Consider the following 115343-nt stretch of genomic DNA (forward strand, 5'->3'; position numbering starts at 1 on the left):
CTGGGTCAGTGAGGAAATCTGCGATATCGCGCTGCGTCATCATGAAAAGCTGGATGGTTCCGGTTATCCGGACGGACTAACACTCCAGCAGCTGACGCTTCCCCAGCGGATTCTGGCCGTCGCCGACATCTTCAGCGCTTTGACTGGGGAGCGCAGTTACAAACAGGCTTACCCGCTGGAACGCTCATGCCAGATTCTAGCCGAGATGCGGGATGCGGGCCAGCTGGATCCGCAGGTCGTCAATGCCGTGCTGGACGATCCGCAGGGATTAGACGCCCTCAATCAACAAAACTGCCGGGAAATTATCGACAGCTATCAATGCATCCAGGCTGAAAGTCAGGCTCTGTATGGCTGCCTGACGGATCTGACGCAGGCGGAGAGCTGCCTGAACGAACTATGGCAGAAACTCAAAGCGGACGCTTCAACACCCCATTCCGCAAGCGCAATGTTGAAAGAAGACTTCCTTTAAAATCAAACTTCATCCTGAGGCCGGACAATCCGGTCTTTTTTCATTGTTGGCAAAGCTCTTGCCGCCTGGCAGCAGATTTCGGCCCCCGGCGTGTCCGCTCCATCATAAAAACGACGGGTGAACTTCGCTGAACGTTCCCCATCGTTTTCCAACGTGCCGCTTCGCTTATCTTTTCAGGCCATTTTCCTTTTCCGTTTCAGCCCGCGCTAACCACTGCAGCCTGTTTTCCAGCGGCTGCGGCTTCGCTGATATTTCTTTCCCGCTTCAAGGCGGATGTACTCATTTTCTTCGCCGCTTATTCACCGGTGTAATCGCGGTCGAAGGTGATGACCGTGTACCACTTTTTCTTCTGCCGGCTTAATTGGGCATTGATCTGATCGCGGATCTCGTCAAAACTCAGCTTGCACGCAAACGGAACAACGATATCAAAAATCAGATTCGTGTGCGTGGGTCCGCTGACCATCCGGAAATCATGAAAACTTAACTGTTCGTCAATCCGGGCAAGAATTTCCTGCATCATCTTCCGCGCTTCTTCAATCTCCTGATTATCCGTTTCAATCGGATCCATGTGAATCGTAAACATGACGTGCAGCTGCTCGTAAATTGCCTTTTCCACCTCGTCGATCGTATCGTGGATCTGAAGCAGATTGTCGTGAGCGCTGACCTCGGCATGCGCGCTGCCGATCAAATTACCCGGACCATAGCTGTGGATGATCAAATCATGCAGACCCAGAATTTCCGGACGGCTCAGCATGATCTGTGAGATTTTGCCCACCAGCTCTTTATCTGCCGGCTGCCCTAACAGCTCGCCGATCGTATCTTTTATTATGCCGTAGCCGGAAAACAGGACGAATATCGAAACGACCACGCCCATAATTCCATCGACCGGCCAGCTGACAAACGCTGACAGCACCAGAGAAACCACCGTCGCCGCCGTGGCGATCACATCGTTCAGGCTGTCCTGCGCCGTCGCCAGCATCACCGACGAATCAATCCGCCGGCCCAGTTTCCGATTAAAGCCGCACATCCAGAATTTCACGCCGATCGACGCCAGCAGCGAGATCAGCACAACCCAGCTGAACCGGACGGTTTCCGGATGAATGACCTTCATGACGGAGCTTTTTAACAGCTCAAAACCGACGATCAGAATGACCGACGCCAGCACCAGCGACGTCAGATATTCAATCCGGCCATGACCGAACGGGTGATCCTTATCCGCCGGCTTCGCCGCCAATTTGTAGCCAAACAGCGTCACGACGCAGCTGGCGCTGTCCGAGAGGTTATTGAACGCATCCGAGGTGATGGAAATGGAATGGGCGATTGTTCCCATGACCAGCTTCACCGCAAACAACAATACGTTGCAGGCAATTCCAGTCAGGCTGCTCAGAAATCCATAATTCTCCCGAACTTTCGGATCCTCAGTCTGCGCATAATTGTTAACAAATTTTCTAATCAGAAATTCAGTCATCGAACTCACTCCCTTGAGTGATTAGTTTACCACAAAAGGTTCGGGTTAGCCCAGACTATTTTACGTTCAGCACTCCGGCGCGGGCCTTATTCACACTCCGGCTTTCCCATAAGCGCAGACGGACCGGAAAATAAGGCATAAAAACAAGCAGCGGAAACAGGGTAAGCGGCCAGACTGACCCGGTCTGGGCATACGCTGGTTCCATGACGTGAACGCGCAGCGACGGAGGCATCAGAAAAAACAAGCCGCAGAACAACAAGGCCAGCGCCGTCAGCCAGTCCAGCGACCAGCGGATTTCCTGACGTTCGCTTTTTTTCATGGAAGCGACCCAACGGCATCCTGACATCGCGATCACGCCATTCAAGACTACCCCGATCTGCCAGCCCGGATTTCCAGCCATCGGCTGCAGCGCCAGAATCGCCCCGCCGGCCAGCCCGGATAAAACCGCCGCTTTCCACGGCCAGCGCCGGCGGCTCTCCGTTTGAAAGAAAACCAGCGCGCAAGCCGTGACCGCAAGCAGGAATACTCCTGCGCTGCCATATCCGGAAATCAGATATCCCATTCCCGCCAGCTGTCCGCCAGCCGCCAACATTCCTTTATGTTTTAACTCCATCGTTTGTCCCTCCCTTAATGCGTCCTAATCATACCACAGCCGCGATTTTTCATTGTCCGATTAATCGGACAGTGATACAATATTTTTAAGAAATTTTAATCAGGAGGGGATCTTTCGTGGCGAATCAGCGGTCGCAGAAACAAAAGCTGTTGGAAATCCTGCGTCTGCTTGAACAGGAAACAGACAGTGATCATCCGATCAAATGTGATGAAATCATCGCCTTACTTAATCAGAAAGGGATCAGCGCCGAGCGCAAGTCCGTGTATTCCGATCTCGATATTCTGCGTCAGGCAGGCTGGGATATCCGCTATCAGAAAAATCGGGGCTACTGGCTGCGCCGGCGCTACACCCTCGCGCAGCTGAAACTGCTCAGCGACGCCGTCGGCTCACTGGCTATTCTCTCCGCTGACCAGGCGGAACAGCTCAACGCGACGCTGGGGCAGGAATGTTCGCGCTATCAGCAGCCGCAGTTAACGCCGGTTCTGCCGGCCCGCCGCGATTCTGACGTCGACATTCTCGGCAACATTGATCAGATCCTGAAGGCGCTGCGCGAAAATGTGGAAATCGAGTTCCGGTACTTTGACATCACCGTGCATAAACAGAAACGCTACCGCCGTCAGTCGCAGTCCTATCAGCTTTTTCCTTACGCGCTGATCCGTGAAAACCAGCGGTATTATTGCGTATGCTACTCGTTTCATCATCAGGGCTTCTCCCATTACCGGCTGGATAAAATGGAACAGATCCGGCTGAGGAGCGAACCGCTGCCCCGGATTCCTTTCGATCTGAAGGAATATGCCGCCCGCAGCTTCGGCATGTACGCCAGCGACCCCGTCAACATGACGCTGCGCTTTGATTTATCTCTGGCGAATACCGTTTTCGATCGGTTCGGTCAGGACGTCATGATCACGCGCATCACCGATCAGGATTTTGATGTCAATTTGACTTTGAGCGTCGCCCCGCCCTTTTTGGGCTGGTTGTTTCAGTTTGGCCGGAAGGTCCAAATCCTGCAGCCCTCTTCGCTGAAGGCAAAACTGCGGGAAGCTGCTGAAGCTGCGCTGGCTTCGTTAAATGACGAATCGGCAAAGCCGCCCTTTGCGGACTAATGCCTTGCAAGCTGGCCGCTGATTTTCCGACATGGCTGCCCACCTGTATCCTTGAACATCCTTCACGCTTCAAAAGCCGGGAAGTTGAAGCTGTCGGAAATAAGCTTTAATCACTGGCAAGAGCGTTTTTTATCCGTTTTTTCGCTTTTAAAACCACTGAATATCGTTTATTTTGTGAACAGATCTTCCTTCCATTTTGGTAATTATCTGAAAATTCAATGTTTTGAACAGATGAAAATGATATAATAAATGCACATTCAAAGGAGAGAAGCCTATGAAGCTCTGTATCGGTTTGTGCGACGATAATCCGCTCCATCTGCGTATGATCGCGCAGGAACTCCGGCGTTTGTGCGAAATGCGGGAAATCGAAGCTGAGATTCACCCCTGGGACAGCGGCGCACAGCTGCTGAAAGACCTGGAATCCTACGAAATCCAGCTCTATATTCTGGATATCCGGATGCCGGGCATCACCGGAATCGAGGTCGCGAAACAAATCAATCTGGTCCAGCCCTCAGCGCAGATTATTTTCATTTCCAGTTATCTGGAGTATTTTTCCGACGTTTACGAAACCGAACATCTGTATTTCGTCCTGAAATCGCAGATGGCGCAGCGGCTGCCGGATGCCCTGGACCGGGCGCTGAACAAGCTGGGACAAGCCCAGGCCGGTGTCAGCTTCATGCTTCGCAGCCGCAGCCAGGTCATTCCGATTCCGATTCATTCGATTCTCTGCATCGAAAAGGAACTGCGTAAGATTATCGTCACAACCACGCATGACCACTATGAAATGTACGCAAAGCTGCAGGAAGTGCTGTCCCAGCTGCCGCCGGATGAATTCTTCCAATGCCACCGTTCCTACATCGTGGCATTCCGGCATATCGAACAGATCTGCGGCAATGAAATTCTGCTTTCCAACGGTAAGCATATTCCGATTGGCAGGACTTTTATGAAACCGCTGAAAGAAGCGCTGTTAAAGCGGCAGTTTTCGAAATGAAACTCCGACATACAACCGGGATTTCCCAGCATTGAAGCCTTCTGTCAAAGCGCAAACCTGACGTTTGCGTTTTTATTTTGGACGCTATCGCCGATCTTCACTTTTTGGACGTTATCACAGATCTTCACTTTTTCTACGTTATTGCCGATCTTCACTTTCCTATCCACCGTAAGTCCTTCCTTTTTTGCCCTGCGCCAGCTTTGCGGCAGCGGCGAAGCTGGCGGCAGACTGGCTTTTAACCGCCGGGTTTTACAAATCGGACAAGGCCAAAAACGCATTGATAAGAAAAGAACGCAAAAAAACAGCCGGGTCCGTCATTTTCAGGAAACCGGCTGTTCGTTTCTTCTTAAAATCCGCCGCATTCAAGCGTCAGGCCGTCATACTCAAGCCGCAAGGCATCAGGCTGCATTAGGCAAGGTCTGCGGTTGAATTTCACAGACATAATATTGCAGCTTTGCCTGATCGGCCGGATAGCGCTTATGGAAACGCGTACAAATCCGCTGCGCCGCGATCTCGCCGTCTTCCTGCCGCCGCAGATTCATCATCACCGCGTACTGACTTCTGGAAATCCGGCAGAAAATATCGCTGCTGCGCAGTTCGCTTTCCAACACCCGGCTCAGATATTCCAGCTGATCGTTTTCCGGCTGCGCGCCTTTAATGCTCCGCAGTTCCATCATCATCAGATAGAAGCTGTCCCGTGACCGTTGAATTTCCCGCACCCGCGCCTGATACAGCTTTTGAAAAACGGATCGATCGCAGAAAAACGCCAGCGGTTCGCTGATATCCTCGTTCAGGGAAGAAACCAGTTCCTCCATCGTCACCGCTTCGCCGTTTTCCACGCTGATAAAATAGATCAATGCCTGCGACTTGCCCTGGAATTCAATTCCATACTCCTTCCGAAACGCCGCCGCGACCTGTTCATAATAATGAATCGCTTCGTTGTATTGCCGCTGTCGGATCATCACCCGGAGCATCAGATAGTTGACCTGATCGTTAAACGGTTCGACTGCCAAAAGCGCCTTGTATAAATTCTGCGCTTGTTGAACCAGCTCGTTCTGTTCCAGATCCTCCGCGATTTTATCGGTGATGTTCAGAACTTTCTGCCACTGTTTTTCCCGTTCCTCCACAATCCACGCGTCTTCCAGATCCGCTAGAAATTCGCCCTGGATTAAGCTCGTCAACGTTTTGGCGTCGCCGCAGTCGGGCCGCAGCGCAATCTTGTCCAGATGCGCAATATCCAGATCGAAATCCGCCGACGGATTCAATCGGTAACCGCCCCGGACGGTCTGGATCCAATCCCGGCCGCCTCCGCCCGGCAGTTCTTCCAGCGCTTTGCGCAAGCGGAAAATGGCGAACTTCAGCGCGTTCAGCGGATTCCGGCTGTCCGGCCAGAATACTTCAATTAACTGTTCCTTGGTGATGGCCCGGTCGCGGTGAAGGATCAAATAGGCGAAAATGGAAGCGATCTGCTTTCCCATTGAAGCCCCGAAGTTGATTTCCTTTCCCCGCACCCGAAGCGTAAACTTTCCCATCATCGTGATTTTCCACTTCATGTTCATCCACGTGTACCTCACATTATCATCAGTGTAACAAATTTTCCGGCAAATGAGAAATACAATCTCAAAATTATTTGAGGTTAGCCAGAATCACGGCCGCGGCGATCAGATTTTCAAGCCCCGCCAGAACTGCAATCCGGACAAACGAAGGTTTTGATACCTTGTGATGAGCGATGATCATGCCTGCGGCCAGCCCCAGTGCGCCGCCCAGAAAAGCGAGCGTAAAAAACACCCTTTCAGGAACCCGCCAGCGATGGGTGCGGGCGCAGAATTTATCCCATAGACACAACACGATTTCCGCCAGGTTCACAAACCAGAAGGCATAGAAGCCAAAATTCATAACACCGGCTGATCCTTCGGATCATGGTTGAGTACCTCGCAGCCGTCACTGGTCACCAGCACAAGGTCCTCAATCCGTACCCCGCCGACACCCGGCAGATAGATCCCCGGTTCAATCGAGAAGCACATGCCTTCCTCAACGACGATCTCATCGACCGCGCTGACGTCGAATGGTTCATGCACGCTTAAACCGATCCCATGTCCGGTACGGTGGATGAAATATGAACCATAGCCCGCTTCCTCAATCACCTGACGGCAGGCCCGGTCAATGTCGCAGAACCGCACGCCCGGCTTCACTGCCGCAATTCCCGCCAGATTCGCCCGCCGCACGGTCTCATAGACCTCTTCCATTGTGTTCTGCCCGACGAAGTATGTCCGCGTCATGTCCGAACAATACCCTTCAAATTGACAGCCCATGTCGACGATCACCGACATGCCTTCTTCTAAAACCTTATCTGACGGCACGGCATGCGGATCGGCGCAGTTTTCCGCAAACGCGACGATCGTGTCGAAGGACGGATCGCTGTCCGCCAGTTCCCTGAATGCCGCGTTGATTTCCTGTTCCAGCTGCTTCTCACTCTTGCCCACCTGAATCAGCTCGCGCACCCGTGCCATGACTTTATCGTTATTCAGCGAAGCCTGGCGCATCTTTGCCTGCTCGGACGGATCCTTAACGCTGCGGATGCGGTCGACAAGATTACCGTCGACGATTTCCAGATCCGGGCGCAGCGCCATCAGACGGATCAGAAAGCCTGCGGACCAGAACTTGTCGATCCCGACCTTCCCGCTTAAGAATTGGGAAACGACCTGTACCCCATCCTCGGTATCGTTGTAGCGGACAAGCTCAAAGTCAGCCTGAGGGGTCATCGGAAACAGCTCGTTAAGCACCAGCTTCGGCAACCCTTCCGTCGTAACGACTAATGCGATCAGCCGTTCGCCGCAAGAGAAGCGGCGCCCGATAAAATATTCGACCGCGCTGTGATCGGAAATCACACAAGCACGCAGCCCTTCCTCCTGCATTTTCTTTTGAAGTCGTTCTACCCGTTCTTTCATGATGTTTTCCTTTTATCCTTTCTTTTTACTTCGTTTCAAACCGGGAGCAATCCGGTTTCTGTCTTTCTGCAAGCACTGACGGCTCTTCCGCCAAGAGCGGCGCTTGTTTCCTTACGGCGATGTCTTCCGCATGCGACTTGAGGGACGCCGGTTCCGCTTTCTCTGGCGTTGATCCGGCTTCCTCGGCCAGAACCACGTTGAGCCATTTGCGGTGGGCTCCGACGATCGGTATCGTGTCCAGCTGATCTTCAGCGATCCAGAAGCAATGCTCCGGCAGCGCTTCGTTGACCTGATTGTTCCATTGTCCGCGATAACATTCCATATTCCACACACGATGGGAAAACACATGCTTGCGCCGTCCCTTATAATCGAGCTGATCCGTGAGTTCCAGCGGCACCGCGCTTTGCGGCAGACGGTACAGTCCTTCCATCAGCCCGTCCGACCAGTCGTCGCTCAGCAGAATCTGATGTTGATCGTTCTCGATCCAATACGTATACAGCTGCAGTTCCAGCGGCGGTTTCGCCTTTTTCTTGACTGGGTATTGACGCCAGCTGCCATCCTGCCCCGCGCCGCACATCGGCGCTAACGGACAAAGCAGGCACTGAGGATTTTTCGGCGTGCAGACCAGCGCGCCGATCTCCATCATCGCCTGGGTAAACACCGCGGGATCGCTGCCCTCCATCCAGTCGTACACCTGACGCCAAACAAAATCAACCGTCGTTTTCTTCGTGATATCCTCGCCATATCGGAGCACGCGCGTCGTCACCCGCAGGACGTTGCCATCGACGGCCGGTGCGCGCAGGCCGTAAGCGATGCTGCCGATCGCCCCGGCAGTGTAAAAGCCAATCCCGGGTATCGTGCGCAGCTGTTCGACATCGGCCGGCAAGATTCCGCCATAGCGCCCGGCCACAACCTTCGCGCCCTCATGCAGCTTGCGCGCCCGGTTATAATAGCCTAACCCCTGCCAACCATGCAGCACATCTTCTATCGGCGCCTTGGCTAACGCTTCCACGGTCGGCCAGCGCTCCATCCAGCGCCTGTAATACGGAAGCATGGAATCGATCCGCGTCTGCTGCGCCATGATCTCGCTGACCCAGATTGCATAGGGATCACGGGTCTGGCGGAATGGCAGCTCGCGATGATGGATCTTATACCATGCGCATAGTTCTTCCTGAAAATTCATTTTCTTCACCGCGCTTATTGTACCGTGTTTTCCGTTAAAACTCAAACTTCACGCAGCAGGATTGGACGTTTGTTTCCGACGGATCCGCCGCCACAGTCCGTGAATGATCAAGCCGCCGGCGATCATCGCCAGAAAATAACAGAAATTCCCCGCCGGAATCCCCCAGAGCCGGGCGATCTCGCGAAATACCAGCTGGGTATTGGCAAGCTTGGGTGAGAGATAAAACATCGACAATTCACCATATCGGGAAAGGACAAGGTTCAGGATTTCCGCGATCCCCGTAAGTCCTGCGAGCAGTCCGAGCATTTTCACCGCGCCCCAAACATCATCCTCCATCGCTGCGCTGGTTCCGCACAGAATGCCGATAACGATCAGCAGATCGTGCCACAGAAACGAGAACAGCGTCAGAAACACATACCGGCTCATCATATCGGATGGATCAAGATATACGGCAATTCCGCCCAGCAGTGCATAATTTGCCAGAAATGTGATAATCGTTTTCCGCCTTTTTTTAAGCAATGGCAGAAGCAGGCAGAGATACATCGGCATGCTGCACAGCTGAAACGGGAAGTACCACCAGTTATAGACGCCCTGATCGACGATCAGAAAGCGGAACAGCTGCTTGAGAACTTCCCCGCTTGCCAACAGAACGCCGAGACAGAATAACAGCTTTTGTCTGCGGCTTTCATTCATCCCCCGCAGCCGCCACGCGCCAAGCGCAAACACTACCGTCACCCCGATCATCGCCGCATGAAAACTTCCATAAGGCACAGGAGCCTCCATCATTAAGCCCGACTTCAGATAACCAGCGCGCATAAGCATCCCTTCTTCGTCTTTATTATAACGCGCGGGTCAAACCGTGGTAAAATAGAAACAGGTTCGAAAGAAACAGTTCGGTTTTCCAAAAAAACGATCCCCGTCAAAAGTGTAAAGCAATCCGGGCGCGGACCGAAACGAAACCCAAACGAAACCGGAAAAGCTTGAAAACTCGATTTAAAAACAGGATCATGAACAAAAATCATAAAAAAAATCTGCAAGCGATTTAGAAAAAGGAGTGGATCATCATGGAAGAAACGCTGCAAACGCTGCAAAGCATTCTTGATCAGGGCCGGCGCATTGTCTTTTTTACCGGCGCGGGCGCGTCCACGGAAAGCGGCATCCCGGATTTCCGCAGCGTCGATGGACTGTATCGCCAACAGTACGATTACCCGCCGGAGGAAATCATCAGTCATCATTTTTTCAAGGCGAATCCAAAAGAGTTCTACCGGTTTTACCGCAGCCGCATGCTTTATCCCAACGCCCGGCCCAACGCCGCTCACCGCTTGATGGCCGAGCTGGAAAAAACCGGCCGATGTCTGGGCGTCGTGACGCAGAATATCGACAATCTGCATACCCTCGCCGGCAGCCAAAACGTCGCGGAGCTGCACGGCTCAATCATGCGGAATTACTGCGTGCACTGCCATCATGAGGAAGGTCTGGATTTTATTCTGAATACGAAGGATCTGCCGCGGTGTCCGATCTGCGGCGGCCTGATGAAACCGGACGTCGTTCTGTATGAGGAAGCGCTTGACGAATCTGTCATGGACAAAGCGTTAACCTGGATCCGGCAGGCGGACGTATTGATCATCTGCGGCACTTCGCTGGCAGTCTATCCGGCTGCCGGGATGGTGCGGTATTTCACCGGCGATCAACTCGTCGTCATCAATAAGACGGCGACGCCAATGGACGATAACGCCGATCTTTGTATTCAGGCGCCGCTGGCGGAAACGCTGGGCCAGATGCACGTTGAATCAACAAACCATTCCTGAAAAGGACTACGGGGATCGCGTTCCGCAAGTGAATCCTGCAGGATGGCTTTTACCTTTATACCGCAGTGTCCGGCAGGCTCCCTCATGGATTCAACTTAAAAGGAATTCCCGTTCAATTCGTGGAATTCCCTTTTTGTATTTGTCGAACGATCTTTCGGACTTCTGCGACCACCTGTTCCTCAAGCGCAGCGATCTCGCTGGAGCTGAACGGCCGCGCCTCCCGCCTTCCCCAAATTGAAGTCGCGGCGGCATAATAAAGTCCCTCCACCTGAAAATAAGCGATACTGGAATAAGCAAAACTCCCGGTGTCCCCGGTATGGAAATCAGTCTCAACAAGTTTAACGAGCACCTCGGTATCCTTCTCCAGAAAGCGCGTCGTGGCAACGGTTTTATCTTGAATTTCCAGAATTTTTCTCAGAATATAGCTGTGAAACTGAGGCGTGCTTGAAACTTCCAGATTGATGTAATCGTAAAGTTCATCCGGATCCGCGGTCAGGTTCTGAATGCTGAACACCTTGTTCGTCTGAAAATGCAGATGCGGAAGATTGAAGAACAGTTCGTAAAGCTCGTTCGCTTGTTCCAAATCGAAACTTGATTCGATCTGAGCTAATGTAACTGCCGGCGGCGTAAACAACGGATAAAACAGAACGATAGCGAAGCTCAAAGCATACGCTGATCGCCATCTTTTCTTCATCATTGCGTCTCCTCCTCAGTTCAATGGCCGATCGCAATAAACAACAGCCCTTGACAGCTAAAACTTTGTTATCTGGATAAAGAATCTTCCTTCTAAAGAATCTTCCTTTTAAAAACAACGGGTTTGTTCCGCCCGTTGTTGTGTGGTCGCTGTGTTTCAAAAAATAACCTGGCTTTAATCCTTCACGTCATAAGCACTGAAGACGCGCTGGCCATTGTAAACCTCGGTGCCCCTGGCCTGCAGCATTTCATCGACGGTGACCAGCTGATAACCCGCGTCGATCAGCTGCGGAAGCAGCGATTCGACCGCCGTCACCGTTTCCGCGTGAATGTCATGCATCAGAACGATCGAGCCATCCTTGACCGCGGCCATGGTATTCTCCACCGTCTGCACCGGGTCGAGGGTTTTCCAATCCAGCGTGTCGATACTCCACATGATTAACGGATAAGCGGAGTTTTCTTTCACCGTTGCGTTCGCCGCGCCGTAAGGCGGCCGGAAATGCTTGATCGTATACTGCCAGCCGGTCAGCTCCTGCACCAGTTCGGTCGTGCGGTTGAGCTGAAATAACAAATTGTCGCCCTTCAGCTTTGTCAGCTTCGGATGATTGTAGGAATGGGAAGCCGCCTCGCTGGCGGAGTTGATGACCATCAGTGTGGTTTCCGGATATTTCTCCACCCGCATGCCCTGCATGAAGAACGTGGCGGCGGAGTCGTAATGCTGCAGAAGATTGATCAGCTGCGGCGTGTTGGTCGGATGCGGCCCATCGTCGAAGGTCAGCGCGACCATCGGTTTATCAGGATCGATCACCCGCGGCGCAATCCGGACGTTATTTTCCGGCAATGTACCCTGCCCGAGATCCAGCAGGAAATGCTCGCCCAGATTGGATACCGGAAACTCCCAGCGGTAGGCGTTTTCTCCCAGTTTGCCCGCTGGAAAATTGAAGATCAACGTGCCATCCCGCAATGTAAAATCCGCAAAATTGCCAGAATCCCAGGCCGTCGCTTCAATCAGCGGCAGCGTGTAGGCAGTCTCTTTCCAGTGATCGTCTGCTTTCAGCTGAGCCCGCAGATTCGCCGACAGCCATTTCAGCGCGTCTTCATCGAATAATGACGAAGAATCGATCCACTGATGTTCGCTTAAATCATACAAATACGACTGCCGTTGTTCCTGTACCGTTTCATTTTCATTCCGTGAAATCGTATATTCCAATGACACATAACGATCCTGATTCACATTCATCTGATAATCCGCCTTGATCATCAACGGTTTCTTTTCCTTTTGATAGCCCTCGGTCTGCGTCTTCAGGTCGTTGAAAAGCGTCTCGGCGTTGTGCGCCAGTGCTTCTTGAAAGGTACTGTCGGCACTTTGCGGATAATAGACCGCAAGCAGAACATCCTTGCTTTTATCCTTCAGTTTCTCCGAGGAAGAGATCTGCGGTTTCAGAAATGACGGCTCGCGGTTTGTCAGAAGCCAGGCCCCTCCGGCTCCGATCAAGACCAGCGCGGCAATGGCGATCACCATCAGAATCGCCAGATTTCCTTTATTAATCCGGCGTCCTCTTTTTCTTCTTCTATTCTGTGTTTTCATTCTATCCAATCGTCCTTTCCGTACGATAGAAAATTTCTACCCCTTTATAAGATCATTGAAAAGCGCAGAAAGTTTAAATTTTCCGCTTTCTTTTTTATTGTCGTCCACTTTTCGGCTTGTCAGACATTTTTCAAAATTTGAACTGTCTGTATGTTCATTTTAGCTAAAATCATTCGGGAACTCAATGACAACGACTTGACGAAGTCTTACAAATTCATGACGGAAATCGGACTGATCTGATTCGCGCTGATTTCAGGTTTTGACGATTTCCCAAATTTCACAAAGTGGAAACAAAAAATGACGCAGCGCGGCGTCGGACTGGCATTTTTAAATTGACATCGAAAATCAGAGGGGTTATCATCAATTTAGATGTAGTATCATCCATTTTTTACTTTTCCGTGTTTATCTTATTTGCTTTTCTGCGTTTTCCATTCGCATCCAGCACATTCACAATCGTTATGAATATAGAAAGGAGTTCTGATCATGGATCAAACAGCTCGAAAAATAACCAAAATCGCCCGCGAAGTCCGCAAGTTCACCACCCGTTCGTTAAAAGCAGAAGGTCTCGGAGCGGCGGAACTGGATTTCATTCACATCGTTCGGAAAAATCCCGGCATCACTCAGGCGGGCGTCCGCAGCGTGCTTGGAATTGACAAAGGGGCCTGCGCGCGGCGGGCGGCCAATCTCGAACAGAAAGGCTATCTGATCCGGACTTTGGATCCTGACGACAAGCGGGCCCGACGCTTAATGGCCACGGCGAAGGCAGATGCTCTAAAGCAATCCAAAGCCGCGATTGAAGCCGAATTTTACGCCTGGCTGCTGGAAGAGTTCAGCGAAGCGGAAACGGAGGTCTTCGTCAGCTTGTTAAACCGGCTGTATCTGCGCTGCAAAAAGGAAAGCCAAGCTGGATTTCCACATGTGAGCCAGCGGCTGGATTCCCCGAAGGAGGACTGATCCATGACGCACAAATCAAAGGCGCAGCGCCGGCCTGATCGGCTGAGCACCTATTTTTACCAGGAGCGGGGCGTCCTGGCCGGCGTCGCGTTTTCCGGTATTCTTTACAACCTCGGACTGACGGCCGGGCCCTTTTTTGAGGGACAGCTTACCCTGTGTCTGACGGCGGTTCTGGCGAAAGAAAAAACCGGGGCCGATATGGCGGGATTGGCGCTGGCGTATCTGGCGGTGATCCTGATCGTCCAGGGAGCGCGTTGTCTTAAGCGGTTCGGGGTCCGGCGTTTTGCCAATGATACAGCCCGTTCGATGCGGCGGGTGCTGTACCGCAATCTCGTTTATCAAAATCCCGCCGCTTTGAGTGCAGATGAGGCCGGAAGCCTGATGACCAAGGCCATCAGCGACGTCGACGCGTGCGCCGAAGGCATGCGCAAATTTACGACGGAGGTGTTCGATACCGGCGTGGTCATGATCGCCTATCTGGGAATGTTGCTGATTTACGACGTTCGGCTTACGCTTTTAGCCTGCCTGTTCATGCCGCTGGCCGCCTTTTTGGCGGAGAAATTGAAACATCCGATCACCCGCAGCGCAGCGGCTTACAAAATCAGCGTCAGTCAGCTTAACACGATGATGCTCGATCGGGTGAGCAATGCGCCGACCTACCGTGTCTTCGGCTGTGAAAATCAACGGAATCAGGCAATCGGAAAACAACTGGCCGTCGTTGAAAAAAACGCCGTCGTTTCCAATGTCTGGGAAAACGCGATGCAGCCGCTGTACAACATCATCGCGATGATCGGCGTCCTGTTTGTGCTGATCCGCGGCGCGCAAAACATGTTGGGCGTTGGCTGGGCCGTCTGGGATATCGCCGCCTTTACAACTTATCTGGCCTGTTTTACCCGGCTGGCATTAAAGAGTTCACATGCCGCCAAGCTGTTCAATGCGGTTCAGAAAGCGAAGGTATCCTGGCAGCGGATTAAGCCACAGCTGCAGCCGGTGATCCTTCCTGATTCAACCCTGCCGCCCGCTGTCGGCCCCGTCGAGTTAAAAATTGAAGATTGTACCTTCGCTTATCCCCATCAGCCGCCGTTGTTTGAGCATCTGACGCTGCAGGCTCAGGCGGGACAGATCATCGGGGTCACCGGTCCTCTGGCTTGCGGAAAGTCAACGTTGGGCCGGTTATTCTTAGGCGAACTGCCCTACGCCGGCAGTCTGCAGATCAACGGTCTGGAAATATCGCAGCTCAACAACGCGCAGATCAGCCGGCTGGTCGGTTATCTGGGCCATGCCCCGCAGCTGCTCAGCGACACGATTGAAGAAAATCTTCAGCTTGGCGAGAATCTGGACTGCATGTCCTGGTTAAAGCTCACCGCGCTGGACGCAGAAGTTACCGCGATGCCCAAAGGGCTTCAGACTCGAATCAGTGATCAGGGGACGCGTCTGTCCGGCGGTCAGCAGGCCCGCCTCGCTCTGGCGCGAACCTTGGCCCGGCCTTGTCCGGTGCTGGTGCTCGACGATCCGTTTTCCGCCGTCGATCCCGCCACGGAAGCTGAAATTCTGCGCAATCTGCGCATGCTGGCCCAAGACCGGGTCATATTGCTGATCTCCCATCGTCTGATCCATTTTGCCCAGTTTGATCAGGTGCTCTGGCTGGAAAACGGCACTGCCCGAGTCGCCGATCCCACGACGATGATGGCGGAGAATCCCGCTTATGCCCAACTGGTTGAAAAGCAGCAGAAGAAAGCAGGCGCCGACGATGAAAAAGAATAACGCTTCCCTGACGCTGAAAGCCAGCGTCAGCACCGTGATCGTCCAGCAGCGCCTGTTCCTCTCGCTGCTGGTAATCGTGATTCTGGCCGGGACGGGCGCCGCCCTGCTTCCGCCGTTGGTGCTCGAGCAAATCGTCAACCGGCTGACCCATCGGCAGTCCATCGGTTTTCCGCTGGCGCTGGCATATTTTCTATTTCTGGCGCTGGCCGGCGCGCTGGAATCTCTGCAGACGGCGCTGATCACCCGGACCGGACAGAAAATCACCCGGCAGGTTCGTCAGGATCTGTGTGCCAAACTCGATACTCTGCCGGCTGCCTGTTTTGCGCGTGAGGATCCGGGGAAAACCGTTTCTCTGTTGGTTAACGATGTCGATGCGCTGAGCGCGCTGTTTGACGACGGCGTCCTCAACATGGCTGCCGACAGCTTGAAAGTGATTGGAGTTTTGATCATGATCTTTACCCGCAGCCTCGGATTGGGTTTGATTCTGATCGTGATCACACCGTTGTTGTTCGCCCTGACCCGACATTTTCAAAAACGGATGCTGCAGGCTCAGAAAACAAATCGGGCGGCGATCGCGCAGGTCAACCATCTCGTTCCGGAAACGTTGAACTGCCTGCGGATGATCCGCTCGCTGAACAAGCAGGAAATGATGGAAAAGCGGTATGACCGGCACTTGCAGCAAAGTTATCAAAGTCTGGAAAAAGCGAATTTCTATGATTCCGTCTACTCGCCGATCATCGTTTTCAGCAGCAGCGCCGTCGTCGCCGTCATGATGATCCTGGCGACACTGTCCGGCGGCTGGCGCTCATTATTCGGCATGTCGGTGGGTTCGGCAGTGGCGGTCACCGCCTATGTCGGCAAGATTTTCACACCCCTGGAAAACATCGGCATGGAAATTGAGAATATTCAATCAGCGGTTGCCGGCATTCAGCGGATCGAAGCTTTCTTCCGCCAGCCGCAGCGGAATCTGCCGGATGCAACGCTGACACTTTCCACCCTGCCGGCCGGCGAACCGGCGCTGGCGCTGAATCACGTTACCTTCGGTTATGAAAAGGAAGAAACCGTCCTGCGTGATTGTTCGTTTCGTGTTGAACAAGGGGAAACGGTCACGCTGGCCGGACGAACCGGCGCTGGAAAAACTACAATTTTTAAATTGATCCTTGGTTTATATTCTCCTCAGCAGGGATCCGTTACGATTTTCGGCACCCCAGCCGATCAGATCAGCGATCGTCAGAAACGGCGATTGTTCGGTTATGTGGAACAAACGTTGCGGCCGGCCAGCGGCACGGTCGGCGATCAAATCTCCTTGTTTGATGAAACGATCACCGCCGATCAGATAGCCCATGCTGTGCGGTTAGTCGGTCTGGACTCGGTCATCGCCCAGCTGCCGCAGGGAATGGCAACGCCCTGGGATCCGGCGCTCTTTTCTCAAGGTCAGCTGCAGCTGTTAGCGATCGCCCGGGCCGTAGCGGCCGATCCGCGCATCCTGCTTCTGGATGAAATCACCGCCAATCTGGACAGCGGTACAGAAGCGTTAGTCATGGAAGCGCTGCGCCGGGCTTCTGCCAACCGCACTGTGATATCCATTTCTCACCGTTTATATCAACAAAATAGAAATGGCAGACTGATTTCCATTTAGAAAGTGCCGCTTTCTTTTCGATCCCACTGCGATAGTTTTTTGTAAGTACAGGATAAACAAAAACGCCGCGTGTTTCAACTTCTCCTGATTTCAGATTTTTCCATGATTTAACGACAAACTCCCGCTCTCATGCGGGAGTCAGTGTAATCTTGGTTTATGAATATTGATGATGAGAGAAATTCTTACACGCTATGAATGAGCGGCTCTCTACAACCAGATTCAGCTAAATCAATATCGGCTTATTCTTGTGCAGCGCTTACCTGACTGATTTTTTCAGTCTTCGCCTTATCATCCTTTTATTGTCAACACTGGATTCCAATCAATCATGAGAAAAAGAGAACTGAGTATTATTAATGGTCCGATTCTTTAAATCAGAAAGCTTTTTAAGCTGATCATGAAAATCTTCCAGCGTATTAATCTTATATAAAACATGGACGATCTGATTGATATCTTCTTCCGTTAAGTTAGATAAACACGCCTCATCTGTTTCCGTCAACGCTAATTTCTGATTTAATACATCCTTCAGCAATAAGATTTTCCCTTTCCGCATCCCTTTTTCTATGCCTTTTTTATACACCGTCTTCTCATCCATCTCGTCGTATTTCATCCGCATCCTGGCGATCGCATCACTGGTGTCCTTTAAAAAATCCATCCGTTTTTCTTCCATCATTCGAATAACCTCCTCTTTCTCTATCAATTCATGAATGATCTTCTGCTTTTTCGGATCCCGGCTGTATCGAAGCATATATGTGATCTTGTCTGAAATCCGCCATTGTTCTGTCGGAATTCTCTCTAACGCCTGTGTTTTTTCCATCTCGATCCAAAGCGTCCGGCAGCGTTCCTTCGGCATCCATTTGCTTGTTTTTTCGTTAGTATACCGATGGTAATGCAAGTATTCACGACTCGCTTTCATCTCCGGCATCCGCCTGGTAATCATAATCTGAAGCACAGGAATAAAATCAAAGCTGCCGCCCACTTCAATCTGATCGGAAACCATCCTTGAGGCATAGCCCTGCGACCGCAGCGATAACGATTCCGCCATCCGATAATTCTGCATTTCTAAATTTACCAGCATCGGCTTTCCCTGATCATCCCGGATCCTCACCATGACGTCGTAGCGGACCCCTTTCTCCCGGAAGTTTGCCTTCACCGGTTCTGTCGCTTCCGATCCTATCCACACAATCCGCCGATGAAGCAAATCCGAGAGATACATCGTCAGAATCTTTCGGGAAACCGGATTCTCCGCGTTCATCACATGACGGAACACGTCGTTATCCCGATAATCAAGAGCGGCCAGACTTTTTCTAGCCTGAGCGCGGGTCAGTCCCGCCTGCTGTAATTGTTGTTCGGAAATGTTGAGAAGTAAGTTACTTTGTTTCATATTCAGGAGCCTCCTAATATTAATATTGCGGAAAATCAGGAAAAGCCCCTTAAAAGAATTGAAATTTGTAAAAATACTTTTTTGAATTAATCTTTCTGAGCTTATTATAACTCAGTACCGTTTTATTTTCAATTTCCTCTTTATATCTTTTATTCTTTTCATTTATTAAAATCTACAGCGTTTTTAAGTTATATTTTTTTCATATAATCTATTATCTAAAGCTAAAAACCAGACAAATCCGTAATTTCGCCGAGGCGTTTTCCGAATCTGTCTGGTTTTTCCTTTTTATCTTAAGTTCAAGCTATTCCCCGCCTTGATTCAGCGGCCGGAACAGTATAAACTCATTTCCTGTTTCATCCTTGACCTGTTTTGGACACAGCCCGAAAACAGACTGCGGCAGACCGCTGATCAGAAAATCCTCCGGCGTGCCCGTGAACACCCGATTCCCCTGATCCAGTACACAGACCTGATCGGCCAGTTCAACGGCATCCGCCAGCTCATGCAGAATCAAAACCACCGTTTTGCCTTCCGCCTTCATCCGGCGCAAAAGCGCATAGACAACACGGCGGTATTCCATGTCCAAACTGGCCGTGGGTTCGTCCAACAGCACCACCGGCGTATCCTGCGCCAACAGCATTGCAAAGTAAGCCAGCTGGCGTTCGCCGCCGGAACAGTGACAGACTAAATCCTCCGCATGCGCCGCAATCTCGGCCTGTTCCATAGCCCGCTGCACTTTCTGTTCATCCGCAGCGCTTAACTGTCCGCCCCATCCCAGATAAGGCTGACGGCCGTAACCCGTCAACGTGCGCACGGTGATCGGCGGCCGCGGCAGTATTTGCGGCAGCAGTGCGATCCGGCGGGATCGTTCCTGCGGGGTCAGAGAGCGCAGCGAACAGCCGTCCAGCGTCACCTGACCGCGCCAGCGGGTCTGCGTCATCGCCAGGCATCGCAAGAGCGACGTCTTACCGCTGCCGTTGCGCCCCAGCAGCACCGTGATCTGACCCGCTTCCGCTTGAAAATCAACCTGCTTGAGAATGGTTTTAGATCCCAGCCGCAGGCTGATCTGCTGGGCCCTAAGCATAACGCCCCCGTCGCTGGAACAGGATAAACAGGAAGAACGGCGCGCCCAACAGCGCCATCAGAATCCCCGCCGGCAATTCCGCCGGGGAAAAGAGCGTCCGTCCCGCTAAGTCCGACAGCACGACTAAATTCGCGCCCAACAGCGCGGTCACCGGCACCAGAATCCGCAGGTCATGACCCGCCAGCTTCCGCGCCAGATGCGGCACGATCAAGCCGACAAACCCCAGCAGCCCGGCATACGTAACTACTGCCGCGCACAGCGCGCTGGCCAGAATCAGACAGATCACCCGCAGCGCTTTGACCTTTACGCCTAACGTAGCGGCCAGCTCATCACCCAGACACAACAGATTCAACTGCGGTGCTAATCCCCAGGCAAGACCCGTTCCCACCCCGATCATGATTGCGGGGAAAACCAGATCCGCCCCCTGAACGCCGGAAAATCCGCCGATCGAAAACGCCGAATACGACGCCAGGGCATCGGGAACCAGCTGTGAAAGAAAAGAGATCCCGGCGCTGAGCAGCGAGCTGACTGCGACCCCGGCCAGCAGCACCGTCGACTTGGACTGATGTCCGCCCGCGCTCACCGAAATTCCCAACACCAGAAATGTCGTGAACAACGCGCCCGCAAACGCCGCCAGCGGCAGAACCGCAAACGCCATCGGGAACAGGCAAAGCAGAACCATGACCGCAAAGCCCGCGCCGGAATTCACGCCGATGATATTCGGCGAACACAGATAGTTACCCGTTGCGCTTTGAAGCAGAAGACCGGAGACCGCCAGCCCCACGCCGGCCAGCACAGCCCCGGCAACCCGCGGCAGCCGCAGCTGCAGCACGATCAGCCGCACCGTCGGATCGCCGCCGTCCGTAAAGACGGCGATCACCTCATCCAGCGGAAACCGGGCGCTGCCCAGCGCCAGTCCGCTCAGTCCCAGCACCGCTAACAGCAGAAAGAGAAACGGTATCAGAACCCGTTTCTTCTTGATCTTCATGAAAAGCTCTCCGGATACAACAGGCCGGCTAATACGCGGTAGGCTTCAGCCCAGCGGGCATTGGGCTTATAATGAAACAAGTCTTTGGACAAATAGGTGCAGCGGCCGTTTTTCACCGCTTCCAGATCACGCCAGCCACTTTCCTGAAGCAGGCTGTCCATATAAGCCCGGGCCGCTTCTTCATTGCCCTGGGGAACGATCAGGATCACATCCGGCTGATTCAGCAGAATGCTTTCCAACGCCAGTCCCTCCGACAATGCGCCGGCTTCATCCGCGATGTTGACCGCGCCCAGTTCCTCCAGCATGCCGCCGACGAAGTGATCCTTCGCCGTTTTCGCCTTTGTCGCGGAATAGCCTGAGCCCGCCCGGATAAATAAGACCGAGACCGGTTCCTGGCCCCAGCGGGCCTGCGTCACTTCCGCCAGCAGCGTCTCGATTTCCTGCTGAACGTTGAGTCCGTAGGTCTTATAGGCCTCAGTATTCCCGGTGATCTGCGTGAATAATTTTAATAAGGAAAGATAATCCGCAAAGCTTTCCTCTTTCAAGGCCGCGCATGGAATCCCATAGCCGCTTAACTGACCGCACAGCTCAGCCTGCGCGCCCATATCCGCCGAAGCGATCACGAAGTCCGGCTGCTGGGCAATCAGCTGCTCCGCGTCGATCTTTAACCCGGCGCCATCATCCACCAGCGGCGTCTCGGCGTTGACAAATCCGCGCTTCACGCTGTCGCCGACCGTTACCGCGACGTCCCCGCCCGCCAGCTGCCACAGCTCGGCATACGAGGAAAACAACACCGCCGGCCGTTGCGGGGCCTGGGACAACGTGATTTCCCGATCCAGCGCGTCGGTAAAGGTCAGCGGATAGCTTGCGGCCGCCGCGTTTTCTTCCGGCTGCGGTGTCGCCGCCGGCGTCGTTTGACAGCCGGCCATCGCCGCCAGGATCATCAGCGCAGCCAGAACCTTGGCCGCTTTGTTTTTCACTTTAAATTCAGACAAAAAAATGTCCGGTTTTCTGCTCATCTTCAATCCTCCTGATTTCATCATTTCTCCGGCGTATCGCAGCCGGAAAAACGCAGTCCCTGCGGACTGCGGCAGTCCGCTCCCTCGGATCCTTTTCAAATCCGGGAAGCCTGCCTGATCGTTGAAACGCAACGATCACGCTAACATTCGATCGTCAAGATTGAACGTCAGCTGACTCACGAAGATTATTTTAAAGCCCTCGCCCGACATTGCGGTATGGCAAATCTCAATTCGTAAGCGAAACGAGCGTTGCCGCTCGTCTTTTAGTATTTTATTGTCTATCCGTTGAATCCCGTTTCTTCCGTGAATGAAAGAAACAATTCCTGAAAAGCTGGACAGCTGCCCAGTTCCAGATCGGAGATCGTCACGGACAGCGCGGGATAAGCCGCCGTCCAGCTCCGGCTTTCCTGCCGGACTTCCTGAGCGTGATGACCCGCACACAACATCAGAAAATTCAATTCAACCCGCCGGGCTCCGCTTTGATTCCATTTTTCCAGCAGCTCGCTTAAGCTTGGTCCGCCATGCAGCAGCGCGATCGACAGATCATCGCGGCCCGCTGATTTCAGCTGTGTCTGCAGCGCGGCATAAGCCGAATTCGCTCCCTGCGCACAGCCATGTCCCAACAAAACCCGGGTCAGCCCTGGCTCGGCGGGAAACAGCGCGTCCAGCGTCTGAGCGCAAGCCTGACTTCTTGAACAGAGCAGCGGGGGAATCAGAATCAGCTGATCAAAATCAGCCCGCCGTTGTTCCACCTGGCTTCGCAGCTTATCCCACTCTGCGCCTTCCGCTAACAACAGACTGTTCACTGCCACGCGCCGGCAGCCTTGTTCTGCAAGCTGGCTCAGCGCCTCGCCGACTAACGGCAGCAGTTTTCCCTGTGCTGCCAGATGCGCCTGAATCCGCGGACTGGTCAGTGCCAACGCGTTAGGAAGCCGGGGAAATTGCTGAACCGCGGCCTGATGCACAGCGGCGAAGCAGCGCTCAAAACGCTGCGGATCGGCGGTTCCAAACGCCGCGCTTACCCAACCGTCAAGCATGATCAAACTAGCACTTCGCTCCGCCGACAACCGTCTTCTTCAGGATGCTGTCCTTGTCGATCGAACCGTTAAGCAGCTTGTCTTCCACATAATCGAAGCCTAAGCGCGCGATCGTATCGGCAAAGCGTTCGCCGGTAATCCCTTCATCGCGATAGAACAGGATCGCCCGTTCAACTAACGCCAGCACTTCTTCCTCGCTCGTGAAGATCCGCGACAGCGGTTTGCCTTCCGCGACCTTCTTGCCCCAGCGGCCGCCGATGTAAACTTTATAACCGTAGGTGCTTTCTTCAATCGCCTTGAACGGACACTTGGATACGCATCGTCCGCAATGATTGCACAGGTCGGCGTCGATCTGAAGCTTGCCGTCGACCATCTTCGCAGCCCCAATCGGACAGGTTTTTTCAATCTGACAGACCTGACAGCCGCGGCACTTCGCCATGTTGATCTCCGGGATCCGCTGGCCGACGATGCCTAAATCGTTCAGATTCGGCTTGACGCAGTTGTTCGGGCAGCCGCCGACCGCCAGCTTAAACTTATGCGGCAGCACGACGTCATGATAGCCGATATAAAACAGATCGTGTAATTTCTGACTTAACTGGAACGTGTCGATCAGACCATATTGGCAGGTTGTGCCCTTGCAGGAAACAACCGGACGAACCTTCGATCCCGTACCGCCGGTTTCCAGCCCGGCGTCGTTTAAGAACGTCATCAGCGCGTCCAGATTCGCGTAAGGAACACCCTGGACTTCTAACGTCAGACGCGTCGTCATCGTGACTTCGCCGGTTCCAAACAGCTCAGCCGCTTCGGCGATCTTGCGCTGTTCCTCGCTGGTGATCTTGCCGTTGCGGGTGATCACGCGGACGTTGAAGCGATCCGGATAACGTTTATCCTGTAAACAGCCCAAGCCCTTGACGCGTTTGATTTCATCCGGCGGAATCGCCGCCCCGGCAAACTGCACCTTCACTTCATTAATCGTGACGCCGCCTTCCAGGACGACCGTCTGGGTATAGCCGAAGTGACGCAGCCGGTTCTGAAGCAGATACGCGCGGCGGCCGCGGTTGCAGACCAACAACAGTTTGGCATCAAGATCAAGACCTTCGATCGGGCCGTTGACCTGAGCCAGATCCACCCATTTTGCGCCGGCGATCGTCGGCTTCGGCAGCACGTCGACAACCTGATAGTCCTTTGCGGCTCCATTGGCATAGTCCGCCGGCGTCATCGACATCATCGCACCGGACAGCTTATTTTCCAAGACCAGGCAAGCCTGGACAAACGGATGTATCGCGGTGGAGAACGGCGGTGCGTAGGAATAGTCCAGACTGTTGAACGCTTCCAGCGTCATGCCCGCGGCAATGCCCGTTACGGCGATGTCGACCATTTTATCGACGGCGCTGCCCAGCACCTGGATGCCCAGAAGCTGATGCGTCGAACGATCGGCGATTAATTTTGTCATAAAGAAGGAAGAGCCTGGATAATAGTGTGCTTTATCATCGCTGGCGCAGACCACCGTGACCGGTTCATAGCCGGCTTCCCGGGCCTGCGCTTCCGTCAGACCGGTGCGGCCGGCGTTAAAGCCTTCGCCCAAGCGCACGACGCCGGTGCCCAGACAGCCGCCGTATGGCGTTTCCGTTCCAGTCATCGTACAGGCTAAAGCCCGCGCGGTAATGTTGGCCGTCGATCCCATCGCCGACCACTGAGGCTGATGGGTCTGTTGGTTTCTCACCAGCGCGCAGTCGCCGGCGGCATAGACGTCAGGAATGTTGGTGCGCATCATTTCATCCACGACAATCGCGCCCTTTTCCATGGCCAGACCGCTGCCGTTCAGGAACGTGGTCGCCGGCCGGATGCCGATCGCCAGCACGACCAGATCCGCGCCGATCCGGCTGCCGCCGGCCAGTACGCCGTCCGCCCGTTCCGTACCGGTGATCTCGCTTAATGGTGTTCCGGTCAAAACCCGGATGCCATTCTGGCGCAGACGCCGGCGGGCATATCCCGCCATTTCCGGATCGAAAATCTTCGGCAGAATCTGATCCGCCGCATCGATCACGGTGACAGCCAGACCCTGAGCCTGTAAATTCTCCGCAATTTCCAAGCCGATGAAGCCCGCGCCCACCACGACGGCGCTGCGGCAATGCCGGTCCTGAACGTAAGCCCGCAAAGCGATCGCGTCATCCGGAGTCCGCATCGTAAAGACGCCCGGCAGCCGGATGCCTTCCACCTGCGGAACAAACGGCGTCGCGCCGGTCGCGATGACCAGCTTATCATAGCTCTCCAGCCAGGTCTGTCCCTGGCACAGCGCCGTGACGGTTTTCGCCTGGAAATTGACGCTTGTCACTTCGCAGCGGGTCACGACCTCCACGCCCGTCAGTCCCGTATATTTTTCCGGGGTATTGACGATCAATTCCTCCCGGCTTTCAATCATCCCTCCGACATAATACGGAAGACCGCATCCAGCGTAGGAAATATCCGCGCTCTGCGTCAGAATTTTTACTTCCGCGCCGCGGTTTTGGCGTTTGATCTTGGCCGCCGCCTTGGTCCCTGCCGCAACGCCGCCGATCACTAATACTTTCATACCCAGCTCCTCCTTATCAGACTGTGATTTTGTACAATCATTGAACAGTCTCTCACGTTGTAAAATTATAGCACAGGGGCTATAATAAAAGAAAATTGTTAATACTTATCTGTTGATTCGTTTTTCTTATGAGGTGAACCCATGATTGATTATCGGATCCCAACCTTTTTAGCGCTTTATGAACTGATGAATTACCGCCGCACCGCCGAGCAGCTCAAACTCAGCCAGCCTGCCGTCACTCAGCAGATTCATGCGCTGGAAGGGGAATATGGCTGCCGGCTGTTCACTTATGACGGAAGCCGTCTGTACCGCACCCCGGAAGCGGAAAAGCTGGCGCAGTATGCCCGCGCCGCCGTGTATAACGACCAACGGATGCGCCAGGAACTGTCCGCTCCCAAAATTCTGACCCTCCGCCTCGGCGCAACCAAAACGATCGGCGAATTCATCATCGGCGAGGATCTCTGCCGCTTTCTCAAACGGCCTGACCGCACTCTTGAAATCGTGGTGGAAAACACACGCGAACTGCTTCACCGTCTGGATCAGGAGGAGCTGGACTTCGCGTTGGTGGAGGGCAGCTTCGATAAAAGCCGTTACGGCTACCGGCGCTTTCAATCCGCTCCGTTTGTCGGGCTGTGTCATCGCGATCATCCCTTTGCGAGCAGAAAAGTCACCGGTGAAGCCCTGGCCGATCAAAGCGTCATCCTGCGCGAAGCGGGCTCCGGAACGCGCGCGATCTTTGAGAAATCATTGCAGGAGAGCGGGTATTCACTGGATAAAATCGGACGGATCATCTGCGTCAACAATTTTGCCCTGATCGTGCGGATGGTGAGTGAAAACCTCGGCGTTTCCTTCGCCTATTCCGCCGTTGCCGCAGGTCATCCCGAGCTGACGACCTTCTCGCTGGAAGGCTTGAGCGAACAGCGGGAGTTTAATTTTGTGTATTTAAACGGGACGCACGCCGATCAGCTGATCGACGAGATCTTCCCGAATTCTTCTTGCCAACAGAATGATTATGAAAGAGGTGGGTTATGAATTATCGGAAAATGAGCGAAGCCGACGCCCGGCTGATCGAACAGTGGCGTTATCCTGGCGAATACGCAATCTATGATGAACCCCGGTTCTCAGAAATTCCCGCCAGTCAGCGCGAGCATTTCATCAGCTTCTTTGAACAGGATCAGCTGATCGGCTTTGTTAATTTATTGGAGGAAGAAACGGAGGTTTTTTTCGGTATCGGCGTTCATCCGCAGGCTTGTTCCCGCGGCGTCGGCACGGCGATCACCCGCGAAGCGATTGCGATTGCCAAACAACGCTGGCCGCACAAGCCTTTGTATCTGGAAGTCAGGACGTGGAATCAGCGGGCTGTGGCTTGTTATGAAAGGGCAGGTTTTGTCATTACCAAAAAAGTCCAGCTGACGACTCAGTTGGGACCTGGGCTTTTCTATCACATGGAAACCAACCGGCCGGATGAATCCATCAGGGATACTGCCGCTAAATCATCGAAGTGATGAATCCTCGGCGCCCGCCAATCGGTTCATAAGTACTTTTACATGATTCCCATTACGAAAATAGCCGGGCAGCAGATCACAGGTCAACCGGCTGGACTATACATTGGATAAAATCATTCTCTTCGATTTAATTATCGTCAATTAGATCACTTTATAATAGAGCTTCATTCTAAACAGATTATAGAAAAGAATATCGAAGGACAATTCGTAAATTATCAGTTATAAAAGAAATAATTCACTTCATTTTTTATCAGATAGAACTGATAAAATAATACACCCCTTAGATATTTCAGGGTATAATTTAAAAATATTTCATTGCCGATTATGGAATTCGCGAAGCAATCTATGACGGAAATCTTAAAGATATCAATTTAATTCTGGAGAATATTGTTTGTATGGAATTGCTGCGCCGGGTTATACTGTGACCGTAGGCCGAGCCGCAGAAAAAGAAGTCGATTTTATCTGTGATAAAAAAGGTTCAAGATTGTATATTCAAGTTACATATCGTTTGGCTTCTGAGGAAACAATCCAACGTGAATTCAGCGTCTATGATTTGATCCGTGATCACTATTCAAAATACATAGTTTCTATGGATGAATTGAATTTGAGCAGGAACAGCATCAAGCACCAGAATATTCGTGACTTTCTCTTAACCGAAAATTGGGAATAAGAATTCAATTTCATCAAGGATTTACACTCTCGGCTTTCAAAGCAATACTGTCTGTTAATGTTCATTGTTGAAAGTGATACTTGTTTTCTGTCAGTCTTGTCACATCCTTTTTAATTTTTAATATTCATCCTCAAGTAAAAAATCCGCCAAATGCACAATTTTAACACCGTTGATATTTCCGGCAGCCAGTTCGTCCAGCGTTACCACATATTTTGGGTAGTGGTCTTTAATTTCAAGGAGATTGGCAACCTCCCGATCAGATTCCTCCGGCAGTCTGCGGCACACCTGAACGTAAATCCGTTCATCACGACGCACCGCTACGAAATCGATCTCTCTTGTTTCATTTTTGCCAATATAAACATCATAGCCTTTTCGCCGTAGTTCAAAGTAAACGATGTTTTCGAGCATGGCTGCAATAGACTTAGGGTTAAAGCCCATTATGCAGTATTTGAGAGAAGAATCGGCAAGATAAAATTTCTCCTGCGTTTTCAGTACAGATTTTCCCTGTAAATCGTATCTCTGGCAGCGATAAATTACAAAAGCCTTTTCCAGCCAATTCAGATAGTTGTAAACCGCTTCAACAGACAGGGAACGCCCCTTGCTTTTCAGAAACTTCACGATTGCATTCGCAGAAAAGGTTTTTCCTACATTTTCAACAATATAGCGAACAACACGGTTGAACAAATCAAAATTCGCTATATTGTGCCGTTTTGTAATATCGCTTGTTATGACAGAGTTGTAAATGCCCTCTACGATCTGATAAGCAGCACGCTCGTCAAAGCTGCCGAGTGCAACAATGGGGAAACCACCCAACCGGATATATTCATTCAAAAGTTCTCTCGTTGAAAGACCGCTTTGTTTTTTAAACTCCAAATACTCTGCAAAAGACAAGGTATAAACCGGAATAGAAATATATCGCCCTGTCAGATAAGTTGAAATTTCGCTGGACATCAATTTCGAATTGGAACCGGTTACATAAATATCGGTATCGGTATTTTCAAGCAGACTGTTCACCGCTTTTTCCCAACCGTCGATTTCCTGCACTTCATCAAGAAGAAGGTAATATCGTCCGCCGCTATTCATCTGCGCCTTGATGCCTTCATAAATATTTTTATCCGTCATACCGTCGTCAAAATCCTCCGGGGTATAACACATGCTGATAATGTGATCTGCGGCAACGCCGTTGTTCTGCAGGTCATCCCGCAGCATTTCTAAAATAGTGGATTTTCCGCAGCGTCGGATGCCGGCCAGTATTTTTACAAGCGGTACATCACGGTAGGTTTTCAGCAGTTCCATATACTGCGATCTTATAATCATCATATTGCTCCCCTGTTTATCACGAATAGTATAACCAAAAAACTTCGATTTAGTAAATAGTTTTTACCGTAAAACCGTAAAAACTTTAGAATATTCTTTACTTTTTCGTTTTAAAATAAATTTATTTTCATTGAAAAACGGCACAGGTGATCTTCGTGTGTTGTCATCCTAGAGATACGTTTTTGTGTATGGGTTGGATTTGACGCTTACCTTAGATGTGTTGATTACCCATTTCCGAGTAAGAGCCTTTAAAGTCTCTTTCAGCTTTTTCTTTGCATTTTCTTTTTATTTATTTTGATTCTTTTCGCTCTTTTTTCACTCATTTTTCCTGATGTTCAAAAGTATATCAATCCTTTTAAGCATGAAAAAGCCACCATGATCATTACTGAAAACTCAGTGTATCAGGTGGTTTCATTAAAAATATAAGCTACATTCTAGTCTTGTAGCATAAGACCTTGAGAGAATGATGCTCGATCCCGCTGAGCTACGGTTGCGTTAGCGAAAAACCACGCCCTCATGCTTACGCTTGTTATTCCTCGCCATAGGTCCGGCCGGGAAGCATCGTTTTCATCGGTACGTTATCGGTTGTTTCAATCAGCTTTTTCAACAGCCAATCCTTCATCTTTGCGATTTCCGCGCTGTAACGCTTGTCGTCGACGTCGTTCTTTTCCTCAAACGGATCCTGACTTAAATCATAGAATTCATCTTTTTCAAACAGCCGATAGACATATTTATAGCGCGGGCCGCGAACCATGAACGCCTTTGTGTGCTCCGGCATTCGGGTCTGCGCTTCCAGACGCGGCCAGTAAATTGACTCCCGGCCGGTGTAGCCCTCCATCGCCTGTTTTTCACCTTTGATTCGGCCACCTTCACTTAAGACGTATTCATGCAGCTCAACATCCCCCTGAAACAAAGAGGTCAGCGATTTTCCAAACTGCGTATAGTCCAGCTCATAGCCCATCAGCTCCGCAACCGTCTGCGGCATATCGTTCAACTCCACCATCGCAGAACAAGTCCGTGCCTGATACGGGGTACCCTTGGCGGGACGGATCATGCATGGAATATGCACAAGACAATCCTCAAACGTATTCTGAGTTTTCTCCACCAGCCCATAATCCCCCGTGAAATCGCCATGATCCGCAAACGCGATCACATGCGTATCATCGTAATAGCCTTCCGCTTTCAGCGCGCCGATCACGCGGCCGAGCTGATGATCCAGCTTCGCGACCATTCCGTAGTATGTTGCCCGGATTTCCCGAAAATCCGCGTCAGTCAAAGACGTCAGATTCTGATTCTTCCGGATCCGGTAAAGCAGGCTCGGCTTATCCTTCAGCTCTTCAATATTCCGTGTTTTACGTTGGATTTGACCACGGTCAACCTGCGAAAACCACGGCTGTTCCACTTCATAGGGCGGATGCGGCAGATTCAGCGAAACATACAGGCAGAACGGCTCTTTCAGCTCCTTGTTCCGGATCATCTCCAGCGTCCGCTCGATTACCAGATCATCCTGCGTTTTCGCCGCTGCCGCCTGTGTCATCTCGCCGAAATAAAAGGAATAATAATGCGGATTCTCCGCAATCTCGGCAGGCGAAACAGTCTGGCCGATGCGATGAATCGCATTCGTGCTCATTTCATAACCGATATATTCAAGATCGCAGGTCGCCCGCATTTCCGCTTCGTCCTGACGGTTGAAATAATGCGATTTCCCCATCAAATACACATGATAACCATTGGCTTAATAGTGACAAGTAACTATTTTGTCGCAGAGAACGGTGTGACCCGAAGGTCACGCCGTTTTTCTGCGTTCATAGGTTGTTTGTGTGACAATAGGCTCGGAAATAACGGGAATATCCACATCGTCCACGAAGTTGAAGTAAATCTTCACTTTTTGCTTGCGCTTGCCGCTGGACTTGTCCGGGGCATAGACGATGATCTTCTTGATATACTCGTTTACAATGGTCTGCGTCAGTTCCTCCACATCCACATATTTCTGTGTCAGGGCGATAAAGGCATCCAGACCGTCGTTCATTTCTTCCCGCTGTTCCACCCATTCTTCGGTAACTTCAATTTCGAGCTTTAACCGTTCCTGCTCCGCTTCATAGTCCGCAGCCATCTTTCTGTATCTGTCCTGACTGAGATTTCCAAGAACATAGTCCTCATACAACCGGGAGATAATGACATCCAGATCGGCAAGGCGTTTTTTTGCCTGTTCCACTTTCTTTTTGTCATCCCGGATACTACGCTCCTGGTCAGTCCTGCGGCATTGCAGCCATTCTTCCTGAAAACCGTCCACATCACTTCGGATATACTCATTGACCGCCCGGATGCGTCCCATAACGATTTCACGAAGCACATCCTCCCGGATATAGTGGGCAGTACAAGTGCCACGATTGCTTTTGTAATGGCAGCATACATAATGATCCTGCTTGCCCTCAAAGCTCTTGCTTGTGGCAAAGTGGAGCTTGCCGCCGCAATCGGCACAGAACAGAAGCCCGGAGAACAATCCTTGCCGTTCCGCTTTTGCGGGGCGGCGTTTGTTTTTCCTCAGTTCCTGTACCCGGTCAAACTGTGCCTGAGATACAATCGCTTCCTGTGTGTCCGGCAGATAGAACATATTCTCCGGTTCGTTGGGTATCCGCTTTTTCAGTTTGTAGGACTTGGAATAGGTCTTGAAGTTACAGGTACAACCTGTGTATTCTTGCCTTTCCAGTATGGCTACAACTGTCTGATCTCCCCAGTGGTACGGCCTTTCCGGCATCGGCTTTTTCTTCCGCTTGGCATAGAGTGCCTTTGCGGTCAGAATCTGCTTTTCTTCCAGAATCCTTGCGATCTGCTCCGGGCCTTTGCCATCAATGCAAAGGTCAAAGATAAGTTTGACTACCGGAGCCGCTTCTTCATCCAGAATCCAGTGATCCTTGTCCTCTGGGTCACAGCAATAGCCATAGGGCGGCTTGCCCATGTGCTTCCCGCTGGTTCCTCTCTGTCGCAGGCTGACACGGACTTTCTTACTGGTATCACGGGGATACCACTCGTTGAACAGATTGCGGATTGCGGCGAAGCCCTCGCTGTCTCCCCGGTTACTGTCCACGCCATCGTTTATAGCGATAAAGCGGACATCGTAGCTCGGAAAGATTATATCCGTATATTGTCCAACGGTCAGATAGTCACGCCCAAAGCGACTGAGGTCTTTGACCAGCCAGCAGCCCACAAGCCCCTGTTTGACAAGCTCAAAGCCTTCCTGTACGCCGGGACGATTGAAGTTCGTCCCGGTATAACCGTCATCCACCAAGATTTTCAGATTGGTGTACCCGTGGTCTTTTGCGTATCGAGTCAGGTATTCTTTTTGATTCTGTATCGAATTTGATTCATCAGCCTTGCCGCCCTTGGAATCTTCCTTGATGTCCTCTACGGACAGACGGCAATAGATGATGGTAATTTTCTGCTGATCCAACATAATATCCTCCTTCGGTTGTTGGTCAGCTGACAGAATCGGTGTGCATACTGAAATTATACCATGCTTTTGTGTCGCAGTCATTAACAAATCACCCCCTTGTCAGAAAAAATGAGCCGTTTTACCTTATCGGCAAGCGGCTCACTTCCTGCACATTCAGTTTCAATGACATACCATGTGTTCCCGATCTTACGCTCAATGGTAGTGCGGAACGGAGAAGTCAGAGCTTCCCAACGCTTACGGCATTCTTCCAGAAAGTCAATGGGCGGCTCACAAACCGGCTCATGGTAGTTGATGTCAATAAAGGAACAGGCATCAACCAGTTCCCAGTCCGTGAGGTCATCACGCAGCATCATTTGGTTAAGCTGATCTACGGTATAAATCTTGTTTTCATTCATAGGCAAAATGTTCCTTTCTTTTAGAGTTCCATATCCTGTCCATGCTTGCGGGCAGGTGTTTTAAGTTCCCTTGTTTCCTTTCCTCTGGCGAGTACGGCAGAAATAAAAGCCCGAACCCTTTCGGATGCGATTTCCAGTGCATCCAGATAGGGCTGGGCTTTCTTCTTTAGCTCTTGATATTTTTCGTGCAGCGCATCGTACCGCTGCTTCCAGATCGAAACCGTCTTTTCTGCGGAAGCCAGTTTTTCTTTTAGACGCTTGTTGTCAGCATTGGCGATAATGCCGTTGACCGCATAGCGTTTGAGCGTATCGCACTGATCCTGTGTCAGAGAAACATTTCCGGTAATGGAGCTTTTCTTGCCCATCGCTTCAATATCCTGCACCGTCAGTGCAATGGTTTTTGTCACCTTGGTTTCCTTTTGCAGAGCTTCCAGTTTCTTTTTCTGCTTCTCTGCGGCAGCCTTGGCATCCTCCAAACTCTGCTCAGCCTGTGCCACCTGTCCGGTCACAGCTTCCAACCTCTGCTGTTCAGCCTGTACCTTGAACTGTGTCACCGTCAGATGTTCTTCGGTGCTGCCACGCTCTCCACGCTCCACATCGTCATATCCGGCAGCCCGCATGAAATTAAAAAAGTCATCCTGCAATACACTGTAGGACGACTTCAAAATCTTTTTTCCCTTTGCGTTGATCATGGGATTGCCGTTCTCATCAAGTACTGGCTTACAGTCCCATTTCTTACTTCGGCTGACCTGTGTGATCGTTTCCTTTACGGTTCCACGGAGGGCTTCATCCTTACACCGCTTCGACCAGAGGATCTGTTTTTCCACCACCGGGATATAAACCACGTGAAGGTGGTAGTGGTACACATCCTTGCCCAACGCTTCGGACATTGCCCGGTTGCGCTCATCGGCGTGCATCACAGCGGAGAGGATATACTGCTCACCGCCCACGATCTTCACGGCGGCTCTATAGGCATCGGCATAAAACTGTTTTGCAAATTCATAGCCGCCGTGATTGTAGAAGTAAGCGGAGTTCACATCGAATACCAACTCACCGTATTTGATGGCATCCGGTTTCAGACCTCTGGTGGAGATCATGCCATCCTGTTCCATCTGCTCAAACATTTTTACATAATCGTCCGTGGGGGCTTTGAAATGGACGTTCAGAGAAGTGCGTTCCGGCACGATGTCTTGATTGCTGTAGCTGTCCTTTTCACGCTCATTGTGTTCCTGTACCTTTGCCACATCTGCCGGGGTTTCCAAGTCTTGATTTCTGGCTACGGTACGGTCTATTCCATCATTTCTTGCCATAGATTTTCTTCCTTTCTTTGGGATTTGCAGACAGCGGGGAGCTACGGAGAGGCACTTTTTCAAAGTGTAATAACCCACTATTACACTTTCATCCATACTGGCTGCAAAGTGCCGTGGGCTCTCCGAGGGCTCTTCGTCGTCGCAGACTCCATATCCCTCGCCCCACCGCAAGCGGCAGGGCTCACTCATTCCGTTGCTCCTCCTCACCCCAAAAAGTCTACGACTTTCTGGGGACCCCATAGGGTATGCGGTCGCTGCGGCGACCTCTGCTGACCAAGGCAAAATGTCTGCGCCTTTTCCCTTGGTCAGCCCGTCTGCATGAAGCTGTTCTGCGGAACATTTCTTGCAGACGATGGCAGCGAAAACCGTATCTTTCACTGCCTGTCCATGGGCAGCACTGCGGTGCGCCTATGGGGACGGGAGATGCGAAGGGCTGTTGCCGGGGCATCACTTCTCCCGTCTTTTCTGCCATACGATGTCGTAACCAAGCACAGCGGCAAGCTCCAATACTTCCTTGTATCGTATACTTTCCCGCTGTAATTTTGCGGACAGGTTGGAAACGCTGTCGCTCCATCCGTACTCGTCCGAGAGCAGGTCAACAACTTCCTGCATGGTCATCCCGGCACGGATGATCTGTGCCTTTATTTCGTTGCGTATATTCATATTGATAAAATCCTCCATAATTCAGTTCATGTGTCGGTGCAACCTCTGCGCTCCAAGGTGGAGTGGATGCACCGAACAGTGAAAAATCTGCAATCTCCGAAATCCGTTCAGAATTTCGCTTGTGATGTCCTGTCCATATATGACCATATCCCACTTTGCCGTTTTGTGTGGTTTGGTCTGGAACAGTGAAAACGCCCATTGTTCCGTGAACAGGGTACACGGTTCAGAGAAGCACGATTTCGTGAAATAGTTTCGTCCTGCGGTCAAAAACTTTGCTGTTTCCATTACCATTGATTTTTAATGCCCGAAAACAGGTCAGCTTTGAAAGCTGCTGTTTCCTATAACGGAAGAAAACAGGGGTAAATGCTGCGTACATACGTACAGAGCATGACTGGCAAAATCAATCTCGCCAGTCCTCCGGTACGTACACGGCGAAACATCGTAAAACCCATTTATATGAGGTCTTGCCACAGCTTCCACACCCATGAATCCCCACACCCGCCGTCCGGCAGAGTTGGTGATGTTGTTGCAATGTTCCAGATTGAATCTCCCGGCATTGGCAATCATGGCGTCGCTGAAGCTGCGGGCTTTCAGCGGTGCAAGGGAGTTTTCCTCGCACCACATCCGGTAGATTTCATAGAAATCCTTGGAGCTGATGGACGCATCCGCTTTGCGCCGGATATATCCCTCTGATTCCATGAAATCAAAGATATTGTTGTTGTCACGCTTGACCGCTTCCCGATTTTCCCGGATACGGTCACTCTCTGTGACTTTGAAATTGTTGGCAACAAGCCGCTGCAATCCCTCCAATGCCCACAGGAAGATGCCCTCGGCTTCGGCTTTCATTTTCTCCGCAAGGTCAGGATCATCAGCTCTATCCGCAGGCTTTTCCTTGGTGGTCAGCACAAGCTGTCTGCGGTAAAATCCGTCACTGTGGTCATACAGGGCTTGCAGATCACCGTTGCTGAACGCAAGCAGACGGGCAAACATCCAGCCCTGATAACTCTGCTTACCTTTGCGTTCCAAGTCCATCTTGCCTTGTGCCGTCACGATGGATTTTACATAGTTGGTCTGGCGCAGAGCTTCCATCCGCATATCGTCATCCACGCACAGCAGGATGTGTTCCAGATCGGCACGGGCAAAACGGTTTTCAGAAATCTTCCCGATGCTGCCGTCTTTCATATTCGTGCCGAAGATGGTGGACAGCACCGCACCGATTTGGGATTTGCCCTCACCGCCGTTGCCCTTAATCACCATCATGCACTGTCCTTTGTTGGAGGGAATCAGACAGTAGCCGATGAACTCCTGTAAGGTGGGGATGTCCTCTGCATAGAGCAGTCCATCCAGAAAGTTCAGCCAGATCACCGGTGCAGGAGCGTTGGGATTGTAAGCAACCGACAGACGACTTCTCACGATAGCCGGTCTGCCCTCGGTGAAAGAACTATCCAACAGCAGCGTACCATTAGTGACATGGATGCGATCCTGCTCCGGCGGGAAGTCAGGCACATGGGCTTCCAGTTTCAGCACTTCCAGAATGTTGGTGATCTTCCGGGGAATGTTGTTCACGGCACAGAATTTCAGTTTGTCGTAAATCTCACCACGTAGAGGGAGATCATCTGTCACCCGACCGTCGGGCGTGAAAAAAGCTCCGCTTGCGAAGATGATTCTGCGCTCCTGCAGAAATTCTTCACAAAACAAAGCTTCGTTGATGTTCTGCCCATCAAACCACATGGGCAAGTTCCTATCAGGCGTTTTCCGGTTCTTCGCCATGGTGTGCCACCTCCTTTTTCTTTCGTGCGGTGTACTCTTGCAGAAAAGCAATCCTGCCGTCCTGCATCAGCTTGTCCACCAATGCCACCCGTTCTTCCAGATCGCCCACGGTCAGCACATCCGCCATATATTCGATATGGCGGTGCATCTGGCAAGCTTCCACAAAACGGTCATCATAAGGCTCGTCCGGCGTTTTGGGTGCGTACCGCACTTTCCAATCCTCCAGAAGATGCAGATAATCCGTCAGCACCCGGAAACACAGCATTTCATCCTCCCGGAACTGACGGATATAGGGATGCTTCGGTTTGACCATTGCTGCGGCAGTAGGTGGTTTCGGGTCAAGCCCGAAGTCCGAAGCCAGCTTTTGCGCCGCTTGCAAGCTCGTCAGATCGAACAGCTTTGCTACAAGGTCGATCACATCCCCCTTGGCTCCGCAGCCGAAGCAGAAGAAATAGTCTTCATTCAGCTTCAGGCTCGGATGCCTGTCATTGTGGAACGGGCAGCAAGCCATACCGTTGCGGTTGACTTTCAGCCCGTAGTGTTCGGCGGCTTGCTTTACGCTGACTGCCGCCTTAATGGTTTCATAGATTGTCATTTTTGCATACCTCCTTGATTTTTTCGACGTTTTTTTATTCGTCTCACCCGAATATACGCAAAAAATCACTTTCAGCCGAAAAATCAGGCACTCGTGCAAGAAAGAAAAAAAGCCGCCCCTGAAAATTGCAAAAATGCAATTTCTGGGGCGGCGAAGTTCTTGGGATATATTGATATTATTCCGCAAATAGAATATAATGTGATTACTATGTTTACAGGAGGGTAATGCAGATATGAGATACCTGTCCACTTTTGAAGTTGCAGAGAAATGGGGCATATCTCCCCGGCGGGTTGGTATCCTCTGTAACGAAAACCGCATACCGGGCGCACAGCGGGCAGGAAGCCGCTGGATCATACCCGAAGATGCGCCCAAGCCCACAGATGCCCGCATTAAAAGCGGAAAATATATCAAACACCATACCAACAGAGAGGAGGGCAGCTAATGTCCAGTACCTATTTACCAGCTGATGTTCGTACTCGAATTATAGATTTGATGAAAGAACACAAGTTTTCACAAAAGAAACTGGCTCTGTCTATCGGTGTACACGAAAGCACCCTAAGTCGCTTTCTCAATGGAACAACCGAAAAACTGAGCGAAGAAAGCGTGATCCGTATCGCCAAAACTTTCAATGTTTCCACAGATTTTATCCTTGGAACAACGGAGATCCCCGACAAAAAGAACTATGATATTTCAGAACTTGGCTTATCCGTAGAAGCTGCCAGGAATCTGTACACAGGAAAGGTCAAGGCTGATATAGTCAATCGTCTGTTGGAGAATCCACGTTTCGCAACGGTTACATATATGATCGCAAGATACCTTGACGATACAACGGCAGGCGGCTATGCGGCACACAATCAAATGATCGCCACGGTCACTTCCATGCTTTTGGGACAAAATAAGACTTCTGCTGCGGTGATGGCCGCCAGAGAAGCTAATTCATACAAAGTTCCGGTTTATCAGGCTGACCTTACGAATATCCAGAATACCTTTATGACTGCGGTACGGGAGGTAAAGAAAGAGGTCGGCAGTGAACTGGAAGCACAGAAAGCGCTCAGCAAGGAAATCACTGCGGAAATGTTTACAACACTCATCAAAGGGCAGGACGCACCGGTTTCCACAGTCACACCGGAAGAGATTGCCGATGCCATTACCGGAACGATCGCCAATGTTGACGGTGTAAATCAGGAGGCATTGGACACTTTTAATCAGGCATTGGTCGGGCTGATGCAGACCATGGTGGTACCAAATGACAAGCCAGATGAGTAATGAGCAGCTCTGTATTGCCGCTCTGGACGGTAGTACGGAAGCGAGAAATGCTCTTGTAGAAAACAATCTTCGCTTTATAAAAAGAACTGCCTATGAAATGTGGAGCGCACAACGGGAGCTGAACGCTGCCCTTGGTATTGAGATCAATGATCTGGTGCAGGAAGGGTCTTTGGGCTTACTGGACTGCATTGCCGGTTACAGACCGGACATGGGCAACAAATTCCTGACCTATGCAGCACCGGCGATCCGCAACGCTATGGTGGACTACATCCGCAGATGGAATCCTACTTTTGAAGCGAAAAATCTGGGAAGTATCATCCGGCTGGATGAAGTTGTAAAAGACGAGAATAAAGGACGACACGAATTTGTCTCTGACTCCAGAGCGAAAAATCCGGAGCAGATTTATATTGAAAAAGAAACCCACGAAGAAATCCACACAGCGCTCCTACGGATTGACCGCCGTGAACGGGCATACCTCTGGTATCGCTTCGGTTTTGAGGATGATACATACCATCCGCTGAACGAAACAGCGAAGCACTTCCACCTGTCTGAGAGTAGAGCAAAATCCACGGAAGCACTCGCTCTGGACAATGCGTGGTTGGAACTGCCATGGTGGTACTGATAAAATGACAAAATCGCTGCAATCTTCATTCCACATGAGAATGAAGATTGCAGCGATTTGCTTGTATATGGAAGATAGGTTTACATCTAAATTTTACTTGTCTTTCTACCAGCCACACTGTCAAAGTTCAGGAAACAGCATTACATCCAAACCTTGACCGGCTTTATTTACTATGACTTGAACCGGATTCTGTTCCGCCCATTCAGGGTCAGTATCAGCGATTTCTTTCCATTTCCGGTAATGCTCCGCAACACCATCGAACAGCACTTCCTCGGCTTCCCTGCGGGCTTGGGCGGCATCCTCGATATTGTCGTATGTACCGAGGAAATACTGCTTTTTCTGAAATACGATCTTGGCGACATACTTCCCCCGGATCAGATACACGCCCTTATATCCAGTGGTATTATCCGTCGGCACTTTCTTACTTTTGATTGCGTCCACAGAAGTTCCTGCAACGTGGGTCAGGAATGATTGCAGGCTCTTGTCATGCTCCTTCTTTTGACATCCGCAGCTTTTCATGTTGCAGTAGACAAGGCTGTTATAAGAAACATCGACCTCGTTGCCGCAGTCACAACGACAGCGCCAAATCACACCATCTTTTGGGTCGTTACGTTTCGCTATGTACAGCGCTGTCAGTCGATTGAATTTCTTTCCTGTAATATCCGCAGGACGACCTCGGACTGTTTTGCAGCCACAGTGCGTTCTTCTACCTGTCACAAGGAGAGAGCCTTGTACCACATAATCAGAACCGCAGGAGCATTTGCAAAGCCACTGTGTTGAGTTGTGCTTTGTGTTTTCTACCTTTCGGATCACGGTAAGCTCACCGAACTGCTTACCTGTCAGAATAGGAGAATTTGATTCCAGCGCACGCTCTCTTCTGAGACAGCCGCAGCTGACCGAACCGCCGTATAGCAGACTGCGTTCTAAGACATATCGCTCAGTTCCGCAGTCGCAGCGACAAAGCCACTTGCGTTCATTCCTTGGTGACAGAATGAACGTATCCAACACAGTCCAGCGTCCGTATTTCTGTCCCTCTTTTACCGTTTTGATTCTTTTCTCTTTACTTTCCATAGTTCAGCTTTTCAGAAAACAAACAGCCTGTTCTCTATTTGCAAACTGCATCCCATAAAGGTAGAAAGATATATCATTCAGTTCTTTCAGAGAATAGTTATCAATTTCCATTTCCTTGAGCAATGCTTTTGCTTTGCTACAATATGGTTCTGTTCTCATATCGGATATGTAAGCGCATCCAAGAGCTTTCTTTAACTTTTCAAAAATATCCTCCGAATTACTATCTACAGATGCTCTAATCTTTTCAATCATTTCCGGTGTGCCGGTGAGTTCTCCCGTCTGGAAGTTCTCAAAAACAATACCCGGTTTGTTATAAGGCTTTTTCTGTTTATTCATATTCTTCACCATTTATTTCTTCCGTTACACGGTCACAGAACGCCACTACACGGGTCGCACCGCCCGGAGTACAGGTGTATAGCACCAGATCATAACCACTGTTCTGAACCTCATCTACGGCATCTGGAGCCAGGGTTTCGGGGTCTTTCATCAGCACATAGTGGTTTTCGATGCCGTCCATGTCCGTGAAGATAACTTCCGCACCGCTTTCCAATTTAGAAAGGGAGCCGAAATGAGTCTTATAGTTATGGGCAGCAATCACCAGATCATCTGTTCTGGAGGAACCAAAATGGCGGCATGGAGCAATCTTTAATCGGCTGTAATCCCACTCTGCCATAACCGGCAGTTCCAGTTCCAAAGCAGGAATTGAGAGATAACCGATATACTCATACCCATCGATCATTACCACTGGCATTTCAGCAGGTAATGTTTCTGTTGGTTCTGTGATCTCTATTCCAATTTCAGTTTCAATCTCAGTTGGTTTCGTTGTAGGGTCTGTTTCCTCTGTCATAGCGGAGTGAATCTCGTCCATCAGCGACTCGGCTTGCTGACCGGCACGACGATCTTCCAATCCGTTATAAAGGAAAAGGAGTAGTGCTGAGAAAATCAGCACTACTCCAATCGTTACGAAGATAATGCCAGCTTTTTTAGGCATTTCCATTCTCTTTCTTCTTGCGCATCACAATGACACCGCAGAAGATCATCAGCATACCCAAGCCGCCGAGCACCAGAATAGGCCAGTTCAGCTGACCGGTCTGAATCAGGGTTGCTGTATTTGTAATTGATACCACATCACCATTGGCGCGGTAAGACGGGGTATATCCCTTCGGAATACCGGTTTCCAGAACGCTCCAGTCGCCGTTTCCATCCAGATCATGCCAGGTATATCTCCAGTTATTCCATGCGCCCAATGTCACCTTATCCACGGCTTTATCGCCGTTGTAGAGGGTCACAGTCACGGAGCTTGGACGAATACCATGCTTATCGTTTTCGTCAGACCAGACCTTTTTTACAGTTAGATCCACCGGCTCTGCGGGAACAACAGGCTCATAATCCATGTAGTTGGTAATGAAAACCTTGTTATCCTCGGTCTTATAGGTCGCTTCATAACCGGCAGGAACATCTTCCTTTACAGACCAGTCATAGCGGTCATCCAGATCATCCCAGGTGTAAGTCCACTGGTTGTCTTTGCTCAGTTCGATTTCTTCGTATTCCGTACCGTCACGGAGCAGGTGGACGGTCACGCTATCAGGTCTGTTGGGATAACCGTTGTCATCCCAAATCTTATGTACCGTCAGCTTTTCATACTCAAAGCACTCAGCCAGGAATACCCAGTCTACTTCGCCCACACGGTTGGCGTATTCATTGCCAAGCTCGATAGGAACATCCAGCTCCACTTTCAGGTTCAGGCTCTCACCTTTGCTGAGAGTACCGAGCAGCACATTGTTCACCAGTGCGCCAGCTTCATCAGGAGAAGCGATATAGATCAGCTCTGTGCCGTTGTAGATACGCATGGTCAGCTGAGAGAGAAAGTCCTGCATGGTTGCAACGGTTTCGTCTCTCTGACCGGCAACATTTGCCTGATCCTTACCGTCGGTGTTCTCAAAAAGTTCGCTGTAAGTCAGAGGATTGCCATTTTCATCGTGAACCACGGCTCTCATGTACAGCTTGATGTAATCACAGTCGCTGGCTTCGTTCTTAACCTGAATGGTTTCGGTCAGCTTGTCGCCGGGCATAACGTCTTTGAAATTATCAAAGAGGTCGGTTGCTGTGTATTCGCTACCGGGCTGGAAGTCGAAGCCTTCCTGTGCGCCTTTGAATGTGATGGAAGAATCTGCTGCAAAAGCTGTTACGCTTAGGCTTAGAAGCATTACCAATGCAAGGAGGAGAGAGGATAAGTTTCTAAATGTTCGTTTCATTCCTGCACCTCCTTACTCTGCATCAGCGAGTTTGTTGCCCTGAACCTGCAAACCGCTGCTTGCCCACTCGGTATTGAATACCGTTTCGGGAACACTCTGAATACCGGAACCAATGATTTCAACCGTCAGGTAATACCCCTCTGCAGGAGAATCGTCTATCGGAGAAATCTGAGTAATCAACGCATTTGAAGTAGTTGCACCGGCTGCTACTGGGTATTTGTAATAGTAGAAGCCATCATCACCCGTCAGCCAGTCTGTGCCAGGAGTCCATGCAGTATAGTTCGTACCAGCTACAGGAGCCTGACCATAGACATTGCCATCCTTATCCTGCCATGTTACGACCACAGCAGCACGAATCCATGCTTCGGTATCGCCGGTGTTCTTAATTTTGACATCTTTCTTTGTCTCACCATCTAAGGTTTCGTCAACATAAGTCGTTACCTTGGAAGGATTGAACAGGTTGCTCAGCGGGCCATCGCTGTCCATAAGGAAAGCGATGGTGCCGCCAACAGTTACGGTCAGAAGCAGAAGAAGGGAGACCAGCAATGCCGCAGATTTTCCGGATCTTCTGTGAGATCTTCTATGATGTTTTCTTTGATACATTTTCACGGCCTCCTTTCTTACTCGTCTTCATCCTTGCGGATGACATTTCCGTTGTTGCCCCACCAGTTTTCGCAATAGCTATCACCGGAGAGCCAGAACCGATCTGTACGAGTATTCGTAAACGTAACGGTTCCTTGCTTGTTTTGAAAGGTTAAAGAAACCGTCCCATTTGCAGGGTCAGATGTTACTTCATCATAGCGCCAAGACCAATCAGTTAATTCCTGAACGGTATAGTCACCAACTGGCAGATGTTTGATTGTAGTGGAGCCGTTGCCCACAATAACAATATCCATGCTAAAGGAATCTGGTCCTGTCACTCGGAACAAGAAACTTTGATTTTCGTCCTTGGGATCTGCTCCTTCCTTCGTTATGGTTAAATCTCCGTAAACATTCAACTCATATATGTTGGTTGCAGTGTAGGCATAAACCAAGTTTCCTGACAAAGTTTCGCTGTCCGGTGCTTTAGAGGTCAGCTCCAGATCGGTAATTGTTGGCAAACTGGTTTCTTTAATTACATACGACTTATCCTTATCTGGCAGGAATTTCTGATTATTGGAATCTACAAAAGTCGCACTACCAACGAATGTCTGTGTATCAATCGTAACTTTAGCTGTTGCCACCGGTGTAGTCGAATCTGCTTCAAATAAGCCAAACTCTACAGTATAATTCTCGAGCATCGTTGCGAGGTAATCCTTATCGTTTTCAGACAGATCCTCATAATTGGAAATTTCGACTTTCTTTGTTACTGTTACACCGTAGGATTCAAAATACAGTCTAAGGATATTATGATTTGTATACACCTCACTAAGTGTTGTTCCAGTGTAAGGGCGTCCATTGATCTCGGTTTTCACCAATGTGGTACCATTCAATGCAGTACAGTTTGTGTTGTTATAAGAAGCAGTCTTATTCAGAGGATATCTCATGGTGTCACGGTTGAGATCAACACGTCCGCTTTCTGTCAGCGTACTCTGCAGCACACCATCCTTGTAGTATTCAATCTGCCAAGGCATTTCGTCAGAGAAAGAAACCTTGTCAATAAAGTTACCGCCTGAATAGTTAACGCCTTCACCCTTAACATTTCTATATCTATCATGCGAAGTGCTACCGGCTGCAAAGAAGAATCGAGTCAGATATTCGCCTTCGCCAACTTCGTAGGCAGAGGAACTTGCATACTGTTTCCATGCAGTATGGTCAGTAGCTACTTCCCAAATCTTGTACGAAATGCCGTTATAAGTTACTTCTTTGCCATTGGCATCAAAGCTGTACTGAGTTGTAGGTCTTTGATTAGTGAAATCATCCACAGGATACCCAGCTGCACGAATCAACTCGTTTAACTGTTCCTGCGTTTTGATATGTTCGACCTGATCCGTAGGAGCTGCTATAACATACATATAGTCCTTCTGATCAGTCAAAGTTGTTCCATTAACAGTATAGCTAAATCCATCAGGAAGCCATGTACCACCACCCGCCGCAGAAGAACCCGCATAGTTTCTGCCTCTGTGACTGAGGGACCAATACATTGAAGTTCCTGGGTAGGTCAAGATATCCTGATATAAAGCACCGGGAGCATCACAGTTAATTTCTGCACACTGTACCCCATCCGGGAAGTTATAGTCAGGTTCAACATCGTCATAAGTAAATTTTCTTGTCCCATCAAAGGTTATTCCAGGAATCAGCTTTGAGATACCATAGGTTCCTTCAATAGCTGTTTTTGTATCGACGCTAACGTTCAGAATTTCAATGTCCTGACAAATTTCATTATCACGAACGCTCTCACTGGTAGTTTTCCAGTAAAGCCCAGGAGCACCATTGGGATAGTCATGTGTGACATAAACCGACTTTGGATACTCAAAACCACCGTTCAAAAGCTCATTTCCATATGGAACCGTGTATTCCGCTGTTGCAATAACATTGTCCCCATTCTTGACCGTAACTGTGTAGGTCTTCATCGGAGAATCTGTGTTAGCATCTTCTGCATCAATGCCGCCACGATCCATGGCGATATTGACCGCACCATCACTGATAGCATATGGAGCTTCCAGAGCAACCGGGTTGACTGTTTCCCCGTCATCTCTGGTCCACTCATATGTCAATCCCTCTGTATCAATACTTTGAGTGAACGTAGGAACCAAACAACCATTTTCGGCTACTTGATCATCAACATAAAGGGCATCATCAGTTTCAATGACTTGAACATAAAAATATTCCTGCTGTCGAATATATCCATCACCATCACCATCATCACCTGTAGTTGCATACTCAAACTGGATGGTGGCTGTCTCAGCACCAGAAGGCTCTTTTGCTGTTAATTTTAACCAATAATACTGATAAAAATTAGTTGTATCGCCAGTTGAACCGTCTGCGGAAAGATTGCTGTTATATACCTCGAAGTCCACATATTCATCGCCAGCCTCTACCGTCCAAGTACCACGGCCTGTATTGGTTGTTCCTGCCGTAGGTTCCCACTTGAAATACTGAACATCACCACGTTTCATTGTTATGGTCGAATTCGGGGAAAGTAATTCCTTTCGGGACAAATCATTGTAACCATTAACAATGAAAATTGAAAAACTGTCTGTTTCAAAGGAAATGGTACCATCGTCGTTCACGGTTATTTCATCGTCCTCGGAACTCAAAACAGTATAATAAACCGTATTTTCGTTTTCATCGGTGTAGGATTTTGCTGAACCATTCTCAATAGCACGCTGAATTGCAGCTTCATCATCAAGAATGTGGTAAACTTTAACTTCCTCGTCATCCTGAATATCAGTTGTGTCCAAAGTAACAGTCACCTTTTCTCCAGGCTGCCATTTTGCACCGTTGGACTCAATGGATATATCAAAGAACTCAACCCAGGAGAAGTATTCGCCCATATCAGGAAAAATCTCATCCATGATCTCGAACATGATTTCGTCTTCTGGAACATCTACGGTAACAGCAGCTCCGTCAGGCAAATTACCAGCGATTTCAACCGTACCGTCTGGAGATTCGATTTCTCCCGGAATTGATATATCGGGGTTTTCTTCACTGGTGTTCTCAACGTGAACATATTTATAGCCACCCATTGACAGAGCAATTTCACCAATTCCTAAATCAATAAATCGAAACTCATACCATTCAGCAATGCCATCCGCATTAGTTAAAATTTTCTTGATTTCTACTTGATAATTGCCTTTAAGGACATAATAATTCTTATCTACATCATTATGATTTTTATAAACCTTAGAACCGCTTCTGATCCAAATCTTATCGCCAACCTGGGGGCCGTCAGTTTCAGCAATATCCTCAACAGGAGCTTCATACTGAGAACAAGTCTCCAGGTGTCCCTCGGTTGCACCGCACTCGGTGCAGCCTACTACATCGTTACCACTAACGGTAGGTTCCGTAGTTTCCTCTGTAGGAGCAACATACTGAGAACAGGTATCCAGATGACCCTCGGTCTGGTTGCATTCTGTACAGCCTACCGGATCGGTGCTGATGGCAGAGCCGGTAGTGACGGTAGGTTCCGTAACCACAGTAGGAGTCGTGGTAGGCTCCGTGGTTTCGTCAGGAGCTTCCGTAGTTAAAGGAGCTACAATATTAAATGAGCAGGTTTCTGTATGTGCGTCAGATCCGCCGCATTCCTCGCAAGTTTCTACTGTTTCAGTCGTGGTGGTTGTTTCTACCACAACATCGTCGGTTCCCTCAGTAGCAAATGCACTGATCGGGCCGTTTGTCAGCATAAGGAAGCAGAGGAACAAAGCAGTTGCTCGTTTCATCAATTTCATTTCAGTTTTCCTCCTTCCTTATTCAGCAGGCCAACCGGCAGCTTCGATTGCGGATGCCCCATTGTTGGCCGTCTGCACGCCCTGAGCTTTCACAATAACCTCAACGGTGCAGTTCTGATATTCATTGGTCATATTCGGACCGTCAAAAACGACTTCCGTAAAGAAGGCTTCCGTCGATTCGCCGGTCTTGACGGGGGCATTGTAATACCACCATTCACCGTCGCCGTCCTTGCGAAGCCAGTCCTCACCATTCATGGTCAGGGTAATAATGCTTGCCAGAGTTTCAGGGGACAGTTCCATTACTGTCTTATCAGCTCTGGTAATGACTACCTCAAACTTCGCACGGATATAGGCTTCCGCCTCCAAATTTTTAATGGTTGCAATTTTGCTTACGGTCACACCGGGCATAACGTCGATAGGGTCATCCGGGTAAGGATCTCCGATCTCGTCCTGCCATTCTTCGATCTCGATGTCCACAGCGTTGGTTGTGATCACGTTGTGAACCTGATCTTCGGATGTGAAGTAAGCGAGCGTTCCTGACGCAAGGATGGCCGCACATATTGCCACCGTTGCCAGGAGTAATAATTTCTTCTTCATATACCGTGCTCCTCTCGGTCTTATTGTTGCATCGTAAACGATGACTTTTTGTTGATTTTTATGGCTAAAGCACCATATGAGAATATCCGAAGCCGATTTTTCAACTTCGGGTACTCTCATATGGCCCCTCCCCGAAGGGAGGGAGCCAAGAAATTTAATTAAGGATTAACAGTTGCTTCGGTATCAACCCAGGTCTTACCAGAAACAGTCTTCCAATCGATCTTGCTGGTGTAAGCAGAATCAGTAGGATCACCGAATGCAGTGTTCAGAGCTTCATAAGCATTGTTGAAGCCTGCTGCCTGAGTACCTTCTGCTGCTACGTAGATATACCAGTTGTCGCCCAGAACGTTCTTAATACCTTCGATGTTTTCGTTGGTGGTCTTGGAATCCAGATAGACCTGATGGATAGCATTGGGAGTGGTCTCACCATTCTTCAGGATGGTCTCGTAAGTAGCAACATAGACGTTGTATTTGATATCATCGATGGTGATGGTGTAGAAGTTCCAGTCTTTTGCATCGTAGCCGGCAGCGTTTGCGGTGGCTGTCCAGTTCCAGGATTTGTTGCCATAGTTCTGGAAGTTCCAGTGCAGGGTGTTGGCAGCGGCGTTGAAGCTAGGATCGCCGTCATCCAAAATGGCGGGGACAGCGATGTGCACACGAACGTAAGCATCTTCGGTGCCAATGTTATCAACATAAACTTCCTTTTCGATGCCGTTCTTCAGAGTGCCTGCCTGGGCGGAGCCAGTAGCAGGGATCAGTTCTTCGATACCCTGAGCATCGTTATCACCGAAGTCTTCCCACAGGTCAATAGCTACCTTGCCGGTGGTGAAGGTATTCTTCTGTGCATCAGTATCGGAGAAATAAGCCAGAGTGCCGCCGATAACGGCAGTTGCTGCCAGGGCTACGACTAGGCAGAGGGAAAGAATTTTCTTCTTCATAGTTTTAAATTTCCTTTCTTAAATTGGATTTTTGCTTGTTATGTAAAAGGCTTTGCCTTTTGCATCAAAATGGGGTTAAGGAGTGGTGTTCATGTCAGCTGCTCTTGCCCATGCTTCGGCTGCGGTAAACTCATCAGCTGTTTTTGCCTTGTCGCCGTCGCTGTTAGTCTTAAAGAGCTGTACTGCATAAGCCTGGAAGCTCAGGGTAGGTTGTGTCTTGCCTGTACCGGTGATTGCTTCCATCATCTGTTCGGTAACAGAAGGCTTTACGCAAACCTGATTTTCACCCCAGGTGATTGTGAAGTCATCTTCATCGCCCATAGGGTCGGTATAAGAACCTGCACCGAGAATACTGAACTCTTTAATGGTGTCATCCTTGTAGACCTTTCGACCAATGACGATTTCATCAGCCAATGTACTGATAGTTGCAAGCGTACCGCTTGTATTAGTGGGTTCTACAATCTCCCAACCAGCAGCAATTGCATAGCTGATATAGGCATCCAGACCAGGCGTAGTGGACTCAGTGATTTTGACAAACAGCCAGCAATCCTCACTGCCATCCTCAACAGTCACTTTTGGGTCTTTCTCAATCGTCCAGCCGGGAACCATAGGCGCTGTCTTATCTACAGGCTTCGTCTCTTCCAATTTAATGTCGATGTCGGATTCCGTGAAGGTATTCGTCACAGAACCACCATCAGCAGTCAGCCAAGCCAGAGTACCGCCGATCACACCGCCAACCAGCAGGACGCAGGCCAGAACCAGAGCCAGAGACTTGCTGCCAAAAGTTCTGCGGCGACGACGACCCTTGTGTTCGTATCTGCCTTTGCTCATGTCGTGTTCCTCCTTTCTTCGATTTTTTACTTTGGGTTATTTCAACAGATGGAGGAACACGAGTTCACATCCGGTGAAAACAAAGAGTTAAGGGTTCTGTGTGCCGAAAGCAGTCCATGCGCCTGTTTCGTCATCTTCGAAGCCATCTGCCTGAATAGCATGAGCGTTCACAATGATCTTGACATCTTTCAGGTATGCAAGATGGGTGTTGTCGATCTCCCCAGGAACAGTAATGTGAGTGAACAGATCAGGCAGAACAGTATCGTTCTCAGACTTGGCTACGATTTCCTTATAGCGGAATTCATAAACGCCGTTCTTACCGTCAGTAGACTGTGTATATTCCTGCATCTTCCAGGTGTTTGCATCCCAAGTGCAGGTGCCGTTTTCATCTACACAGAGCATCTGGAGCAGGAAAGTGCCATCCGTACCGTAATACTGGGCAGTTGCACCATCGTTAGGCAGAGCCAGCTTCAACTGGTCGATGTTTTCGACAGTTACAATCATGCGGACATACGCAGCTTCACTGCCGGCATCCACAGTCACAGTAGGATCTTTGTAGTAGGTATGACCAGGGAGCAGGTGATACTCATTAGCCTGCACACGGGAATCGTGAGTGGTTTCATAGGAACCATCCGTTTTCACGTCAGCTTCATCCAAAGACAGACCCACGGAGCCGACTGTGAATGTATTCGTGACAGTATCTTTGTCGGTCAGGTAGGCAAGCGTGCCGAAGATGGATACGGCTACTAAAAGTACCGCACACATCGACAGGAGCAATGCCTTGTGTTTGCTTTTCATCTTGGTTTCCTCCTTATTAAAATGTATATAGGGAGCCTTTCGGCATTGCCCTCGTTAAGAGTTGCGGGGCTGTTCAAACTTGCCCTGCTTTTTCTTCCGCTTCGGGTTCTTTTCCTTGTCGTCTTCGCCGCCGAACAGATCAGGCAGGAACACCAGCAGAAGCAGAATTGCCCCGGCAGAAATTGCAATGTATGTGCCGGGCGGGTTCTGGATATAATTGGCTACATAGCCCAGCTGCGGAATGGTGAACACCGGAGAGCCAATTACATTTTTATAATGTACAAGGGAGCCATCTTCCGCTTCATTTGCATCGCCTTTGGTCTTAAAGCGTACAACGGTGGAGTCAGTCTCATCGGGAACAACCTCCACAATGCGGTGAGTGGCAACAGTATCTTCGTCCAGCATAAAGGTAATCACATCGCCGCTTTCCAGTTCGAAGGGGTCAACATTCTTTACATAGATCAGGGAGCCAACATGATAGGTAGGCTCCATGCTTCCCGAAAGGACGGTGAACACCTGCAAGCCGATCAGCCTTGCACCCACCAGAAGCAGCGCAAGAATCACAACGACTGCCACAAGGACAGTTGTGAACCAGTTCCATATTCTTTTTACAGTTTTACTCATGACTTCTATATATGACCTTCTTTCTTTTCTGAGAGAAGGGCTTCTCTCGTTGATCTTGAAAACAGGAAAAGCGACGATCTGCTGACCGCCGCCTAATTTTTCTATAAGCACGGCCACGATCATGACTTGCAGCGCTGGCTTGCCGCAGACCATCTGCTTTAGCTCTGCCGCACATAATTCATATAATGTCAGGCCCTTCTACTAATGAACCCTGACAAAATTCATATAATGTCGTGCTTATTGACTGTTATTCAGTTGTCAAAAATGGCTTTACCTATTTTTGAGCGCACAAAAGCACACCCTCCCAACGGTTTTTTTGAAAAATCGACTATGAGGGTGTTTTTGTGTTGCCCGTCGATAAGGCAGAAAACTATTTTGAGTTTGTTTGAAAGTGAAATGTACTTTTTCCATGTTCTATCTTGATTTTTCAAGCTATGTATGCTATACTTGCGTTGATTGAAAATTGGATAATTATGTTTGCAGATACTGTGGTCCCTGACATAATATGAATTATGTTAGGGCTTTTTTATTCCCTATATGACCAGTCCAAGCCGCTCAATTTTTCTGCGGTGCTCGGTGCCAGTGGTCATAATATAAATGCGGGTCGTATCAATGCTGCTGTGACCTAAAATGTCAGCCAGCTTCGCAATGTCCTTTTCAATCCCATAAAAAGTGCGGGCAAAGAGCTTACGCAGATTGTGTGGAAATACCTTGCTGGGATTTACCCCTGCTTCCTCACACAACGCTTTCATCTGCGCCCAGATACAGCTTCGATTCAAAGGTTTTCCGTTTCGGGTGAGAAAGATCACGCCGGAACGGATTTTTTCTTTTTTAGCATAGTCCAGCAGCAGCTTTCTCAGCTTGCCGGGAATCAGAATCGTTCTGCTCTTGCCCTTGCAATTCACAATGACTTCGCCCCGTTTCACATCTTCAACCGTGAAGAACTTCAGCTCTGAAACACGAATACCGGTGCCGCAGATCGTCTGCATCACCAGTTGCAGTTGGGGCTTACTCTTCGCCGCTTCCAACAGGCGTAGGTACTCTGCCTTGGACAGTTCCTTTTCCTCGGTACAGTAGACCTGCTTCTGCTGCTTCATGGCTTTCACCTTGCAGTCAGACCAACCGAGAAAGTCCAGAAAACTATTCAGACTTGCCAACATGGAATTGATGGAACGTACCGCATATTCTTTGATCTGCAATTCCTTCTTGTAAGCCATCACCACCTCCTTGGTTACAATTCCACCACCAACATAAACGACAAAAGCACGCGCATCCCGGAGATACTTCTCCACGGTTGCCGTGCTTTTTTCTTCCCGGATCAAATATTGATGATAAGACTCCATTTGGGTATTTGTAATTTTTCTTTCTTTCATTTTGGTTTCCTCCTGAGATTTACAATCAAATTTGTTCTGCATCCATATTGTACCCAATCTTCAAACAAATTTGCCGCAAGACACAGCAGGAAAAGCACATTTCTAACGCATATCGCCTTTAATCCGATATACCTTTTTATTATAGCTGAACTGTTCCGTTATTGCAACGCAAATCACGGATTGATTCCAACAGAATTTCGTGCTTAATGGATACAATATAACAAAAAGGCGGTGATCCTATGTACGATTCTGATTTTCCTCTAAGACTGGCACAGCTTAGAGCTAAAAAGGGTGTGTCTGCCCGTGATATGAGCCTATCCCTTGGTCAAAATGCTGGTTACATCAATAATATAGAGAGCGGCAAAGCGCTCCCATCTATGGGAACCTTCTTTTATATATGTGAGTATCTGAACATTACACCAAGTGCCTTTTTTGATACAGACACCTCAAATCCTGAAAAGCTGGACAACCTGATACAAAAATTGAAAATGCTGAACGATGCCCAGCTCGACTCCATTTCTACACTGATTGATGGAATTGTCGGTAAAAAGTAATTTATAAAAGGAAAGTGGCCTGACACAGCTTTTTAGCTATGCCAAGCCACTTTTACATAGTATGTACTGCTGCCTTTAATCAGCATAGAAATTTTAATAAAAACCGTCCGTAGAATTTTCCCCACGGACGGTACGTTAATCAACTATTTAAAGGCTTATACTCAGTTACAGTTTTCAAATAATTTTCCGGATCGCCGTTCAAGATAAGGTCTGCATACCCAATCGGGTCATTATAGATCAGATAGTCCGGTTCTGACCGTTCATACATATTGTCTGCAACTTCGTTCTCAACGGTAATCGTGTCAATCGCAATCATACTTCCATCGCTGAATTTCAGTTCCACACAGCAGTTGTCCATATTGTAGGTGCAAGATAATAAGGTACTCGTGATATATCCTCCATAATTCGCATTATAAAATGAAACTCCCGTCTGACTCTTGTTAGAAATCAGACGGGATTTGTCCGTATGCACCCCGGAAACCGTCAGCCAACAGTTGATAAGTAAATTAGTTCCTTATCACTATTAAGCCTTCTTTTTCAAGGATTTTAAAAGACTCGGGTCGTCCTTCTCCAGAAAGTAATGAATCGTCCGATGACCGTTGGTGTGCGGATACCAGCCGGTATTAAAGCTGCAGCGGCTGGGAACGCAGATCGGCGACTGACAAAACGCATTTTCGAACAGAATCCCTTCCTTGGCCAGCGCGTCGTAATTCGGCGTCGTCAGCTCGGTATTGCCCAGACAGCTCAGACTGTCCGCCCGCAGCTGGTCCGCAATAAAAAACAAACAATTTTTTCTTTTTTCCATAGTGTCCTTTCCTGTACCGGGCTTGATTGAAGAATCAATCTAAATCTTCGCCCCGGGAAGCGAGCACTTTTTTCAGCCAGGTATAGGAATCCTTCGGAATCCGCCGGCCGCTTCCCTTTCCCTCGTCGTCGATATCCGTGTAAATAAAACCATACCGCTTACTCATCTCGCTGGACGAGCAGCTGACGATGTCCAGCGGAGCCCAGAAATAATACCCCCGCAGATCCACGCCGTCCGCCAGCGCTTCCTTCATCTGCCGGATGTGCTCACGGTAAAACGCAGGCCGATAGTCGTCATGAATATGGCCTTCCTCCGTTATTTGATCGAACAATCCAATCCCGTTTTCCGTGATATAAATCGGACATTGATAGCGGTCGTAAAACAAATTCAGAAACGTGCGCAGGCCCAGCGGATCCACTGACCAGCCCCATGGGTTAGCGGGAAGCTCCGGATTGCGGAACACTTCGTTGCCCTGTTCAAAATGGGCCTGATCGCACAACCGGGTGTAATAATAGGAAAAGCTGAAAAAGTCGCAGTGATGACGCAATTTCTCCTCTTCCGCTGGCGAGATACGAATCTTCCAGCCATTGTCTTTAAAATAGCGCAGCGCATAGCCGGGAATTTTTCCGCGCAGCAGTACGTCGCCGTAGAAGTATTCCATCTGGTTATGCCGCACCGTCGCCAGCACATCCTCTGGCCGGCACGTTGCCGGGTAGGCCGGACCACCGCACAACATCATCCCGATTTCGTTATCCGGATAATGCTTATGGGCATATTCGGTAATCCCCGCACAGGCGATCATCTCGTTGACGACGCCCTGCATTTTCGCTTCCGCCAGATTGTCCACCTGATCGCTGGCAATGCCGAGATGATTAAACGATTCGTGCGTAATCAGATTGATCTGATTCACCAGAATCCATTTTTTGACCTTATCATGATACCGGTCGAGCAGCACTTTCCCGTATTTCTCGAAAAAGCCGATCGTCTCTTTTGAATACCAGCCGCGGTAGTTCAGCGTCAGAGCCAGCGGCATCTCGTAATGCGACATCGTGATCATCGGCTCCATCCCATTCGCCAGAATTTCGTCAATCAGACGGTCGTAAAACTCCAGCCCTTTTTCATTCGGCTCCGCGTCATCGCCCTGCGGAAAAATCCGCGCCCAGTTGATCGACGTCCGAAACGACGTCAGTCCCAGTCCGTCCTTTCCCAGAAGTTTCAGGTCTTCTTTGTAAGTATGATAAAAGTCGATTCCGCGGCGTTTCGGGAAATTCCGTCCTTCCGCATGGACCGCGTTCTGAATGACTGCGGTCGTGATTTCAGCGTTGCTGCGTTTCTCCAATGGAATGTCTTTTTGATATTCGTTAATATCTGCGACGCACAGACCTTTTCCATCCTCAAACGCCGCCCCCTCCATCTGATTCGCCGCAAATCCGCCGCCCCACAGGAAATCCTTGCCGAATTGCATTTCACTCATCTTCGTTTTCTCCTTTCTCACTAAAGCAGCGAGATCAGTTCTTCACACAGCACATGAATCGTATCGGCGGACATCATGAGATCCTCGGCATGCGTTAAAATCATCTTGACCTGCACGGTTTCGCCTGCGGCTTCCTGCTGGATCAGCTGCATGTGGACTTTCTCTGCCTGAATCAGATGTCGATTGCCTTCCGCCAACAGCTCCCGCGCTTTCGACTTATCCGCGTCCTTCGCGTGCCTCAAGGCTTCGACAAAGGAAGAGCGGGCTTCCCCGGCAAACGTGATGATCTGAAAGCAGATTTCTTCAAATTGTTCCTGATTCATGCGACCCCCATCGCTTTCTTCGCGTCTTCCAGCACTTTCTTGCCGTCGATTTTGCCATAGGCAAGCATATCAATCAGCACGACCGGAATTTCCGGGAACTCTTTAACCAGGGCATCATAGCTGAATCGCAGCTGCGGTCCGACCATCAAGATATCAATACTGCCCCGTTTTTCCCGCACATAGGCGTTGCCGACCGCTTCGATCGTGCATTCAAAGCCTTGTTCCTGTGCGGCGGTTTTCATGCGTTTGACCATCAGACTTGTAGACATTCCGCTTGCGCAGACCAGCAAAATATGTTTCATCGTTTTCCTCCCATTTTCAGGCGTCCCTGCCAAACTGGAAAGGCGCTTTTATTCCGCGCCTTTTCCGCACTTTAATTTTTTGTTTCCAGTGTTCCCTGTTCCTTCAGCAGCTGCTTGTCGTACAGCTTAACAAACGGCAGATACAGAAGCACGTCGAGGACGATCAGTAAGATCCAGACGACCGCAGCTTTCCAGTCCAGCGTCGCCAATGCCAGCTGAATCGGAGACGGAAGAACCCACGGTACGTTGATGAACATCTTCCCGATGATATTCGTGCTCATTAAGAAATAGAAAATCGTCGTGTTGATCATCGGAACAAAGATAAACGGAATAAACAGATAGCTGTTCAGTACGATCGGATAGCCGTAAACGATCGGTTCGCTGATATTGAAAATCGTTCCTGCGCCGCCCAAGCGCGTAATCGCTTTTAAATGATCGGATTTGGCGACGATCAGCGCGGCGATCACCAGGGCCAGGGCAGCGCCGCTGCCGCCGGTGTTCATGATCGCGTTGTTCGGTGAATAACAGAAGATATGCGTCATCGACTGGCCGGCCGCATACGCCTCGGCATTCTCAGCCAGATTCATTAACAGCACGGAACTCATGACGGAATTGACGATATTGCCGCCGTTAACGCCGATGACCCACAGGGCATTAAGCAAAAAGACATAGATCAACATCGCCGGCAGCGTGTCGGAGGCGCTCAATAACGGCTTGAAGACGTTCAGGATGAAATCCGGAATGATCACGCCGGTCGCTTTCTGGCACAAAACGTTAAGCAAATAGAAGACGATGACGTTGATGACCAGCGGTATCAGCTGTTCAAACGGCGCCGAGACATTCGGAGGTACCGAATCCGGCAGCGTGATTTTGATATTTTTCTCAAACAGGACATGCGTGATAAAGACCGACAGGCAGAACACAAACATCGCGAAGAACAATCCCCGTCCGCCTAAGAAGCCCATTGAAATACCGCCGTCGAAGGTGCAGCCGATCATGAAGAACAAGACGGCCGACGTCATGCACGAAGTCATTTTGTCCAGCTTGTAAGAATCGGCCAGATTGTAAGTGATCGCAAGCAGACAGTAGACGGAAAGCATATTCATTGTCACATTGTTGACCAGTGCCGCAAATGTTCCCAAACTTCCCTGCGCCAGACTTTGCCACAAAGCAAGCACGCCGTAGAAGAAATTCCCTTCCCCAAGAATTGCCGGATCCGGAGCTGCCGTAATTAAAGTCGCCAGTCCGCCGACAATCGTGACCGGAATGGAAATCGTAATGCCCCGGACAATCGCAGATGTAAAATTATTGTTTTGAATGAACGCAGAGAATTTACCCAGTGGCTTTTCCAAAATCCCCATTATTTTCTGCATAATACCATGTGTAGAGTAAATCTACATCCTCCTTTCATAACAGGAACCGAGCTCATGTGTCATCTATTTGCAAATATTTTCCACATCTTCATTCTTACATGATTTGAGAAATTTATCAATAATAAAATGAAAAATTTCTTAAAACTGTTTTTTTCCCAGTTTCTTCCTCATCCTTTATGCTATAATATGAAATATGAATATCATTGATCGCATTGAAGCGGCAAAGCCGAATTTCACTAAAAGTGATGAACTGATTTACAACTGTATCAAGGAAGACTACTGGATTATCATCCGCGAAGCTTCCACCATCGTCGATTTAGCGGAGAAATGTCATGTCTCCAAATCGGCCATTTTGCGTTTCGCCAAGAAATTAGGTTATTCCGGCTATTCTGAATTCAAATATGACTTTTCGCTCGTCGGTCACAGCAGCGTGCCTGAGGAAGTCCATGAAAGTAAATTTGATTACATCCTGGACTCCTATACGCTGGCGATTCAAAATATCCGCCAGTATCTGAAAGAAAAAGATTTTATCACCCTGGCAAAAAAAATACTCAGCGCCAGGAAAATCCGGCTGTGCGGCTATAACCGTTCCGGTTTTACGGCAATGCAGTTTAAATACCGGCTGATCAACATCGACATCGAATCCGAGGTCATCACCGATACGCTGATGCTCCACTCGCTGGCTTCCTCCTCCGCCGAGAATGAAATCTTCTTTTTCTTCACGGTCCGAGGCGTCAGCTCCACTCCGCTGAACACGTATATCCAGACCTGTCATGACACAAAGAAAACGGTCGTGGTGGTCACGATGAATCCCAACACGATCTATAAAAAATACGCGACCCATTTCATCCTGCTGCCCAACATCAAGGTCAAGGGTGTCTTTCTGGATGAACAGGCCATCTTTCATATCTTTATCGAGATCCTGGTTTCCTACATCAGCGAACGGCTTTTAATTGAAGAAAACAAAGATCCCGAACAGGTGAAATGACCACGCAGAAAAAAGCCAATTCGTTTGGCTTACGTTTAGCCAGCCGCTTGTGTTCGATCGTTAACGACAGTCCGTCCGCCTCGGTCGAGGTTGTGCTGGCCGAATATCTTTTAAAGCATTATAATACGCTGGGGACATTGAATATTTATCAGTTCGCTGAAGATTGCCATGTTCCCCGCAGCAGTATCCATCGTTTCTGCGGCAAGCTGGGTTACGCGAATTTCAGCGAACTCAAGCTTTCCTGCCGCCATGAACAAGATTCCTATCAGTATTTCACCGCCCTTTCTGAAAAAAGTGATTTCCGCGATCATCTGTGCGAAGAGATGATTCAGATGGTGCGCGATATGAAGGGCAGGATCAGCGAACCGTTGTTAAGCCGTCTGGCATCGCAGATTCACGACGCCCGCACCGTCTATCTTCTGGCTTCCTATTCTTCCATTTCCGCGCTGAAGGATTTTCAGCGTCCGATGATTCTATGCGGCAAGCTGGTCCGCGTCGTCGCTTCGCCGGACGATCATGACCGATTGAAAAAAGCCTCGGCTGATGATCTCATACTCGTCGTTTCCGCAATGGGAAAATTCGCTGAAGCTTATCATGATTTTATCCAGCCGCTGTCCAGCAAAAAAATTTTAATCACCGCCTCGCATCAGCCGGAAATCCAGACGCCTTATGATCAAGTCATCCTGATCAGCTCTATGGATTGCCATCACATCAAAACGGCGTATGCCAAGTATGGCGTCAGTTATTTCTTCGATAGTCTTTACAGCGTTTATTATCGTAACTATGGAATCGTTGCGGAATAAATTCGTCAAACAGCCGTCTGATCGCATGACGGCTGTTTGACGAATGGAAATTATAGCTTATGCTAAATCGCGGCCGTTGGTCGCGATTACCTTTTTATACCAGGCAAAGGAATCTTTCTTATAACGCTGATAAGTACCCTGACCAAAATCGTCCGCATCGACATAGATGAATCCATATCGCTTTGACATCTGAATGTCGCTCATGCTGACAAGGTCGATGCAGCCCCAGGTCGTATAGCCCATCAGCTCGACGCCATCGTCGATTGCCGCCTTCATCGCTTCGATATGTTCGCGCAGATAATTGATCCGGTAGTCGTCATGGACTGCGCCGTCCTCCTTCAGCTGATCAAACGCGCCCAGACCATTCTCCGTAACAAAGCATGGCAAATGATACCGGTCATACAATTCATTTAAAGCAATCCTCAGGCCCATCGGGTCGATTGTCCATCCCCAGTCCGATGCCTGCAAATATGGATTTTTCTGCTGCTTGACAAAATTCTCGAACGGTTCCGTCTTGCCCGGTTCACTGGTCACAACATTGGTGAAATAATAACTGAACGAGATGAAATCGACAGTGCCTTCTTTCAAGATGGCTTCATAATTATCGACAGGATCAATTTTAATATTTTGTTCTTCATAATATTTTTTTATGAAATACGGATACTCGCCAAAAACCATCACGTCGTTAAAAAACAGATTGAACTGGTCGCTTTTCTGAGTTAAGAATACGTCTTCCGGCTTGCAGGTCAGCGGATAGGTTTGCGAGCGCTGCGTCATGTTGCCGATCAAAATGCCCGGCGCTGTGTCATGCGCGTATTTCACGGTTAAAGCGCTGGCGATGAACTGATGATGCAGCGCCTGATGAATACAGGATAACCGATCCCGCTTACTTTTCTCAACAAACATGCCGCCGCCCAAATACGGACTCCAGCAGATCATATTGATCTCGTTGAACGTCAGCCAGTATTTGACTTCCTGCTTATATTCGTCAATCAAAAACTTTGTATAGGTTAAAAAATAGTCGATCACAACCGGATCTTCCCAGCCGTTGACCGTTTCAGTCAGCGTGGCTGGCATGTCGTAATGGATCATCGTGACCAGCGGTTCAATGTGATATTTATGGCATTCTCTGAAAACCTGATGGTAGAATTCAACGCCTTCCTTCAACGGTTCTTTTTCCGTTCCCGTTGGAAACAGGCGCGACCAGGCTATCGACATCCGGAATGTCTTAAACCCCATCTCACCGAACAAACGGATATCTTCCTTGAAATGATGATAAAAATCGTTGCCGCGGCGGAAGGCCAGATTCCTCTGGCAAGCCTGTGCTTTATTTTCCAGATATTCTTCTTCCGTGATTTGCATCAGACTGCGTCCGTTTCTTTCCGCTAATGGAATATGCTTGAGATAATCAAGATGGGACGGGCCTCTGCCGCCTTCGTCAAAACCGCCCTCCAGCTGGGCTGCGGACGTTGCGCCGCCCCATAAAAAACCGTTTGGAAATTCCTTTTTCATTCGCTGCTTGAGCCTCCTTTTGTTGGCTTTATCTTAGCATTCACAGCTTGAAAAATGGGTACCAAACGACGCTACCCATTTCAGGGCGGCAACGCTTCCCCGCGGCTTGGAATTACAAATTGGATTATTGAAAGATAAAAACGACGTTCCCGGGTGAGACCTCATGAAGAATTCCATTGGTGTCAAGACGATTGCCGTCGGTTTTTTTTGAGTTCTTTTTTGTTGTCTCTTCTGCGCCCCAGCGCTTTTCAGCTTCACCTGACGAGGGCTGTTTTCAATAAGCTTCAGGCAACTTTAGAATATATTGCATATAAAAAACCGGAAATCCTGACAAGACTTCCGGTCGTTCTTGATTGGTGTTCCCGAGGCGATTCGAACGCCCGACACCCGCCTTAGGAGGGCGGTGCTCTATCCAGCTGAGCTACGGAAACAGGACATGGCCTGCAACGTTAAACGACTTCAAATCGTTCACGTTAATGCATGTCTTATTATAGCGGAGTCCCTTTCGCTTTTCCAGTCCTATTTTAAACCTTCACTGCTTCCTGACCTAAAAATGAAGCAGAGTTTCCCCTGCTTCGCCTGTTCTTATTTTACAAACCTTTGACCTTTGCGGCAATCTCGCTGACACAATCCGACGTGAACGGATCCTTCAAGCCGCTGCTGGTCAGAGCATCGCGGTATTTGAAATTCGTCGTGAACTGGGTGATCTGGTTGTAGGTGGACAACGCCTGATTCCGATCATCCAGACTCTGCGCCCAGATTTCCAAGGCGGAAATCGCCGAGGTTGCATAGCTGATATAATAGAACGGTGTTTCAAAGTGGTGATGAATTTCAACCCATTCATAATACAGCTCGCTGCCGGTAAACTGATAGAAAATCTCAGAATGCAGCTCGTTGACTTCCTCCAGCGTCAGATCCGGATTGGCAAAAACCGCCTGCTGGAATTCATCTTCTGCGCATCCCTGCAGAATCGAGCTGATCATGTTGTAAATTGAAAAAACCTTCTGCCCTTCCGCCTGATCGGCGCCGAAGAACTGGTCATAATACGGCTGCATTAACAGCTCCAGCGCCTGCGAATGAATTTCCGCAGCATCCAGATTGTTGTTATCATTCCACTTCAATTCCGGCATCAGATAGAAGTTGTAGTAATGTCCAAATTCATGGATAACCGTGTCCGGCTGACGGTAGTCAGAAGAATTGATAAACATAAACGGCGCAGAATATTCGTTAAGAATCGTCGTATAGCCTGCGTGCATTTTATTCGGTTCCGCGCTGAAATCATACAATTTGTTATTCTGCATATAATCCAGAGCTTCGCTCATCTTGCCCGGGAATTCCTTCTGCAGCGCCGTTTTCAGGATCGGCAGCGCCGCTTCCAGATCGCCCTCGCCCGCCTGCATGCCCTCGATCGCATTGACCAGCTCGTCATAATGCTTGCTGATCATCTGACCGAATGCCGGCAGCATTTCCGTTCTGATTTTCTCACTGAAATTGTGCGCGTCTTCCGGTGTATAATCGCGGCCTAAGACATCGTAGGCATACTCCGTATAATTGTCGTAACCCAGCTTTTCAGCAATCTGAATACGCAGATCGCGCAGCTGCAGATAAATGCCGCCCAGCTCCGCATTCTTCTTTTCATAAATCTCATTGTACGCCTGAATTCCCTCGTCGGTGGTCAAATCCAGATCGTTCACTGTGACTGTCTGTCCGTTCAGTTCGGTCGTGTATTCGGAGGCCAGCAGCTTCGTGTACTGCGTAACCAGATCATTTTCCTGTTCGCTCAGTTCTTCAATTTCCGGCGAATTCAGCTTGGAATTGATCTCATATCGCTCGATAAATTCCTCGCCCCAGGCTGCTTTTGCGGCATCCTGATAGCTGGATTCCAGAATCGTGCCGGTCAGCTCGTTCATTTTGTTGTCTAAGCGCGTGTAATAGTTATCCAACGTCGTCATTTCTTCTTCATAGAAGGCATCGGTCGTATCAAGGTTGTAGTGAATCGTAGCCAGGGAATCCATCGTATCCAGATGCCGGATATCCTCCAGAATCTCATCATACAAGGCCAGCAGTTCACTTTCCTTGTCCGCTTCCGCCGCCATCGCCTGACAGTCGGCAATCTTCTGATCCAGACTGTCCAGATCCGGCCGGACATACTCCATGTCGCCAAACGGATGCGGCTGATGCTCGACGGATACCGCTTCGGCCAACGGTGTCGGTGACGCAGACGGCGCCGACGGTGCTCCGCAGCCGCTGAGCAATAAGCTGAAAACAGCCAGCAGCGCAAGCATCAGACGGCTTAGTGAAAATCTCTTATTTTTCATTTGTTTCCCTTTCTAACTTCCCGCCTTCAACGGCAGGGAACATCCATATTTTTATTATAATATGAAAAAGGGAATTCTGCACATGAATTCCCTTTTAGTTTGTTCGGTTTACTATGAAATTAAATGTGATACATCCGGTCGAAATACTGCGCCAGCAGCTTGTCGTTGTATTCCGCCCCGCCGTCGATATTCTGCGATTTGAAAACCGGCGGAACGATGCCTTCTTCCAAAAGCATCTGCGCCGTGCGGTAAACGCAGGCCTGCACAAGGATCGCCGTGGTGATCGCGGACATACCGCAGATCCGGGTATCCAGACCTTCGACGTCAATCGAAGCATCGCCATCCATGACGCAGTTGTCGATTACAACATCTGCCAGCTGCCACAGGTTCTTGCCGCAGGAATGCTTCGGCGTCAGATTTTTCGAGGCTTCCAGCGAAGTGATCGCAACGACCTTCGCGCCCTTTTCATGCGCGGCCAGCGCGATTTCCACCGGCAGCGGATTGCGGCCGGAGTTGGAGATCAGAACGACAACGTCATTCGGACGAACGTCCACCTTCTTCATAAAGGCCGTGCCGACACCTTCGATTCCTTCATATGCGCCGCTGGCTGGTTCTTTAATCTGCTTGGTCGGGATGAATCCGCCGGCGCGGAAGCACAGCTCGCTGGCCCCCGCTTGAGAATGTCCGGAACCGAATGCCTGCAGCATGCCGCCGTTTTTCAGCGCATCCGCAAACAGCCGGGCTGTTTTTTCCACATTTTCTTCCTGCGTGGCTTTCAGTTTCTGAATAAGACCCTCGACGACATCGTAAACCTTGTTCTCCATTTTTCTTCCTCCTTGGGTATTTTATCCAAACATTTCGCCTTTTAGTTTGGATTATTTACCCATAGATTACTGCATTCCGCGGAATCTGTCAAGCGTTCCCAGTTGTTTTTTGATTAACTTATTTGTAGTTATTGTTTTAATTCTGTATAATTAAGTCAATAAGACAAGAGGGGGAACCGCCCATGTTCAAAGCAAAATTAAAAGCTGTGTATCAGGATTTAACGCAATCCGAAAAACTCGTCGCCGATTACATTCTTGAACATATTGATGAAATCCGGACGATTACTTCACATCAGCTAGCCGTCAATACGCACATCGGTCAGTCCACGATCATCCGTTTCTCCCAGAAGCTTGGCTACAACAGCTTCCGGGAGCTTCTGGCAGATCTGTCAGCGATCCCGCGGCAGGATCTGGTCCGCGAGGAAATTCAGGTCAACGAATCAATGACCGATACCAACCGCAAAATTATCGCGCAGTATCACGATATCGTCGAAGTGACGTTTGAGAACAACAAAGAAGAAACGATCCAGCAAGCCTGCGAAATGCTGACGAGTGCGAAAAAAATTATTCTGTTCGGTATCGGCAGTTCCAATTTGTTCTGCGAATATCTCGCCAACCAGCTGGTCAAGATGGGATTGTTATGCGTGACAAGTCAGACGCCGCACACAATCTACTCACTGATTGATCAGTCGAAAAAGGATACCGTGCTGTTTCTGATCTCGGAATCCGGCGAAACGCGCGAGGTCATCAAGGCCGCTTCGATCGCCAAGGAACATGACATGCCGATCATCGCGATGACGCGGATGGCGAAGAATACGCTGCACAGCTACGCGGATCTGATCTTAAAGACGGTTTCTTTTGAAACGGAAACCCGGCTGAACGTCACGACGATGCGCTGTTCCCAGCTGTATCTGATCGACGCGCTGTATCTGAATATCATGAAGAGCAATTTTAATAAATTCAGCAAGATGATCGAGCGGGCCGAGCTGCTTTCCGACCGCAAACTTTGAATTGAGGCCGAAGTCAGACTTCGGCTTTTTTACTGCTCCGTCGCACCAGCTTGATTCCATTGCTTCGCAAATTTCACACCGCTGGTTATTGAATTTTGATCTTCTGAGAAAACCGGCAAATTCCCGCCGGAAGTGGGAGGAAATCTGTCTTTACCGGCTGTAAAACGCAGGCAAATCTCCCTCAGCCCTGCTCTCTTCGCTGCTGAAGCTTAAAAAAGCACAGGCGATTCACCCTGTGCTTTCAGATCTCTGTTTTCATTTTTTCCAATTCCCGATTTCTTTTCCATTCTTGAATTCACGGAATGACAGAAGCCGTTAAAAGCGCGTTTTGATCGACCAGTTATCCAGCTCCTCCAGCTGCACTGTCCCATTGCCCGCTTTCTTCCCGTTGATCCAACGGACCAGCAGTTCCGCCCGCTGTCCATCGCTGACGCGAATCAGAATCGCTCCCTGCTTTGTCGAAACACTTACGGTATGTATTCCTTTGTAGCCAGGCCGCGTCTTTTCCCATGGATTATCGTTGTGATAGGCTTGAAGCACCTCGTCATAGCGGCAATACGTCAGCTTGTCCAGACTGGCCGACAGAATTTCCTGTTCGCTGAAAAACGTCGTGTCGATGCAGCGATAGGGTTCATGAAGCGGATGGGCTCGCAGGAACTCCCGGATCTTACGGCGCTGCCCGGCCCAGAAAGCCATCGCGATCAGCCAGCCCAGAATTGAAATCCCCGCTAAAATCAACCAATCATTATTTTGTGAAACCAGCGTGACTACAAAGAAGAAAAAGATCAGAAATGCTGACATGCCGATATAAAAGCGGCAGCGGTCAAGATTTGCGGAATCAAATACCTGAAAGACGTTCATACTTATCCGCCTCCTTCCTGATCTTATTGTACTTCTTTTTCTTATTTAAAGAAAGGAAATTCTACTTTGCTTCGTCAGTTTTGCATTCTTTCGCCGTTTTATCCTCCCGGAAGCCTTTCAGCACCGGCTGGCGCAGCGAGCCGGCCGACGTTTTATCCATATATTTGACGGTACAGACCAGCTTCGGTTTCAGCCAGACGGCGTGTTCATGATTTTTCGGCGTTTCCGGAAACGGACAGTCCGGCGTTACCGGCAGTTTCTTTTCCAGCAGGGCTTCACTTACCCCCAGCGTGACATGCCCTTTATATACGAGCGTTTTTCCCTGATATTGCCCCAGCACCAGACTCAGCACATTGCGCTCTTTTCGGATGTAGCCGCAGACTGCGAAATCCTCATCCTTCAGATTTTTAATCTTGATCCAGGAGCTTGTCCGCTTGCCGCATTGATACAAACTGGTTTTTTCTTTGGCGACGATCCCTTCCAGATTCTGCCGCTGCGTCCAGGCGTACAGCTTTTCCCCTTCATACAGATAGACCCGCGAACAAACGGCTGTTTCACTTTCCTTAAAACTTTTCAGTTTCTCCCTGCGTTTGACTAACGGCAGTCCGGTCAGGTCTTTTCCGTTATATTCGAGAATATCAAACACGATAAACGTCGCCAGATCGCTTTCCTGCGCCAATCGAATGCGGAAGGCGCTGCGCAGCATTTCCCTGCGCTGCAGCGCGTAGAAGTCCGGCTTGCCGTCATGGAAGACGACGATCTCCCCATCCAGGACCGCAGTTTTTGGCAGACAGCGATGCAGATTCAGCAGTTCGGGGAATTGATCGTTGAGCAGTTTATCGCGCTTGTTGATCAATTCCGTATGATCCGAGCAATACGCCAGACAGCGGGTGCCGTCCCACTTGATTTCGTAGAGATAGTCCTCGCTGTCAAACGCTTCCTCGCTGCGGCCGATCAACATCGGAGCATAGCCATGCTGATCAAACAGATCGCTCATGATAAGCTTTTCCCGGTCCGTTTCCGCGCCGTCCTGGCCTTGGTGGTCTGCTTCAGGCTCTGGCTCAGAGCTTCCATCAGATCCACAGCCTGAACACTCTGTTTTTCCTTCACCTTCACAATTTCCTGACCATGGATTTTCCGTTCGATCAAATTGCGCAGTCGTTCCTGATACTCGTCGTGATAATCCCCAATGTCAAACGGGCCGCTGAGCTGATCGATCAGCTGCTTCGCCATCGTGACCTCAGCCTTGGTCAGCTTGCTTGCGGTTTTGGCCGGGGCCGTGACGATTTCATCCTCAAAATACAGCGAGGTCACCCGCATCCCATCCTCGACCGCCCGGATCAGCAGCAGCGCTTCCTTGGTTCCCAATACCGTGCGGGCCACCGCCGCTTTTTTACTTGCCAGCATCGCTTCCCGCAACAGATCAAACGCCTTCTGCCCTTGCTTATCCGGCTGGGCATAATAGTTTTTCTCAAAGTAAATCGGATCCACTTCCGCCTCTTTGACAAATTTTAAAATCTGGATCGTCTTATCCTTCTCTGTCTGGATTTTTTCCAAATCCTCGCCGCTGATGATGACATATTTATCTTTTTCATATTCATAGCCTTTGACAATTTCATCCTGTTTGATTTCCTTATTGCAGGAGGGACAAAACTTTTTATAGCGAATTCGTTCGCCGGTTTTCTTACACAGCTGATTAAAGCTCAGATCATGCTCCCGCACCGCTACCTGCAGCTGGATCGGAATATGCACCAGACCAAACGATATCGCTCCCTTATGCGCGCTCGGCATCGCGATCACCCCATTTCAGGGTTAGTATGGATGGTTTGCGGTTCAATCATTACACGGATCGTCGACAGATTTTCCGGGTTCTGATCATTGCCACTGATGACCGGCAGTCTGACTATCGGTTCAGCGTTTTCATTCTTTCCCCCGCTAATTCCGGTCTATATCAAAACGGCGGTCCAATGCTTCATGACCGCCGCTTCTCTGTTTATTCCTCATTTTAAAATCAATGATACTCATTTATCCTTCATTTTGTCATTATGCTTATGCAGAAGCTTTGTCGGAATGTCGTTAACGCATGTTCCTAGTCTTCCATAATCCGATAGAAACCTTCGATTGCAACAGAGCTGCCCGTTTTCTCCATCACCAGACAATAACGATGTTTCCCGGCAGCGAACCTCCGCCGCATAAAGGCAGGCCAGCTTTTTATGATAAGCCGATGCCTTATAACTGAACGCGCCGCCGTGGATCATCAACAGACATGGGAGCTGCTCTGTCGCCGCAGCCGGCTCATAAATATCCACCGGTAAATTCCGACCGTTTTCCTTCAGCGAAATCCGGCGGCAAGCAACGCCTTCCAAAAGCTTCGTGCCTTTCAGCGCGAGCGTTTGATATGGCTTCGCCAGCTTGATCATAAGCCGGTTATACGGAATCTTCTTCGCGATGCTTTTCAGCTGGGGATCGATCCCACCGATATCCTTCATTCACAATTCTCCTCAATTCATTCGTCGATTCCGCTTTCCGGAAGGAAATGAATTTTCTATTCTCAGTATATCCTATCCGCCTTGCGTACAGCCTTCCTTCTTTCTCCGATGTCCGACAGTTTGGCAAAGCGGATTTTAGCAGCGGTGTTTCTCCATCAAAACCACCCGTAAAACGGGTGGTATCCTCTGGCCCTATAAGGGCCTTTTGTTGCACTGGGCCTTCGCCCATTGAGGCCTGACAGCTGCAACACTTTCTCCAGCTGCCTCTCAAAGAGGCTTCCCTATTGCTTTATTTCACCGGCTCACCCGTAAACGGGTCGATAAATTCCTTCATGCTCATTTGATCTGCCAGTTTGTCTTCCTGCAACTGGTTTTGAATATACTCTTTGATTACTTTTTCATTCTTTCCTACCGTATCCACATAGTACCCTCTTGCCCAGAATTTTCTGTTCCCGAATTNGGCCTGACAGCTGCAACACTTTCTCCAGCTGCCTCTCAAAGAGGCTTCCCTATTGCTTTATTTCACCGGCTCACCCGTAAACGGGTCGATAAATTCCTTCATGCTCATTTGATCTGCCAGTTTGTCTTCCTGCAACTGGTTTTGAATATACTCTTTGATTACTTTTTCATTCTTTCCTACCGTATCCACATAGTACCCTCTTGCCCAGAATTTTCTGTTCCCGAATTTGTACTTCATGTTGGCATGTCGTTCAAAGATCATTAATGTTGATTTACTTTTCAAATATCCCATAAACTCTGAGATGCCATACTTCGGTGGTATTTCGATCAACATATGCACATGATCTGGACACGCTTCCGCTTCCAATAGCTTGCATCCCGGTTTTCTTTCGATCAACATTCTCAGAATCTTTCCGATGTCCAACCTCAATTTGTTATAGATCACCATTCTTCGATATTTTGGAACGATGATGATGTGATATTTGCATCGCCATGTCGTGTGTGATAAACTGTTTTTGTCATTCATTTGACAAATACCCTCCTTTATTTTGTTGTTGGCTGTCAGACCTTCTTCATTATATCGGAGGGTATTTGTTTTTTTAACACTTTAAGCTCTGGCACCACGCGCATAGCACGTGGTATCCACTTCGTATGAAAACAGGGCCGCAATCAGCGGCCCAGCGTGTTTTCGATCTTTTCAGCGATCGCTTCTTTTTTATCGTTGATCGCCTTCTTTGTGCGGTTGCGGGTCTGATCCACCCAGGCGCGGAATTCATTGGAAAATTCCCGGTTGACCTGATGCGGGAATGCCTTGTTCAGACGTGAACGAATTTTAAAAGTCCGCTTGGGAATCAAATCGATTCGGCTGACCATCTTGTCAATGATCGCCGAGAGCTGTTCATCCGCATCCGTCGAATCCATCACGGCCTGAATCCGCTCGTAAAACGGCACGTCTTCACCGACCTGATCGACGTTCTTCATCGCTTCACGCAGCTCCTGCATACACTTTTCCAGTTCGACAAATTCCTTGTTCCGCCTTAGCAGCGCATGCACCGTCTTGAACACATCGGTGGAGAAATAGATCAACAACGCGGCATTGACAGCCCACAACAGCGGCAGCGGAATCCGCTGGACGGCGTTATAGATCGGCGGGTGAATGACGTACACCACAAACAGGCACATCAAGCCGAACAGCGTCGAATTCAACAGGCAGATCCGGCCGTTGAGATTAAAACGATACCGGGAATAATCCCACCAGCGGGTATGAAACATTTTCTCCATCACAAAACTGGTCAGATATTCCAGCGTGCTGGTTATCACGACGCCCCAGAGGAAAACCATCCCGTACGAATCCGCGACCGGCTCCAGCAGCGTCAAAACAAAAACGCCGCCAAAGCCGTAAATCGGACAGTAAGGTCCCGCTAAAAAACCGCGGTTAATCCATTTACGCTGACCGATGGAACAATAGAGACACTCGCAAACCCACCCTAAAAAACTGTAAATAAAAAATAAGATCACTGCCTGAGCCGGAGTTTCGATCATAATATCCCCTCCTGTTTTGTGATTATTCTACGCCGTTCACCGGGTTTTCAATCGTTTTTAACTGATTTTATCCCAAAAACAGGCTTTCGCCTGTACCTCATTATACACGCTGCGGCTTTTCGCCACAACTGAAGGATTTTTTACAATCTTGACAATGTGTCCAAAATCCGTTTAAATAAAGAACAGGGAATGATGTCTCCCCAGGCAATGTGCCTAAACCGCTGTATCAGCTGATGACTTCTGTGTGTTTTTCGCATAGGTCGTCAGCTTTTTTTGTGGATTATCGGTAGAGAGCAGGAGAAATCATAGGAGGAGAAAAAAATGTTGACCAGTCTCGCATGCTTATTTTTAGTAGGAATTCTGTTCAGTCAGATATTGGAACGGCTGCGGCTTCCGGGGTTACTCGGAATGATTTTAACCGGGATTTTATTAGGGCCGTATGGCTTAAACTGGTACTCTGACAGCTTGATGGGGATTGCGGCGGAGCTGCGGCAGCTGGCGCTGGTGTTAATTCTGCTGCGGGCCGGACTGGCGCTGGATCTGAACGATTTAAAACGGGTCGGCCGGCCGGCGGTTCTGCTTTGCTTTGTACCAGCCGCTCTGGAAATTCTTGCTTATGTTGTATTGGGGCCGAAGCTTTTGGGATTATCCGTAGTGGAAAGCGCGGTCATGGGCGCGGTGATCGCTGCGGTTTCCCCGGCGGTCATCGTACCGCGGATGTTGAAGCTGATGGAGGAAAAACGCGGAACTGAACAATCCATTCCGCAGATGATCATGGCCGGCGCCTCGGCCGACGACGTGTTTGTCATCGTGTTGTTTTCCAGCTTCCTCGCCTTAGCTCAAGGCGGTCCGCTTTCCGCCGCGGCGCTGTTTCAAATTCCAGTTTCAATTACGGTTGGGATTTTGACCGGCGCCCTGACAGGGCTAATGTTGTGCTGGTTTTTCCGGAAGATTCATCTGCGCGATTCCCTGAAGGTTTTAATTCTGATGAGCGTGGCGTTTCTGTTGCTGGAAACGGAAACCCGGCTGAAAACGATGCTGCCGTTTTCCGGTCTGTTAGCGGTAATGGCAATGGGAATTGCGATTTACAGCCGTTATACCATTTTAGCCGAACGTCTGTCGCAGAAATTTTCCCGCTTATGGGTCGGAGCGGAAATGATGTTATTCGTTCTGGTCGGCGCGGTCGTGAATCCGGCGTATCTGTTCAAGGCCGGGGGATCGCTGATTCTTTTGATTTTCACGGCGTTGTTCTTCAGAATGACGGCGGTAGCGTTATGTCTGATCAAAACACCGCTGAATCGGAAGGAACGGCTTTTCTGCATGATCGCATATTGCCCGAAAGCGACGGTTCAAGCTGCGATCGGTGCGGTTCCGCTGAGTCTGGGACTGGCCTGCGGCGAACTGGTCTTAAGCGCGGCGGTGATGGCAATCCTGATCACCGCGCCGCTCGGCGCGCTGGGGATTGATCTGACTTACCGGCGGTGGCTGAAAGAAGCAAAGACTTCCGACGTTGGATTGAAAGACTGATCGAAAGTGAGGACGAACTGAGAATGTTCGTCTTTTTCATGCTCTCTATTTTATGATTTGCCGCCAGCTGTATTTGATGAAATTGAAGTCGCCGCAATGATTCTTTCAGCGGACCTTTGATTTAAAAGGCAGGCAAACGATCATTTTCGGATAGGAAGAACTTTCTTTGATCTTTTGCTTATCTTATCACTCAGTAAAATATCACTTTCGCGGAATACAATATGTTTGTTTTTTTCCTTTCCCGCGTCGCTGAAAGGAGTGATGAAATTCATCATTTTTCAACGTTTTCACGGAAAGTTCAAAGATCGTTCTTTCGAACATTCTTCACGATGATTTCATAGAAACGCTTCATTACGACGTTTTTTCCAACTTGAGTTTCAGCCTGTCTTTTTTACGGTGGCAGCGGTTTCATTCAACGCTTGCATGCGCTGGAAGATTATGCCACAATTATCGTATAGGGAGGATGAAACATCATGAATGAACAGGAAATCCGCGAACAGATCTGCGACGTTTGTCACAAAATGTGGCAGCAGGGCTGGGTTGCGGCCAACGACGGCAACGTGTCCGTCAAGATCGGCGAGGACCTTTATTTAGCGACGCCGACCGGCATCTCAAAAAGCTTTATCACGCCGGAAAAGCTGATCAAAATCAATGGCCAAGGCGAGGTGCTGGAAGCGCTGGAGGGTTATCGGCCAAGCAGCGAAATTAAGATGCACCTGCGCTGCTACAAAGAGCGCGAGGATGTCGGCGCGGTCGTTCACGCGCATCCGGCCACCGCGACCGGGTTTGCCTGCGCGCACGTACCGATGGACGATTACGCGATGATCGAATCGGTCATTGCGATCGGCTCGGTTCCGATCGCGCCGTACGGCACCCCGTCGACCGACGAAGTTCCGGAAGGCATCGCGCCGTTTTTGAAGGAACACGACGTCATCTTATTGGAAAACCACGGGGCACTGACGGTCGGCTGTGATCTGATCACCGCGTATTACCGCATGGAAACGCTGGAGCTGACGGCCAAGATCATGCTGAACGCGAGGCTGTTAGGCGGAGTAAAGGACATTTCGCGGGAAAACATTGATCGGCTGATCACCATGCGCGACACGACGTATCACGTCACCGGCAAGCATCCGGGCTATAAGAAATATTCCGGGAAATAGCGATGGAACCGTGCGTACTTGCGATTGACTTAGGCGCCAGCAGTGGCCGCGTGATCGCCGCGCAGACCGATGGAAAGACGCTTCGCTGTCATGAGATCCACCGTTTTGCCAACGAGCCGGTGGCCTGCTGTGGTTCGTTGTATTGGGACGTCTTAAACTTATTCAATCAAATCAAAAAAGGCATTGCGCTTGCCGCGCAGCGCTACACGGTGAAATCGCTGGCAATCGACACCTGGGGCGTGGATTTCGGCTTGCTGGACGAAAGCGGCAGGCTGATCGAAAATCCGATCTGCTATCGGGACGAGCGGACCCGCGGGATTCTGAAGACGCTGAGTGAAACTATTTCGATGCAGGAGCTGTTTGCCCAGACTGGCAACACGCCGGATGAAATCAACACGCTGATGCAGCTGGCAGCCTTGAAAAACCAGCGGCCGGAAGTGCTGGAGCGGGCGCATCAGCTGTTGTTCATGCCAGATCTGATCGGCTATTTTCTGACGGGAAAGCAGGCGTGCGAGTTCACGATTGCCTCGACCTCGCAATGTCTCAATCCGGAGCGTACCGGTATTCATACAGAACTGCTTGAGCGGTTAGGACTGCAGCCGGATTTATTTGCGCCGCTGCGCTATCCGGGCGAGATATTGGGAACGTTAAAACCGGAAATTGCCGCGGAGTGCGGCTGCGGGGAGATCGACGTGCTGCTGTGCGGAGCGCATGACACGGCCAGTGCGATCTACGCGCTGCCGACGGAGGAAAACCATCCGATATTCTTAAGCTGCGGGACCTGGGCGATCACGGGTCAGATTCTCGATCAGCCGGTGATTACCGAAGCCAGCGCCCAGCTGGGTGTTTCCAACGAAGGCAGTCCCGGCGGCAAAACCCGGCTGGTGCGCAACCTGACCGGGCTGTGGATCATCCAGCAATGCAAGGCCGAGCTGCAGCGTCAGGGAACGGCGCTGACCTACGATGAAATTGAAGCGATGATGGACAAAGCCCAGAGCTACGACGGCCTGATCGACACGCAGGCGCCGACCTTCCGCGAATTCGGCCAGACGATCAGGCGAATTCACGATTATCTGAAAGCGACCGGTCAGCCGCTGCCGCAGACGCATGGCGAGCTGTTCTGGTGCGTTTACCAGAGCCTGGCCGCACAGATGAAGCTGGCGTTCGACGAGCTGGAAGCCCTGACGGGGCAGCCTTCCGATACCTTATATATGGTGGGAGGCGGCTGTCAGTCCGCAACGCTGCGCCAGAAGATCGCCGACGCCACCGGAAAACGCGTGATTGCCGGACCCGTCGAGGCCACGGCGCTGGGCAACATCGCCGTGCAGCTGATCGCGGAAGGGCTGGTCGCGGATCATGCCCAGATCACCGATCTGATCCAGCACAGCGAGAAAATCATGACGGCCGTTCCACAAGCTTCCATGACTTCCCAGATCACCCGGCTGAAACAATTCAAAGCTCAGGCCGCGGTGAACGAAGTGGCCTGATCCGATCCTCTTCATGAAGATATAAAATAAAAAACAAAAAAGGAGAACAGAGATGGAATTAAGTAAATGCAAGATTGGAATCCGTCCGACCATCGACGGCCGCTGGGGCGGCATCCGCGAAGGTCTTGAAGAACAGACGATGGGCATGGCGAAAGCCGCCAAGGCGTTGATTGAAGCCAACCTGACCTATTCCGACGGTACGCCGGTGCAGGTCGTAATCGCTGATTCAACGATCGGCGGCGGCCGGGAAGCGGCGCTGTGCGCAGATAAGTTCGGCCGTGAAAATGTCTGCGGCACCTTATCGGTCACGCCGTGCTGGTGCTATGGTTCAGAAACGATGGATCTTGATCCGACGACCGTCAAGGCCGTCTGGGGCTTCAACGGCACCGAACGTCCGGGCGCGGTGTATCTGGCAGCCGTCATGGCAGCCCATGCCCAGAAGGGGCTGCCGGCCTTCTCCATTTATGGTCATGACGTTCAGGACGCCGACGACCGCTCAATTCCGGCCGACGTTCAGGAAAAGATCCTGCGCTTCGCCCGCTGCGCCATTGCGGTCGGCGAAATGCGCAACAAAGCTTATGTCAACATCGGCGCGATTGCGATGGGCATCATGGGCAGCTGCTGCGACCCGGATTTCTTCCAGAAGTATTTAGGCATCCGCGCCGAATGGGTGGACATGTCGGAAATCATCCGCCGCGTCAATCTGGAAATCTACGATCATGAAGAATACGAACGGGCTTACGCCTGGGTTAAGGCCAACTGTCCGGAAGGCTTCGACAAGAACGCCAAGCCGTACAGCGCCGAGGATAAGGAAAAGCAGTGGCAGTTCGTCACGAAGATGACGATGATCATCCGCGACATCATGCTGGGCAACGACAAGCTGAATGCGATCGGCCGGCATGAGGAAGCGATCGGCCGCAATGCGATCGCGGGTGGCTTCCAGGGTCAGCGGATGTGGACCGACTACATGCCTAACGGCGACTTCGCCGAGGCGATCACTAACTCCTCGTTCAACTGGAACGGCAAAAAAGAACCGCTGGTGCTGGCGACGGAAAACGATACGCTCAACGGCGTCGCGATGTTATTTGAAAAGCTGCTGAACCACCGTGCTTCCATCTTTGCGGACGTGCGCACCTATTGGAGTCCGGAAGCAGTCGAGCGCGTCGTCGGACGCAAACCGGAAGGCCGGGCGGCCAACGGCTTCATCCATCTGATCAACTCCGGTGCGGCGGCGCTGGACGCCACCGGCTGCGCCAAGGATGAAAACGGCCAGGGCGTCATGAAAACCTGGTGGGAAATGACCGACGCGGACATCGACGCCTGTCTGAAGGCGACCGACTGGTGTCCGGCGGATCTCGGCTACTTCCGCGGCGGCGGCTTCTCCTCCCATTTCCGCACCCACGCAGAAATGCCGGTTACGATGGTCCGGATGAATCTGGTTCAGGGCATCGGCCCGGTCATGCAGATCGCCGAAGGCTGGACGGTCGTTCTGGATGATGAAATGCACAAAATTCTCGATCAGCGCACCGATCCGACCTGGCCGACGACCTGGTTTGTTCCGCGTTTAGACGAAGCCAATTCAGCGTTTAAGGATGTCTATTCCGTCATGGCCAACTGGGGCGCCAACCATGGCACCTTCACTTATGGCCATATCGGCAAGGATCTGATCACGCTGGCAAGCATGCTGCGAATCCCGGTTTCGATGCACAACCTGAGCGACAACGATCTGTTCCGGCCGCACAGCTGGGCGGCCTTCGGCACGAAGGATCTGGAGAGCGCCGATTACCGTGCCTGCGCGGCTTATGGTCCGCTGTATAAATAAAATAATTTCACGCGGTCAGTAATGACATTCAAAGATTTCTTCTGAGGAAATATCAAATAAAAAGATGGAACCCCATCTTTTTATTTGCCTTGCGTTTATAAAGCATCGTGTATTTTATTGAAACATCCGCTTGTTGTACGCTGATTCTCAAACGCAGAAAGAAAACCTGACCTAAATTGTCTCCTTCCCCTGCCGCAGAAACAGAATTCCTGCGCTGGCCAGCCCCAGATCTGCCAGCTGGAACCCACTCGTGGGTTTCAGCGTCTTTAAAACAGAACACACGATCAGCGCGATGCCCATCGCGACGACCAGCGCCTTCAGCACCAGATCTACGATCTCGTTGATTCGCTTCACTAACGACGCGGGACGGGTTTCGCCCTGCATTAATTCCTCCACAGAGACCCCGAGAATTTCCGCCAGCCGCGGCAGCGATTGAATATCCGGGCAGGATAAATCCCGTTCCCATTTCGACACCGCTTTATCCGTCACCTGCATCTTTTCCGCCAACTCGGCCTGCGTCATTCCCTGCGCCTTGCGCAGCCGGGCGATGATCATGCCCATCGTTTTTCCAGATTGTTTCATAAGCTTCCTCCTCGCTTCTGATTTCCATCATAACCCCGGATGACCCATCCGGCAATCAACCGGAAGCAGGAACCGCTCGACCAGAAGTTTCCCGAATTATTCCTCAAACACACTGCCGCCGATGAACTCCGCCAAAATGGAATCATGCGGCACAAGTGCCGGATCGCCGCCATCGAAATACGCAAGCAGCCGGCGGATCCGGTTAGCCTCAATATACTCCGGCGCGTCCACAGGCACCTGATCCAATAACGGCGCCAGAATTGTTTTCAAAATCGGCAGCTCATAATCCATCGACGTGTTGAACAAGCACTCTGCCTGTTCCTGATACGGATAAATATACCGATCCTCTCCAGCCTTCACCTGTTCCCAACCGTCCAGCGTACTCTGTACGCTGCGCCCGCGGAACTGATAATCCCGCGTCATCCGTCGGATTAAACGATAATCCGTCGTTGTAATCCGATTATGCCGATCCAGATTCAGATGCGTCAGGGCGTTGATATACACGCGAAACTTCGCGCTTTCCGCAATGTTTTCCGAGCTGCGCGGATTGAGCGCATGCAGCCCCTCCAGAATCAGAATCTGAGCCGGCTTCAGCGTCAGCGGATCACGGACAAACCGTTTCTCGCCCAGCTTGAAATCATACGTCGGCAGCACGACCGGCAAACCGCCAATTAGCGCTTCCATCGACGCGTTAAACAGTTTCAGATCCAGACATTCGATATTCTCATAATCGTGCGTTCCATCCGGCAGCCGCGGACTGTCTTCGCGGTTAAGGAAAAAATCGTCCATCGAGATTGCGATCGGATCCCTTCCGCGCTGACGCAGCGCCAGAGCCAGGCGGCGGGAAAACGTCGTTTTCCCGGCGGAGCTGGGGCCGGCAATCAACACGATTTTCAACTCAGGGCAAGCTGTGATTTGATCCGCCAGACGGTCCAGATCCCGCGCCACCCGGCTTTCATTGTCTGCAATAATCTGCGGCAGACATCCCTCGCGGATTTTTTCATTCAGCTGAGAGATCATCGAAATTCCCGTTTCCCGGCCCCGCTGTTCAAACTGACGGTAAACTTCAAACAACTTCGGCTGATCAACAAATTCTTTTTCCGTGCTCAGCCAGAACCCCTGATGGACCTTCTGCAATGTAAATTGGGTGATCCACGAAGCATCCGGCAGCATCACGCCATAAAAATAATCGTCAACTCCCGCGCAGGTATAAACGCTGCATTTCGCCGCTGTCCGCTGTCTTAACAGACTGGCTTTATCGTGCATCCCAAGCGCTTCAAAGTGCGCCACAGCCTCCGCCTTGGAAACAACACGCCGGTAAATGGGCTCCCGTTTGTCGATCATTTCCTGCATTTTCGTCTTGATCTGTTCCAATTCCTGCGATGTGACCGGTTTTTCCCGAATCAGCGTGCCATATAAGCCGCCCGCCAGTGAATGCTCGATTAAAACATCCGTGCCGTTGAAGCACAGCCGCACCGCCGTGATCAATAAAAAGCTCAGCGTGCGTTCCGTCATCATCTGACCGATCAGACTATCCCGGCGAATCCATTCAAACGCCCCGCTTTTATTCAAACGATAGTTCAAATCATGAACCTTCCCGTTTAAGATTCCGCCTGCCAGCATAAGCGGATCATCCTGCTTCGCTGCCAGCTGGGCGATCGTCAACCCCGGCTGAACCTGAATTTCAGATTGATCCGGTAATCGAAGTGTCAACATCGCACATCCCTCATTTCTTTTCTATCATCATAGCATAATTCCGGCACGATTCGTACAAAGACGCCGGAATTGAACAAACCACTACTCCAGCTTATTCTTGCGGCCGGATAAGTTGCCAACGCAATTCAGTCTGGGATTCAAAGTCTTTCGCCTTATCCCTTCATCCTGTATTTAAAAGCTCTCAGATTCTCTGCCCTGCCCAGAGCTAACCCTCTCTGCGCAAAAAAAGACGCCCCTTCGGGACGCCATTTCTTCAATCTTATTTTGATTATTCGACGGTGATCAGAACGTAGCTTTCCGCTAACAGATCGCTGTCGCTCAGCAGACCGACTAAGACCTTGCCCGCCGCATTCGCAGTGACCTTGCCATTCTCATCAACCGTGGCGATGCTTTCGTCTAACGATACCCAGTTCATGTGGATATCATTGGCGCTCTTCGGCAGAACATCCGCACTCAGAGTTGCGGTTTCGCCGACTTTCAGCGCTGTTTTATCAGCTTGGACATAGACACATTCCGTCGGAACAACTTCCTTGAATGTGACGTTATCCAGCCACAGGCTGCCTTCGCCTTCACCCACGACATGCAGCGCAATCTTCACGCTGGCCGCATTGGCCGCGGTGATGACGTTGTAATCAAATTTCCGGAAATCTGCGCTCATGTTCAGGTTGTCCGTCAGCTTCGCCAGATGTGTGGAAATCGTGTTGCCTTCCGCATCCATCTGGTTGATTTCGTAACAGAAGTTGCCGGAATGCAGCGTATCGGTCTTGTGCATGAAGCTTAACTGGTAACGTTCGTTCGGCTGTACTTCAACAGTCTGTTCGATCGAAGCGTCGCCGGCATCCGCACCGGTCTTCGTGATCTTCGCCGCTTTATTCCCTGCTTCCACTTCTTCGTAAGCCAGCGCGTATTCCGCATTGCCTTCTTCCGTCGCATTGGTTAAGGTCCAGCCTTCTTCGCTTTCCATATCGCCGTTAACCAGCAGACTTGCATCGCTGCCGGCCGTCGGTGTGATCCAGTCGCCATAGAAGCTTAACGTTGCGATCTGGCTTCCGCCTTCAACCGCGTCCAGAACAAGCTTGACATATTTGACTTCGCCGTTCAAAGCGATTTCTGTCGTGTCTTTTGTACCATCGGCAACCGCAATGTAATCCGTGCCGTTGATCGAAGTTTCAACATGGAAGCTTTCCGGTGCTTTTTCGCCCCATTGGACGCCCAGTTTCTTCGCGGTATACGGACGATCCAGCGTCAGGACGACTTCCTGTTCGCCCTCGCCGGACTGCCAGACTGTCTTTTCATCGCAGTCAACCATGTTGTACGGATGGGAATCGTCGGCTGTGCTGGTCGCCGTGACATCCTGCCCCAGCGCGCAGTCATGTTCGATCATCGGCGCCGCTTCGTCCAGCAGCTCGATATCCGCAAACATCAGTTCATGGTCAGCCATATCAGAGTGATAAGTTTCGACGTGCGTAATGTTGATGTTTTTCGTTGTGATGATGTTGTCAACGGTCATGACCTTCATTGAATCGTCAGTGCCGTTGAACGAATCAAACCAGACGCCGTCCTTACCGTTGGAAATATTATAATTGTCTTTGAAGATGTCGTATTCATACAGGCTCTGGTCAGCGTTGAAGTCCGCGACCAGGATCTTGTATGGAATCGGATCCGCAGCCAATCGTTCAATGATTTCCGTAAACTGACGGCGGCGCAGATCGTTGTTTTCCCAGCTGGTGTGCGTGACATAGAACGCAATCTGCTTGCCTTCTTTTTCTACGACGACGCGTTCCAGCGTCTTGGTGGCTTTACTGCCCGTGCTCTCGATTGGAACTGAGCTGATTTCCTGGAATTCTAAAGAAGAAGTCGTACCGACGCCGAAATAGCCGTCAGCGAAGTCACGTCCCTTGGCGAAGTGGACGTAGGGATAATTGTCGTTGACAAAGTCCTGAGCCATGTCGTAGTCGTTGCGGGTGTTCAGGATATCAATTTCCTGGAAACCCATGATTTCAATGCCGCGTTCATGGATGATGTTGGACATTTCCTTGATGTCCGGATGAGCCTTGGAGTCGATGTTCCACGTCGCAACGCGCATTGTTGTGACATCGGAACCTGACGTTGGCGTCGCTTCCTGTTCCGGAGCGGCCGGGGTTTGCGAGCAACCGGTGACTGCCGTCAAACAGAGCAAACCAGCTGCCAGAAGTGCAGAGAGTTTCTTCAGTTTCATTTTTCTTTCTCCTTGTTTTACGCTTGATAGCGCTTCCACATGAAAAATGGTACCGCTGATTTTAAAATTTGTCCAATAATCATTTCTAATCCATAAGCTATAATTCATTATATATAAGCTTTATTTATACTTCCTTGATTTCTTTGGCCGCCGTATTTTTACGCTGAGGTTTGGGCCAGGCTGTAATGAAGGGAATTCCCCGGTAATCGCTCAGATTCACCGGCGTTAATCTGCGCAAAAAAAAGCCGGCCGATCAAAGTATGATTTCACTTTGTGCAGCCAGCTTCTTTAAAGCTCTTATTTTCATGGACAACGAAGTCAGTATTTCTTCCTCTGTCATCAAGCCGGTCTTTTCACAACTCGATGGAAAAGCTGTTTTTTTGCGGGATGTCAGAAACTCGGTTGTGATTAAAGTTATTCAAACAGGGAAGCCATCGGCTCCAGATTATATTCTGCCGGCTGTTCGTCGGTCATCACCTGGATCAGCTGCAAAGCCAGATCCAGCGCCCGCTCATCGGTCCTGAGAATTCTGCCGTTGAGTTCGTCGAACACCGCGTATGTCGCTTCCATCAGCGCTTCGTCTTCCATGTTGAGATCGGTGGCTAAATACTGCCCGGTACTCGGATTATAGGTTGTGTTCAGCCACACTTGAAGTTCTGGAAAATACGCATTGCATTCATACGTCGTATTGTTGCCCATCGTCGGACTGCGGTCCAGATTCACGTTGATCAAAAAGTTTCCATCCGCACCCGGAATCACATTGCGCACTGTTTCATTCAGCCGGTAGCCGCGGTCAATATACAGCTTGTTCGTTCCGACCTCCTGCGAAATATTCAGCGTCGGAAAATCGTTGGCCTGCGCTGTCAGCGAAATCCCTTTCTGTTGAGCATACGTCCGCTCAATGACAGCGCGCCGACCGGCATATTCGGAATAGGCATTCGATTCAGCGACAATCGCATCCATGAGCGCCAGCTTTTCCTCATTGATCTCAAACGTGAGATCCAGAACTTCAAAAACGTTGATCTTCACCGGCGAAGCCATCGCATATTGCAGATAAGGCACCAGATCGCCCAGCGTTTCACCGCCGGACATCACCGCGAAATGCAGCGCCGGCCGCTGATCCTCCGGCAGGTTGTCCGTCGACAGATAGCCTAACAGCTGACCCGGATGATAGATTTCTTCGCCTTCCGTGCGGTATATTCTATCATTCAAACCGCCGTAGAACGCACTGATCCCCAAGCTCGGATGATCGACCACGAGGTAGCGACGGCCCTGTTCATCCTCGCCGATCTCACGGATCGTGCCTTCAGCCATGGCCAGAACCGGAATCCGCGTGCGGTCTTCGGTCTGATCGTCGATCAGATCCCAGCCGATCACGCCGTAATCCTCGCTGAGCTCATGGGTTTCATTCCAGGCCACTAACGGCGCTACCTGCTGCGCACCCAGCGGCAGCACCCCGAAGCTTTCCGGACAGCTGAACCGTCCGTCTTCCAACACCGCACACGTGGAATTCTGGACGATCTCCTGCTGATCATAAAGCAGAATGCGATCGACAAACTCATCCCAGAACGATTCCGGCAATGCCAGCTGTTCCGCCGCGCTGTTAATCAAATACCGGCCCGAGTTCTTATCGTAAACAAGCTGGCCGGAACCCGGCTCGTTCATTTTCGTGAACTGCGCTATCAGCTGATCGGAATTCGATCCATAGCTCAGTGAAATCGGGCCCAACGGCTCGAACACCGTGCAGTAGCTGATGGACGTCAGATGATCGCCCAACGCCAGATTGACATTGTTCAGCGCTTCCGGAATGACAAAATCATCCACATACAAATGATAAAACAGATCGCCTAAGCCCGCGCACTGCTCCGCGCCCCAGACCGAAGTTTTCAGATCGGCGGCTTCAACTTCCCCGGTTTTAAAGTCATAAGCGACCGCCACCTTCCGCTCCAAATTCTGTTCGCCCAGCACGATCACCTGATCCTGATCCATCATCGGAATGATCGACCATTGATACTGGTTATACGGTTCGTTCAGATTGACCGTCATACTCACGCTTTCGATCTGCGCCGCTTCCGCTTCCTTCAGCAGCTCGTTAATCCGGCGCTGATCCTTGCCGAAAGCCGGATTGCTCAATAACGGCACCGCTAAGAGCAGGCACGCCGCGATCCCGGCCGCCAGCACCCAGAACGTTGGTTTCTTATAATTCAGAATATTCTTGATCCTGAGCTTCGTATTGCTTTCGCTGAACGACAGCGCGGTGATCGTCGGCCTGGAGGCAAACTGCAATAACGTCATACCGTAATTCACCCGGCCGCCGCTTCCCAACTGGCCCAATACCGCTTCGTCGCAAGCCATTTCCATATCCTTGCTCATGAGGATGTAAGCATACCACAAAATTGGATTGAACCAGTGGAACATCAGCGCCAGCGACCCGATCATTTTAAACACATAATCATGCCGCCGCAGATGCACACGTTCATGCGTCAGCACATATTTACGCTGGCGGGAATCCAGATCCATCGGCAGATAGATTTTCGGATGGACCAGACCATAGATAAACGGCGAAGTGATCGCTTCACATTCATAAATGTTCTGCCGGCTGCGCATCGCAAAGCGCAGCCGATGACGCAGCGCCAGACTGTTGGCGATCAGCAAACCGGCATAGCCGATCATCCCGATCACCCAGATCACGCTGGCCGCCTGCAAAAGCGGCGAAATCGTCGCTGTCGAAGAAGGTGCTGAAGCTTCGGCGCCGGACTGCGGCAAAGTTGGTTGGGACAGTGTCGGCTTGTGACTGTCGGAAATACCGGCGTCAGCATTAAGCTCTGTTTGAGGCAGATTGACCGCCGGATCGCCGGTTTTGATCACCGGCCGCGGCACGGCCGATACCGGTTGACTGGCGGAAGGCACGACAAACAGCACTCCGCCCCGCTCGGAAACGGCCGGATTCGCCACGCTCAGCACGCTGAGTTGGCTGGTAAACGAAAACGGCAGCACCAATCGGATGAAAACGAACGCCCACAGGGCGTAGGAGAAAATTTTCGGCGCTTTCTTTAACGGCAGCCGCACAACCATGACCGCGGCAGCGACGATACTGGCGGCCAGGCTCATGTTTAAGATCGTCTGAAAAAGAGTCGTCAGCGTATTCATTATTTCTTCTTCTGACGGTCCAGCAAATCTTTCAATTCGTCGATTTCTTTTTCAGACAGCTTCCGGTCCTGCAGAAAAGCGGTGACAAACTGCGGCAGCGAGCCTTTGAAAACCTGATCGACGACTTCGCCGCTTTCCTCACGTTCACATTCGTCACGTTTGTAAAGTGCTCGGACAATCGACTTTTCATTGGCGATTACGCCTTTTTCCTGCAGCCGTTTGATGAAGGTGTAGGTCGTCGATTTCTTCCAGCCGAATTTCTGATCGCACACCGCGACCAGCTCTCCCGATGAAACCGGCTCCCTTTCCCACAACAGATCCATAAAGCGAAATTCAGCGGATGTCAATCGCATATCCAAATCCTCCTTTTCTCTCTGTTTCTACCCAAAGTCTACAGTTGTAGGCTCGGGTTGTCAAGTCTTCTTTTCTACTTATTTTCACCTCCCTGCAGAAAGCCGGCAAAAACGGTAACATAAAGCGATTTCCCATGCGAATCGCAATGAAGCTGAAATCACTTTTCATCACACTCGCTTGAAATTGGAAAATCCACGATCAGAGAAATTGCTGAAAAAGCCGCTGTCCGCCCTATCCCTGTATTTGCTTCAAGGTTTGACGGGTTGTGCTTCTTCGTTTCTTTTTGGCAGGTTGCCCTTCTTTCGTTTCTTTTTTATAATAAAGAATAAAGGACAAAGATGAAAGAGTATGGAAATCACAGAACGCGAAGCAAAACTTCTTCGTTATTTAAAAACACATAAAAAACCGATCAGCTGCGAGAAACTGGCTGATCTTTGCGGTTTGTCTGCCGACACTGCCCGGCGTGAACTGGGCCGCTTAAGCGTTTGTCTGAATGCTCAGACGGGGTGTCAGATTGCGGGCCGGCGGGGACAGGGTTACCGGCTGATCGTTACCCAACCGCAGCAGGTGGAAGCTTTTTTCAATGAGCTGGCGAAACAATATCATTGGGATGAACGCAACGACTTCCGGATTTTGGCTGCGATCCTGTTATGCCGAATTCTGGCCTCTGCCCAACCGTTATCCTGGTCCGAGCTCTGTCAGGAATTTGCGATCCCTGAAAATCAGCTGCCCGCGATTGCGGCGGTGGCTCAGGAGCAGCTGGCCACCTTTGAACTGACGCTGCATCCGGAAGCCGTGGGCTTTGTCGTGGAGGGGAATGAACTGAAAAAGCGGTACTGTCTGATCTGGCAGTCGTTATTGCTGGCAAGCCAGCCGGAAGCGGGATTGGATCGCTTCCATCCGCTGCCCGATGATTTCCGGCAGGAGCGGAAGACTGTTCTGACCTTGTGGCCCATCATTCAGGAATGTCTGAAGTCCGTTCCGCAGCTGACATTATCCTATTCGGATTGTCAGGCTTTGATCGCAGGTCTGGTTCTCTGCCGCTGCCGGCGTGATCCGAAGCTGCGGCTGACCTTGACTGACGAACAATGGCAGACGCCTCGCGATAAGCAGTCGGCATTGTTTGTTGAGGTCTTATTTCAGCATCTGGATGGGAACGAATTCCTGGATTCCAGAGAAAACCGGCGTTTTTTGGAAGTGCTGACTTCCGCACTGCGGGGATTGAATATTTCCATTCCGGAAGCGGCGGCAGTTTCCACTTCGATCGCCTCGCCGGTTCTGGATCGGTTCGCACGGCGTTATCCATTTGATTTTACAGCGGATCCAGACTTCCGTCAGCGTGTATCCAGCTGGTTGACGCAGTTGGATATCCGCCGGGCGTTCGCCATGCCGCCTTTTCCGTTAACGAGCGATGATCTGCTCAGCGATCCCCTCAGTGAGAATCTGGCGCTGGAGCTGACCCGCTGTGTTGAGGATTGCATGCGCGTCCCCCTGTCTCATGATTTTAAGCAGCAGGCGGCGAAATGTTTGTTTCCTTATTTAAAGCCTTTAAGTACGGAATCCGTGTTCACCGTCTGGATCATTTCCCGGCAGGGAATTGGCGCGGCTGGGAAATGGTTGGAAACGATCCAACAGCTTTTCCCGATTTTAACCGGGACTTCCGCGCTGTTTACGTTCAAGCCGGTTGAATTTACCGCGCTGTTTCAGCTCCGGCGCGAGGCTTCTGATTTGATCTGGACGGATATTCCCGATCTGCCGGGAATTCCGCCGGAAAATGTATTTTACTTCAAACCGCCGCGTTCGCGCAAGAAGATCATCGACAGCGGCTTTGATCCGTATACGCCGCTGCGGGACTGGCTGGGCCGCAAATTTACCATCGTTTCCAATTCGATCCGCTTGCGGCAGAAAAAAGACCTGCCCCGGTTGTTCGATGCGATTCCCGTGATTTCAGCACGGCGGTCTCTTTCCGCTTCTGCGATCACCTGTGTTCCCATCGTCAATCAGATCATGTTCCTCGGCGGCGAAACGGCGCACCTGGAAAAGAGCGAGCTTTATTTCTGGGTCAATGACCGGCCGTTAGTCTGGGATGGACAGGAAGTCCGGTTTTTCCTCTATTACCGATGTGCCGCGCCCTTGTCAAAAAGCTGGCGGCCGCTGCAATGGGTTTGTGAGCGTTGGCTGAAATTGTCTCCATCGCGGATGATCAAGGTGCCGGCGATGGCGCCGGCAGCGTTGTATGACCTGTTGATCGACACTTGCCGGAAACGTTAAAAATAAAAGACTGGTTTCCCTTATATGGAGTTGCTTTGACTGGAAATAAGCTTCTCTGGGAATACAGTCTTTTATTATATCAATGGAATAAAAGCCAAAATTACGATTCTCAATGTGTTCAGTCTTCCTTCACTTTCTGTCAAATACAGACTGCTTTTGCACAAGGCGAAACAAAATTATTCGTAAACGAGGAGCCAGTTGGGAAAATAAGAATGCAGCATTTCGATTACAGATTCCCTGTCGTTTGCGTTATCAAGGCAGAGAACAATCCGTGGAAATTGAGGCCTGCCCGATGATTGTTCAGTTGAATCGGGCTGCCGGATCTTGATGAAAAATGAAATTTCGCCTAATTCTTCAATCGTGGGATCTCGATCTAACGCATCCAGCAACTCTAACAGCGAAGTGTCTCCTTGTAAATTCACATTCACAGAGGAAATGGCGGTTTCGATTTACTCATTATACTTATATTTTATTAATTTTCAGTATTGTACCTTCTATTTTACTCTCCTTCAATTTCTCTTGTTTCCAACCTTAATTATTCAAGGAAGTCTCCCTCACTTTGCGATCGTTTCATTATAGAGTATTCACATTGATCTCTTTCGATCGACCTCGGAACATTTTGATCTATTTCAAATCCTGCTTCCACGGATTCTCTTTAGGCTGCAAGAAGAATAAAAAAAGCCGCAACCAGGCTGCTGACTTGTATCAGAAACCTTGGTTATGGCTTTTTTATTAAATCTATGAAGTCTGTAACTTATTTCGCAATCGCTGCGGAAGCGGCGTTGCCTGCGTTATATCCGCTGGTTACTGCCCAGCCGAACAGCGTAGCGCCCATGTAGACGTCGCCTTCCAGTCCGCCGACAACTTCACCAGCTGCGTATAAGCCTTCAACCGGCTGTTTTTCCGTGTTCAGTACCTGCATCCCGTCGTTGATACGCAGTCCGCCCAATGTCGCATAGTAACGGATATACTGCTGCAATGCGTAATATGGACCTTCTTCGCTTAACGGCGCGGTCAGTTCGCGGCCGAATTCATCTTTTTCACCCTTGGCTGCCGTTTCGTTGAACTTCGTCGCCGCTTCGGTTAACGCGCCTTCCGGCAGGTTCATCTTCTTTGCCAGATCTTCTAACGAATCCGCTTTGACCATAAACGGATTGCCTTCACCGTCGTTGGCCAGCCACTTCTCAACATCTTCATCCGAATAGATCTTCGATCCCGTCATGCCCTTATTGAAAGCGTCAAAGGATGTCTGATCCATGATCAGATACTGGGCCGAGTTCTTCTTCATTTCCTGCATCAGATCCCAGGCGTTGCCCTTTTCGTTTGCGAAACGCACGCCATCCTGATTGACCAGGAACGCCCCGGAAGCAGAATAAGCCGCGCCGACACCCGGGTTGCAATACTGGCCTAAGCCGCTTGGCAGAATCATCGAGTTTGGCTGCGTATTGACGAATTCCATATTGAAGGTATCCGCGTTCACTGCTTCCGCCATCTTCAGGCCATCGCCCGTTGCACCCGCATGACCGGCGTAAACAAACTGCTTATATTCCTCCGGAACCATGGCGTCGTTAGCGCCGAAGCCGCCGGTTGCCAGAATCACCGCTTTGGCGTTGATCGTGTAGTTCTTCGCATCGTCGCTGGCTTTTACCCCTTTGACTACGCCGTTGTCTACGATCAGCTCGACAGCCGGCGTATTCGTCATCACCGTGCCGCCCGCTGTTTTAAAAGTATCCGCCAAACTGGAAACCACCCCAGCGCCGCGGCCGGTGCCGGAATAACTGCGGGTTGGCTTGCCGTCTCGCTCATACGGAACATTCGCACCGTCTTCGGAAACCAGCCAGTCGAACGCCGCGCCGGTCGTATTGACATAAATATCCAGCGTCGCTTCGTCATTGTTATTATGACCGTTTTTCAACATATCCGCTTTCAGCTGTTCCGGTGAATCTTCAAAACCATCTTCCTTCTGCCACTGGCTGCCGGTCGCCATGGTGCCGGCGCCTGCCATGGCGCTCGCGCCGCCGACAACGCCCGTCTTTTCCAACAGGATAACGTTGTTGCCGTTCTGCTGCGAAGACAAAGCCGCGGTCAGACCTGCTGCCCCGCCGCCCACGACGACGATATCCGCGTCCAACGTCACTTCTTCTTTTGTCGTCGAAGAAGATTCCGCGGATTTTGTCATTTTATCCATATCCGCGCCTGCCTGAGTTAACGCGTCTTCCATCGCCGCTTTAAAACCATTCGACGTGACCGTCGCGCCGGATACGCCGTCAATGCCGATGGACTGGCTGTCCAGAACCTTCGTGACTAACTCCGGTAACGCTGCCGCGCCGATTCCTTCTGTTTCTGAATGCTCGATCACCTGGATATCCGTGATCTTTTCCGCATCTACCGTGACTTCCAGCGTAATATCGCCATGGAAGCCGGCTGCCGAGGCTTTATAGGTTCCCGCTTTCATGCCGCCGGTGGCTTCCGGCGCTTTGGTTGAGCACCCCGTTGTCAGCAGCATCGCCGCCAGAACGAGGGCAACTAATTTCTTCATTTCTTCTTTCCTCCTTTTATAGACGATCGTCTACCTTTATCTATTTTATCGATTCCCACGTTGTTGTCAATCCTTTTTGTGAAAGTTTTATGATTTTCAGGGACACTCTGAAAGAAAAAAAGCATTGGAATTCAGCGCACTCCAATGCTTACCTGCCATTTCTAATCGCTCTTCTGATCTCGAAATAAACGTCGATCAACGGTAATCTTCACCCGGATTTTCAGGTTTCAAGCAGAGCTTCCAGAAACCGCGGCAGGAAGCTTTCTAAGGCATTGCGGATCCGACTCGCCGTTTCCATTTCCGAGCGGGCCCGGGCGTGAAAGCGGGCGGCGTTTAACTGGATATCCTTGAAGCCTTCGACTTCTTCCTTTAAGAGAAGCTGAACGTCCCATTCCCGGCTCCAGGCGAATTGATGCCCAAAGCGCTGCGTTTCTTTCAAGCTGCTTTTCAGCGCTTCTCCCAGCTCGCGCATTCTTGGCAGATCGTAGGGAATCTGAACGTTGGGGGCATACCCGACATAGCCGGTAAACGGAACTCGTTGCCCTTCCGCCTCGCGCGTATCATAGCTTTGTGAGATCACGGCGTCGTATTCCTTTGCCAGTGCTTCCAGCTTCAGCGCCTGAACAAGCAACTCCGCACCGTCCTGGGCCGTTCGATCTCCCAACTGTTTTGCATCCTGCAAAAGCTGCGCTGCAATCTTTAGACATTCCTGTGATGACAGGGAAAGCGGATGCCTTTCAATTTCACTTAATTCCCGACGCACAGCCTGCGCGTCGACTTTCAGTTTCTTCTTCCAGGAAAAAATATGCTGCCGCGGCAAAATCACCAGCGGACTGCCCTGCGCTTCCGCCAAAACCAACGTTTGTTCCAGCTCCGCTTTCCGCTGCCGCTGCTGCAGAAAGCGAAGCAGAAGCAGAGCTTGTTCATGATGTGTCAGTATCATCGCACTCTCCTTTTTACCTTATTGCACTCCAGTTGAAACCTTCCTCACTGACTCACGGCTTTCGGGCTAATTCCAAATCAATCGTATCGACCAGCTCAATTCTGCCTCCATAACGATCAATCTTATTTTGAATTGCAGCGTAGAAATCCGCTCTCACCGCTTTGTCTAAAATGATATGATCCGACTGCGTGGCGATCAGCGAAACATAATCCTGCGCCGAATAGGATCGCTTCCTGGTATACATTCTGATTTTCTGATCCACAAAGCCATACCGCAGACTGATCTCGGATCTTCTTTTCGCATCCGCTTCGGTAAACGGCGGCGTTGGCGCGGAATAGGCCATATATTGGGCGTAAACCTGTTGAATTTCTTCATACAACGCTGCATTGCTTTGTCGATAGTTTCCATGCTTGGCAAACCGTGCGAACACACCGCCCGGTTTTAACAGGGCATACACCTTCGAATAACCGATTTCTTCCGGGATCCAATGGAAAGCCGCCGCGGAGTATATCAGATCGAAGCGGTTCTCCGGACTTTCATAATCCTGAAAAGCGCTGGTTACAACGGTAAAATCGGGATAATCACTGAATTTCTTCCGCGTCAGCGCTGCCAGCTGATCACCCAGCTCGACTGCGGTCAGGCGACAGCCGGTCTTTAATATCGGCGTTGTGGCCTGGCCGGTTCCAATCCCGATTTCCAGCACTTCGCTGTTTGAAGTCAGCGGCTGATAAGCAAACAAATCCTCGTATAATTCCGAGACATATTCGGGACTCCATTTGTCATATTCCTCCGCAACGGTGTTGAAGGTCCATTCCAAGCCTTGAATGATCGCCATGCTTTCCTCCTTCGCCGGTACCCGGCCCTTCCATAAACTCATGTCCGATGATCCGCCGCCGTGAACGCTTGATCAGACAACAGAAAAACGCACTGTTTCCAGGCTTATTTCACGTTATTCGAAAATGATTTTCTTTATGGCATTTTTAAACTCCTTACCGGTTTTTCTGATCACAGTCATTCCGTCGTCGGTTCAAAAGTGCTGAGTTATGGATTACTTTTATTATACACGGTTTACTCTTCTCTGTCCTTCATTTTTTATAATCGGTCTTTCGCTTGCCTCATTTTCATCATCCAATGAAGCTGACAGTCAGCCAGACACAGGACTTGAACCCGGGACCGACGAATTGCGCATGCAAACATTTCATTGCAAAGGGGATCCGAGCTTCTTCAGTGATCAAATAAGTTCCGCTCTGCAAACATCGCGGTGATAACCCTGCGCTTCGCTTCCGTAAACGCAATCGGCTGATCATAGCTGAACGAGATCATCCTGTTGGATTTCAGAAGATAGATCGTATTTCTGTAATCTGTCTGGAGCGGGGGATCCGTGTCGGGATTGAGCTTGGCAGCCGCAAAGTCCGCGTTCCAGACGTCCGCATCCAGTATAACCAGACCTTCCAGCGCTGCCAATGAACAGGATTTCGCTGAACAAGGAAGACCGCTTTCCCGGGCAAAGCCTGCGATCGGATCGTTTTCTTCTGCGAAATCAATAATTTCCAAATTTATATGGATTCGTATTTTTGCCCCATCATCCCAACCGTTAAGGCTCAGCCGATACCGCTGATCATTGCGGCCATCCGTGTTCACCTGTTTACTTTCCACAACTTCCTCAGTATAGCCAAGATCCGCCATCGACAACACCTGCGGCGCTTTCTGCCCAACAACATTCATATAGAAAAGAACTCCGGCCATGAAGAGCATAAAAATTAAAAATCTGAAATCCCGTCTGAACTCATTATTTAACATTTCTATCTGTGGATATTTCATTCCCAGCCGATCACCGATTTCTAACAGTTTCTTATTGACCATTTTTCTTCCCCTGCCGCTTCTTCTATCTGCTTCTTCATTAATTCTATTGTATCAAAGTTCCGTTGTTTTGAATGAAAAGCATAAAAAAATCCCGCTGAATTTCTCAACGGGATATCCTTTTCTCATGGTGCCGACTATAGGACTTGAACCTACCACCTACGCGTTACGAGTGCGTTGCTCTACCGGATGAGCTAAGTCGGCGTAAATATAGTTTATAAAAACTGTGTCCTTCTGTCAAGTTTTTTTAGCATTTTATTCGCAACTTTTGTTACTCCTCACTGGAAAAACTGCGAGAAAATTTGTTCGCTGAGATCCTCGGATTAAGAAAACTTGTTGTGAGCTTGGATTCTACACTGAATCGCGGTCAGAAACAACAAACTTCTGATCCTTCTCTCCTTCAAGCAACAATTTTCGACTTCATTTAAGGATTAAAAAGAACACAGTGAAAATGAAAACTGGACCCGAAAAGGAAACTTTAATTGCTTTGTGAAAAACAATTTCATCATTTTCTTAGAGAGGAATTTTAACTTTTCCGCAATCTTATTAGGGCAGGGTTTTGTTGAACCGCGGATGCCCGTCCGAATAGAGTCGACTTTTGGTCTTTTCCAATTCAATTCAAACCGACAGATTTTTGTCATCTGTCGTCAAAGGAGGGCAATTCTATGGAACATTTCCTGGAACTTTTCGATGCTGTAATTTTGAAAGTTGTATTGCCCTTGATCGAATGCACGATCAAAGTGATTGAATGCCGCTTAAAAATTATAGGGGCAAAAAAAAAGCGCTGCAACTACTCCCCAAGTGATTCAGCGCTCATCTGTCTGCCGCCATGCTCGTAAGAGATAGCGGTTGACGGGTGCCGCCTTTCAGCAATACCTTACACCTTGAGTATAGGCATTCCGGATGGAATTTCAACCTTTTCCTTCTCTTCTTGAGTACATTTATTCAATTCAGCGATGAGATTGGCCTACTCGCTATTATTCTGTTAAGCCTGTCTATTCTTGCCGGCTGAAACAAGGAAATCATGATGCTGGCTAAACTAAAAGGGGAGTTCATCGTTCCCCTTCCGTTCCCCTATTTATCCAGCTCATACAACAGCGGCAGATCGGCGACCGTGATGATCCCGATCGGCTTCTGATGAGCACTTCCGGACTCTGTGATCAGGATTGCCGAAATGCTGACGCCGCGGTGCAGGCTTGCCTCAAACAAATCCTGTGCTTCGGTGACATCCGCCGTGCGGGGCAGAAACAGAACCCGCTCTTTTTTATCCTTAAAATACAGACAATCGCTGACCACACCGGAAAGCGGTTTGTTCGTACGGCTCTGGTGCAGCGTCCAGCGGGCGATCATCTCCATCGTTAACAGCGCGTGAAATCCGCCCTGGGCATAGACCGGCAGCTTGGAGGAGCCCATCGTTTCCATGATATCTACCGCTTCCCGGATTTCCGTCTGGGGATCGCAGATTTTCACCGGCTTGAGAAAATGTGCGCTGACTCGCGGCGGTTCGCAGATTTTCCGCGCCAGCTCCTCAATTTCCGTAACGACCTCGTCGATGGGAATCGCGATGATATGTCCCTCGTCGGAGCGCTGGTGCACGATCGCATTGCGCAGATCGGCATATTCCTGCAGCTCCATTTCATACTTGCGGACTAACCCGCTGCTGCGGGACGCCTGGTTCAACAACTGATAAAAACGCGAATACCGTGTGACGCCGGTGATCTGCTTCAACTGCTTTTCGATCATCGCGAACGCGTTCAGAAACCGCTGTGCATTATCCATGGAAAACCCTCCTGATGAACTCTATTATATCAGGTTTTCCGTTTTCACCGCGAACTATCCCTCAGCTTTTCCACAATTTCAGTTTTTTTCCGGGTTTGTTCGTCTTTTCGCTTGATCAGACGGGCCGGAACGCCAGCCGCCAGCCATCCCGGCGGCACATCTTCCGTAACGACCGCCCCGGCGGCGATCACCGCGGACTGACCGATCCGCACCCCTTCCAGAATCACGGCGTTAGCGCCGATCAAAACGTCGTCCTCAATCACCACCGGTTCCGCGCTAGCCGGCTCCAGCACCCCCGCTACAACAGCCCCGGCGCCGATGTGGCAGCGCCGGCCGATTTCTGCCCGCGCACCGACAACCGCATTCATGTCGACCATCGTTTCCGCACCGATCTGCGCGCCAACATTGATCACCGCGCCCGTCAGAATGACCGCATTCTCCCCGATCTCCGCCGCATCCCGAATCCAGGCTCCCGGTTCAATCCGGCAAGGCAGATCCTGAATCGCAAGCAACGGCCAGGCGCTCTGGCGCTGCGGACAGACTAACCGCAGATCGCGCAGCCGGTCTTTCTGGGCCTGCAGCTGAGGGCGCAGGCTGTCCCATTCGCCGATTACCAGCTTGAACGATTCGCCATAGACCGCGGCGTCTGTCCAGTGCGTCGGGGAGTCTTCGTTAAACAGCAAAAGCACCTCTGTGCTGCGTGGGTGATCATGCAGCTTCTGAATCAGTTCTTCGGTTTTCATTCGCACGCTTTGACCTCCACCTTTCCGATATACACCGACGGGCCGGTTAATAAGCATTGTTTGTCCGGCGCTTGTTCCACTTGAAGCAGACCGCCAGGACAGCGAACCTTACAAGGCAGCGGACAGAGGCCGAAGATCGCCGCCGCGACGGCGCTGGCGCATGCGCCGGTTCCGCAGGCCAAGGTCCAGCCGACACCCCGCTCCCATGTCCTGACCTGCAGCTCGCCGTTTTCCTTCAAACGCACGAAATCCACATTCGTGCCTTCCTTAAAGAATGGATGTCTGCCGAGGGTACAGGCCTGTTCCTCGCTGACGGCTTCCGGATCCGGCGTAAAGAGCACGGTATGGGGAACGCCCAGCCAGAAGCTGCAGGACTGCTGCTGAGAAAGAAAAGGGGCGTGAAGCAACCCTGGAAGCAGCGGTTGATTCGTCATCCGCTTCGCGTCAAAATCCGGAATGCCCGCTTCCACCCGACAGATAAACGGCTCGGTTGAACAAATCCACACGCTCCGCAATCCGTCGCCAGTTCCGATTCGATAAGGACGATCCGCCCTGATCCAGCCCTTGCGGTACGCATGATGCACAAAGCAGCGCAGACCATTGCCGCACATTCCGGCCCGGGTTCCGTCCTGATTCCACAATTCCATGCTTAACGGATCCCGCCGGGCGATGATCAGACCATCCGCTCCGAAACCACGGTGCCGGTCGCACAGCGCAGCGACCTGTTGGGGATCGATCACCGGCGTCCGGCTGCCGTCAACAATCAGAAAATCATTGCCGCAGCCCTGATATTTTTCCAGAATCAAACGCTACACTCCTTTCTTCAACAATCCATTCTGCCAGGCCCATTCGCCGATCTGCACGGCGTTGGTCGCTGCCCCCTTGCGCAGCTGATCACAGCAGCACCACAGATGCAGTCCCTGCTTACATGCCCCATCCTGACGCAGCCGTCCGATCACCACCGCGTCGCTGTCGGTGCATTCCTTCGGTGTCGGATACGGTGCTTCGTTGAGCACAAGCCCCGGACATTCCTCCGCGGCCTGACGGATGGCGTCCAGACTAACTTCTGTTTCAGTTTCCACATAGATCGACTCCGAATGACAGCGATACACCGGCACCCGCACACAGGTGCAGCTGACCTGCAGCGCTTCATCATGAAGGATCCGGCGGCCTTCGTTCTGCATCTTCCATTCCTCTGCGCTGATCCCGTTTTCATCGAAATCACCGATCTGCGGGATGACATTGAACGCGATCGGAAACGGGAACACCTCCGGGGCTGCGGACGGATCGCGGATCTGGCGTTCCAGCTCGTCCATCCCCTTCATACCCGCGCCGCTGACGGCCTGATAGGTGCTGACGATCATCCGCTTTACGCGCGTCAGCTTCAGGATCGGCGAGAGCGCCATCATCGCCAGAATCGTCGCGCAGTTGGGATTGGCAACAATGCCGTGATGCCAGCGGATATCCCGGGCATTGATCTCGGGGATGACTAACGGCACATCCTCATCCAGTCGGAAAGCGCTGCTGTTGTCGACAAACAAAGCCCCGCTGCGGCGGATCAACGGCGCGTATTCCTTTGCCAGATCGTTATCCACCGCCCCGAACACCAGATCGACGTCCTTGAGAGCCGCTGGAGAAAATTCCTCGACAATCCCTGTCTTCGCCCCCAAATCGATCACCTTGCCGGCGCTGTGGGGACTGGCTAAAAGCTTTAACGAACGCATCGGAAACCGGCGTTCCTGCAAAATCCGGATCATCGTCCGGCCGACCGCCCCGGTTGCGCCCAGAACGGCGACATTCACTTTTTCCACATTCTCACTCCTGTCTATTCACTCCAAGATAGTAAAAAGCCCGGGTTCGGCCTGGGCTTTTATCTTGAATATGGGTGAATTTCACGAAAGGACTGCCGCGATTTACATCGCTGGAAAGCGGCGGCTTCGCTCAGACGATCCAAGTCAGAAATAATTAAGACGGATAGAGTTGATTTCTGCTTCCTCAAAGAGTTCAGAGCTTGGCGATCTTCTCCTTGATTCTGCGCTTTGCCTTAAACAGAAAACGCGTGGCATATTGTTCATTTTTTACCAGAATCTCGTAGGTTTCGATCGTACCCAGAGAGATGACAAAGCCACACAGTCCCAGTCCCAATCCCAGAAAAATCAATACCGACAGGGATGACCAGGGGAAAATTCCACGGATGGAAAAGACCAGTGCCAAAATTCCCAACACAAACAAAATCGTGGACGGCATCGCGATCAGAGTCGCTTTCTTTTTCAGCGCAACATATTCTTCCATCAGGGAACTGCGCACCTCCGGATCGAACAACAGCGGTTCTTCTTTCAGCACTTTGTATTGTTCCTGTTCCGCAAACATCGCGACAATCAGCGCGCAAACGCCCAACGCCCCGATCCCGGCCGCGCCCAGCAGTTTCATCGCCGGCTGATTTTCAAACAGAATAATCGGTATCCCGGTCAGCGCTCCGCATAAGAAACCCAATCCCAGAAACCGGTTGACCCGTTTCTCGCTGGCCAGAAAGCCATTCGCCATTTCCCGGCTGACATAATAGCCTTTTTCATCGGCGGCTCGCTCCACTTTTTCAGCTTTAAGCAGATAGTCGGTCGATACCCCAAACAGCTGGGAGAGCTACAGGATTTTCTCGGTTTCCGGATATCCCTGATTGTTCTCCCACTTACTGACAGCCTGCCGGGTTGTACCCAGCTGATCGGCCAGCGCTTCCTGCGACAGGCCCTTTTCTTTGCGCAGCTTGAATAGTTTTTCTCCAAAATTCATTTTTATTTCCTCCTCAGTTCTTGGATGTCCTCATCCTATCCCATTTCGAACATTCAATCTATCTCTCTAAAAATGCACTTTGTCAACTTTGCGTTGCGTTTCTGTTTTCTGGACTGTTTTTCCTTGTTTTTCACTGTTTTGCAGGATTCAAAAAGATCCCTGCGCCATAGTGCAAGGATTCGGCATGATCGCTGGTTTGACATTCAGCAAACGGGAAAAAACAAGAACATCTCACCGTTTTTCTGCGGACAATAGAATTCCTGGATGGCGCCCGCGAGCGTCAGCCCCTGCTTCTTTATTTCATCAAGACCTGTCCGCAGGACTTCAGAGGCATCGCCCTCGACTGGAACATAGAGATAATCAAATGCGGGAATGATCCACTTTGTCCATCCTTCCGGAGCTTCCGTTTCAACCGGCACCTGCACGCCCGCCAGATAATAGCCTTCTGTCAAATGATTCTCCCAAGGTTGGAATGTCCGGTCAAAGTTCGTCATCGCGCCCCAGAAACCGGCCAGATTTCCCTGTTCATCCCGCAAAGCCAGCTGCGAAATTTCAGTGGAATGTTCATTGAAGTTTTTCCACAATCGCTGAATCCAGTTCTTATTCGTGTTTTGGGTGCTGTCCTCTTTTCCCAGAACGGCAAAAGCGGGCATCGTGCAGCGTAAGAATTCCATCGTGTTTTCTCCTTTTGATTTAATCCTCGTTCAAAGTTCTGACCATCGACAATTTGCAGCGATCAGTCCGATAATAATTAAAAGCCAGTTCAAAAGGCCTGTCCTGCGCGTCATAAAAAACCATCAGGGAACGGAGTAAAGGAAACTGATCGCGAACCTGAAGTGCTTGAGCAATCGCGCCTGACGCCCCAACCGCATCTAATTCCTGCAGACTGTAAACAGGCACAATCTTCCTGGCCCTTTTTATACATTGAAATAACGAGCCCTCTGCTTCCGTTTTTCCAATGACTCCGGTCATGGCTGTAACCCAGTAGGATTCCTCATAGATCAATGGAAATCCATTCGTCAAACGCGTTCGGCAAATCCGCGTCAAAGTTTCTTCCGCAGAAATCCGCAGGTACTTCATTAAGAAGGGATCTGGTTTTACATCAGTAATGGAATGTACGATCGTCGAAGGCACATCGCCCCGCAATAAGGCCGAGCGGGTAAAACTGACGATTTCATTCATCTTTTTATAGGTAATCCGCTCACTGATAAACGTCCCTTTGCGATAATCCCGGATAACGTATCCTTCTTCAATCAGAACGTCGACGGCCTTCCTTACGGTAACTCGTGAAACGTTAAAACGCTCCTGAAGTTCTTTTTCCGAGGGCAGCCGGTCGCGGGCCTGCAGCACGCCCTGGTCTATATCGTGAATAATCGCTTTGACGATGATGTTGTATTTACTTTGTTTATCCACACAGAACACCTCTTAGGTTATTTTACCATGTTTTCTGATATATTTCACCAAAACAGAAAAATATTATAATATATTACATTATGTATTGATTTAATAATACATTAGATATACTATTAAATTAGTTCAAAGGTTGTAAAAACCAGAAAGGAGAGAATATGATACATCCCTGGCAAATTGCATTGATCACGCTCTATGCTTTCATTCAGCCGAACGAAAGCCGCTCCTTCAAAATTGGCATGGACATGCCGATTCTGGCCGGCTGGTTTACCGGTTTGCTTCTCGGCAATCCGCAAACGGGCTTAGTCTTAGGGGGTACGCTTCAATTAATGACGTTAGGAGTCAACACTTATGGAGGCACCTCCATTCCCAATACCACAGTCGGAGCGATCGTCGGCACGGCGCTGAGCTTGAATTCCACGCCGGAATTAGCGCTGGGGATTGCGATTCTCGTCGCCCTGTTAATGATCCAACTCGATATTCTGGCACGCTACGCCAATATCTTCTTCCTTCACCGGGCCGATCATTTCATCGAACAACGAAATTACGATAAAGCAGCATTCCAAAATTTACTCGGCATGATCGCACCGGGGCTGTCGCGTGCCGTACCAGTTTTTTTCGTTCTTTGCTTTGGGCAAAGCTTTGTCGAAGCGGTGATGGGCTGGATTCCGCAATGGTTTATGACCGGCTTGCAGGTGGCCGGCGGCGTCATTCCAGTCGTAGGCATTTGCATCTTGTTAAACTACCTGCCGACACGCTCTAAACTTCCATTTTTAATTCTGGGGTTCCTGTTGGCCGCCTATGTGAAAATCCCGCTGATCGGCGTCGCCGGTTTCGGGTTGGTCATTACCCTGCTGGATTATATGTACACCCGCCAGGCAGATCAACGCTGGGCCGCAATTCGCCAGGGAGGTGATCTGGATGAATAAGCTTTTTACAAAACAAGAACTGCGACGGATTAATCTGCGTCACATGTTCGGATTACAGCTGGGCCATAATTACGAAAGAATGCAGGGACTGGGCTATTTCTATGCCATCCTTCCAGCCTTGAAAAAAATCTATAAAGACGATCCGGAAGCACTCGATCGAGCCTGCCGTGCCCATATCCAGTTTTATAATACGACGCCGCAGATGTCTGAGATCATCATTGGCATGAACGTGGCGATTGAGGAAGAGGAAGGCATCGCCGCGCTGGAAACCGCAACCTCGTTAAAGACCGCATTAATGGGACCGTTTGCGGGAGTCGGCGACGTTATTTTCGGCGTCATTGCCGGAACCATCTTTGGCGCGATTGCGGGCAACATGGCGATCGCCGGCAGTACCGTGGGCATGGGAATCTGGGTTGTCTGGAACATCGCCGTTCTGTTTTTCAGAACAAAGTTATTCGATCTGGGCTACGCCCAGGGCGCTAAATTGATCACCACGATGAAAGACCAGCTTGCTTACGTCACCAACGGCGCGTCTATTCTGGGATTGATCGTCGTCGGAGCTTTGATCCCCTCTGTGATCAAGCTGAAAATTCCATATACTTTCCAATCCGGCGAGGTCAGTCTGTCCGTGCAGGAAAACCTTGATAAAATTATGCCTTATCTCCCTCAGGTTATCCTGGTTCTTCTGTGTTATCGCTTATCTAAAGTGAAAGGCATGACGGCAGGCAAGCTCATCTTTATCGTCATGATCGGTGCGATACTCTTATCCGCGCTGAAGGTAGTTGGCTGATGGAACGTAATCGTTATTTTGAAACCATCGAAGATCTGCTTCGCCGGTTGGAAATCAGTCAAAAGGAGAATATTCATCAAGCCGCGGAATTGATTGCGGACGCCATCATGACCGGCGGAATTTTGCAGTCCTTTGGCAGCGGTCATTCCTACGCGGCCGCGATCGAAGTCGCCGGACGGGCAGGCGGTTTATTTGCCGCGAAGGTGATTAAAGACCCGGCCATGGGAATTTACGAGGTTCTGGAAGGCTCCGGCAATATCTTAATGCGAAAGGTCGAAGTGCTTCCGGAAGACGTTGTGATCATTATCTCTAATTCCGGACGTAATCCGCTGCCGATTGAAATTGCGATGAAAGTCAAAGACATCGGCGCAAAACTCATTGTCGTCACATCGCTGGAATCCTCTAAAAAACTGACGAGTCGGCATAGCAGCGGCCGCCTGCTTTATGAATTCGCGGACGTGATCCTGGACAATCTTTCCGTGGAAGGGGATGCCGCGATTCCGGTCGACGGACTGCCGGTCAAGATCTGCGGAACTTCCTCCATTGCCGCGGCAGCTTTGCTTCAATCCACCATTTTGGAAGCAGTGGAACTGATGCTTGCCCGCGGTTTTCAACCGCCGGTCAGACTCAGCGCCAATGTGGATGGCGGCACCGAGCGCAGCATTGAAATTGAAAAACAGTATAAGCAGCGGATTTATCATCTTTAAAATTCAATTACCATTATAAAGATAGCTACTAAAAACGCCCTGTTCAAATACGGGACGTTTTCTTTTCATCGTTAGCTCTCTTCGAATAAACCGTCAATGTCAGTGCAGCCGTGAAATCGGGCAAAGCGCTCCAGCGTCCGATTCAAAGTCCGGCGCAGTGTCAGGCTATCGCGGACTCTCGATTCCCGCCAGAAATGTTTTACGACTAATTTTCCTTCTGCCAATTTGGTTTCCAGCGCGATCCGTCCGAAAAAACGCTCACCCCACAGCACCGGCAGCACATAGCTGTCATATTTGCGTTGTGCTTTCGGGGTGTAAATCTCCCATTTATATTGAAAATCAAACAGTGCTTCAATCAGGCGGCGATCCCACAGCGCGTTGTCCAACGGGCCTAAGAACTCCATGCGTTTGCGGTACGGCTCTTTCCGCATGACCATTTCCAGCCACGGCAGTGCTTCCGGCACGGTAAACAACGGCTGATCCAGCCCTTCCACCGTTACGGGAATGATCCGATCCTGCTTCAGCAACAAGGCAAACGCAGCCTGACGCTCCGGAGCCTTCATTTTTTCAATTCCCAGCCAGGCGTCGGAAGGCCGGTTCCAGCACAAGCCCAGGGCACGGATCCGGCGTTCCACGCGCCATCCGTAATATTCTTCATCGCTCGCAAACGGATCCGCCAGCGGATCCAGCCAGGGAAACCGCGCGGAAGTCAGATTGTAATAGCGGATTGTGCCGCGCCGGTGATGGATCACGACGTCCCCGCGGTAAAGCATCACTTCCAAAGCAACTGCTGCCAGCGAAGCCGTCCGTCCCCATACCCAGACGAGATTTTCATTCCATTGTAAATCCTGCGAACAAATAACCGGATGCGTCCGCATGAACTGTTTGATCTGTGCCGCGGCGTTTTCGATCTGTTCACTCACCCGGTGATAGCTCATAGTGTGAATTCGGTTCCGCGCAAACATGGGATAATCCTGTTCCGCATAGATCGCCATATTTTTATCCAGCGCGTCGATCAGCTTCCGATCCTTATACAATAAGGTTTCCAGCTGACTTTTCCGATAACCACCGACCCGCGCCTGCAGCACTAAATCCGCATTGCGGCCGCAGATGTCGATCGGATCAAATTGCAGACATCCCAGCTGAGCGATCAGCGTCACAATCTCTGTGTTGGTACGCCAGCGGTAAGGGCCGGACAAGCCCTGCCATAAGACATAAAACTGCCGGGCCTGGCTGCGGGTTAATGTGAATTCCATGATCAGATCCCCATTTCTTTCCTTACTTCCAGTTAATCATAAAACAGAATTATTTTCAAGCTGTTTATCCAATGAAAACTGCTTCAGGTTTATTTCTCCCAAAGCAGTTTCTGTTCATCAGATTTTCCAAGGTTGAGACACGATGATTTGTTTATCGCTTTTCACGTTTTTGTTAGAAATCCTGATCTCAAATTCATCAGCGAGGATTATGCGCCAGCGACAAAGATTAAATTACAAACCTGTATTCCCTGAGCTTGGAAATCTTCCAAATTTCGTCAGGTCCTCGCTCATCCTCATTGCGGGCAGGAGTCAAACCATCCGTTTGCCCGCTTTTTATTTTTTATTTGATTGTTCTTTTCTCATCAGCCGTTCCATCTGAATCCGGGCTTCGGTGTAATCAAGAATACTTTTCACGATCTTATCCAATTCGCGATTCTCGCTGTAATCCGCAGGCGCAATGAAATCTGCCCGGTGATCTTCAACCAACTGCTGCGCAGCCGCTTTTTTCTTCTCTGAGTCCTTGCCATACACTGCGATCGACTTGCCGCCATTGACGGTAACCAGCTTCATACATGGCACATCCGTAAGTCCGTCGCCGATATAAATCATATTGGTAAACGGGATATCGCGCAGCTGATCGGGCGTGTAGCGGTTCAGATCGTTGTCGTTGTTTTCATCCAGAACACCTTTGTTGATGCGGAAAATATACTGCGTCTTGGTCGTGTAATTCACGACGGTTGCCGGCCACACCGCAACGCCGCTGGCGTTGTAGCAATATTTGCAGGCATAGATTTTTTTGAATTCTCCGGCGATGGCCGTGCCTTCGATGATTTCCGTCAGACCCGAGGAAATGATGAAATGCTCGATTTCAATATTGTGCTGCCGGCCGTATTCGTTGATTCGGCGGAACCATTTTTCCACCCCCGGATACAGCTTGACATTTTTCCCCAGCGCAACGAAATCGCTGCGGCGGATCGGCTGTCCCATCAGATTGGCCTTGTTGAGCATCATATACATATACGTCAGGATGCCGTCCATCTTCTGACTTTCCGACAGTGCGGTTACCTCGCTCCAGAACTGCGCCGGTTCGATGCCCAGAGAAGGAATAAAACTGAATTCCTGCATATCTTTCGGCGACAGTGTTTTATCAAAATCATACATGATCGCCAGCTTCGCTGTTTTCAAAGGTCATCCCTCGTTTCTTTTCCGATCTCTATTGTACCATTTTTAGTGAATCTGTGCCTGCAGTCTGATTTGTTTTTCGTGTTTTTTGATTCGCTGCTTCCTCTTATAAATCTTGGTTTTTATGAGTCTAAATTTTATAAGGAACAGCGAATTTTCATCGCACATTAACATTTCGTGTTAGTATGCGGTGAAAATCATGGATTTCTTCACACATTGATCAATCCTCAAAGACGCCTTACTCAAGAGCAAAAGATCTGACAAAAGAGAAAAACCGGATTCTCAAAACAAATCCGGTTCATCAATATACAAAAAGGTTTATCTTGTTTTATGCTTCCAGCAGCTTCATCAGGGCATGAACGTAGATCTCTGCCTGCTGAAGCAGACAATCAATCCGCACAAACTCGTTGGCGTCGTGAATATGGCAGTCTTCGCCCATGAATTCACAGCCGAAGGCGATGCAGTTATGAATTCCCTTCGCATAGGTGCCGCCGCCCATCGTGATCGGCTTGGATTCCAGATCGCCGGTGACTTCCTGATAGGCCTGAAGCAGACGCGAAACCAGCGGTGAATCGATCGGGAAGAACAGCGGTTCCGTCCGGCTGCGGACGGTGATTTTTCCTTGTGCTTCCCCGGCCAGCGCGACTTCAATCCGGCTGGCGATCTGCCCGGAATTCATCGTCACCGGAAACCGGATGTCGATGGTTCCGCGGATGACGCCGTTTTCCGCTTTAATGATACCGTTACTGAAGGTCAGCGGACCATATTCATCCTCAACCTGGCAATCACAGCCCGCTCCATCGCAGCTCGTACCGATCCGGCGGTTGTAGAATTCAACAAAATCATCCTGCATTCCCACTTCCGCCAGAGCCGCCATCAGTTCGCCGATCGCGTTGACGCCTAGCTTCGGAGTGCTGGCATGCGCCGCCGTTCCGTAAACGTCGACGATCAGATCGCCCTGTTCCGGTTTGATTTCAAAGGTCACCGGATGTTTTTCCAGCGCTAGGCGCAGCGCTTCTTCCGATACGGCTTCGCTGTCAACGATCATCGTGCAGTGGTTGCAGACGACATTGGATGCCACGCCCCCGCGGATTTCCTTGATCTGTGTGCGGACGCTTTCAAAGTCCAGTCCCAGCGCGCCTTTTTCTCCATGCACGCCCGGGAACGTGCCGTCCGGCGTAAAGCCCATGTCGATATGCCCTTCTTTTTCCACATAATGCGCCAGACATTTTGATCCTGTTTCTTCGTTGGTGCCCAGAATCAGCCGGATTCGCTTGGTCAGCGGCACGTTCATATCCTTTAATACTTTCATTGCGATCATCGAAGCGACCACCGCGCCCTTATCGTCGCTGGTACCGCGGCCGTAAACCCGGTCGCCGTCGCGGGTCAGCGTAAACGGATCGGTCTTCCAGCCCTCGCCTGCCGGTACGACGTCCAGATGCGCCAGCACGCCGATCACCTGTTCGCCCTCGCCGATTTCAGCGTAGCCGGCATAATGATCGACATTCTTGACCGCAAAACCATAACCCTCCGCAATTTCCAGCGCTTTATCCAGACAGGCTGCCGGCACCTCGCCAAACGGCGCGTCCGGCTGCGGCTCGCCCTGGACTGAATTATACGAAACCAGCGTTGCCAGATCGTTCAGCATCGCTTCTTCATAGCTTTTTACCCGTTCTTGAATCTCCATTGTGTTCTATTCCTCCTGTTTACTGCTTTTCAGTTTAGCACGTTTCCCGGCGTTCGCCAACGTTTCGCTTGAATCTTGGCCCCGCCTGTCCCATTCTCATCGTTACTGAATTCGCTTTTGATAGATCAGGCGGCAAGGCTGGGAAGCATCGGTATTCGGTTCGCAAGCCATTTCCCAGATCACCAGCGGAGAATCCGGATCCTGCGCCATTTCCCGAATCGCCGGAATATAGTATTCGTTGCCCTGTTCATCCCGGATAAAACTTGTGTTTTCAATCTCCTCGCCCCGGACATAGCGGACGATCTGGCGCTCGCCTTCCGTCCGTCGCTCCGTCACGATCGCTATCGGTTCCGCCGCTGCTTCAATTTCCGGCGCTCCTGCGGCACTGCGGATCAGAATACAATCCTCAGCGGTATCTGCATCGTAAATAATCCCTTCGTGTTCAAAGGTCGCCAGCGGCAGCGTCCGGCCTAAGAGCGCGGTTGACACTGCGTTCACATCCCCAATGCGCACCACTGCCAGCAACTCCTCCGCGACAGCTTCCGGCAGATTCAGTAAAAGTGGATCTCCGCCCATGCCGCTGGCCGGACAGATCAGCTGATCGGGTTCCCCTTCGCAAAGATAGGTCTTCGACGCCGCCATCAGATTCAGAAGCAGCGTTTCATTGGCCTGAAGCTGATCGGGGCGGGTGAATTCCTGGCCGGTCAGCGCGGCGAAATAAAACGCGATCTCCTCGCCGGACAGCGTCGGATTCAGCTCCCCGATAGAGAATTGATACGTCTGCGGATCCTCTTGCTTCGCAAACCCGCCGCTGTTCCGGGAGTAGGGTTTCAGCTGCGCGTATTCGTAATCCTGCGTATTCAGAATCACCGTGCGCAGCTCAAACAAGGCCTTTTCAGCCTGTTCCCGGCTTTTTTCCACTTCCGTTTGATGCGTCTGAGCCGCTTGCTGCACTGCTTCGGCCAAGGCCGGAGTCACCTGTTCATCGGGAGCGTCGACCGGCCAGCGCGTCGTCTTGGAGGACGTCGTCACCGCCGCCGTGCACGTACTCTGATAACCATCGCAGATCAGCTCCACATAAGCCTGCTTCGTTACGCCGTCTTCCTGAAAGGAAACCACATCCTGACAGGTGTAATTCAGCTCCGCGGTATCGTTGACCGGATCCCAGATCAGCAGCGGATGATCGCGCTGGCCGACATACAGCACGACCAGATTGTTCGCGTTGCGCCACAGCTCAAACGGCTGGGCCTCGCCTTGTTCGTCAATGAAGATTTCAGCCTCTTTCAGCCGCTTGAACATCGCGCTGATCGTTTCGTCGGTCAGCTTCGTTCCAGCCAGACGCTCCGCTTCCGCACTTGCGGTCGGTACGGCCGCCGGCGACGCTGGTTTTGGCGTACACCCGGTGAATAAAAAGCCGGCAGCCAGTACCAGAATAAGTTTCTTTCTCATTGCGGATACTCCTTCCTCACTTTGACATTTTCCTTATTTATCCTTCTCGTTTTCTTATGTTGATGAAATTCATCTCTATTATATCAGATGAAACGCTGAAAACGGAGCGCAGTCTGCATTGTTAAAAACTTGAAAGGAATTCGGCACAAGCTTGCCTTGGAAATTACAGAAACCAGCCAAAGCATCAGGAAATCCGCTCACTCCGCGCCAGCTCGGCTTTGATCACTTCGACAAAAAAAGCTCTGGGTTCGATTCCTGAAACCAAAACAGGAAGAGAACTCAGAGCGAATAGATCGCATCCGTCAGAAATAAATTCTTATTTCGATGCCAACAGCTTCGCGACGTTATAACCGAACGTAATGCAGCGGCTGTGAGAAATGCAGTTCAGATTGTGCGGATAGGTTCCGTGGAACATCGAACCGGAAACATTGCCGATCGCGTATAAACCCGGGATGACGTTGAATTCCGTATCCAGAACTTCTGAATTCGGCGTGATCTGCAACCCGCCGGCGGTGCACAGCGCCGCGGCGCCTTCCAGATTCGCATAGAACGGCGCAGTTTTGATCGGATGCATCATGCTTGGAAGCATGTGGAAATCGGTATCCTCGCCGGCTTCGCACATGGCGTTCCAATGATTGATCGTTTCGACAAACGCGTCGGCGGGCACGCCCATCAAGCCCGCCAGTTCTTCCAGCGTATCGGCTTTTAACGCGTTTTCGCTTGTCGCCGCGCCGACCCAGACTTCCTTCGGTCCATAGCAGGAAGACGACGGCGTCCACATCTTGTCGATCGCGCCCGCGGCATCGCCGTCGGTAATATACCAGTTGATTGCGCCCGGCTGGTTCTGCATCGCCAGCGCCAGATGATTGTACGGTTCATATTCCGGCGTAAACCGCTTGCCCAGCTTATTGACGCGCAGATACGGCATCAGCTGCGCCGGATCAAGCATCAGCGGATGCGGATATTCGTCCTCAATCGCGCCGACCGCTTTGCCCATTTCATGACCGTCGCCAGTGTTGGATGCCGTGCCGTTCATCCAGTGATTCAATGCCAGATCACGCGGACGGCAGCATTCCTTCAGCTTGGTCGGGTTAAATTCATAACCGCCGGTCGCCAGAACAACGCCTTTGGCGCACAGATATTTCACATAGCCTTCCGCCGTCCTGGCGATCACGCCGACGACTTTTCCATCTTCTTTAATCAGCTGGCAGGCCGGAGTTTCCATCAGCACTTCCGCGCCGGCTTCCTTGACCTTGCTTGTTAGCAGCTCGACGATTTCCGCCGGAGCCAGCGGGATATTGATCGACGTGTTCCAGGAACGACTCAGCGATGTGATGTCGTAAGGTTCGTAGAAATCCGGGAAATCCCCGGCCGCAAAGGTCAGCTTGAAATCCTCATCCGGCAGGCCGAACAGATCGAGGAACCAGTTGATCGCTTCCTCCTGCGTGTCGATCCACCGCTGATAGATCGCCTGATTGCCATAGAACATGGAATTGACCATCGCATCGTCCAGCCACTGCTTCGTGTCGAACTCCACGCCGTATTTTTTATGAATCCGGTCGGTTAATCCGCCGATCGTCGCTGAACGGTACGTGCCGACCTGGCCTTTTTCCAGAACGACGGTTTTTAACCCCTGCTGCGCGCTGGCGATGGACGCCGCGAAACCGGCCGGGCCCATACCGCACACCACGACATCGACATTTTCAGTCTTCACAATTTCAGAATCCGCGATCGGCTCCTTCACGAAGGCCACGACGCCTTCCATCGGAACCTTCGGTTCCAGTGCTTCAACTGCCGGCCAGCCTGCAGAAGATGCGGATGACGTTGATTCACATGGCGGACATTCCTGTTTTTCCGTGGTGGAAGCGCAGCCCCCTAACAGCCCCGCAGCCGCGACGCCCAGTGCTCCGGCCGCTGTGCCCTTTAAGAAGTCCCGGCGGCTGATGCCTTTGATCTTGTTTGAATTTGACATACTTTCCCTCCTGTTTGTCTTTTCTTTCTTCATTATAAAAGGCTTGTTTGTGAATTGACAAACAGATAAAAGTTAGGGGATACAATTAAAAGTTGTATCCCCTGTTAAGTCATGATAAGCTGAAGCAAAGAAGAGGAGAAAACGCCATGAATCCCAAACAGCTGCATTGTTTTATCACCGCCGCCCAGGAGGGCAGCTTTTCCAAAGCCGCGAAAAAACTTTACCTTTCCCAGCAGGCGTTAAGTAAAACGATCGACAAGCTGGAGGAAGAACTGGACGTGCCGCTGTTTATCCGCGGCGTGGCCGGACTGCAGCTGACCCGTTATGGCGAAGCTCTGCGCCAGTCGGCCTTTCCTTATTTACAGATGCATGACAACATCATCGCCGATCTGCAGGCCATGAAAAACGAAAGTCCGCAGACGCTGTCGCTGGGCTATCCGACGGGGCTGTTAATCAACTTTCCGGATGATTTTCTGACCCGTTTCATCATGGCGCATCCAGAGGTCGATTTTCAGATTTACAGCGCGCCGGACGATTCCTACAATCGCTCGCTGCAATCCAGCGAAATTGATATTTATTTCTGCACGATGCTGTATAACGCGCCGATGGTTCAAGTCCAGTATCACTACCGGCATCCCGTCTTCGCTGTGTTAAGTCAGGATCATCCGCTCGCCGCCAAGCCGGTGTTGTCGCTGGCGGACTTCCGCGGTCAGAAGCTGATCGGTTTAAACACCGAGAATGCTCTGAATGCCCGGATGGAACAAATATGTCAAAAACAGGGACTAAAGGCGACGATGGTCTTTTCCCCGGCGGAAATGGGCTTGATTTTCAAGCTGATCGAAAGCACCCGCTGCGTCAGCTTCTTCGGCAGCGATTCGATCCCGCTTCCGCCCTCAATCGTGAAGCGGCCGATTGAGGATCTGGATCTGGATTATGAATTCCTGATCATTACGCATAAGAACGCACCGGTTACGCCGATCATGGAAGAATTCATCCGCTACACCCGCGGCTTCTTTTAAGTTTTCCCGGATCCCTGAACTTTTTACCACAGGATTCTCCAATAAGAATTCCTCTGTTTTTTCTGATTTCGCAAACAGAATGCGATTTCCTGATGATCATTTTTTTATTCTCACTTTACGATTCTCAGCCCTTAACTGCGGCTTGGACAGGAAATCAAAAAGCTGCGTTAAAAGCAGCTTGATCCGTCTTTATCTTCCATGAATTAAGTCCATTAAAATTCGATTTCAACCCCGACCGGACAATGATCCGAACCCAGGATATCCCCATAGATAACACTGTCCTTCACCTGATTCATCAGCCGCTGGGAAACGATGAAATAGTCGATCCGCCACCCGACGTTCTTCGCGCGGGAATTGAAGCGATAGGACCACCAGGAGTATTCAACCTTTTCCGGGTATAAGGTTCTGAACGTATCCGCAAACCCCAGGCCCAGCAGATCGCGCATCTTCTGGCGCTCCTGATCGGAGAAGCCCGGGTTAAAATGATTCGTCTTCGGATTCTTCAGATCGATCTCCTCCACGGCCACATTCAAGTCTCCAGTATAAACAACCGGCTTGATTTCGTTCAGCTTTGCCAGATGCCGCGCCATCGCGTCTTCCCACTGCATCCGGTAATCCAGACGGGCCAGTTCTTCCTTGGAGTTCGGCACATAGGCGGTGACAAAATAGAATTGTTCAAATTCCAGTGTGATCACACGGCCTTCCTTCGGATGCTCCCCTTCCGCTTCGTCAAAATCATAACGCACGGACAGCGGCTTTTGTTTTGTGAACACCGCGGTGCCCGAATACCCTTTTCTTTCCGCACTGTGCCAGTATTGATGATAACCCGGCAATTCTAGTTCGATCTGATGGGGCTGCAGCTTGGTTTCCTGCAGCGCGAAAATATCTGCATCCTGTTCGTTAAAAAAATCCATAAAGCCTTTTTGGATACAGGCTCGTAACCCGTTAACATTCCATGATATCAGTTTCATAAAGCACCTCATTTTTCTGATTTCATTTAACCAGATTTCGACAGATTTTTCTACTCCTTTGATTCATTCTCCTGCATGATTCCTTGATTAACGCCGAATATCCGATTCTACATGCGATATAATAAACATAACAAGCGTTATTCGTCATCAAATGGAAATAGGTCCGCAAACATCAAAAGGATCCTGTTATTCTTGTTAATTTAGCATGTAAACGTCCAATGTTCTCAATCGTTAACCGTTACGGTTTCCACATTGCTTCCGGTCAAGAATAGTTGGATTAATTTTACTGAAAATGGAAGTTTTTCCATCATCAAACCAATCACTCAATTCATATTTTTCCTATCGCAAGTTTTCAAAAGAATAATCAAGATCAGGTCTTTAAGATCAATGTTGAAAAGAACTTCTTCTTTATTCCATACAATCATAAATTGAAACGCTGATCTCACGCTCCTGTAAAAATAACGCATTAGCATACGGATTTTCTTATTTCAATTCTTATCCAGATTTCTAAAAAAGCACGATTTCTGAATGAGAAACCGTGCTTGACTCTCGAATACGATCAGCTTTAAATCTGGTCTTCACCCGCGATTACGTTGACCGCTTTCAAGGCAAAGGTCAGCGTCCGTCCGCAAGCCAGACCCGGGAACAGTTCCGGATAGTTGTTCGCAAAGAAACTACCGGAAACGTTGCCGATCGCATACAGGCCCGGAATGACGTTCTTCTCTTTATCCAGAACCTGCATCTTATTGTTGATCTTCAGACCGTCGCCGGTGCACAACAGACTGGCGCCCAGCCATACACCATAGAACGGCGCTTTGCGCAGCTGTGAAAGATAATGACTTGACTTAAAGAATTCATCGTCTTCCCCTCGATCATAAATCGCGTTGTAGCGATCGCACTGAGCTAAGAACTGAACCTTGGCTTCGCCTTCAAAACCCAGCTTGTCCGCCAGCTCGTCCAGCGTATCAGCTTTCATGATAATGCCTTCCTCGACATACTTCTCCATCTGTTCCGCTATTCGCTCCGGCATAATCCGGGTCAGTGAGGAACAGCCCAGCGTATGAAACTTCTGCCAGTCTGACTGGAAATCCCCATCATAGACCTGGCAGTATACGCCGCCTTTCTGATTCGCCGCAGCGAAAACGATATCGTTGTACGGGCAGCCTTCATTGGCAAAGCGGACGCCATCGCGATTGACCTTCATAAACGGCTGCGTGCCCGGATTCCATTGATAGATCGTGCCCGGGAACTGCTTGGATCCGTTAGAGGCTTCAACATATCCGGCGTTCACGCCCGGCGCTACTGCGCCGCGGTCAAATAACATCGGAGCGGATTCCTTGTCCATATCCGCACCGGCCCACAAGCCCGCTTTGATTCCATCGCCATGATTCATCGCGAAATAGCTGCTTGCGGTTGTGCAGGATACCGCCAGCGGAGACAACGCCTCCATCATATCCGGATTGCCTTCATATCCGCCGGTCGCCAGAATCACGCCTTTGCTCGTGGTGATTTTAATATATTCGCCAGCACTGTTCTGAACGATTGCCCCGGTCACCGCGCCGTTTTCTTTGATCAATTCGATCAATGCATGCTCAAAATCGACATGATAGCCCTTTTTCTCGATGTAATCCACAAACAACTTGTTCCGCGGCGTATCCGCCCACTCGCTGTCTGGGCGTGGATTGTAATTATGCTGGGTCGGAGCATGGTAATAATCGGTGCCTTCCTCTGCTTCGCCGGTATCGGCTTCAAAGTAGCAGTCATAGCCATAGGAATCCATGATCGCCTTGACATAATCGTGCATGGCCGCAGATTCATCCAGCCAGACCCGAACGACGCTCTGATCCAGTTTTCCGGAAGCATACCGCGACAGCTCCGTCATCGCGCGCTGCCGGTCGATTGGCTTGCCTGCGGCTAACGCGTCTGCGGAATCCGCCGCCGCATACCAGTTGCGGGTATCGCAGACAAAGCTGTTCTGTTCGACAACCCGGAAGTCCAGTCCCAGATCCGCCGCTTTGACCGCCGCCATCATGCCGCCGTTGCCCGCGCCGACGATCAGCACTTCAGTCTGCCATGTTTCTTTAATGTCGCTATCCTGTATCTGCGGCTGCTGACCCAGCCAGTTTTCGGATGTAGCTTCCGGATTGGCCGTCGGCGTCGCTGCCGGCTGTTTCTCCGCCGATTCCCCACACGCGCTCAACAAGCCCAGCGCTGCCAGCGACACGGCGCCCGCCGCGCTGCCCTTCAGGAATTCCCGTCTTGAAATCCCGTTTTTCTTCATCTTTCTTTCCTCCTGTTTGTGTAAATCCACACATTCACATTATAAAAGAAAGTCATGCTTTTTCTGATAGGAGTATCGAATAGGCTTATGATGATTTCAAATAACGCAGCAGCTGTTTCAATACCGGATTGGTCGCGTCTTTGCGGTAAACTAATCCCAGATGTACGGTTTCCGGTGTCTGTGAGCGGATCGGCACCGCTTTGATCAGCGGACTGTCTGCCAGGATACCGCCTTCCGGCGCCAGAATGACACCCTGATTCAGTTCCAGCAGCCGCCGGGAAGCGGGTACATCCTTAACCGGTGTCAAGACGATGGAAGCCCGCAGCGAGGGATTGAATTTTTCCAGATAAGCGCTGTACCGCCAGCTCTGCCGCCCGCGCGCAAACACGATCTGCGGCCATGCGGCCAGTTCGTCATACGTTACGCTGGATTGCGAAGCCAACGGATGGCGGAGATTAAGATAAGCCTTCAATTCTCCGCAAAACAGCTCGCGATAGACCAGCGATGGGGAATCGACGTCCTTGCGCCAGTTCATGCAGCAGTCGATTTCACCGCTTTCAACCTGGCTTAGTCCGCGCGTAAAATCGACTGGAATCATATCCAGCCGCACCTGCGGCATTGCCTGTGTCAATTTTTCCAACGCCCTCATGAGCGGCGCTTCCGCAAACCCGATCACGCCGACTTTTAATGTCAGCATCGCCTGATGGGCCTTCCGCGCTTCCTCCACGGCTGCCTGATATTGATGGAGAAGCTGCCGAGCCTGAGGATAGAAAACCGCTCCGGCCGGCGTCAAAGCGACCTGATTGCGATCCCGTTCAAACAATTCAAATCCCAGCTCCTGTTCCAGCAGATGAATAACCCGGCTGATGGAGGGCTGCGAACAATGCAGCGCCTGAGCGCTCTTAGAGAAATTCAACGTTTCGGCCACATGCACAAAACATTCCAAACGATCCACTTTCATTTCTGTTTTTCCTTCCTGTTGATTCATCATACCCGTGTGAACGTAAAAAGATAAGCTGCAATTTTACTGATATAGCGCTGATCTTTATCTTTGATTCTATAATTATACTCGCTTGATTGTTAACATTCTAATTAAAAATACAGCTGGCGTTCAGCACAACTGTATTCTTTCTCCACTATTTTATTGGACCAGCTGCCGCAGGGCCTCGCCGACCCCATCCTCGTCGTTGGTCAGCGTGATGTAATCCGCGCGTGCTTTTACCGGTTCGACGGCATTGCCCATCGCCACGCGCAGGCCACAGCCTTCAAACATCGGCAGGTCGTTGACGCTGTCGCCGATGCCCAGAATCTGAGCCGGGTCGATCCCCAGCTGATCAGCTGCCTTGCGGATCGCGATACCTTTGTCCGCCTTGGCACTGATCACTTCGATATCGCCGTATGGATAGATGAAGATCCGGATACCGGAAAGCGGCCGCAGCTGCTGCGCGATCGCTTCCGTCCGGCCGCGCGCCCGGATCAACAGTTTATAAACCGGATCCGGATTCTGCCGCGCAATGGCGGGCAGATCCTGATTGGAATGCACCACAATCCGATGCTGCGGCGGCTGATCGGCGGTATAGGCCACATAATCGCCGGATAGCGGGACGTCGTGACTGCACCAGATCGTGTTCAGCTGTTTCATAAACGCCGGACAATCTTCACGTTTCAGCAGGGTCAGCACCTCGTTAAGCGCCGCCCGGGGAATCGGTTCCCCCTGAGCCTGACCATGAAAGGACCGGTAAGCACCGACAAAGCCGATCACCGATAACCGCGGATCGATCATCTGCGCCGTCTTGTAGGCGAACTGATAAGCCCGGCCGGACACCACGGCCACTTCCACGCCCTGATCCAGACAACGCTGGATCTGCTGGCGGCTCAGCGAGCCGACTTCCTTTTTTCCATTGAATAACGTTCCATCCAGATCCAGACAAACCATTCGGATCGGACGGGGACTGACAGACTGCTCCCTTAAATCGACCGGGTTGCGGTTTTCAGCCATTGCGCTTCCTCCTCATTAAGATACGGCGTTAAAGCCTCGCGAACGCGCAGATGATAGCGGTTCAGTGCCTCACGGGCAGCCGGCGTCAGAACCTGCGGGTCAACCGCGTCCAGATCGATCGGTGCCAAGGTTGTCGTTTCAAATTCCATAAACTGACCATAGAAGTTCTTCTCGCCGCAGCGGACGATCAGCTCGTTTTCAATCCGGATGCCAAATTTTCCTTCGATGTAAACGCCCGGTTCATCGGTGACCACCATTCCCGCTTCCAGCCGTTCCATTTCATTCAGCGCCGCCGTCTTCTTCCAGCGGATTCCATGCGGGCCTTCATGCACGTTCAACAGATATCCGACGCCATGACCGGTACCGCACTGATAATCCAGATTCAGCTGCCACACGGGTCCGCGGGCAAGGATGTCCAGATTGATTCCGCTGCAGCCATACAGAAACCGCGCTTCCGACAGGTTCAGCATCCCCTGCAGCACCGTTGTATAGACCTTTTTGATTTCCGGCGAACATGGCCCCAGCGCAAACGTCCGGGTGATATCCGTCGTGCCTTCCCAATACTGACCGCCCGAGTCGATCAAAAGCAAACCCTCCGCCGCGACCGGCACCTCGTGCTGCGGATCAGCGCTGTAATGCATCATCGCTGCGTTGGCCTTATAGGCGCAGATCGTGCCGAAGCTTTCCTCGATGAAGCCTTCCTGCTCGGCGCGCAGCTCATGCAGCTTCGTTTGAATTGAGCATTCGCTCATCGCTTCTTTGCCGACACGGGTTTTCAGCCAGTACATCAGCTTTGTCACCGCGACGCCGTCCTTGAGATGCGAACGCCGCAGGTTTTCAATCTCCGTTTCATTCTTGATCGCTTTTCTTAAGACAATCGGATTGGTTTTCTCAATCCGCCGGCAGTGCCGGGGAATCGCGCGGAGGATCGCGTAATTGAGCTTCTGCGGATCAGCCCAGACCGTTTGCGCCGGTAGCGCCGCAACGTCTCCAAGGAATGTATCGTAATCCTTGATTTCAATATTCAGATCGAACAACGCCTGCCGGTCGGATTCCGACAGCTTGCGCGGATCCAGATACAGCACGGCCTGCTCCAGTGTCACGCAGCCATACGCCAAAACAACCGGATTGTACAGCACATCGTCGCCGCGCAGATTGAACAGCCACGCCAGATCATCGAGCGTCGAGATCAACAGCGCCTCAGCGCCTTCCTTGCGCATGACCGCACGGATTTCATCCAGCTTCTGCGCCGTCGTCCGGCCGCTGTAACGTTCTTCTAACAAGACCGCCTTCGCTTCTGATAAGCCCGGCCGGTCCTTCCAGATCAAATCCACAAGATCCTCCGTGCTTAAAATCTGTGCCTGCTTCCTTGCCAGCATTGCTTCCAGCTGGC

General features: G+C 50.5%; 105 protein-coding genes, 2 tRNA genes, 1 pseudogene and 1 riboswitch (2 of these 109 only partly in view). Of the genes and pseudogenes, 27 read left to right on the top strand and 81 right to left on the bottom strand.

Features of this window, described 5'->3' with window-relative positions:
• Positions 1-469: the 3' end of an HD domain-containing phosphohydrolase gene (locus BQ7364_RS04990; protein WP_072683700.1), read on the top strand. The gene continues 887 nt to the left of window position 1, outside the view; 469 of the gene's 1356 nt are visible here — the last part of the coding sequence; its start codon lies off the left edge, out of view; it ends in the stop codon at positions 467-469.
• 295 nt (positions 470-764) lie between these two features.
• Here BQ7364_RS04990 and BQ7364_RS04995 read toward each other — a convergent pair whose 3' ends face one another.
• Together BQ7364_RS04995 and BQ7364_RS05000 are read right to left on the bottom strand one after the other, a co-directional pair.
• The gene (locus tag BQ7364_RS04995; protein WP_072683701.1) at positions 765-1937 is read right to left on the bottom strand and encodes a cation diffusion facilitator family transporter; all 1173 of its coding nucleotides are present in this window, start codon (positions 1935-1937) and stop codon (positions 765-767) included.
• 55 nt (positions 1938-1992) lie between these two features.
• Positions 1993-2550 (bottom strand): hypothetical protein, encoded by a 558-nt coding sequence (locus tag BQ7364_RS05000; RefSeq protein WP_072683702.1) that lies wholly within the window; start codon positions 2548-2550, stop codon positions 1993-1995.
• A gap of 116 nt (positions 2551-2666) precedes the next feature.
• Here BQ7364_RS05000 and BQ7364_RS05005 point away from each other — a divergent pair, with 116 nt between their 5' ends.
• Both BQ7364_RS05005 and BQ7364_RS05010 read left to right on the top strand, forming a co-directional pair.
• The gene (locus BQ7364_RS05005; RefSeq protein ID WP_072683703.1) at positions 2667-3653 is read left to right on the top strand and encodes a helix-turn-helix transcriptional regulator; all 987 of its coding nucleotides are present in this window, start codon (positions 2667-2669) and stop codon (positions 3651-3653) included.
• Positions 3654-3927: 274 nt separating this feature from the next.
• A complete protein-coding gene (locus BQ7364_RS05010) occupies positions 3928-4644 on the top strand; it encodes a LytR/AlgR family response regulator transcription factor (RefSeq protein WP_072683704.1) in 717 nt (238 codons plus the stop codon).
• A gap of 398 nt (positions 4645-5042) precedes the next feature.
• Here BQ7364_RS05010 and BQ7364_RS05015 read toward each other — a convergent pair whose 3' ends face one another.
• From BQ7364_RS05015 to BQ7364_RS05035, 5 genes are all read right to left on the bottom strand, one after another.
• Complete coding sequence (locus BQ7364_RS05015; protein WP_159432753.1) at positions 5043-6197, bottom strand: winged helix-turn-helix domain-containing protein; 1155 nt, start codon at positions 6195-6197, stop codon at positions 5043-5045.
• 73 nt (positions 6198-6270) lie between these two features.
• Complete coding sequence (locus BQ7364_RS05020) at positions 6271-6540, bottom strand: DUF1294 domain-containing protein (RefSeq protein ID WP_072683706.1); 270 nt, start codon at positions 6538-6540, stop codon at positions 6271-6273.
• Positions 6537-7592, bottom strand: coding sequence for a M24 family metallopeptidase (locus tag BQ7364_RS05025; protein WP_083538438.1), 1056 nt, complete (start codon positions 7590-7592; stop codon positions 6537-6539). Before BQ7364_RS05025 ends, BQ7364_RS05020 begins: the two co-directional genes overlap by 4 nt.
• Positions 7593-7617: 25 nt before the next feature.
• The gene (gene mutY / locus BQ7364_RS05030) at positions 7618-8775 is read right to left on the bottom strand and encodes an A/G-specific adenine glycosylase (RefSeq protein WP_072683708.1); all 1158 of its coding nucleotides are present in this window, start codon (positions 8773-8775) and stop codon (positions 7618-7620) included.
• A gap of 48 nt (positions 8776-8823) precedes the next feature.
• Positions 8824-9591: a TMEM164 family acyltransferase gene (locus BQ7364_RS05035; RefSeq protein ID WP_072683709.1), complete on the bottom strand. Its 768-nt coding sequence runs from the start codon at positions 9589-9591 to the stop codon at positions 8824-8826.
• Between the two features lie 248 nt (positions 9592-9839).
• Here BQ7364_RS05035 and BQ7364_RS05040 point away from each other — a divergent pair, with 248 nt between their 5' ends.
• Positions 9840-10583, top strand: a complete 744-nt coding sequence (locus tag BQ7364_RS05040; RefSeq protein ID WP_072683710.1) for an NAD-dependent protein deacylase — start codon at positions 9840-9842, stop codon at positions 10581-10583.
• 112 nt (positions 10584-10695) lie between these two features.
• Here the strand turns inward: BQ7364_RS05040 and BQ7364_RS05045 are convergent, their stop codons facing one another.
• Together BQ7364_RS05045 and BQ7364_RS05050 are read right to left on the bottom strand one after the other, a co-directional pair.
• Positions 10696-11280: a hypothetical protein gene (locus BQ7364_RS05045; protein ID WP_072683711.1), complete on the bottom strand. Its 585-nt coding sequence runs from the start codon at positions 11278-11280 to the stop codon at positions 10696-10698.
• A 171-nt stretch (positions 11281-11451) separates the two neighbouring features.
• Positions 11452-12864: a polysaccharide deacetylase family protein gene (locus BQ7364_RS05050; RefSeq protein ID WP_083538440.1), complete on the bottom strand. Its 1413-nt coding sequence runs from the start codon at positions 12862-12864 to the stop codon at positions 11452-11454.
• A 483-nt stretch (positions 12865-13347) separates the two neighbouring features.
• On the opposite strand from BQ7364_RS05050, the gene BQ7364_RS05055 reads away from it, so the two are divergent.
• Genes BQ7364_RS05055 through BQ7364_RS05065 form a run of 3 tightly spaced genes read left to right on the top strand, consistent with a single transcriptional unit; the run spans position 13348 to position 17221 of the window.
• A complete protein-coding gene (locus tag BQ7364_RS05055) occupies positions 13348-13818 on the top strand; it encodes a MarR family winged helix-turn-helix transcriptional regulator (RefSeq protein ID WP_072683713.1) in 471 nt (156 codons plus the stop codon).
• 3 nt (positions 13819-13821) lie between these two features.
• The gene (locus BQ7364_RS05060; RefSeq protein ID WP_072683714.1) at positions 13822-15582 is read left to right on the top strand and encodes an ABC transporter ATP-binding protein; all 1761 of its coding nucleotides are present in this window, start codon (positions 13822-13824) and stop codon (positions 15580-15582) included.
• Positions 15569-17221 (top strand): ABC transporter ATP-binding protein, encoded by a 1653-nt coding sequence (locus tag BQ7364_RS05065; RefSeq protein ID WP_072683715.1) that lies wholly within the window; start codon positions 15569-15571, stop codon positions 17219-17221. Before BQ7364_RS05060 ends, BQ7364_RS05065 begins: the two co-directional genes overlap by 14 nt.
• A gap of 319 nt (positions 17222-17540) precedes the next feature.
• On the opposite strand, the gene BQ7364_RS05070 is transcribed toward BQ7364_RS05065, so the two are convergent.
• The 6 genes from BQ7364_RS05070 to BQ7364_RS05095 all read right to left on the bottom strand — a co-directional run bounded on the left by BQ7364_RS05070 (position 17541) and on the right by BQ7364_RS05095 (position 25299).
• Positions 17541-18602, bottom strand: a complete 1062-nt coding sequence (locus BQ7364_RS05070) for a hypothetical protein (RefSeq protein ID WP_072683716.1) — start codon at positions 18600-18602, stop codon at positions 17541-17543.
• Positions 18603-18903: 301 nt separating this feature from the next.
• The gene (locus BQ7364_RS05075; protein ID WP_072683717.1) at positions 18904-19683 is read right to left on the bottom strand and encodes an ABC transporter ATP-binding protein; all 780 of its coding nucleotides are present in this window, start codon (positions 19681-19683) and stop codon (positions 18904-18906) included.
• Positions 19676-20671, bottom strand: a complete 996-nt coding sequence (locus tag BQ7364_RS05080) for a FecCD family ABC transporter permease (protein ID WP_072683718.1) — start codon at positions 20669-20671, stop codon at positions 19676-19678. The genes BQ7364_RS05075 and BQ7364_RS05080 overlap by 8 nt, the downstream gene beginning before the upstream one ends.
• On the bottom strand, positions 20668-21690 hold the full coding sequence (locus BQ7364_RS05085) for an ABC transporter substrate-binding protein (protein ID WP_159432754.1): 1023 nt from the start codon (positions 21688-21690) through the stop codon (positions 20668-20670). Before BQ7364_RS05085 ends, BQ7364_RS05080 begins: the two co-directional genes overlap by 4 nt.
• Positions 21691-21968: 278 nt before the next feature.
• Positions 21969-22727, bottom strand: a complete 759-nt coding sequence (locus tag BQ7364_RS05090; protein ID WP_072683719.1) for a sirohydrochlorin cobaltochelatase — start codon at positions 22725-22727, stop codon at positions 21969-21971.
• Positions 22728-22734: 7 nt separating this feature from the next.
• On the bottom strand, positions 22735-25299 hold the full coding sequence (locus tag BQ7364_RS05095; protein WP_072683720.1) for an FAD-dependent oxidoreductase: 2565 nt from the start codon (positions 25297-25299) through the stop codon (positions 22735-22737).
• Positions 25300-25440: 141 nt separating this feature from the next.
• On the opposite strand from BQ7364_RS05095, the gene BQ7364_RS05100 reads away from it, so the two are divergent.
• The 3 genes from BQ7364_RS05100 (at position 25441) to BQ7364_RS05110 (ending at position 27474) form a co-directional block, all read left to right on the top strand.
• Entirely contained in the window at positions 25441-26331 is an 891-nt protein-coding gene (locus tag BQ7364_RS05100) for a LysR family transcriptional regulator (RefSeq protein WP_072683721.1), read from the top strand.
• Positions 26328-26804 (top strand): GNAT family N-acetyltransferase, encoded by a 477-nt coding sequence (locus BQ7364_RS05105; protein ID WP_072683722.1) that lies wholly within the window; start codon positions 26328-26330, stop codon positions 26802-26804. Before BQ7364_RS05100 ends, BQ7364_RS05105 begins: the two co-directional genes overlap by 4 nt.
• 391 nt (positions 26805-27195) lie before the next feature.
• Positions 27196-27474 (top strand): ATP-binding protein, encoded by a 279-nt coding sequence (locus tag BQ7364_RS05110; protein ID WP_072683723.1) that lies wholly within the window; start codon positions 27196-27198, stop codon positions 27472-27474.
• A 117-nt stretch (positions 27475-27591) separates the two neighbouring features.
• Here the strand turns inward: BQ7364_RS05110 and BQ7364_RS05115 are convergent, their stop codons facing one another.
• The 8 genes from BQ7364_RS05115 to BQ7364_RS05150 all read right to left on the bottom strand — a co-directional run bounded on the left by BQ7364_RS05115 (position 27592) and on the right by BQ7364_RS05150 (position 36978).
• A complete protein-coding gene (locus tag BQ7364_RS05115) occupies positions 27592-28770 on the bottom strand; it encodes an ATP-binding protein (RefSeq protein WP_229100750.1) in 1179 nt (392 codons plus the stop codon).
• Positions 28771-29320: 550 nt separating this feature from the next.
• Positions 29321-30511, bottom strand: a complete 1191-nt coding sequence (locus BQ7364_RS05120; protein WP_255370385.1) for a sulfatase-like hydrolase/transferase — start codon at positions 30509-30511, stop codon at positions 29321-29323.
• Positions 30512-30577: 66 nt separating this feature from the next.
• On the bottom strand, positions 30578-32245 hold the full coding sequence (locus BQ7364_RS05125; RefSeq protein ID WP_200798764.1) for a recombinase family protein: 1668 nt from the start codon (positions 32243-32245) through the stop codon (positions 30578-30580).
• Positions 32246-32325: 80 nt separating this feature from the next.
• The gene (locus BQ7364_RS05130; protein ID WP_072683726.1) at positions 32326-32640 is read right to left on the bottom strand and encodes a hypothetical protein; all 315 of its coding nucleotides are present in this window, start codon (positions 32638-32640) and stop codon (positions 32326-32328) included.
• A gap of 20 nt (positions 32641-32660) precedes the next feature.
• Positions 32661-33950 carry a plasmid recombination protein gene (locus BQ7364_RS05135; RefSeq protein ID WP_072683962.1) on the bottom strand — a complete coding sequence of 430 codons (1290 nt, stop codon included), beginning with the start codon at positions 33948-33950 and terminating at the stop codon, positions 32661-32663.
• A gap of 447 nt (positions 33951-34397) precedes the next feature.
• Positions 34398-34613, bottom strand: coding sequence for a type 2 periplasmic-binding domain-containing protein (locus BQ7364_RS05140; RefSeq protein ID WP_055228675.1), 216 nt, complete (start codon positions 34611-34613; stop codon positions 34398-34400).
• A 315-nt stretch (positions 34614-34928) separates the two neighbouring features.
• Positions 34929-36383, bottom strand: coding sequence for a DNA primase family protein (locus BQ7364_RS05145; RefSeq protein WP_200798765.1), 1455 nt, complete (start codon positions 36381-36383; stop codon positions 34929-34931).
• Positions 36358-36978: a CHC2 zinc finger domain-containing protein gene (locus BQ7364_RS05150; protein WP_072683727.1), complete on the bottom strand. Its 621-nt coding sequence runs from the start codon at positions 36976-36978 to the stop codon at positions 36358-36360. The genes BQ7364_RS05145 and BQ7364_RS05150 overlap by 26 nt, the downstream gene beginning before the upstream one ends.
• Positions 36979-37210: 232 nt before the next feature.
• On the opposite strand from BQ7364_RS05150, the gene BQ7364_RS05155 reads away from it, so the two are divergent.
• The 3 genes from BQ7364_RS05155 to BQ7364_RS05165 are packed head-to-tail and all read left to right on the top strand — an operon-like array spanning position 37211 to position 38866.
• The gene (locus tag BQ7364_RS05155) at positions 37211-37420 is read left to right on the top strand and encodes a helix-turn-helix domain-containing protein (protein ID WP_072683728.1); all 210 of its coding nucleotides are present in this window, start codon (positions 37211-37213) and stop codon (positions 37418-37420) included.
• Positions 37420-38244: a helix-turn-helix domain-containing protein gene (locus BQ7364_RS05160; RefSeq protein WP_072683729.1), complete on the top strand. Its 825-nt coding sequence runs from the start codon at positions 37420-37422 to the stop codon at positions 38242-38244. Before BQ7364_RS05155 ends, BQ7364_RS05160 begins: the two co-directional genes overlap by 1 nt.
• Positions 38225-38866 (top strand): sigma-70 family RNA polymerase sigma factor, encoded by a 642-nt coding sequence (locus BQ7364_RS05165; RefSeq protein ID WP_083538443.1) that lies wholly within the window; start codon positions 38225-38227, stop codon positions 38864-38866. Before BQ7364_RS05160 ends, BQ7364_RS05165 begins: the two co-directional genes overlap by 20 nt.
• Positions 38867-38986: 120 nt before the next feature.
• Here BQ7364_RS05165 and BQ7364_RS05170 read toward each other — a convergent pair whose 3' ends face one another.
• From BQ7364_RS05170 to BQ7364_RS05225, 12 genes are all read right to left on the bottom strand, one after another.
• Entirely contained in the window at positions 38987-39937 is a 951-nt protein-coding gene (locus BQ7364_RS05170) for an AP2/ERF family transcription factor (RefSeq protein WP_072683730.1), read from the bottom strand.
• Positions 39938-39940: 3 nt separating this feature from the next.
• The gene (locus tag BQ7364_RS05175) at positions 39941-40273 is read right to left on the bottom strand and encodes a hypothetical protein (RefSeq protein WP_139248568.1); all 333 of its coding nucleotides are present in this window, start codon (positions 40271-40273) and stop codon (positions 39941-39943) included.
• A complete protein-coding gene (locus BQ7364_RS05180) occupies positions 40266-40934 on the bottom strand; it encodes a sortase (protein WP_072683732.1) in 669 nt (222 codons plus the stop codon). Before BQ7364_RS05180 ends, BQ7364_RS05175 begins: the two co-directional genes overlap by 8 nt.
• Complete coding sequence (locus BQ7364_RS05185) at positions 40921-42192, bottom strand: Cna B-type domain-containing protein (RefSeq protein WP_072683733.1); 1272 nt, start codon at positions 42190-42192, stop codon at positions 40921-40923. The genes BQ7364_RS05180 and BQ7364_RS05185 overlap by 14 nt, the downstream gene beginning before the upstream one ends.
• Positions 42193-42204: 12 nt before the next feature.
• Positions 42205-42795, bottom strand: a complete 591-nt coding sequence (locus tag BQ7364_RS05190; protein WP_072683734.1) for a hypothetical protein — start codon at positions 42793-42795, stop codon at positions 42205-42207.
• Between the two features lie 17 nt (positions 42796-42812).
• Positions 42813-46562, bottom strand: coding sequence for a hypothetical protein (locus BQ7364_RS05195; protein WP_072683735.1), 3750 nt, complete (start codon positions 46560-46562; stop codon positions 42813-42815).
• An 18-nt stretch (positions 46563-46580) separates the two neighbouring features.
• Positions 46581-47159: a SipW-dependent-type signal peptide-containing protein gene (locus tag BQ7364_RS05200; protein WP_159432755.1), complete on the bottom strand. Its 579-nt coding sequence runs from the start codon at positions 47157-47159 to the stop codon at positions 46581-46583.
• Positions 47160-47317: 158 nt separating this feature from the next.
• A complete protein-coding gene (locus BQ7364_RS05205) occupies positions 47318-48097 on the bottom strand; it encodes a TasA family protein (protein ID WP_072683737.1) in 780 nt (259 codons plus the stop codon).
• Between the two features lie 75 nt (positions 48098-48172).
• Positions 48173-48928, bottom strand: coding sequence for a hypothetical protein (locus tag BQ7364_RS05210; RefSeq protein ID WP_072683738.1), 756 nt, complete (start codon positions 48926-48928; stop codon positions 48173-48175).
• Positions 48929-49015: 87 nt separating this feature from the next.
• On the bottom strand, positions 49016-49726 hold the full coding sequence (locus BQ7364_RS05215) for a SipW-dependent-type signal peptide-containing protein (protein ID WP_072683739.1): 711 nt from the start codon (positions 49724-49726) through the stop codon (positions 49016-49018).
• Between the two features lie 54 nt (positions 49727-49780).
• Positions 49781-50503 carry a signal peptidase I gene (locus tag BQ7364_RS05220; RefSeq protein ID WP_083538444.1) on the bottom strand — a complete coding sequence of 241 codons (723 nt, stop codon included), beginning with the start codon at positions 50501-50503 and terminating at the stop codon, positions 49781-49783.
• 380 nt (positions 50504-50883) lie between these two features.
• Positions 50884-51723, bottom strand: a complete 840-nt coding sequence (locus BQ7364_RS05225; RefSeq protein ID WP_072683740.1) for a tyrosine-type recombinase/integrase — start codon at positions 51721-51723, stop codon at positions 50884-50886.
• Between the two features lie 239 nt (positions 51724-51962).
• Between BQ7364_RS05225 and BQ7364_RS05230 the strand changes: the two genes are divergently transcribed.
• A complete protein-coding gene (locus tag BQ7364_RS05230) occupies positions 51963-52277 on the top strand; it encodes a helix-turn-helix domain-containing protein (protein ID WP_072683741.1) in 315 nt (104 codons plus the stop codon).
• 139 nt (positions 52278-52416) lie between these two features.
• Here BQ7364_RS05230 and BQ7364_RS05235 read toward each other — a convergent pair whose 3' ends face one another.
• From BQ7364_RS05235 to BQ7364_RS05260, 6 genes are all read right to left on the bottom strand, one after another.
• The gene (locus BQ7364_RS05235) at positions 52417-52668 is read right to left on the bottom strand and encodes a DUF6061 family protein (protein WP_369802546.1); all 252 of its coding nucleotides are present in this window, start codon (positions 52666-52668) and stop codon (positions 52417-52419) included.
• A 132-nt stretch (positions 52669-52800) separates the two neighbouring features.
• Positions 52801-53082 carry a sulfatase-like hydrolase/transferase gene (locus tag BQ7364_RS05240; protein WP_072683743.1) on the bottom strand — a complete coding sequence of 94 codons (282 nt, stop codon included), beginning with the start codon at positions 53080-53082 and terminating at the stop codon, positions 52801-52803.
• 34 nt (positions 53083-53116) lie between these two features.
• Positions 53117-54556 carry a glycoside hydrolase family 1 protein gene (locus tag BQ7364_RS05245; RefSeq protein WP_072683744.1) on the bottom strand — a complete coding sequence of 480 codons (1440 nt, stop codon included), beginning with the start codon at positions 54554-54556 and terminating at the stop codon, positions 53117-53119.
• 20 nt (positions 54557-54576) lie between these two features.
• Positions 54577-54879, bottom strand: a complete 303-nt coding sequence (locus tag BQ7364_RS05250; RefSeq protein ID WP_072683745.1) for a PTS sugar transporter subunit IIA — start codon at positions 54877-54879, stop codon at positions 54577-54579.
• Complete coding sequence (locus tag BQ7364_RS05255) at positions 54876-55181, bottom strand: PTS sugar transporter subunit IIB (protein ID WP_072683746.1); 306 nt, start codon at positions 55179-55181, stop codon at positions 54876-54878. Before BQ7364_RS05255 ends, BQ7364_RS05250 begins: the two co-directional genes overlap by 4 nt.
• Positions 55182-55252: 71 nt before the next feature.
• Positions 55253-56554 carry a PTS sugar transporter subunit IIC gene (locus tag BQ7364_RS05260; protein ID WP_072683747.1) on the bottom strand — a complete coding sequence of 434 codons (1302 nt, stop codon included), beginning with the start codon at positions 56552-56554 and terminating at the stop codon, positions 55253-55255.
• 193 nt (positions 56555-56747) lie between these two features.
• Between BQ7364_RS05260 and BQ7364_RS05265 the strand changes: the two genes are divergently transcribed.
• The gene (locus tag BQ7364_RS05265) at positions 56748-57542 is read left to right on the top strand and encodes a MurR/RpiR family transcriptional regulator (protein ID WP_072683748.1); all 795 of its coding nucleotides are present in this window, start codon (positions 56748-56750) and stop codon (positions 57540-57542) included.
• Complete coding sequence (locus BQ7364_RS05270) at positions 57539-58345, top strand: MurR/RpiR family transcriptional regulator (protein ID WP_072683749.1); 807 nt, start codon at positions 57539-57541, stop codon at positions 58343-58345. Before BQ7364_RS05265 ends, BQ7364_RS05270 begins: the two co-directional genes overlap by 4 nt.
• Positions 58346-58402: 57 nt before the next feature.
• Here the strand turns inward: BQ7364_RS05270 and BQ7364_RS05275 are convergent, their stop codons facing one another.
• The 4 genes from BQ7364_RS05275 to BQ7364_RS05290 form a co-directional block, all read right to left on the bottom strand.
• Positions 58403-59857 (bottom strand): glycoside hydrolase family 1 protein, encoded by a 1455-nt coding sequence (locus tag BQ7364_RS05275; protein ID WP_072683750.1) that lies wholly within the window; start codon positions 59855-59857, stop codon positions 58403-58405.
• A gap of 354 nt (positions 59858-60211) precedes the next feature.
• Positions 60212-60288, bottom strand: a tRNA-Arg gene (locus tag BQ7364_RS05280).
• Between the two features lie 159 nt (positions 60289-60447).
• Positions 60448-62175: a gluzincin family metallopeptidase gene (locus BQ7364_RS05285; RefSeq protein WP_072683751.1), complete on the bottom strand. Its 1728-nt coding sequence runs from the start codon at positions 62173-62175 to the stop codon at positions 60448-60450.
• 119 nt (positions 62176-62294) lie between these two features.
• The gene (locus BQ7364_RS05290; RefSeq protein ID WP_072683752.1) at positions 62295-62999 is read right to left on the bottom strand and encodes a sugar isomerase domain-containing protein; all 705 of its coding nucleotides are present in this window, start codon (positions 62997-62999) and stop codon (positions 62295-62297) included.
• Between the two features lie 182 nt (positions 63000-63181).
• On the opposite strand from BQ7364_RS05290, the gene BQ7364_RS05295 reads away from it, so the two are divergent.
• The gene (locus tag BQ7364_RS05295; protein WP_072683753.1) at positions 63182-64009 is read left to right on the top strand and encodes a MurR/RpiR family transcriptional regulator; all 828 of its coding nucleotides are present in this window, start codon (positions 63182-63184) and stop codon (positions 64007-64009) included.
• Positions 64010-64324: 315 nt separating this feature from the next.
• On the opposite strand, the gene BQ7364_RS05300 is transcribed toward BQ7364_RS05295, so the two are convergent.
• The 7 genes and pseudogenes from BQ7364_RS05300 to BQ7364_RS05330 all read right to left on the bottom strand — a co-directional run bounded on the left by BQ7364_RS05300 (position 64325) and on the right by BQ7364_RS05330 (position 69360).
• Positions 64325-64870, bottom strand: coding sequence for a hypothetical protein (locus tag BQ7364_RS05300; protein WP_072683754.1), 546 nt, complete (start codon positions 64868-64870; stop codon positions 64325-64327).
• Positions 64871-64931: 61 nt separating this feature from the next.
• Positions 64932-65867: a non-homologous end-joining DNA ligase gene (gene ligD / locus BQ7364_RS05305; protein WP_072683755.1), complete on the bottom strand. Its 936-nt coding sequence runs from the start codon at positions 65865-65867 to the stop codon at positions 64932-64934.
• Positions 65864-66661, bottom strand: coding sequence for a non-homologous end joining protein Ku (locus tag BQ7364_RS05310; protein ID WP_072683756.1), 798 nt, complete (start codon positions 66659-66661; stop codon positions 65864-65866). Before BQ7364_RS05310 ends, ligD begins: the two co-directional genes overlap by 4 nt.
• A gap of 230 nt (positions 66662-66891) precedes the next feature.
• Entirely contained in the window at positions 66892-67359 is a 468-nt protein-coding gene (locus BQ7364_RS05315; RefSeq protein WP_195548301.1) for a hypothetical protein, read from the bottom strand.
• Positions 67360-67648: 289 nt separating this feature from the next.
• A pseudogene (locus tag BQ7364_RS05320) lies at positions 67649-67816 on the bottom strand (transposase); the annotation flags it as partial.
• A 60-nt stretch (positions 67817-67876) separates the two neighbouring features.
• Entirely contained in the window at positions 67877-68344 is a 468-nt protein-coding gene (gene tnpA, locus BQ7364_RS05325; protein WP_072683757.1) for an IS200/IS605 family transposase, read from the bottom strand.
• 143 nt (positions 68345-68487) lie between these two features.
• Entirely contained in the window at positions 68488-69360 is an 873-nt protein-coding gene (locus BQ7364_RS05330) for a putative ABC transporter permease (RefSeq protein WP_072683758.1), read from the bottom strand.
• Positions 69361-69536: 176 nt separating this feature from the next.
• Positions 69537-69610, top strand: a riboswitch (Fluoride riboswitch).
• A 71-nt stretch (positions 69611-69681) separates the two neighbouring features.
• On the opposite strand from BQ7364_RS05330, the gene BQ7364_RS05335 reads away from it, so the two are divergent.
• From BQ7364_RS05335 to BQ7364_RS05350, 4 genes are all read left to right on the top strand, one after another.
• Positions 69682-70887: a cation:proton antiporter gene (locus BQ7364_RS05335; protein ID WP_072683759.1), complete on the top strand. Its 1206-nt coding sequence runs from the start codon at positions 69682-69684 to the stop codon at positions 70885-70887.
• Positions 70888-71360: 473 nt separating this feature from the next.
• Complete coding sequence (locus tag BQ7364_RS05340; protein ID WP_072683760.1) at positions 71361-72047, top strand: class II aldolase/adducin family protein; 687 nt, start codon at positions 71361-71363, stop codon at positions 72045-72047.
• Between the two features lie 2 nt (positions 72048-72049).
• The gene (locus BQ7364_RS05345; protein ID WP_072683761.1) at positions 72050-73534 is read left to right on the top strand and encodes a rhamnulokinase; all 1485 of its coding nucleotides are present in this window, start codon (positions 72050-72052) and stop codon (positions 73532-73534) included.
• Positions 73535-73586: 52 nt separating this feature from the next.
• Positions 73587-75356 (top strand): L-fucose isomerase, encoded by a 1770-nt coding sequence (locus BQ7364_RS05350; RefSeq protein WP_072683762.1) that lies wholly within the window; start codon positions 73587-73589, stop codon positions 75354-75356.
• Between the two features lie 171 nt (positions 75357-75527).
• Here BQ7364_RS05350 and BQ7364_RS05355 read toward each other — a convergent pair whose 3' ends face one another.
• From BQ7364_RS05355 to BQ7364_RS05375, 5 genes are all read right to left on the bottom strand, one after another.
• Positions 75528-75938, bottom strand: coding sequence for a helix-turn-helix domain-containing protein (locus BQ7364_RS05355; RefSeq protein WP_072683763.1), 411 nt, complete (start codon positions 75936-75938; stop codon positions 75528-75530).
• A gap of 96 nt (positions 75939-76034) precedes the next feature.
• A complete protein-coding gene (locus BQ7364_RS05360) occupies positions 76035-77654 on the bottom strand; it encodes a nucleoside kinase (RefSeq protein WP_072683764.1) in 1620 nt (539 codons plus the stop codon).
• A 268-nt stretch (positions 77655-77922) separates the two neighbouring features.
• A complete protein-coding gene (locus BQ7364_RS05365) occupies positions 77923-79872 on the bottom strand; it encodes an Ig-like domain-containing protein (protein ID WP_072683765.1) in 1950 nt (649 codons plus the stop codon).
• 414 nt (positions 79873-80286) lie between these two features.
• Positions 80287-83022 (bottom strand): M56 family metallopeptidase, encoded by a 2736-nt coding sequence (locus tag BQ7364_RS05370; protein WP_072683766.1) that lies wholly within the window; start codon positions 83020-83022, stop codon positions 80287-80289.
• Positions 83022-83375, bottom strand: a complete 354-nt coding sequence (locus BQ7364_RS05375; protein WP_072683767.1) for a BlaI/MecI/CopY family transcriptional regulator — start codon at positions 83373-83375, stop codon at positions 83022-83024. The genes BQ7364_RS05370 and BQ7364_RS05375 overlap by 1 nt, the downstream gene beginning before the upstream one ends.
• A gap of 349 nt (positions 83376-83724) precedes the next feature.
• Between BQ7364_RS05375 and BQ7364_RS05380 the strand changes: the two genes are divergently transcribed.
• Positions 83725-85647, top strand: coding sequence for an HTH domain-containing protein (locus BQ7364_RS05380; RefSeq protein WP_072683768.1), 1923 nt, complete (start codon positions 83725-83727; stop codon positions 85645-85647).
• Between the two features lie 176 nt (positions 85648-85823).
• Here BQ7364_RS05380 and BQ7364_RS17715 read toward each other — a convergent pair whose 3' ends face one another.
• The 6 genes from BQ7364_RS17715 to BQ7364_RS05405 all read right to left on the bottom strand — a co-directional run bounded on the left by BQ7364_RS17715 (position 85824) and on the right by BQ7364_RS05405 (position 91193).
• Positions 85824-86069, bottom strand: coding sequence for a hypothetical protein (locus BQ7364_RS17715; RefSeq protein WP_139248569.1), 246 nt, complete (start codon positions 86067-86069; stop codon positions 85824-85826).
• Between the two features lie 332 nt (positions 86070-86401).
• Positions 86402-88186, bottom strand: a complete 1785-nt coding sequence (locus BQ7364_RS05385) for an FAD-dependent oxidoreductase (protein ID WP_072683769.1) — start codon at positions 88184-88186, stop codon at positions 86402-86404.
• A gap of 220 nt (positions 88187-88406) precedes the next feature.
• Entirely contained in the window at positions 88407-89129 is a 723-nt protein-coding gene (locus tag BQ7364_RS05390; RefSeq protein WP_072683770.1) for a hypothetical protein, read from the bottom strand.
• A 52-nt stretch (positions 89130-89181) separates the two neighbouring features.
• Positions 89182-90006: a class I SAM-dependent methyltransferase gene (locus BQ7364_RS05395; RefSeq protein WP_229056740.1), complete on the bottom strand. Its 825-nt coding sequence runs from the start codon at positions 90004-90006 to the stop codon at positions 89182-89184.
• A gap of 347 nt (positions 90007-90353) precedes the next feature.
• Complete coding sequence (locus BQ7364_RS05400) at positions 90354-90854, bottom strand: hypothetical protein (RefSeq protein ID WP_139248570.1); 501 nt, start codon at positions 90852-90854, stop codon at positions 90354-90356.
• A 263-nt stretch (positions 90855-91117) separates the two neighbouring features.
• Positions 91118-91193, bottom strand: a tRNA-Thr gene (locus BQ7364_RS05405).
• Positions 91194-91654: 461 nt separating this feature from the next.
• On the opposite strand from BQ7364_RS05405, the gene BQ7364_RS05410 reads away from it, so the two are divergent.
• Positions 91655-91828, top strand: coding sequence for a hypothetical protein (locus tag BQ7364_RS05410; protein ID WP_229056741.1), 174 nt, complete (start codon positions 91655-91657; stop codon positions 91826-91828).
• Between the two features lie 235 nt (positions 91829-92063).
• Here the strand turns inward: BQ7364_RS05410 and BQ7364_RS05415 are convergent, their stop codons facing one another.
• The 8 genes from BQ7364_RS05415 to BQ7364_RS05445 form a co-directional block, all read right to left on the bottom strand.
• Positions 92064-92768, bottom strand: a complete 705-nt coding sequence (locus BQ7364_RS05415; protein ID WP_072683773.1) for a CBS domain-containing protein — start codon at positions 92766-92768, stop codon at positions 92064-92066.
• A gap of 44 nt (positions 92769-92812) precedes the next feature.
• Positions 92813-93511, bottom strand: a complete 699-nt coding sequence (gene dapD, locus BQ7364_RS05420) for a 2,3,4,5-tetrahydropyridine-2,6-dicarboxylate N-acetyltransferase (RefSeq protein ID WP_072683774.1) — start codon at positions 93509-93511, stop codon at positions 92813-92815.
• Positions 93508-94317 (bottom strand): diaminopimelate epimerase, encoded by an 810-nt coding sequence (gene dapF, locus BQ7364_RS05425; RefSeq protein ID WP_072683775.1) that lies wholly within the window; start codon positions 94315-94317, stop codon positions 93508-93510. The genes dapD and dapF overlap by 4 nt, the downstream gene beginning before the upstream one ends.
• A gap of 3 nt (positions 94318-94320) precedes the next feature.
• Complete coding sequence (locus tag BQ7364_RS05430; protein WP_072683776.1) at positions 94321-95322, bottom strand: aspartate-semialdehyde dehydrogenase; 1002 nt, start codon at positions 95320-95322, stop codon at positions 94321-94323.
• Between the two features lie 193 nt (positions 95323-95515).
• Complete coding sequence (locus BQ7364_RS05435; RefSeq protein WP_229056742.1) at positions 95516-96100, bottom strand: XRE family transcriptional regulator; 585 nt, start codon at positions 96098-96100, stop codon at positions 95516-95518.
• A gap of 51 nt (positions 96101-96151) precedes the next feature.
• The gene (locus BQ7364_RS18335; RefSeq protein WP_229056743.1) at positions 96152-96298 is read right to left on the bottom strand and encodes a helix-turn-helix domain-containing protein; all 147 of its coding nucleotides are present in this window, start codon (positions 96296-96298) and stop codon (positions 96152-96154) included.
• Positions 96299-96501: 203 nt separating this feature from the next.
• Positions 96502-96972 carry a GyrI-like domain-containing protein gene (locus BQ7364_RS05440; protein ID WP_072683777.1) on the bottom strand — a complete coding sequence of 157 codons (471 nt, stop codon included), beginning with the start codon at positions 96970-96972 and terminating at the stop codon, positions 96502-96504.
• Positions 96973-96991: 19 nt separating this feature from the next.
• The gene (locus tag BQ7364_RS05445; protein ID WP_072683778.1) at positions 96992-97711 is read right to left on the bottom strand and encodes a GntR family transcriptional regulator; all 720 of its coding nucleotides are present in this window, start codon (positions 97709-97711) and stop codon (positions 96992-96994) included.
• A gap of 155 nt (positions 97712-97866) precedes the next feature.
• Here BQ7364_RS05445 and BQ7364_RS05450 point away from each other — a divergent pair, with 155 nt between their 5' ends.
• From BQ7364_RS05450 to BQ7364_RS05460, 3 genes are read left to right on the top strand one after another with little or no spacing between them, the layout of a single operon-like run.
• Positions 97867-98637 (top strand): PTS mannose/fructose/sorbose/N-acetylgalactosamine transporter subunit IIC, encoded by a 771-nt coding sequence (locus BQ7364_RS05450; RefSeq protein WP_072683779.1) that lies wholly within the window; start codon positions 97867-97869, stop codon positions 98635-98637.
• Positions 98630-99427, top strand: coding sequence for a PTS system mannose/fructose/sorbose family transporter subunit IID (locus BQ7364_RS05455; protein ID WP_072683780.1), 798 nt, complete (start codon positions 98630-98632; stop codon positions 99425-99427). The genes BQ7364_RS05450 and BQ7364_RS05455 overlap by 8 nt, the downstream gene beginning before the upstream one ends.
• On the top strand, positions 99427-100134 hold the full coding sequence (locus BQ7364_RS05460) for an SIS domain-containing protein (RefSeq protein WP_072683781.1): 708 nt from the start codon (positions 99427-99429) through the stop codon (positions 100132-100134). Before BQ7364_RS05455 ends, BQ7364_RS05460 begins: the two co-directional genes overlap by 1 nt.
• A 71-nt stretch (positions 100135-100205) precedes the next feature.
• Here BQ7364_RS05460 and BQ7364_RS05465 read toward each other — a convergent pair whose 3' ends face one another.
• The 5 genes from BQ7364_RS05465 to BQ7364_RS05485 all read right to left on the bottom strand — a co-directional run bounded on the left by BQ7364_RS05465 (position 100206) and on the right by BQ7364_RS05485 (position 107680).
• Positions 100206-101390: a DNA glycosylase AlkZ-like family protein gene (locus tag BQ7364_RS05465; RefSeq protein WP_072683782.1), complete on the bottom strand. Its 1185-nt coding sequence runs from the start codon at positions 101388-101390 to the stop codon at positions 100206-100208.
• Between the two features lie 333 nt (positions 101391-101723).
• The gene (locus tag BQ7364_RS05470) at positions 101724-102575 is read right to left on the bottom strand and encodes an HAD family hydrolase (protein WP_229056744.1); all 852 of its coding nucleotides are present in this window, start codon (positions 102573-102575) and stop codon (positions 101724-101726) included.
• 325 nt (positions 102576-102900) lie between these two features.
• Entirely contained in the window at positions 102901-104259 is a 1359-nt protein-coding gene (locus BQ7364_RS05475; RefSeq protein WP_083538447.1) for a Sapep family Mn(2+)-dependent dipeptidase, read from the bottom strand.
• A gap of 102 nt (positions 104260-104361) precedes the next feature.
• Positions 104362-105708 carry a hypothetical protein gene (locus BQ7364_RS05480; RefSeq protein WP_072683783.1) on the bottom strand — a complete coding sequence of 449 codons (1347 nt, stop codon included), beginning with the start codon at positions 105706-105708 and terminating at the stop codon, positions 104362-104364.
• 316 nt (positions 105709-106024) lie between these two features.
• Complete coding sequence (locus tag BQ7364_RS05485; RefSeq protein ID WP_229100678.1) at positions 106025-107680, bottom strand: FAD-dependent oxidoreductase; 1656 nt, start codon at positions 107678-107680, stop codon at positions 106025-106027.
• Positions 107681-107826: 146 nt separating this feature from the next.
• Between BQ7364_RS05485 and BQ7364_RS05490 the strand changes: the two genes are divergently transcribed.
• Entirely contained in the window at positions 107827-108699 is an 873-nt protein-coding gene (locus BQ7364_RS05490; RefSeq protein WP_072683785.1) for a LysR family transcriptional regulator, read from the top strand.
• A 212-nt stretch (positions 108700-108911) separates the two neighbouring features.
• Here BQ7364_RS05490 and BQ7364_RS05495 read toward each other — a convergent pair whose 3' ends face one another.
• The 5 genes from BQ7364_RS05495 to BQ7364_RS05515 all read right to left on the bottom strand — a co-directional run.
• The gene (locus BQ7364_RS05495) at positions 108912-109670 is read right to left on the bottom strand and encodes an exodeoxyribonuclease III (protein ID WP_072683786.1); all 759 of its coding nucleotides are present in this window, start codon (positions 109668-109670) and stop codon (positions 108912-108914) included.
• Positions 109671-110235: 565 nt separating this feature from the next.
• A complete protein-coding gene (locus tag BQ7364_RS05500) occupies positions 110236-111951 on the bottom strand; it encodes an FAD-dependent oxidoreductase (RefSeq protein ID WP_072683787.1) in 1716 nt (571 codons plus the stop codon).
• Positions 111952-112036: 85 nt separating this feature from the next.
• Positions 112037-112942: a LysR family transcriptional regulator gene (locus tag BQ7364_RS05505; RefSeq protein ID WP_083538448.1), complete on the bottom strand. Its 906-nt coding sequence runs from the start codon at positions 112940-112942 to the stop codon at positions 112037-112039.
• Positions 112943-113092: 150 nt separating this feature from the next.
• A complete protein-coding gene (locus tag BQ7364_RS05510) occupies positions 113093-113950 on the bottom strand; it encodes an HAD family hydrolase (RefSeq protein WP_072683789.1) in 858 nt (285 codons plus the stop codon).
• A protein-coding gene (locus BQ7364_RS05515; RefSeq protein WP_072683790.1) for an aminopeptidase P family protein crosses the window boundary here: on the bottom strand, positions 113920-115343 show its 3' portion. 361 nt of this gene lie beyond the right edge of the window; only the last 1424 of its 1785 coding nucleotides appear in the window; its start codon lies off the right edge, out of view; the stop codon is at positions 113920-113922. The genes BQ7364_RS05510 and BQ7364_RS05515 overlap by 31 nt, the downstream gene beginning before the upstream one ends.

Origin of the sequence: Holdemania sp. Marseille-P2844 (assembly GCF_900120005.1) — a bacterium.
Taxonomy (GTDB): Bacteria; Bacillota_I; Bacilli_A; order Erysipelotrichales; family Erysipelotrichaceae; genus Holdemania.

Excerpts from the sequence above, each read along its gene's own strand:
- BQ7364_RS04995 (WP_072683701.1), bottom strand. The coding sequence starts at position 1,937 with ATGACTGAATTTCTGATTAGAAAATTTGTTAACAATTATGCGCAGACT.
- BQ7364_RS05000 (WP_072683702.1), bottom strand. The coding sequence starts at position 2,550 with ATGGAGTTAAAACATAAAGGAATGTTGGCGGCTGGCGGACAGCTGGCG.
- BQ7364_RS05010 (WP_072683704.1), top strand. The coding sequence starts at position 3,928 with ATGAAGCTCTGTATCGGTTTGTGCGACGATAATCCGCTCCATCTGCGT.
- BQ7364_RS05015 (WP_159432753.1), bottom strand. The coding sequence starts at position 6,197 with ATGAAGTGGAAAATCACGATGATGGGAAAGTTTACGCTTCGGGTGCGG.
- BQ7364_RS05020 (WP_072683706.1), bottom strand. The coding sequence starts at position 6,540 with ATGAATTTTGGCTTCTATGCCTTCTGGTTTGTGAACCTGGCGGAAATC.
- BQ7364_RS05025 (WP_083538438.1), bottom strand. The coding sequence starts at position 7,592 with ATGAAAGAACGGGTAGAACGACTTCAAAAGAAAATGCAGGAGGAAGGG.
- mutY (WP_072683708.1), bottom strand. The coding sequence starts at position 8,775 with ATGAATTTTCAGGAAGAACTATGCGCATGGTATAAGATCCATCATCGC.
- BQ7364_RS05035 (WP_072683709.1), bottom strand. The coding sequence starts at position 9,591 with ATGCGCGCTGGTTATCTGAAGTCGGGCTTAATGATGGAGGCTCCTGTG.
- BQ7364_RS05040 (WP_072683710.1), top strand. The coding sequence starts at position 9,840 with ATGGAAGAAACGCTGCAAACGCTGCAAAGCATTCTTGATCAGGGCCGG.
- BQ7364_RS05045 (WP_072683711.1), bottom strand. The coding sequence starts at position 11,280 with ATGATGAAGAAAAGATGGCGATCAGCGTATGCTTTGAGCTTCGCTATC.
- BQ7364_RS05050 (WP_083538440.1), bottom strand. The coding sequence starts at position 12,864 with ATGAAAACACAGAATAGAAGAAGAAAAAGAGGACGCCGGATTAATAAA.
- BQ7364_RS05055 (WP_072683713.1), top strand. The coding sequence starts at position 13,348 with ATGGATCAAACAGCTCGAAAAATAACCAAAATCGCCCGCGAAGTCCGC.
- BQ7364_RS05060 (WP_072683714.1), top strand. The coding sequence starts at position 13,822 with ATGACGCACAAATCAAAGGCGCAGCGCCGGCCTGATCGGCTGAGCACC.
- BQ7364_RS05065 (WP_072683715.1), top strand. The coding sequence starts at position 15,569 with ATGAAAAAGAATAACGCTTCCCTGACGCTGAAAGCCAGCGTCAGCACC.
- BQ7364_RS05070 (WP_072683716.1), bottom strand. The coding sequence starts at position 18,602 with ATGAAACAAAGTAACTTACTTCTCAACATTTCCGAACAACAATTACAG.
- BQ7364_RS05075 (WP_072683717.1), bottom strand. The coding sequence starts at position 19,683 with ATGCTTAGGGCCCAGCAGATCAGCCTGCGGCTGGGATCTAAAACCATT.
- BQ7364_RS05080 (WP_072683718.1), bottom strand. The coding sequence starts at position 20,671 with ATGAAGATCAAGAAGAAACGGGTTCTGATACCGTTTCTCTTTCTGCTG.
- BQ7364_RS05085 (WP_159432754.1), bottom strand. The coding sequence starts at position 21,690 with ATGAGCAGAAAACCGGACATTTTTTTGTCTGAATTTAAAGTGAAAAAC.
- BQ7364_RS05090 (WP_072683719.1), bottom strand. The coding sequence starts at position 22,727 with ATGCTTGACGGTTGGGTAAGCGCGGCGTTTGGAACCGCCGATCCGCAG.
- BQ7364_RS05095 (WP_072683720.1), bottom strand. The coding sequence starts at position 25,299 with ATGAAAGTATTAGTGATCGGCGGCGTTGCGGCAGGGACCAAGGCGGCG.
- BQ7364_RS05100 (WP_072683721.1), top strand. The coding sequence starts at position 25,441 with ATGATTGATTATCGGATCCCAACCTTTTTAGCGCTTTATGAACTGATG.
- BQ7364_RS05105 (WP_072683722.1), top strand. The coding sequence starts at position 26,328 with ATGAATTATCGGAAAATGAGCGAAGCCGACGCCCGGCTGATCGAACAG.
- BQ7364_RS05115 (WP_229100750.1), bottom strand. The coding sequence starts at position 28,770 with ATGGAACTGCTGAAAACCTACCGTGATGTACCGCTTGTAAAAATACTG.
- BQ7364_RS05125 (WP_200798764.1), bottom strand. The coding sequence starts at position 32,245 with ATGTTGGATCAGCAGAAAATTACCATCATCTATTGCCGTCTGTCCGTA.
- BQ7364_RS05130 (WP_072683726.1), bottom strand. The coding sequence starts at position 32,640 with ATGAATGAAAACAAGATTTATACCGTAGATCAGCTTAACCAAATGATG.
- BQ7364_RS05135 (WP_072683962.1), bottom strand. The coding sequence starts at position 33,950 with ATGGCAAGAAATGATGGAATAGACCGTACCGTAGCCAGAAATCAAGAC.
- BQ7364_RS05140 (WP_055228675.1), bottom strand. The coding sequence starts at position 34,613 with ATGAATATACGCAACGAAATAAAGGCACAGATCATCCGTGCCGGGATG.
- BQ7364_RS05145 (WP_200798765.1), bottom strand. The coding sequence starts at position 36,383 with ATGGCGAAGAACCGGAAAACGCCTGATAGGAACTTGCCCATGTGGTTT.
- BQ7364_RS05150 (WP_072683727.1), bottom strand. The coding sequence starts at position 36,978 with ATGACAATCTATGAAACCATTAAGGCGGCAGTCAGCGTAAAGCAAGCC.
- BQ7364_RS05155 (WP_072683728.1), top strand. The coding sequence starts at position 37,211 with ATGAGATACCTGTCCACTTTTGAAGTTGCAGAGAAATGGGGCATATCT.
- BQ7364_RS05160 (WP_072683729.1), top strand. The coding sequence starts at position 37,420 with ATGTCCAGTACCTATTTACCAGCTGATGTTCGTACTCGAATTATAGAT.
- BQ7364_RS05165 (WP_083538443.1), top strand. The coding sequence starts at position 38,225 with ATGACAAGCCAGATGAGTAATGAGCAGCTCTGTATTGCCGCTCTGGAC.
- BQ7364_RS05170 (WP_072683730.1), bottom strand. The coding sequence starts at position 39,937 with ATGGAAAGTAAAGAGAAAAGAATCAAAACGGTAAAAGAGGGACAGAAA.
- BQ7364_RS05175 (WP_139248568.1), bottom strand. The coding sequence starts at position 40,273 with ATGAATAAACAGAAAAAGCCTTATAACAAACCGGGTATTGTTTTTGAG.
- BQ7364_RS05180 (WP_072683732.1), bottom strand. The coding sequence starts at position 40,934 with ATGGAAATGCCTAAAAAAGCTGGCATTATCTTCGTAACGATTGGAGTA.
- BQ7364_RS05185 (WP_072683733.1), bottom strand. The coding sequence starts at position 42,192 with ATGAAACGAACATTTAGAAACTTATCCTCTCTCCTCCTTGCATTGGTA.
- BQ7364_RS05190 (WP_072683734.1), bottom strand. The coding sequence starts at position 42,795 with ATGTATCAAAGAAAACATCATAGAAGATCTCACAGAAGATCCGGAAAA.
- BQ7364_RS05195 (WP_072683735.1), bottom strand. The coding sequence starts at position 46,562 with ATGAAATTGATGAAACGAGCAACTGCTTTGTTCCTCTGCTTCCTTATG.
- BQ7364_RS05200 (WP_159432755.1), bottom strand. The coding sequence starts at position 47,159 with ATGAAGAAGAAATTATTACTCCTGGCAACGGTGGCAATATGTGCGGCC.
- BQ7364_RS05205 (WP_072683737.1), bottom strand. The coding sequence starts at position 48,097 with ATGAAGAAGAAAATTCTTTCCCTCTGCCTAGTCGTAGCCCTGGCAGCA.
- BQ7364_RS05210 (WP_072683738.1), bottom strand. The coding sequence starts at position 48,928 with ATGAGCAAAGGCAGATACGAACACAAGGGTCGTCGTCGCCGCAGAACT.
- BQ7364_RS05215 (WP_072683739.1), bottom strand. The coding sequence starts at position 49,726 with ATGAAAAGCAAACACAAGGCATTGCTCCTGTCGATGTGTGCGGTACTT.
- BQ7364_RS05220 (WP_083538444.1), bottom strand. The coding sequence starts at position 50,503 with ATGGTCTGCGGCAAGCCAGCGCTGCAAGTCATGATCGTGGCCGTGCTT.
- BQ7364_RS05225 (WP_072683740.1), bottom strand. The coding sequence starts at position 51,723 with ATGAAAGAAAGAAAAATTACAAATACCCAAATGGAGTCTTATCATCAA.
- BQ7364_RS05230 (WP_072683741.1), top strand. The coding sequence starts at position 51,963 with ATGTACGATTCTGATTTTCCTCTAAGACTGGCACAGCTTAGAGCTAAA.
- BQ7364_RS05240 (WP_072683743.1), bottom strand. The coding sequence starts at position 53,082 with ATGGAAAAAAGAAAAAATTGTTTGTTTTTTATTGCGGACCAGCTGCGG.
- BQ7364_RS05245 (WP_072683744.1), bottom strand. The coding sequence starts at position 54,556 with ATGAGTGAAATGCAATTCGGCAAGGATTTCCTGTGGGGCGGCGGATTT.
- BQ7364_RS05250 (WP_072683745.1), bottom strand. The coding sequence starts at position 54,879 with ATGAATCAGGAACAATTTGAAGAAATCTGCTTTCAGATCATCACGTTT.
- BQ7364_RS05255 (WP_072683746.1), bottom strand. The coding sequence starts at position 55,181 with ATGAAACATATTTTGCTGGTCTGCGCAAGCGGAATGTCTACAAGTCTG.
- BQ7364_RS05260 (WP_072683747.1), bottom strand. The coding sequence starts at position 56,554 with ATGCAGAAAATAATGGGGATTTTGGAAAAGCCACTGGGTAAATTCTCT.
- BQ7364_RS05265 (WP_072683748.1), top strand. The coding sequence starts at position 56,748 with ATGAATATCATTGATCGCATTGAAGCGGCAAAGCCGAATTTCACTAAA.
- BQ7364_RS05270 (WP_072683749.1), top strand. The coding sequence starts at position 57,539 with ATGACCACGCAGAAAAAAGCCAATTCGTTTGGCTTACGTTTAGCCAGC.
- BQ7364_RS05275 (WP_072683750.1), bottom strand. The coding sequence starts at position 59,857 with ATGAAAAAGGAATTTCCAAACGGTTTTTTATGGGGCGGCGCAACGTCC.
- BQ7364_RS05285 (WP_072683751.1), bottom strand. The coding sequence starts at position 62,175 with ATGAAAAATAAGAGATTTTCACTAAGCCGTCTGATGCTTGCGCTGCTG.
- BQ7364_RS05290 (WP_072683752.1), bottom strand. The coding sequence starts at position 62,999 with ATGGAGAACAAGGTTTACGATGTCGTCGAGGGTCTTATTCAGAAACTG.
- BQ7364_RS05295 (WP_072683753.1), top strand. The coding sequence starts at position 63,182 with ATGTTCAAAGCAAAATTAAAAGCTGTGTATCAGGATTTAACGCAATCC.
- BQ7364_RS05300 (WP_072683754.1), bottom strand. The coding sequence starts at position 64,870 with ATGAACGTCTTTCAGGTATTTGATTCCGCAAATCTTGACCGCTGCCGC.
- ligD (WP_072683755.1), bottom strand. The coding sequence starts at position 65,867 with ATGAGCGATCTGTTTGATCAGCATGGCTATGCTCCGATGTTGATCGGC.
- BQ7364_RS05310 (WP_072683756.1), bottom strand. The coding sequence starts at position 66,661 with ATGCCGAGCGCGCATAAGGGAGCGATATCGTTTGGTCTGGTGCATATT.
- BQ7364_RS05315 (WP_195548301.1), bottom strand. The coding sequence starts at position 67,359 with ATGAAGGATATCGGTGGGATCGATCCCCAGCTGAAAAGCATCGCGAAG.
- tnpA (WP_072683757.1), bottom strand. The coding sequence starts at position 68,344 with ATGAATGACAAAAACAGTTTATCACACACGACATGGCGATGCAAATAT.
- BQ7364_RS05330 (WP_072683758.1), bottom strand. The coding sequence starts at position 69,360 with ATGATCGAAACTCCGGCTCAGGCAGTGATCTTATTTTTTATTTACAGT.
- BQ7364_RS05335 (WP_072683759.1), top strand. The coding sequence starts at position 69,682 with ATGTTGACCAGTCTCGCATGCTTATTTTTAGTAGGAATTCTGTTCAGT.
- BQ7364_RS05340 (WP_072683760.1), top strand. The coding sequence starts at position 71,361 with ATGAATGAACAGGAAATCCGCGAACAGATCTGCGACGTTTGTCACAAA.
- BQ7364_RS05345 (WP_072683761.1), top strand. The coding sequence starts at position 72,050 with ATGGAACCGTGCGTACTTGCGATTGACTTAGGCGCCAGCAGTGGCCGC.
- BQ7364_RS05350 (WP_072683762.1), top strand. The coding sequence starts at position 73,587 with ATGGAATTAAGTAAATGCAAGATTGGAATCCGTCCGACCATCGACGGC.
- BQ7364_RS05355 (WP_072683763.1), bottom strand. The coding sequence starts at position 75,938 with ATGAAACAATCTGGAAAAACGATGGGCATGATCATCGCCCGGCTGCGC.
- BQ7364_RS05360 (WP_072683764.1), bottom strand. The coding sequence starts at position 77,654 with ATGTTGACACTTCGATTACCGGATCAATCTGAAATTCAGGTTCAGCCG.
- BQ7364_RS05365 (WP_072683765.1), bottom strand. The coding sequence starts at position 79,872 with ATGAAACTGAAGAAACTCTCTGCACTTCTGGCAGCTGGTTTGCTCTGT.
- BQ7364_RS05370 (WP_072683766.1), bottom strand. The coding sequence starts at position 83,022 with ATGAATACGCTGACGACTCTTTTTCAGACGATCTTAAACATGAGCCTG.
- BQ7364_RS05375 (WP_072683767.1), bottom strand. The coding sequence starts at position 83,375 with ATGCGATTGACATCCGCTGAATTTCGCTTTATGGATCTGTTGTGGGAA.
- BQ7364_RS05380 (WP_072683768.1), top strand. The coding sequence starts at position 83,725 with ATGGAAATCACAGAACGCGAAGCAAAACTTCTTCGTTATTTAAAAACA.
- BQ7364_RS05385 (WP_072683769.1), bottom strand. The coding sequence starts at position 88,186 with ATGAAGAAATTAGTTGCCCTCGTTCTGGCGGCGATGCTGCTGACAACG.
- BQ7364_RS05390 (WP_072683770.1), bottom strand. The coding sequence starts at position 89,129 with ATGATACTGACACATCATGAACAAGCTCTGCTTCTGCTTCGCTTTCTG.
- BQ7364_RS05395 (WP_229056740.1), bottom strand. The coding sequence starts at position 90,006 with ATGAGTTTATGGAAGGGCCGGGTACCGGCGAAGGAGGAAAGCATGGCG.
- BQ7364_RS05400 (WP_139248570.1), bottom strand. The coding sequence starts at position 90,854 with ATGAATGTTGTTGGGCAGAAAGCGCCGCAGGTGTTGTCGATGGCGGAT.
- BQ7364_RS05410 (WP_229056741.1), top strand. The coding sequence starts at position 91,655 with ATGGAACATTTCCTGGAACTTTTCGATGCTGTAATTTTGAAAGTTGTA.
- BQ7364_RS05415 (WP_072683773.1), bottom strand. The coding sequence starts at position 92,768 with ATGGATAATGCACAGCGGTTTCTGAACGCGTTCGCGATGATCGAAAAG.
- dapD (WP_072683774.1), bottom strand. The coding sequence starts at position 93,511 with ATGAAAACCGAAGAACTGATTCAGAAGCTGCATGATCACCCACGCAGC.
- BQ7364_RS18335 (WP_229056743.1), bottom strand. The coding sequence starts at position 96,298 with ATGAATTTTGGAGAAAAACTATTCAAGCTGCGCAAAGAAAAGGGCCTG.
- BQ7364_RS05440 (WP_072683777.1), bottom strand. The coding sequence starts at position 96,972 with ATGGAATTCTTACGCTGCACGATGCCCGCTTTTGCCGTTCTGGGAAAA.
- BQ7364_RS05450 (WP_072683779.1), top strand. The coding sequence starts at position 97,867 with ATGATACATCCCTGGCAAATTGCATTGATCACGCTCTATGCTTTCATT.
- BQ7364_RS05455 (WP_072683780.1), top strand. The coding sequence starts at position 98,630 with ATGAATAAGCTTTTTACAAAACAAGAACTGCGACGGATTAATCTGCGT.
- BQ7364_RS05460 (WP_072683781.1), top strand. The coding sequence starts at position 99,427 with ATGGAACGTAATCGTTATTTTGAAACCATCGAAGATCTGCTTCGCCGG.
- BQ7364_RS05465 (WP_072683782.1), bottom strand. The coding sequence starts at position 101,390 with ATGGAATTCACATTAACCCGCAGCCAGGCCCGGCAGTTTTATGTCTTA.
- BQ7364_RS05475 (WP_083538447.1), bottom strand. The coding sequence starts at position 104,259 with ATGGAGATTCAAGAACGGGTAAAAAGCTATGAAGAAGCGATGCTGAAC.
- BQ7364_RS05480 (WP_072683783.1), bottom strand. The coding sequence starts at position 105,708 with ATGAGAAAGAAACTTATTCTGGTACTGGCTGCCGGCTTTTTATTCACC.
- BQ7364_RS05485 (WP_229100678.1), bottom strand. The coding sequence starts at position 107,680 with ATGTCAAATTCAAACAAGATCAAAGGCATCAGCCGCCGGGACTTCTTA.
- BQ7364_RS05490 (WP_072683785.1), top strand. The coding sequence starts at position 107,827 with ATGAATCCCAAACAGCTGCATTGTTTTATCACCGCCGCCCAGGAGGGC.
- BQ7364_RS05495 (WP_072683786.1), bottom strand. The coding sequence starts at position 109,670 with ATGAAACTGATATCATGGAATGTTAACGGGTTACGAGCCTGTATCCAA.
- BQ7364_RS05500 (WP_072683787.1), bottom strand. The coding sequence starts at position 111,951 with ATGAAGAAAAACGGGATTTCAAGACGGGAATTCCTGAAGGGCAGCGCG.
- BQ7364_RS05505 (WP_083538448.1), bottom strand. The coding sequence starts at position 112,942 with ATGATGAATCAACAGGAAGGAAAAACAGAAATGAAAGTGGATCGTTTG.
- BQ7364_RS05510 (WP_072683789.1), bottom strand. The coding sequence starts at position 113,950 with ATGGCTGAAAACCGCAACCCGGTCGATTTAAGGGAGCAGTCTGTCAGT.